115 protein-coding genes and 1 pseudogene (2 of these 116 only partly in view) are annotated in these 111,232 nt (G+C 67.1%); 61 read left to right on the top strand and 55 right to left on the bottom strand.

Features of this window, described 5'->3' with window-relative positions; translation table 11 throughout:
* The 5 genes in view from acsA to ACV22W_RS08215 are tightly spaced (at most 27 nt apart) and all read left to right on the top strand, a layout consistent with a single transcriptional unit that may run on beyond the window.
* A protein-coding gene (gene acsA / locus ACV22W_RS08235; RefSeq protein ID WP_448018742.1) for an acetate--CoA ligase crosses the window boundary here: on the top strand, positions 1-363 show its 3' portion. It extends 1,407 nt beyond the left edge of the window; 363 of the gene's 1,770 nt are visible here — the last part of the coding sequence; its start codon lies off the left edge, out of view; the stop codon is at positions 361-363.
* On the top strand, positions 360-1,382 hold the full coding sequence (pdhA, locus tag ACV22W_RS08230; RefSeq protein ID WP_448018717.1) for a pyruvate dehydrogenase (acetyl-transferring) E1 component subunit alpha: 1,023 nt from the start codon (positions 360-362) through the stop codon (positions 1,380-1,382). Before acsA ends, pdhA begins: the two co-directional genes overlap by 4 nt.
* Positions 1,379-2,353, top strand: a complete 975-nt coding sequence (locus tag ACV22W_RS08225) for an alpha-ketoacid dehydrogenase subunit beta (protein WP_059693122.1) — start codon at positions 1,379-1,381, stop codon at positions 2,351-2,353. The genes pdhA and ACV22W_RS08225 overlap by 4 nt, the downstream gene beginning before the upstream one ends.
* Positions 2,354-2,380: 27 nt before the next feature.
* The gene (locus ACV22W_RS08220) at positions 2,381-3,517 is read left to right on the top strand and encodes a dihydrolipoamide acetyltransferase family protein (RefSeq protein WP_448018716.1); all 1,137 of its coding nucleotides are present in this window, start codon (positions 2,381-2,383) and stop codon (positions 3,515-3,517) included.
* Positions 3,514-3,774, top strand: a complete 261-nt coding sequence (locus ACV22W_RS08215; RefSeq protein ID WP_059536499.1) for an acyl carrier protein — start codon at positions 3,514-3,516, stop codon at positions 3,772-3,774. Before ACV22W_RS08220 ends, ACV22W_RS08215 begins: the two co-directional genes overlap by 4 nt.
* 108 nt (positions 3,775-3,882) lie before the next feature.
* On the opposite strand, the gene ACV22W_RS08210 is transcribed toward ACV22W_RS08215, so the two are convergent.
* The gene (locus tag ACV22W_RS08210) at positions 3,883-4,413 is read right to left on the bottom strand and encodes a flavodoxin family protein (RefSeq protein ID WP_448018715.1); all 531 of its coding nucleotides are present in this window, start codon (positions 4,411-4,413) and stop codon (positions 3,883-3,885) included.
* 296 nt (positions 4,414-4,709) lie between these two features.
* The gene (locus tag ACV22W_RS08205; RefSeq protein ID WP_059536503.1) at positions 4,710-5,255 is read right to left on the bottom strand and encodes an Hsp20/alpha crystallin family protein; all 546 of its coding nucleotides are present in this window, start codon (positions 5,253-5,255) and stop codon (positions 4,710-4,712) included.
* 242 nt (positions 5,256-5,497) lie between these two features.
* Here ACV22W_RS08205 and groL point away from each other — a divergent pair, with 242 nt between their 5' ends.
* The 3 genes from groL to ACV22W_RS08190 all read left to right on the top strand — a co-directional run bounded on the left by groL (position 5,498) and on the right by ACV22W_RS08190 (position 8,345).
* Positions 5,498-7,132, top strand: coding sequence for a chaperonin GroEL (gene groL / locus ACV22W_RS08200; RefSeq protein WP_059536513.1), 1,635 nt, complete (start codon positions 5,498-5,500; stop codon positions 7,130-7,132).
* Positions 7,133-7,553: 421 nt separating this feature from the next.
* Positions 7,554-7,904, top strand: a complete 351-nt coding sequence (locus ACV22W_RS08195; protein WP_448018714.1) for a hypothetical protein — start codon at positions 7,554-7,556, stop codon at positions 7,902-7,904.
* 69 nt (positions 7,905-7,973) lie between these two features.
* Positions 7,974-8,345: an HPF/RaiA family ribosome-associated protein gene (locus tag ACV22W_RS08190; protein ID WP_059536522.1), complete on the top strand. Its 372-nt coding sequence runs from the start codon at positions 7,974-7,976 to the stop codon at positions 8,343-8,345.
* A gap of 197 nt (positions 8,346-8,542) precedes the next feature.
* Here ACV22W_RS08190 and ACV22W_RS08185 read toward each other — a convergent pair whose 3' ends face one another.
* Both ACV22W_RS08185 and ACV22W_RS08180 read right to left on the bottom strand, forming a co-directional pair.
* Positions 8,543-10,912, bottom strand: coding sequence for an exo-beta-N-acetylmuramidase NamZ domain-containing protein (locus ACV22W_RS08185; RefSeq protein ID WP_448018713.1), 2,370 nt, complete (start codon positions 10,910-10,912; stop codon positions 8,543-8,545).
* Positions 10,913-11,062: 150 nt separating this feature from the next.
* A complete protein-coding gene (locus tag ACV22W_RS08180) occupies positions 11,063-11,527 on the bottom strand; it encodes a carboxypeptidase regulatory-like domain-containing protein (RefSeq protein WP_448018712.1) in 465 nt (154 codons plus the stop codon).
* 468 nt (positions 11,528-11,995) lie between these two features.
* Here ACV22W_RS08180 and ACV22W_RS08175 point away from each other — a divergent pair, with 468 nt between their 5' ends.
* Positions 11,996-12,493 carry a lecithin retinol acyltransferase family protein gene (locus ACV22W_RS08175; RefSeq protein WP_448018711.1) on the top strand — a complete coding sequence of 166 codons (498 nt, stop codon included), beginning with the start codon at positions 11,996-11,998 and terminating at the stop codon, positions 12,491-12,493.
* A 44-nt stretch (positions 12,494-12,537) separates the two neighbouring features.
* Here the strand turns inward: ACV22W_RS08175 and ACV22W_RS08170 are convergent, their stop codons facing one another.
* From ACV22W_RS08170 to ACV22W_RS08155, 4 genes are all read right to left on the bottom strand, one after another.
* Positions 12,538-12,726 carry a hypothetical protein gene (locus ACV22W_RS08170; protein ID WP_059700890.1) on the bottom strand — a complete coding sequence of 63 codons (189 nt, stop codon included), beginning with the start codon at positions 12,724-12,726 and terminating at the stop codon, positions 12,538-12,540.
* A 45-nt stretch (positions 12,727-12,771) separates the two neighbouring features.
* Entirely contained in the window at positions 12,772-14,028 is a 1,257-nt protein-coding gene (locus tag ACV22W_RS08165) for a putative glycoside hydrolase (RefSeq protein WP_448018710.1), read from the bottom strand.
* Positions 14,025-14,816 carry a polysaccharide deacetylase family protein gene (locus tag ACV22W_RS08160; protein ID WP_448018709.1) on the bottom strand — a complete coding sequence of 264 codons (792 nt, stop codon included), beginning with the start codon at positions 14,814-14,816 and terminating at the stop codon, positions 14,025-14,027. Before ACV22W_RS08160 ends, ACV22W_RS08165 begins: the two co-directional genes overlap by 4 nt.
* Before the next feature lie 118 nt (positions 14,817-14,934).
* Positions 14,935-15,870, bottom strand: coding sequence for a 1-phosphofructokinase family hexose kinase (locus tag ACV22W_RS08155; protein WP_448018708.1), 936 nt, complete (start codon positions 15,868-15,870; stop codon positions 14,935-14,937).
* A 215-nt stretch (positions 15,871-16,085) separates the two neighbouring features.
* Here ACV22W_RS08155 and ACV22W_RS08150 point away from each other — a divergent pair, with 215 nt between their 5' ends.
* Positions 16,086-17,882 (top strand): adenosylcobalamin-dependent ribonucleoside-diphosphate reductase, encoded by a 1,797-nt coding sequence (locus ACV22W_RS08150; protein ID WP_448018707.1) that lies wholly within the window; start codon positions 16,086-16,088, stop codon positions 17,880-17,882.
* Between the two features lie 52 nt (positions 17,883-17,934).
* Here ACV22W_RS08150 and ftsH read toward each other — a convergent pair whose 3' ends face one another.
* Genes ftsH through ACV22W_RS08135 form a run of 3 tightly spaced genes read right to left on the bottom strand, consistent with a single transcriptional unit; the run spans position 17,935 to position 21,072 of the window.
* Positions 17,935-19,842, bottom strand: a complete 1,908-nt coding sequence (gene ftsH, locus ACV22W_RS08145; protein ID WP_448018706.1) for an ATP-dependent zinc metalloprotease FtsH — start codon at positions 19,840-19,842, stop codon at positions 17,935-17,937.
* A gap of 33 nt (positions 19,843-19,875) precedes the next feature.
* On the bottom strand, positions 19,876-20,385 hold the full coding sequence (locus ACV22W_RS08140; RefSeq protein WP_448018705.1) for a BCAM0308 family protein: 510 nt from the start codon (positions 20,383-20,385) through the stop codon (positions 19,876-19,878).
* A 39-nt stretch (positions 20,386-20,424) separates the two neighbouring features.
* Positions 20,425-21,072, bottom strand: coding sequence for a BON domain-containing protein (locus ACV22W_RS08135; RefSeq protein WP_448018704.1), 648 nt, complete (start codon positions 21,070-21,072; stop codon positions 20,425-20,427).
* A 269-nt stretch (positions 21,073-21,341) separates the two neighbouring features.
* Between ACV22W_RS08135 and ACV22W_RS08130 the strand changes: the two genes are divergently transcribed.
* The 10 genes from ACV22W_RS08130 to ACV22W_RS08085 all read left to right on the top strand — a co-directional run bounded on the left by ACV22W_RS08130 (position 21,342) and on the right by ACV22W_RS08085 (position 33,003).
* The gene (locus tag ACV22W_RS08130; RefSeq protein ID WP_448018703.1) at positions 21,342-21,530 is read left to right on the top strand and encodes a DUF2964 family protein; all 189 of its coding nucleotides are present in this window, start codon (positions 21,342-21,344) and stop codon (positions 21,528-21,530) included.
* A gap of 222 nt (positions 21,531-21,752) precedes the next feature.
* Positions 21,753-23,246 (top strand): efflux transporter outer membrane subunit, encoded by a 1,494-nt coding sequence (locus ACV22W_RS08125; protein ID WP_448018702.1) that lies wholly within the window; start codon positions 21,753-21,755, stop codon positions 23,244-23,246.
* Positions 23,243-24,316, top strand: a complete 1,074-nt coding sequence (locus ACV22W_RS08120; protein ID WP_448018701.1) for an HlyD family secretion protein — start codon at positions 23,243-23,245, stop codon at positions 24,314-24,316. Before ACV22W_RS08125 ends, ACV22W_RS08120 begins: the two co-directional genes overlap by 4 nt.
* Positions 24,313-27,117 (top strand): ribosome-associated ATPase/putative transporter RbbA, encoded by a 2,805-nt coding sequence (rbbA, locus tag ACV22W_RS08115; protein WP_448018700.1) that lies wholly within the window; start codon positions 24,313-24,315, stop codon positions 27,115-27,117. Before ACV22W_RS08120 ends, rbbA begins: the two co-directional genes overlap by 4 nt.
* 2 nt (positions 27,118-27,119) lie before the next feature.
* Entirely contained in the window at positions 27,120-28,244 is a 1,125-nt protein-coding gene (locus ACV22W_RS08110) for an ABC transporter permease (RefSeq protein WP_448018699.1), read from the top strand.
* Between the two features lie 156 nt (positions 28,245-28,400).
* A complete protein-coding gene (locus ACV22W_RS08105) occupies positions 28,401-28,586 on the top strand; it encodes a DUF2964 family protein (protein ID WP_448018698.1) in 186 nt (61 codons plus the stop codon).
* Positions 28,587-28,618: 32 nt separating this feature from the next.
* Complete coding sequence (locus ACV22W_RS08100) at positions 28,619-29,755, top strand: ABC transporter permease (protein ID WP_448018697.1); 1,137 nt, start codon at positions 28,619-28,621, stop codon at positions 29,753-29,755.
* The gene (locus ACV22W_RS08095; RefSeq protein WP_448018696.1) at positions 29,752-30,456 is read left to right on the top strand and encodes an ABC transporter ATP-binding protein; all 705 of its coding nucleotides are present in this window, start codon (positions 29,752-29,754) and stop codon (positions 30,454-30,456) included. Before ACV22W_RS08100 ends, ACV22W_RS08095 begins: the two co-directional genes overlap by 4 nt.
* Positions 30,453-31,538: an HlyD family secretion protein gene (locus ACV22W_RS08090; protein WP_448018695.1), complete on the top strand. Its 1,086-nt coding sequence runs from the start codon at positions 30,453-30,455 to the stop codon at positions 31,536-31,538. Before ACV22W_RS08095 ends, ACV22W_RS08090 begins: the two co-directional genes overlap by 4 nt.
* Complete coding sequence (locus ACV22W_RS08085; RefSeq protein ID WP_448018694.1) at positions 31,516-33,003, top strand: efflux transporter outer membrane subunit; 1,488 nt, start codon at positions 31,516-31,518, stop codon at positions 33,001-33,003. Before ACV22W_RS08090 ends, ACV22W_RS08085 begins: the two co-directional genes overlap by 23 nt.
* A 41-nt stretch (positions 33,004-33,044) precedes the next feature.
* Here ACV22W_RS08085 and ACV22W_RS08080 read toward each other — a convergent pair whose 3' ends face one another.
* A complete protein-coding gene (locus ACV22W_RS08080; RefSeq protein WP_448018693.1) occupies positions 33,045-33,494 on the bottom strand; it encodes a hypothetical protein in 450 nt (149 codons plus the stop codon).
* A 269-nt stretch (positions 33,495-33,763) separates the two neighbouring features.
* Here ACV22W_RS08080 and ACV22W_RS08075 point away from each other — a divergent pair, with 269 nt between their 5' ends.
* On the top strand, positions 33,764-35,167 hold the full coding sequence (locus tag ACV22W_RS08075; protein WP_448018692.1) for an MBL fold metallo-hydrolase RNA specificity domain-containing protein: 1,404 nt from the start codon (positions 33,764-33,766) through the stop codon (positions 35,165-35,167).
* An 89-nt stretch (positions 35,168-35,256) separates the two neighbouring features.
* Here the strand turns inward: ACV22W_RS08075 and ACV22W_RS08070 are convergent, their stop codons facing one another.
* The 5 genes from ACV22W_RS08070 to ACV22W_RS08050 are packed head-to-tail and all read right to left on the bottom strand — an operon-like array spanning position 35,257 to position 40,405.
* Positions 35,257-36,297 carry a zinc-dependent alcohol dehydrogenase family protein gene (locus ACV22W_RS08070; RefSeq protein ID WP_448018691.1) on the bottom strand — a complete coding sequence of 347 codons (1,041 nt, stop codon included), beginning with the start codon at positions 36,295-36,297 and terminating at the stop codon, positions 35,257-35,259.
* Positions 36,294-37,325, bottom strand: a complete 1,032-nt coding sequence (locus ACV22W_RS08065; RefSeq protein ID WP_448018690.1) for a bifunctional enoyl-CoA hydratase/phosphate acetyltransferase — start codon at positions 37,323-37,325, stop codon at positions 36,294-36,296. The genes ACV22W_RS08070 and ACV22W_RS08065 overlap by 4 nt, the downstream gene beginning before the upstream one ends.
* Entirely contained in the window at positions 37,322-39,142 is a 1,821-nt protein-coding gene (locus ACV22W_RS08060; protein ID WP_448018689.1) for a PHA/PHB synthase family protein, read from the bottom strand. The genes ACV22W_RS08065 and ACV22W_RS08060 overlap by 4 nt, the downstream gene beginning before the upstream one ends.
* On the bottom strand, positions 39,139-39,885 hold the full coding sequence (locus ACV22W_RS08055) for a beta-ketoacyl-ACP reductase (protein WP_448018688.1): 747 nt from the start codon (positions 39,883-39,885) through the stop codon (positions 39,139-39,141). The genes ACV22W_RS08060 and ACV22W_RS08055 overlap by 4 nt, the downstream gene beginning before the upstream one ends.
* Positions 39,875-40,405 (bottom strand): hypothetical protein, encoded by a 531-nt coding sequence (locus ACV22W_RS08050; RefSeq protein WP_448018687.1) that lies wholly within the window; start codon positions 40,403-40,405, stop codon positions 39,875-39,877. The genes ACV22W_RS08055 and ACV22W_RS08050 overlap by 11 nt, the downstream gene beginning before the upstream one ends.
* Positions 40,406-40,595: 190 nt before the next feature.
* Between ACV22W_RS08050 and ACV22W_RS08045 the strand changes: the two genes are divergently transcribed.
* The 4 genes from ACV22W_RS08045 (at position 40,596) to ACV22W_RS08030 (ending at position 44,054) form a co-directional block, all read left to right on the top strand.
* The gene (locus ACV22W_RS08045; protein WP_448018686.1) at positions 40,596-41,441 is read left to right on the top strand and encodes a universal stress protein; all 846 of its coding nucleotides are present in this window, start codon (positions 40,596-40,598) and stop codon (positions 41,439-41,441) included.
* A gap of 7 nt (positions 41,442-41,448) precedes the next feature.
* Entirely contained in the window at positions 41,449-42,651 is a 1,203-nt protein-coding gene (locus ACV22W_RS08040; RefSeq protein WP_448018685.1) for an acetate/propionate family kinase, read from the top strand.
* A 69-nt stretch (positions 42,652-42,720) separates the two neighbouring features.
* Complete coding sequence (locus tag ACV22W_RS08035; protein WP_448018684.1) at positions 42,721-43,224, top strand: universal stress protein; 504 nt, start codon at positions 42,721-42,723, stop codon at positions 43,222-43,224.
* Positions 43,221-44,054 (top strand): universal stress protein, encoded by an 834-nt coding sequence (locus ACV22W_RS08030; RefSeq protein WP_448018683.1) that lies wholly within the window; start codon positions 43,221-43,223, stop codon positions 44,052-44,054. The genes ACV22W_RS08035 and ACV22W_RS08030 overlap by 4 nt, the downstream gene beginning before the upstream one ends.
* Before the next feature lie 55 nt (positions 44,055-44,109).
* Here the strand turns inward: ACV22W_RS08030 and ACV22W_RS08025 are convergent, their stop codons facing one another.
* On the bottom strand, positions 44,110-44,580 hold the full coding sequence (locus ACV22W_RS08025) for a universal stress protein (protein WP_448018682.1): 471 nt from the start codon (positions 44,578-44,580) through the stop codon (positions 44,110-44,112).
* Positions 44,581-44,827: 247 nt separating this feature from the next.
* Between ACV22W_RS08025 and ACV22W_RS08020 the strand changes: the two genes are divergently transcribed.
* The 3 genes from ACV22W_RS08020 (at position 44,828) to fnr (ending at position 48,606) form a co-directional block, all read left to right on the top strand.
* The gene (locus tag ACV22W_RS08020; protein ID WP_448018681.1) at positions 44,828-46,822 is read left to right on the top strand and encodes a sensor histidine kinase; all 1,995 of its coding nucleotides are present in this window, start codon (positions 44,828-44,830) and stop codon (positions 46,820-46,822) included.
* Positions 46,819-47,466, top strand: a complete 648-nt coding sequence (locus ACV22W_RS08015) for a response regulator (protein ID WP_448018680.1) — start codon at positions 46,819-46,821, stop codon at positions 47,464-47,466. Before ACV22W_RS08020 ends, ACV22W_RS08015 begins: the two co-directional genes overlap by 4 nt.
* A gap of 366 nt (positions 47,467-47,832) precedes the next feature.
* Positions 47,833-48,606: a fumarate/nitrate reduction transcriptional regulator Fnr gene (gene fnr / locus ACV22W_RS08010; protein WP_322039987.1), complete on the top strand. Its 774-nt coding sequence runs from the start codon at positions 47,833-47,835 to the stop codon at positions 48,604-48,606.
* 25 nt (positions 48,607-48,631) lie between these two features.
* Here the strand turns inward: fnr and ACV22W_RS08005 are convergent, their stop codons facing one another.
* Positions 48,632-49,621 (bottom strand): zinc-dependent alcohol dehydrogenase family protein, encoded by a 990-nt coding sequence (locus ACV22W_RS08005; RefSeq protein WP_448018679.1) that lies wholly within the window; start codon positions 49,619-49,621, stop codon positions 48,632-48,634.
* A 176-nt stretch (positions 49,622-49,797) separates the two neighbouring features.
* On the opposite strand from ACV22W_RS08005, the gene ACV22W_RS08000 reads away from it, so the two are divergent.
* The 5 genes from ACV22W_RS08000 (at position 49,798) to ACV22W_RS07980 (ending at position 54,507) form a co-directional block, all read left to right on the top strand.
* The gene (locus tag ACV22W_RS08000) at positions 49,798-50,805 is read left to right on the top strand and encodes an Acg family FMN-binding oxidoreductase (protein ID WP_448018678.1); all 1,008 of its coding nucleotides are present in this window, start codon (positions 49,798-49,800) and stop codon (positions 50,803-50,805) included.
* A gap of 19 nt (positions 50,806-50,824) precedes the next feature.
* Positions 50,825-51,160 carry a c-type cytochrome gene (locus tag ACV22W_RS07995; protein ID WP_448018677.1) on the top strand — a complete coding sequence of 112 codons (336 nt, stop codon included), beginning with the start codon at positions 50,825-50,827 and terminating at the stop codon, positions 51,158-51,160.
* Positions 51,161-51,215: 55 nt separating this feature from the next.
* The gene (locus ACV22W_RS07990) at positions 51,216-52,211 is read left to right on the top strand and encodes an LOG family protein (protein WP_448018676.1); all 996 of its coding nucleotides are present in this window, start codon (positions 51,216-51,218) and stop codon (positions 52,209-52,211) included.
* 173 nt (positions 52,212-52,384) lie between these two features.
* Positions 52,385-52,585 carry a hypothetical protein gene (locus ACV22W_RS07985; RefSeq protein ID WP_448018741.1) on the top strand — a complete coding sequence of 67 codons (201 nt, stop codon included), beginning with the start codon at positions 52,385-52,387 and terminating at the stop codon, positions 52,583-52,585.
* A gap of 164 nt (positions 52,586-52,749) precedes the next feature.
* Entirely contained in the window at positions 52,750-54,507 is a 1,758-nt protein-coding gene (locus ACV22W_RS07980) for a SulP family inorganic anion transporter (protein ID WP_448018675.1), read from the top strand.
* A gap of 87 nt (positions 54,508-54,594) precedes the next feature.
* Here ACV22W_RS07980 and ACV22W_RS07975 read toward each other — a convergent pair whose 3' ends face one another.
* Both ACV22W_RS07975 and ACV22W_RS07970 read right to left on the bottom strand, forming a co-directional pair.
* On the bottom strand, positions 54,595-54,834 hold the full coding sequence (locus tag ACV22W_RS07975; RefSeq protein ID WP_448018674.1) for a hypothetical protein: 240 nt from the start codon (positions 54,832-54,834) through the stop codon (positions 54,595-54,597).
* Between the two features lie 48 nt (positions 54,835-54,882).
* Positions 54,883-55,533, bottom strand: a complete 651-nt coding sequence (locus tag ACV22W_RS07970; RefSeq protein ID WP_059452433.1) for a BON domain-containing protein — start codon at positions 55,531-55,533, stop codon at positions 54,883-54,885.
* 230 nt (positions 55,534-55,763) lie between these two features.
* On the opposite strand from ACV22W_RS07970, the gene ACV22W_RS07965 reads away from it, so the two are divergent.
* Positions 55,764-56,429 (top strand): nitroreductase family protein, encoded by a 666-nt coding sequence (locus ACV22W_RS07965; protein ID WP_448018673.1) that lies wholly within the window; start codon positions 55,764-55,766, stop codon positions 56,427-56,429.
* A gap of 104 nt (positions 56,430-56,533) precedes the next feature.
* Here the strand turns inward: ACV22W_RS07965 and ACV22W_RS07960 are convergent, their stop codons facing one another.
* The 4 genes from ACV22W_RS07960 to ACV22W_RS07945 all read right to left on the bottom strand — a co-directional run bounded on the left by ACV22W_RS07960 (position 56,534) and on the right by ACV22W_RS07945 (position 58,907).
* Positions 56,534-56,968, bottom strand: coding sequence for an Hsp20/alpha crystallin family protein (locus ACV22W_RS07960; protein ID WP_448018672.1), 435 nt, complete (start codon positions 56,966-56,968; stop codon positions 56,534-56,536).
* Between the two features lie 177 nt (positions 56,969-57,145).
* Entirely contained in the window at positions 57,146-57,421 is a 276-nt protein-coding gene (locus ACV22W_RS07955; protein WP_012218261.1) for a DUF1488 family protein, read from the bottom strand.
* 41 nt (positions 57,422-57,462) lie between these two features.
* Complete coding sequence (locus tag ACV22W_RS07950; RefSeq protein ID WP_448018671.1) at positions 57,463-57,936, bottom strand: universal stress protein; 474 nt, start codon at positions 57,934-57,936, stop codon at positions 57,463-57,465.
* Positions 57,937-58,091: 155 nt separating this feature from the next.
* Positions 58,092-58,907, bottom strand: a complete 816-nt coding sequence (locus ACV22W_RS07945; protein ID WP_448018670.1) for a hypothetical protein — start codon at positions 58,905-58,907, stop codon at positions 58,092-58,094.
* 28 nt (positions 58,908-58,935) lie between these two features.
* Between ACV22W_RS07945 and ACV22W_RS07940 the strand changes: the two genes are divergently transcribed.
* Together ACV22W_RS07940 and ACV22W_RS07935 are read left to right on the top strand one after the other, a co-directional pair.
* Positions 58,936-61,320 (top strand): HAD-IC family P-type ATPase, encoded by a 2,385-nt coding sequence (locus ACV22W_RS07940; RefSeq protein ID WP_448018669.1) that lies wholly within the window; start codon positions 58,936-58,938, stop codon positions 61,318-61,320.
* A 309-nt stretch (positions 61,321-61,629) separates the two neighbouring features.
* Positions 61,630-63,234 (top strand): bifunctional aminoglycoside phosphotransferase/ATP-binding protein, encoded by a 1,605-nt coding sequence (locus ACV22W_RS07935; RefSeq protein WP_448018668.1) that lies wholly within the window; start codon positions 61,630-61,632, stop codon positions 63,232-63,234.
* Positions 63,235-63,300: 66 nt separating this feature from the next.
* On the opposite strand, the gene ACV22W_RS07930 is transcribed toward ACV22W_RS07935, so the two are convergent.
* The gene (locus tag ACV22W_RS07930) at positions 63,301-63,750 is read right to left on the bottom strand and encodes a CBS domain-containing protein (RefSeq protein WP_059585710.1); all 450 of its coding nucleotides are present in this window, start codon (positions 63,748-63,750) and stop codon (positions 63,301-63,303) included.
* Between the two features lie 299 nt (positions 63,751-64,049).
* Between ACV22W_RS07930 and ACV22W_RS07925 the strand changes: the two genes are divergently transcribed.
* Positions 64,050-64,643, top strand: a complete 594-nt coding sequence (locus ACV22W_RS07925) for a rhomboid family intramembrane serine protease (RefSeq protein ID WP_321850734.1) — start codon at positions 64,050-64,052, stop codon at positions 64,641-64,643.
* 31 nt (positions 64,644-64,674) lie between these two features.
* On the opposite strand, the gene ACV22W_RS07920 is transcribed toward ACV22W_RS07925, so the two are convergent.
* From ACV22W_RS07920 to ACV22W_RS07905, 4 genes are all read right to left on the bottom strand, one after another.
* Positions 64,675-65,139 carry a hypothetical protein gene (locus tag ACV22W_RS07920; RefSeq protein WP_448018667.1) on the bottom strand — a complete coding sequence of 155 codons (465 nt, stop codon included), beginning with the start codon at positions 65,137-65,139 and terminating at the stop codon, positions 64,675-64,677.
* Between the two features lie 153 nt (positions 65,140-65,292).
* Entirely contained in the window at positions 65,293-66,552 is a 1,260-nt protein-coding gene (locus tag ACV22W_RS07915) for an ABC transporter ATP-binding protein (protein WP_448018740.1), read from the bottom strand.
* Positions 66,553-66,671: 119 nt separating this feature from the next.
* Positions 66,672-68,405 (bottom strand): ABC transporter permease, encoded by a 1,734-nt coding sequence (locus tag ACV22W_RS07910; RefSeq protein WP_448018666.1) that lies wholly within the window; start codon positions 68,403-68,405, stop codon positions 66,672-66,674.
* A 198-nt stretch (positions 68,406-68,603) separates the two neighbouring features.
* Positions 68,604-69,563, bottom strand: a complete 960-nt coding sequence (locus ACV22W_RS07905) for an acetyltransferase (protein ID WP_448018665.1) — start codon at positions 69,561-69,563, stop codon at positions 68,604-68,606.
* A 44-nt stretch (positions 69,564-69,607) separates the two neighbouring features.
* On the opposite strand from ACV22W_RS07905, the gene ACV22W_RS07900 reads away from it, so the two are divergent.
* Positions 69,608-70,594 carry a ribose-phosphate diphosphokinase gene (locus ACV22W_RS07900; RefSeq protein ID WP_448018664.1) on the top strand — a complete coding sequence of 329 codons (987 nt, stop codon included), beginning with the start codon at positions 69,608-69,610 and terminating at the stop codon, positions 70,592-70,594.
* Here ACV22W_RS07900 and ACV22W_RS07895 read toward each other — a convergent pair.
* From ACV22W_RS07895 to ACV22W_RS07860, 8 genes are all read right to left on the bottom strand, one after another.
* Positions 70,572-71,648, bottom strand: a complete 1,077-nt coding sequence (locus tag ACV22W_RS07895; RefSeq protein ID WP_448018663.1) for a hypothetical protein — start codon at positions 71,646-71,648, stop codon at positions 70,572-70,574. The genes ACV22W_RS07900 and ACV22W_RS07895 overlap by 23 nt on opposite strands.
* On the bottom strand, positions 71,645-73,021 hold the full coding sequence (locus ACV22W_RS07890; protein WP_448018739.1) for a nicotinate phosphoribosyltransferase: 1,377 nt from the start codon (positions 73,019-73,021) through the stop codon (positions 71,645-71,647). Before ACV22W_RS07890 ends, ACV22W_RS07895 begins: the two co-directional genes overlap by 4 nt.
* 79 nt (positions 73,022-73,100) lie before the next feature.
* A complete protein-coding gene (locus tag ACV22W_RS07885; RefSeq protein ID WP_448018662.1) occupies positions 73,101-73,556 on the bottom strand; it encodes a hypothetical protein in 456 nt (151 codons plus the stop codon).
* 204 nt (positions 73,557-73,760) lie between these two features.
* Entirely contained in the window at positions 73,761-74,000 is a 240-nt protein-coding gene (locus ACV22W_RS07880; protein WP_059452422.1) for a hypothetical protein, read from the bottom strand.
* Entirely contained in the window at positions 73,984-74,457 is a 474-nt protein-coding gene (locus ACV22W_RS07875) for a hypothetical protein (RefSeq protein WP_448018661.1), read from the bottom strand. The genes ACV22W_RS07880 and ACV22W_RS07875 overlap by 17 nt, the downstream gene beginning before the upstream one ends.
* 123 nt (positions 74,458-74,580) lie before the next feature.
* A complete protein-coding gene (locus tag ACV22W_RS07870) occupies positions 74,581-75,030 on the bottom strand; it encodes a CBS domain-containing protein (protein ID WP_448018660.1) in 450 nt (149 codons plus the stop codon).
* A 62-nt stretch (positions 75,031-75,092) separates the two neighbouring features.
* Positions 75,093-75,743, bottom strand: a complete 651-nt coding sequence (locus ACV22W_RS07865; RefSeq protein ID WP_448018659.1) for a BON domain-containing protein — start codon at positions 75,741-75,743, stop codon at positions 75,093-75,095.
* 72 nt (positions 75,744-75,815) lie between these two features.
* Complete coding sequence (locus tag ACV22W_RS07860; protein WP_448018658.1) at positions 75,816-76,313, bottom strand: hypothetical protein; 498 nt, start codon at positions 76,311-76,313, stop codon at positions 75,816-75,818.
* Between the two features lie 292 nt (positions 76,314-76,605).
* Between ACV22W_RS07860 and ACV22W_RS07855 the strand changes: the two genes are divergently transcribed.
* From ACV22W_RS07855 to ACV22W_RS07835, 5 genes are all read left to right on the top strand, one after another.
* Positions 76,606-76,821 carry a hypothetical protein gene (locus ACV22W_RS07855; RefSeq protein WP_448018657.1) on the top strand — a complete coding sequence of 72 codons (216 nt, stop codon included), beginning with the start codon at positions 76,606-76,608 and terminating at the stop codon, positions 76,819-76,821.
* A gap of 121 nt (positions 76,822-76,942) precedes the next feature.
* The gene (locus ACV22W_RS07850; RefSeq protein WP_448018656.1) at positions 76,943-77,605 is read left to right on the top strand and encodes a phosphoribosyltransferase; all 663 of its coding nucleotides are present in this window, start codon (positions 76,943-76,945) and stop codon (positions 77,603-77,605) included.
* 161 nt (positions 77,606-77,766) lie between these two features.
* Entirely contained in the window at positions 77,767-78,186 is a 420-nt protein-coding gene (locus ACV22W_RS07845) for a hypothetical protein (protein WP_448018655.1), read from the top strand.
* 270 nt (positions 78,187-78,456) lie between these two features.
* Positions 78,457-79,671, top strand: coding sequence for a polyhydroxyalkanoate depolymerase (gene phaZ, locus ACV22W_RS07840; protein WP_448018738.1), 1,215 nt, complete (start codon positions 78,457-78,459; stop codon positions 79,669-79,671).
* Positions 79,672-79,848: 177 nt separating this feature from the next.
* The gene (locus ACV22W_RS07835; RefSeq protein ID WP_448018654.1) at positions 79,849-80,865 is read left to right on the top strand and encodes a Crp/Fnr family transcriptional regulator; all 1,017 of its coding nucleotides are present in this window, start codon (positions 79,849-79,851) and stop codon (positions 80,863-80,865) included.
* A gap of 18 nt (positions 80,866-80,883) precedes the next feature.
* On the opposite strand, the gene ACV22W_RS07830 is transcribed toward ACV22W_RS07835, so the two are convergent.
* Entirely contained in the window at positions 80,884-81,210 is a 327-nt protein-coding gene (locus ACV22W_RS07830) for a hypothetical protein (RefSeq protein WP_448018653.1), read from the bottom strand.
* 153 nt (positions 81,211-81,363) lie between these two features.
* On the opposite strand from ACV22W_RS07830, the gene ACV22W_RS07825 reads away from it, so the two are divergent.
* A complete protein-coding gene (locus ACV22W_RS07825) occupies positions 81,364-82,812 on the top strand; it encodes a PAS domain S-box protein (RefSeq protein ID WP_448018652.1) in 1,449 nt (482 codons plus the stop codon).
* A 28-nt stretch (positions 82,813-82,840) separates the two neighbouring features.
* On the opposite strand, the gene ppsA is transcribed toward ACV22W_RS07825, so the two are convergent.
* Together ppsA and ACV22W_RS07815 are read right to left on the bottom strand one after the other, a co-directional pair.
* Positions 82,841-85,252, bottom strand: coding sequence for a phosphoenolpyruvate synthase (ppsA, locus tag ACV22W_RS07820; protein WP_448018651.1), 2,412 nt, complete (start codon positions 85,250-85,252; stop codon positions 82,841-82,843).
* 342 nt (positions 85,253-85,594) lie between these two features.
* Positions 85,595-86,275 (bottom strand): class I SAM-dependent methyltransferase, encoded by a 681-nt coding sequence (locus ACV22W_RS07815; RefSeq protein WP_448018650.1) that lies wholly within the window; start codon positions 86,273-86,275, stop codon positions 85,595-85,597.
* Positions 86,276-86,666: 391 nt separating this feature from the next.
* On the opposite strand from ACV22W_RS07815, the gene ACV22W_RS07810 reads away from it, so the two are divergent.
* Positions 86,667-86,987 carry a hypothetical protein gene (locus ACV22W_RS07810; RefSeq protein WP_448018649.1) on the top strand — a complete coding sequence of 107 codons (321 nt, stop codon included), beginning with the start codon at positions 86,667-86,669 and terminating at the stop codon, positions 86,985-86,987.
* A gap of 495 nt (positions 86,988-87,482) precedes the next feature.
* Positions 87,483-89,672, top strand: coding sequence for an ATP-binding protein (locus tag ACV22W_RS07805; RefSeq protein WP_448018648.1), 2,190 nt, complete (start codon positions 87,483-87,485; stop codon positions 89,670-89,672).
* A 59-nt stretch (positions 89,673-89,731) separates the two neighbouring features.
* Here the strand turns inward: ACV22W_RS07805 and ACV22W_RS07800 are convergent, their stop codons facing one another.
* A complete protein-coding gene (locus tag ACV22W_RS07800) occupies positions 89,732-90,442 on the bottom strand; it encodes an MgtC/SapB family protein (RefSeq protein ID WP_448018647.1) in 711 nt (236 codons plus the stop codon).
* Between the two features lie 431 nt (positions 90,443-90,873).
* Here ACV22W_RS07800 and ACV22W_RS07795 point away from each other — a divergent pair, with 431 nt between their 5' ends.
* Positions 90,874-91,158, top strand: a complete 285-nt coding sequence (locus ACV22W_RS07795; RefSeq protein ID WP_448018646.1) for a helix-turn-helix domain-containing protein — start codon at positions 90,874-90,876, stop codon at positions 91,156-91,158.
* On the top strand, positions 91,148-92,452 hold the full coding sequence (locus ACV22W_RS07790) for a HipA domain-containing protein (protein ID WP_448018645.1): 1,305 nt from the start codon (positions 91,148-91,150) through the stop codon (positions 92,450-92,452). The genes ACV22W_RS07795 and ACV22W_RS07790 overlap by 11 nt, the downstream gene beginning before the upstream one ends.
* Before the next feature lie 323 nt (positions 92,453-92,775).
* On the opposite strand, the gene ACV22W_RS07785 is transcribed toward ACV22W_RS07790, so the two are convergent.
* The 5 genes from ACV22W_RS07785 to ACV22W_RS07765 all read right to left on the bottom strand — a co-directional run bounded on the left by ACV22W_RS07785 (position 92,776) and on the right by ACV22W_RS07765 (position 95,172).
* On the bottom strand, positions 92,776-93,198 hold the full coding sequence (locus ACV22W_RS07785; RefSeq protein ID WP_448018644.1) for an amino acid-binding protein: 423 nt from the start codon (positions 93,196-93,198) through the stop codon (positions 92,776-92,778).
* A 96-nt stretch (positions 93,199-93,294) separates the two neighbouring features.
* Complete coding sequence (locus ACV22W_RS07780; RefSeq protein ID WP_448018643.1) at positions 93,295-93,774, bottom strand: hypothetical protein; 480 nt, start codon at positions 93,772-93,774, stop codon at positions 93,295-93,297.
* A 184-nt stretch (positions 93,775-93,958) separates the two neighbouring features.
* The gene (locus ACV22W_RS07775; RefSeq protein WP_082721967.1) at positions 93,959-94,180 is read right to left on the bottom strand and encodes a hypothetical protein; all 222 of its coding nucleotides are present in this window, start codon (positions 94,178-94,180) and stop codon (positions 93,959-93,961) included.
* A 246-nt stretch (positions 94,181-94,426) separates the two neighbouring features.
* Positions 94,427-94,690, bottom strand: a complete 264-nt coding sequence (locus tag ACV22W_RS07770; RefSeq protein ID WP_448018642.1) for an HPr family phosphocarrier protein — start codon at positions 94,688-94,690, stop codon at positions 94,427-94,429.
* A 35-nt stretch (positions 94,691-94,725) separates the two neighbouring features.
* Positions 94,726-95,172, bottom strand: coding sequence for a hypothetical protein (locus tag ACV22W_RS07765; RefSeq protein WP_448018641.1), 447 nt, complete (start codon positions 95,170-95,172; stop codon positions 94,726-94,728).
* Between the two features lie 237 nt (positions 95,173-95,409).
* On the opposite strand from ACV22W_RS07765, the gene ACV22W_RS07760 reads away from it, so the two are divergent.
* Both ACV22W_RS07760 and ACV22W_RS07755 read left to right on the top strand, forming a co-directional pair.
* On the top strand, positions 95,410-95,565 hold the full coding sequence (locus ACV22W_RS07760; protein ID WP_448018640.1) for a PhnA domain-containing protein: 156 nt from the start codon (positions 95,410-95,412) through the stop codon (positions 95,563-95,565).
* Positions 95,517-96,104, top strand: a pseudogene (locus tag ACV22W_RS07755) (spermidine synthase); the annotation flags it as partial. The gene ACV22W_RS07760 and the pseudogene ACV22W_RS07755, both read left to right, overlap by 49 nt.
* A gap of 22 nt (positions 96,105-96,126) precedes the next feature.
* On the opposite strand, the gene ACV22W_RS07750 reads toward ACV22W_RS07755, so the two are convergent.
* Both ACV22W_RS07750 and ACV22W_RS07745 read right to left on the bottom strand, forming a co-directional pair.
* Positions 96,127-96,324 (bottom strand): ribbon-helix-helix protein, CopG family, encoded by a 198-nt coding sequence (locus ACV22W_RS07750; protein ID WP_069228003.1) that lies wholly within the window; start codon positions 96,322-96,324, stop codon positions 96,127-96,129.
* 109 nt (positions 96,325-96,433) lie between these two features.
* On the bottom strand, positions 96,434-97,201 hold the full coding sequence (locus ACV22W_RS07745) for a YoaK family protein (protein WP_175909057.1): 768 nt from the start codon (positions 97,199-97,201) through the stop codon (positions 96,434-96,436).
* Positions 97,202-97,445: 244 nt separating this feature from the next.
* On the opposite strand from ACV22W_RS07745, the gene hyfB reads away from it, so the two are divergent.
* From hyfB to ACV22W_RS07715, 6 genes are read left to right on the top strand one after another with little or no spacing between them, the layout of a single operon-like run.
* Positions 97,446-99,452: a hydrogenase 4 subunit B gene (gene hyfB, locus ACV22W_RS07740; RefSeq protein ID WP_448018639.1), complete on the top strand. Its 2,007-nt coding sequence runs from the start codon at positions 97,446-97,448 to the stop codon at positions 99,450-99,452.
* On the top strand, positions 99,446-100,396 hold the full coding sequence (locus ACV22W_RS07735) for a respiratory chain complex I subunit 1 family protein (protein WP_448018638.1): 951 nt from the start codon (positions 99,446-99,448) through the stop codon (positions 100,394-100,396). The genes hyfB and ACV22W_RS07735 overlap by 7 nt, the downstream gene beginning before the upstream one ends.
* On the top strand, positions 100,397-101,056 hold the full coding sequence (locus ACV22W_RS07730; RefSeq protein ID WP_448018637.1) for a formate hydrogenlyase: 660 nt from the start codon (positions 100,397-100,399) through the stop codon (positions 101,054-101,056). It abuts the gene before it with no gap.
* Complete coding sequence (locus ACV22W_RS07725) at positions 101,049-102,512, top strand: hydrogenase 4 subunit F (RefSeq protein ID WP_448018636.1); 1,464 nt, start codon at positions 101,049-101,051, stop codon at positions 102,510-102,512. Before ACV22W_RS07730 ends, ACV22W_RS07725 begins: the two co-directional genes overlap by 8 nt.
* 3 nt (positions 102,513-102,515) lie before the next feature.
* Positions 102,516-104,078: a hydrogenase large subunit gene (locus tag ACV22W_RS07720; RefSeq protein WP_448018635.1), complete on the top strand. Its 1,563-nt coding sequence runs from the start codon at positions 102,516-102,518 to the stop codon at positions 104,076-104,078.
* Entirely contained in the window at positions 104,078-104,593 is a 516-nt protein-coding gene (locus tag ACV22W_RS07715) for an NADH-quinone oxidoreductase subunit B family protein (protein WP_448018634.1), read from the top strand. Before ACV22W_RS07720 ends, ACV22W_RS07715 begins: the two co-directional genes overlap by 1 nt.
* 72 nt (positions 104,594-104,665) lie before the next feature.
* On the opposite strand, the gene ACV22W_RS07710 is transcribed toward ACV22W_RS07715, so the two are convergent.
* Complete coding sequence (locus tag ACV22W_RS07710) at positions 104,666-104,878, bottom strand: DUF2909 domain-containing protein (RefSeq protein ID WP_059511443.1); 213 nt, start codon at positions 104,876-104,878, stop codon at positions 104,666-104,668.
* Positions 104,875-105,225 carry a hypothetical protein gene (locus tag ACV22W_RS07705; protein WP_448018633.1) on the bottom strand — a complete coding sequence of 117 codons (351 nt, stop codon included), beginning with the start codon at positions 105,223-105,225 and terminating at the stop codon, positions 104,875-104,877. The genes ACV22W_RS07710 and ACV22W_RS07705 overlap by 4 nt, the downstream gene beginning before the upstream one ends.
* Positions 105,226-105,508: 283 nt before the next feature.
* Between ACV22W_RS07705 and ACV22W_RS07700 the strand changes: the two genes are divergently transcribed.
* Positions 105,509-105,682, top strand: coding sequence for a hypothetical protein (locus ACV22W_RS07700; protein WP_448018632.1), 174 nt, complete (start codon positions 105,509-105,511; stop codon positions 105,680-105,682).
* A 29-nt stretch (positions 105,683-105,711) separates the two neighbouring features.
* Positions 105,712-105,897, top strand: coding sequence for a ribbon-helix-helix protein, CopG family (locus ACV22W_RS07695; protein ID WP_448018631.1), 186 nt, complete (start codon positions 105,712-105,714; stop codon positions 105,895-105,897).
* 35 nt (positions 105,898-105,932) lie between these two features.
* On the opposite strand, the gene ACV22W_RS07690 is transcribed toward ACV22W_RS07695, so the two are convergent.
* Together ACV22W_RS07690 and ACV22W_RS07685 are read right to left on the bottom strand one after the other, a co-directional pair.
* Complete coding sequence (locus ACV22W_RS07690) at positions 105,933-106,769, bottom strand: spermidine synthase (RefSeq protein WP_448018630.1); 837 nt, start codon at positions 106,767-106,769, stop codon at positions 105,933-105,935.
* Between the two features lie 46 nt (positions 106,770-106,815).
* Positions 106,816-107,160, bottom strand: coding sequence for a zinc ribbon domain-containing protein YjdM (locus ACV22W_RS07685; RefSeq protein ID WP_448018629.1), 345 nt, complete (start codon positions 107,158-107,160; stop codon positions 106,816-106,818).
* A 367-nt stretch (positions 107,161-107,527) separates the two neighbouring features.
* Here ACV22W_RS07685 and ACV22W_RS07680 point away from each other — a divergent pair, with 367 nt between their 5' ends.
* The 3 genes from ACV22W_RS07680 (at position 107,528) to ACV22W_RS07670 (ending at position 108,830) form a co-directional block, all read left to right on the top strand.
* Positions 107,528-107,791, top strand: a complete 264-nt coding sequence (locus tag ACV22W_RS07680) for an HPr family phosphocarrier protein (RefSeq protein ID WP_448018628.1) — start codon at positions 107,528-107,530, stop codon at positions 107,789-107,791.
* A 65-nt stretch (positions 107,792-107,856) separates the two neighbouring features.
* A complete protein-coding gene (locus ACV22W_RS07675) occupies positions 107,857-108,078 on the top strand; it encodes a hypothetical protein (protein WP_059536799.1) in 222 nt (73 codons plus the stop codon).
* Between the two features lie 197 nt (positions 108,079-108,275).
* Entirely contained in the window at positions 108,276-108,830 is a 555-nt protein-coding gene (locus tag ACV22W_RS07670; RefSeq protein ID WP_448018627.1) for a GNAT family N-acetyltransferase, read from the top strand.
* Between the two features lie 33 nt (positions 108,831-108,863).
* On the opposite strand, the gene ACV22W_RS07665 is transcribed toward ACV22W_RS07670, so the two are convergent.
* Together ACV22W_RS07665 and ACV22W_RS07660 are read right to left on the bottom strand one after the other, a co-directional pair.
* Positions 108,864-110,546 (bottom strand): efflux transporter outer membrane subunit, encoded by a 1,683-nt coding sequence (locus ACV22W_RS07665; RefSeq protein ID WP_448018626.1) that lies wholly within the window; start codon positions 110,544-110,546, stop codon positions 108,864-108,866.
* 2 nt (positions 110,547-110,548) lie between these two features.
* Positions 110,549-111,232, bottom strand: partial view of a DHA2 family efflux MFS transporter permease subunit gene (locus tag ACV22W_RS07660; protein WP_448018625.1) — the end only. 906 nt of this gene lie beyond the right edge of the window; only the last 684 of its 1,590 coding nucleotides appear in the window; its start codon lies beyond the right edge, outside the window; the stop codon is at positions 110,549-110,551.

Below are 111,232 nucleotides of genomic sequence, written 5' to 3'. Positions count from 1 at the left end.
CGCGCCGACGACGTCATCAAGTCGGCCGGCCACCTGATCGGGCCGTTCGAGGTCGAAAGCGTGTTGATGGCGCATCCGGCGGTCGCGGAGGCGGCGGTGATCGGCAAGCCTGACCCGGTCGTCGGCGAATCGATCAAGGCATTTGTGGCGCTGAACCAGGGCCAATGCCCCGACGATGCACTCAGGATGGCGCTGCTCGCCCACGCGCGAAAGCGCCTGGGTGCGGCGGTCGCACCCAAGGAAATCGTGTTCGTCGGCCAGCTTCCGCACACTCGCAGCGGCAAGATCATGCGACGACTGCTCAAGGCCCGCGAGTTGGGGATGGCGGAAGGCGACACATCGACACTCGAGAGCGGCGCATGACTCCCGTCGACCACCCGCCTCCGCCTCCGCCGTCAGGGCCCGTGCCGTATCCAGCGGATCTGGCGCTCGCGCTGTTGCGCGACATGTTGCGCGTGCGCCGCCTCGAAGAGAAATGTGCCGAACTCTACGGCGCGGGAAAGATACGCGGCTTTCTTCATCTGTATATCGGCGAGGAAGCCTCCGGCATCGGCGCCCTGCATGCGCTGACACCCGACGACAACGTCGTCGCGACCTACCGCGAGCATGCGCATGCGCTGGTTCGCGGCATGGACATGGGCGTGCTGATGGCCGAAATGTATGGCAAGCGCGAAGGCTGCGCTCGCGGGCGCGGCGGCTCGATGCACCTGTTCGACCGAAGCAGCCGGCTGTTCGGCGGAAACGCGATCGTTGGTGGCGGTCTGCCGCTGGCGGTCGGTCTCGCGCTCGCCGAAAAGATGCAGTCGAGCACGCGCGTCACCGCATGTTTCTTCGGTGACGGCGCGGTTGCCGAAGGGGCATTTCACGAGTCGATGAATCTCGCGGCGCTCTGGCGGCTTCCGGTGCTGTTCTGCTGCGAAAACAACCTGTATGCGATGGGCACGGCCGTCGAGCGCCACGAATCCCAGACGGACCTGTGCACGAAAGCTGCCGCCTATGACATGCGGGCGAACTCGACCGACGGTATGGATATCGTGGCCGTACACGACGCGGCGAAGGATGCGGTCGCCTATGTGCGAAGCGGCGCCGGCCCGATGTTCCTGGAACTGCGGACGTATCGTTTCCGCGCGCATTCGATGTACGACGCCGAACTCTACCGGCAGAAGGCAGAGGTCGACGCATGGAAAACCCGCGGCCCGATCCACACGTTCACCGCGCGCCTCAAGGCCGAAGGCAAACTCACGGAGGACGCGTTCGTCGCGCTCGATGCCAATGTCGAAGCCGAAGTCGCCCGCGCGGTCGCGTTTGCCGATGCCGCCGCATGGGAGCCCGTCGAAGCGCTCGCAGAGGACGTCTACACGACGGCGGGAGGCCCGCGATGAGCCGCCGTCTCACTTATCGCGAAGCGCTGCGCGAGGCACTGCGCGAGGCGCTGTCGAACGATTCACGCGTGTTCCTGATGGGCGAGGACGTCGGATGCTACGGCGGCACCTATGCAGTGTCGGCCGGGTTGCTCGACGCGTTCGGGCCCGAGCGCATCCGCGACACGCCACTGTCGGAACTCGCGTTCACGGGGGCCGGCATCGGCGCTGCGCTGGGCGGCATGCGGCCGATCGTCGAGATCATGACGGTGAACTTCAGCCTGCTTGCGCTCGACCAGATCGTCAATACCGCAGCGCTCTACCACCACATGTCCGGCGGGCAATTCTCGGTGCCGCTGGTCGTCCGAATGGCGACGGGCGCCGGCCGCCAGGTCGCCGCGCAGCACTCGCACAGTTTCGAAGGCTGGTACGCGGGCATCCCGGGCATCAAGGTGCTCGCGCCGGCGACCATCGAGGATGCGCGCCACATGCTGGCGCCGGCATTGGCCGATCCGGACCCGGTGCTGATCTTCGAACACGCGGGCCTCTACAACATGGAAGGAGACCTGCCGGACCTCGACGGTGTCGACATTCGCACCGCGAAAGTGCGCCGCGCGGGCAAGGACGTCGCCATCCTCGCGTACGGCGGCTCGCTGCCGAAGGCGCTCGATGCTGCCGAGACGCTCGCCGGCGGCGGGATCTCCGCCGAAGTGATCGACCTGCGCGTGTTGCGGCCGCTCGACGACGCGACGATCATCGCGTCGGTAGCGAAGTGCCGGCGCGTGGTCGTCGTCGACGAATGCTGGCGCAGCGCCAGCGTCGCCGCGGAGATCATCGCGCGCATCGTCGAGCAGGCGTTCTATGAGCTCGATGCACCGCCGGCACGCGTGTGCGCCGAAGATGTGCCGATTCCTTACGCCCGGCACATGGAAGACGCGGCATTACCCCAAGTCGACAAGATCGTCACCGCGGTGAAACAATTGTTTTCGTGATTGCTGACAGACTCCGAAGGGGGACGCATGATCGAATTCACGTTGCCTTCCATGGGAGCGGACATGGACGAGGGGACGCTCCTCGAATGGAAGGTCAAGCCTGGTGACGTGGTCAAGAAAGGCCAGGTTGTCGCGATCGTCGACACGAGCAAGGCGGCCGTGGATGTCGAGAGCTGGCACGAGGGAACGGTCGACGAATTGCTCGTGAACCCGGGCGAACGGATCCCCGTCGGCACGCCGATGGCCACGCTGCTCGAGCCCGGAGAAGCACCGCCGGTGGCACGGCATACGCGCCAACCAGCGGCACCCGCCGCGGCCACCGGCGCGGCACCTCGCCGCAAGATCTCGCCGGCCGCGCGCAAGCTGGCGCAGCAGCACCGGGTCGATCCCGACAGTGTCACGGGCACCGGCCCGGAGGGCTCGGTGACGCTGGCCGACGTCGAACGGACGATCGCGGCGGCGGGTTCGCCCGCGCCCGGCACGCCCGGCGAGCGCTTTCCGGAAATGAGACGGGCGATCGCGGCCGCGATGGAGCGTTCGAAGCGCGAGATTCCGCACTATTACGTGTCCGAGACGATTCCGCTGGGAAAGGCGCTGGCATGGCTCGCGGCCGAGAACGCGATGCGTTCCGTGACCGACAGGCTGCTTCCGGCAGCGCTCCTGCTCAAGGCGGTCGCGCTCACGCTGCGTCGATTTCCGGAGCTGAACGGGTTCCATCGGGAGGGCGTCTTCCAGCCGGCCGTCGCCGTGCATCTCGGCGTGGCGATCTCGCTGCGCCAGGGCGGGCTGGTGGCGCCCGCGTTGCTCGATGCAGATGCCAAGCCCCTGAACCAACTGATGCGCGAACTGCTCGACCTGACGCAGCGATGTCGCGCGGGCTCGCTGCGGAGTTCGGAGTTGTCGGAATCGACGATTACCGTGACGAATCTCGGCGATCGAGGTGCCGTCGAGGTGTTCGGCATTATCTATCCTCCCCAGGTCGCGCTCGTCGGGTTCGGGCGAATCATTGAGCGGCCGTGGGCCGAAGACGGCGGGCTGAAGATCATGCCGGTGACGACCGCCAGCCTCTCGGCAGACCACCGCGTATCCGACGGCCATCGCGGCGCGCTGTTCCTGGTTGAACTGGGTGAATTGCTGCAGCACCCCGAGGAGTTGAACCGATGAACAATGCAGACATCCTTTCGGTCGTACTGGAAACCCTTGCATCCGTCGCGCCGGAACTCGATCCGTCGACGCTGCGCGCGGATCGTCCGTTGCGCAGTCAAGTCGATCTCGATTCGATGGACTGGCTCAATGTTCTGACTGGCCTTCATGCGCGGCTGAAGGTGGAGATCCCGGAGCGCGACTACGGTCGTCTGGTTACGCTCGACGATATCGTCGGCTATCTCGCGGCCGCAGACGCACACCGACCGGTGTCCTGACGCCGGCGTCGGAACGTCCGCCACACCGTTGCACGACGGCGCGCGGTCTCGTGCAGCGGTGCCCGAGAGCACTACCGCCCATTGACGGGCTCGCGCGCCGAGTATGCTTCAACGCGCCGCAGTCGTCGCGATCGCTTCGGCCAGCCTGCGTGCTGCCTGTTCAGCAAATGCCGCGAGAATCGGGCTGGCATCGCCATGCAAGGATTCGCGTGGCGTCACGCGACATTCGGCGAGCGGCGACTTGCGTGCCAGCATCCGCATTTGCGTGAGTGCGGAGTCCGCACCACGTTGCGCGAAGCTGCAGAAGAATGCGACACGCGGCAGGCGTCGCTGATTCGCGACGAGATACGCCCGCACTGGCGACGATACGCAGCCTGCCCAGACCGGGGAGCCGATCACCACGAGATCGTACGCGGACGGGTCGCGCTTCGCCGCGACGATCTCCGCCGGTTTCTGGTTGATTGCCTCGACGAGCGAACGCAGATAGCCGAACGGGCCGGCACGATCGCGCGTCACGACGATTTCCTCGACGTCGGCGTCGAGCATCTCGGCCAGCGCCGATGCGGCCCGGCGGGTCGTGCCGGTGCGCGAATAGAACACGACGAGAACCTTGCCGGCATACATGACGACCTCCCTCATGCACGCTTGTCGGGCGGCGCGTGCGTCCGTTGAATTCATTCGCCACGAAGCGCGGGCGATCCGGAGAAAATCGGTCCGGGTGTGTGTCGATTGCACGCGACGGTGCAACGACTGGCTCAAGTGCGGCGTCGCCGATATCCCGGTTATCGGCTCTCCATGCATGGCGCATGCAGGACCGCCTTTCGTCGACCGCCCGAATGTCGGTGTGTCACGACATGATCCAGCGATCGAGAAGCAAACGGAAAGCATGTGCACCGGCATCCGCCGGCATGCGTCGGCGGATGCCCCCACCAGTTTCAGCCGGCCTTGACCTCGATCTTCTTCTCGGCCTTGCGAGCTTCCTGCGTCTTCGGCAGCGTGACCGTCAGAACGCCTTTCTGGAACGACGCCTCGATCTTGTTCCTGTCGACCCCGTCGGGCATGCGAAAGTAGCGCTCGAACGAGCCGAAGCGGCGCTCATGGACGTAGTAGTCCTTGTGCTGCTCTTCCTTTTCTTCCTGCTTTTCGCCGCGGATCGACAAGCCGCCGTTCGCGAGCTTGACCTCGATGTCCTTCTCGTCCAGCCCGGGCAATTCAGCTGTGATTTCGTATGACTTGTCGGTTTCCGCGAAGTCGACCGCGGGCTCTGCGCTCCATTCGTGATCGCGGCGCCAGAATGGCTGGAGGTTGAAAATCGGTCGCCGCACCGACGGCATGCCCGCGCTGCGATTGAAATCGTCGAAGAGACGGTCCATCTCATGGCGCAGCGTTTCGATCGGATGCCAGTACGGCGCCCCCATCGGCGCATGCTCCGCACTCTCCTGCGGCTTGTTGACCGGCAGTTTCGTGGACGATTCTTTCATGTCGTGCCTCCTTCTCGTCAGTGATGCGTTTATTCTCGATTGGCGATGACCGCGGCAATTGACGGAGATCAACGCTCAGGATGGGGACACCGAAGGCTCTTGGGCGAGCACATGGCACTGCGAAACGCGTGGCGCTCGTTGACCCAGGTCAATCGGCACGACGCGCCGGCAGGTGGAATATGCGTATCGGTCGCCGGCCCCGAGGCGCATCGTGCCCGGCTTCGTCGCACAGGAGGTGCATCGTGCCCGCAAAATCGCTTGTCTTTCATCAGGATGCTCGCCAACGACTGCTCAAAGGCGTCAACGCGATGGCCGAGGCAGTCAAGCTCACGCTCGGCCCGGGCGGGCGCAACGTGATCGTCGAGCGGGCCGGCACGGCGCCGCTGGTTGCGAACTCTGGCGTCGTCGTCGCCAGCGCTGTGGACTTGCCCGACCCGTTCGAGGAAATGGGCGCACGGTTGTTGCGCGAAGTGGCGACCCGCACCAGCGAAGTCGCCGGCGACGGCACGACCACTGCCACCACCCTGGCACAGGCCATCGTTGCCGAAGGCATCAAGTGCGTCACTGCCGGGCACGATCCGATGGCGCTCAAGCGCGCGATCGAAGCGGCCGGCCGCGACGTGGTCGCCGAACTGCACCGCGTGTCGAAACCGTGCGCAAGCGCGGACGAAATGCGCCAGATCGCGACGATTTCCGCCAGCGGCGACAGCACGATCGGCGCGCTCGTCGCACAGGCCGTCGAGCGTGTGGGCAGGGACGGCGCGATCAGCATCGAGGACGGCACGAAGCTCGATGACGAACTCGAGACGGTGGACGGCTCGCTGATCGATCGCGGCTATCTGTCGCCACTGTTCGTCGATTCGGACAATCATCGCATCGTCCTTGACGAGCCGCGCATCCTGCTCTGCGACATGAACATCAGCGCGATCGCACAGCTGCTGCCGGTACTCGAGGCGCTCAGCAGCACCGGCAAGCCGCTTCTCGTCGTCGCGAACGAAGTGGAAGGCGAGGCGCTGGCGACCCTGGTCGTCAACCACCTGCGCGGCACGCTGAAATCGTGCGCGATCCGCTCGCCCGGATTCGGCGAGGCACGCACCGAACAGCTCGCCGACCTCGCCGCGCTGACTGGCGCGACGGTCATTTCCGTTCAGGCCGGACGAACACTCGAGCGCACGACGCTGGACGATCTCGGTGCCGCGCGGCGCGTGGAGATCACGCGCGAGACGACGACCGTCATCGCCGGGCGAGGCGAACGCCAGCACATCGACGACCGTGTCCAGGCGCTGCGCACGCGCATCGCGGCGACGCCGGCCGGATACGAGCGCGACGCGCTCACGCGCCGGTTGACGAAACTCGCGGGCGGCGTGGCGGTGATTCGCGTCGGCGCCGCGACGGAAACCGCATTGCGCGAGCGCAAGAATCGCTTCGAGGACGCCTTGCATGCGACGCGCGCCGCGATGGAGGAAGGCATTGTGCCGGGCGGTGGCGTCGCACTGCTGCGTGCACGGCGCGCGCTCGAAGGCAATCGCACGGACTTGACCGACGCGCAGCGCACCGGCGCGCGAATCGTGCACGACGCTCTGGCATCCCCGCTGCGTCAGATCGCCGAAAACGCCGGAGCGGACGCGCAGGCCGTCGTACACGCAGTCGATGCCGCGACCGGACCATTCGGCTATGACGCGGCAACGGCGACATATGGGGACATGATTGCTGCCGGAATCGTCGACCCGGTCAAGGTCGCGCGTTCGGCGCTACAGAACGCGATCTCAGTCGCGTCGCTGCTGCTCACGACCGATTGCATGATCGCGCATCGCCCACGCACGGCCGCGTCACCGGGCGTCGCGGAATCGGGAAACTGGGGCGACGAACTCGGCTGATCCATCAGTGTGCCGCCGGTCGGCCTTGTACGACTCGCCACGGGGATGCACGGAATTCATGTCGACCACGGAGCGGCCGGCGCCACAGTTGCCGCAGGGCAGTCATTCTCGCCCCGGATGCCGGATGCCGGATGCCGGATGCCGGATCCCGGGGCAGTTCCCGTTCGATATCGTGTTTGCGATTCGCGTCGATGGCACGATCGGAATTTCGCCCTTCCAGCCGATCAGCCGTTGATGCTGGTCACACCTTGTCGTCCGCGTGGCCGGACACGCTCTCGATGGAATCGTCTCGTTTCCACGGGCCGGCGCGGTCCATAAAAGCCGCCGTTGATGCGTGTCAAGTGGCGGCTGCCCCGACAGCCTAGGCTGGAAACGTGAACGACAGTCGTCCTGACGCACGCGTCCAGGCTGGGAGGCAACCATGCAGACCGGACATCATTTCCTACCCGAGTTCCGGCATGCGACCGTGCCGACGTATTTCGTTTCCTACGTGTTTCCTCTGCTGCTGGCCGGCTACGAGATCTACCGGATCGGCTATTGGGTAAGCCGGCATGGCTGGAATTTCGCGCAACTGCCGCAGGCTGGCTACGAGTTCACGCTGATGTTGTTCGTATTTGCACTGCAGGTGATTCTCGACGGGTTGTTCTTCATGACGGCATGGGTAGGCAAGCATCCGGACGTCGAGCATCGGCTCGCGAACCTGGCGCTCGGCGTTCTGTGCTCGGCACTGGTCATCGCGTTCGACGTCGTCCTTCAGATCGCCACGTTCTGAATCGGAATCTCGGGGGCGCCGGCACGACGGGGCACGACCGGTATTCATCAGCCATCAACGGATCAAGCAATGAAGCCACCTTACGAACTGGTATTTCAAGGCATGCCGCGCTCGGACGCGCTCGAGGCGGCAGCCGCCCGGCATGCATCCAGACTCGATCGATTCCGGCAGGACATCTCGCATTGCCGGATCAACGTCGTGCTGGACGAGAAGCACGATCATCAGGGGAAACCGTTCAATATCCGGATCGAAGTCACGATTCCCGGACATCAACTGGTATCCAGCAAGGAGCGCGACGAGGATGTCTACGTCGCGCTGCGCAATGCCTTCAGCAACGTCACGAGAATGCTCGAAGACACGGGACGGAAGCAGCGAGGCCGCGGCAAACGGCACGATGAACGTTCGGCCGCTCCTGCCACGCGATCGGAGGCGCACGAATAGCGCGCTTTTGCGCGTGCGTGCGCCCGTCGGCAGTCGGGCAACGCGCGCGCTTGACCAGCGCGAGTTGCGAAGCGATGCCGCGTCGATCCGATATGCGATCGCCCATCGAATCGTCGAGACGGATCGACCGAGCCGTGTCGGCGAAGTCGCGGCTGATCTCGTATCGGCGTCACGCTTGCCAACGCCTTTGCATCCGCTCAGTACAGCAGAAATGCTGCTCTCTCGGGCGCGAACGCCGCCTCCTGCGCAACGACCACGCGCTCGATCTCGTCGATCGACCGCCCCGCCTCCAGCATGTCCGCTACCTCGCGCGAACCGACCGATGCACGGATCGCATCGATCCGGAACTTCGCCGGATAACGCCGGTGCAGCGCCAGTGCGAGTGCCAGCCCGATCTCGCCCGGCCGTGCCGCGCCGGGCGGCCGGTCGATGCGCACCCCTTCGCACACCCTGCCGCGATACGGCCCCTCCGTGGGCACGAAGCGAACCGGCGAGAATGTCGCGTCCAGCCGCATCGCGCGAAGATCGTCCGTGAGGATGCGCGCGTCGATCCACGGCGCGCCGACCACGCCGAACGGCGTCGCGGTACCGCGCCCGACACTGATCGCCGCGCCCTCGATCAGCCCCGTCTCCGGGTACAGCGACAACGCGGCGCCATCGCGCAGGTTCGGCGATGGCGGCACCCGGCCGAGCCCCGTCTCGTCGAAGCGCATCGCGCGCACGTAGTTCGCCATCGGCACCACGGTCAGCGCCGCGCCGATATGCAGACGGTCGTTGAACAGTCGCGCCAGTTCGCCAAGCGTCATGCCGGGCTGGAGCGGCAACGGGTAATAACCGGTGAACGTGGCCGGCCCGGCATCGGCCACGGGGCCGCCGAACACATCGCCGCCCAGCGGGTCCGGGCGGTCGAGCACGAGCACCGGGCGATGCGCGGCGGCGCCGGCCTCGAGCGCGTAGCCGAGGGTGGCCAGGTACGTGAAGAAGCGTACGCCTGCGTCCTGCAGGTCGAACACCAGCACGTCGACATCGGCGAGCAGCGCGGGTGCGATCCTGCGGCGGTCGCCGTAGAGACTGTGAACGACCACGCCGGTCGCGGCGTCGACCGTGTCGCCGAACGTCTCGTCGATGTCGGTGCCGAGCCCGTGCTCGGGCGCGAGCAGCGCGACGAGCCGCGCGCCCGGCACCTGCGCGAGCAGGTCGACCGTGCGCCGGCCGAACCGGTCGAAGCCGCTGCGGTTCGTGACGAGCGCAATGCGCTTGCCCGCGACGGCCGCGAAGCCGCTCGCCGCGAGCACGTCGATGCCGGCCAGTACCGGCCCGCGCGATACCGGCAACCGGGCGGCTTGCGCGACGGCCGCCGCCATCGCGGGCACGCGCGTCGCAATCAGCGACGACGTCACGGGCGCGGCCTCGCTCGATACGATGCCAAGCACGAGCGAGCGCAATGGCATCGCCGTGCCGGTTTCGTCGGGATACAGCCGGCTCGTGAGCACGATCGCGAAGCGGCGCGTCACGGGATCGATCCACAGCGCCGTGCCCGTGTAGCCGAGGTGTTGCAGCGCACCGAGCGGCGGCAGCCGGTAGCGGTTCGCGACGAGCGGTGGCCCGACCGCCCAGCCGGGCGTGTGCAGGTCGCCTTCCGCGTCGAGCGTGGCCGGCGTCTCGAGCGCGGCGACGCTGCGATGCGCCAGCACGCGCACCGGGCCGAGCGCACCGCCGTTCAGCAGCATGCGCGCGAAGCGTGCCAGGTCGTCCGCACTCGCGAACAGGCCCGCATTGCCGGCGACGCCCCCCATCGCGGCCGCGACGGGATCGTGGACGCGCCCGCGCAGCAGTCGGCCATCGCGAACGGTGGTGGGCGCCACGCGCGCGAACAGCGACGCCGCTGGCCGAAACGCGGTGCTCGCCATCCCGAGCGGCGCGAACACATGCGCGGCGCACCACGCGTCGAGCGGCCGGTGCGACACGCGCTCGACGATCTCGCCAAGCACCACGTAGTTGACGTCGCCGTAGCGCACCTGCGTGCCGGCCGGTGCGCCGGGGGTCATGGCGACGATGTCGGCCAGCACGGCGGCCCGGCTGCGCAGCGCACGGGACGACGACACGCCGGCCGGCAGCCCGGACACATGCGCGAGCAACTGGCGGATCGTGATGCCGGCCTTGCCGTGCGCGCCGAACGCGGGCCAGTAGCGCGCGGCCGGCGCGTCGAGGCTCAGCATGCCGCGCTCCGCGAGCTGCATGATCGCGACCGCCGTCGCGACCGGCTTGGTCAGCGACGCAAGATCGAAGACGGTATCGGCCGTCATCGCCTCGACGTGCTCGCCCGTCACGCGCATGCCGCGCGCGACGCGCACCCGCACGCCGTCCGCGTCGCCCGTCACGACCACCGCGCCGGCAAGATGGCCGTCGGTGATTTCGGCGGCGATCGCTTCGTCGATCGAGGCGGTCTGCTGCGGCGCCACGGCCGTGTCGGATACCGCGTGCGCACCGGCTGATGCAAGCGTGAACAGCGCAGCGGCGGTCAGCGCGGCAGCACAGCGGGATCGTCTCGATCGAGCCTGTTCCACTGCATCCATCCCTTCGTGCCGGCCGCATCGGCTGAGTCGTGCTGCGCGCGAAGGCCTGCCACGTCGATTGCGTCAAGATCCGGGACCGGCCGAGGCATCCTCGGTTCTCCAGCCGCGCGGGCCCAGAACGAACGCGCGGCTAGCGGGCCGTTACTGCGGCGATGCGGAGCAATCGGCACACAGACGTATCGCGCCGTGCCGTTCCGGGTCGTGCCAGTAGAAGCGCACATCGACGGCACCGCGCGCCGGCACGACGACGTGCCGGACTTCCTGGACGGCCCTGTCGTGCGCGGACACGGTATATCGCCCCGGCGGCACGCGGGCGAACAGGAACGGGCCGCTCGTGTGCGCGTCGAGAATCGTCGACTTGCCGGACGACAGCGTGACATCGACATCGGAAAGATAATGGCCCCGCTTCGATGCGAACGTCATCCGCAGGTTGTAGCGAGGCGCGACATCGCGAAATGCAGTGACCTCGTCCTGGCCGATTCCGCCGGTGATATAAGCGACACCGTTGCGCACGATCGGCTCGGTCGACGTGTCAGCGAGCGCGTTCGCGCCGATGTTCAGCAGGCAGGCTGCCACCAGCAGCATCTTCACGGTTCGGGTCCACATCTTCACTCTCCTGATTGGGCACGCACGGCTGCGACCCCGCCCGTCCGGTCGCGGAACGGGCTGCGTGCAGTGACGTCGCGCATTCGCGTCGACGACGATGTCAGCGTCGCGCGGAACGTCGATTTCCCGTTGACTCAAATCAAGTGCGCGCCTGTCGAAGCCGAACGAAGCCGGAGGGGCCCCGCGAGACGGTCATCGCGCCCCATCTACCCGAGCGGCACGGCACGCGTGAAAACACGGGGGAGCGGGCTACGGACGGCGCAATCGTCCGTGACGGCTGTCAGCCGATATTGCGCGCCCCGTCAGAAATTTCCGACACGACGGCCCGACATCGGACAGCAAGCTCAGGCCACGCTGATTGTTCCGCGCGGCTCCACTGCCAATACTGGAGACGTGACAGGATGCAACGTGTTTCGCGGCCGGCGCCCGATTCTTCCGCCCCGCCGCCGCAGGACCGAGGAGCTGGCGATGATTGATCCGACCGCAGCGCACGCCGACGACGCCATGCTGGATGGCGAACCGCCGGTCGGTGCCCACCTCGTGACCCGCCGCCGCGGCTATCTGCATCACGGGATCTACATCGGCGACGGCAACGTGATTCACTACGCGGGATGGTCGCGTCATGCGAGCGGCGGTCCGGTCGAGGTCGTCACGCTGGACGGCTTCCGCGCCGGTTTCGGGCTCGCGGTCATTCGCCACGCGAGCGCGCTGTACGATGGAACGGAAGCCGCGCGTCGCGCGGCTTCGCGCCTTGGCGAATGCCAATACCGGCTGCTCACGAACAACTGCGAGCATTTCTGCCTGTGGTGCCTGTTCGGTGTGGCGAGGAGCGAGCAAGTCGCGTCGTGTCTGCGCAACCCGGTGCACGGCATCGCGGTCGCCGTCATGCTGATGGCGTGCGTTCTGGCCGCGCGATTGCATCCGGGGATGACCGGGCGCGAATGCCCGGCACGGTGTACGGCCTAGTTTCGACGGCGGGGGGCGTCGTTCGGTATTCGTCACCTTGACCGTCACCCGCGGCCGCGAAAGACGGCATGCGCACGCCCCCACCGTTTCGCCTGCGCGATCGCGATGCGGATCGCGCTGCCTTCGGTGCGCCCCTGCCTCAGCAGCGCGTTGGCGATCTCGATCGCTTTGCCGCGAACCGGAGGCGGCAGATTCCGCATCGAAGGCGGATAACGCTCGTCATTCCACGGCATGATCGATTCGACTCCTGCACGTTCGCGCCGGTCCGCACCTGCCGCTCAGCGTGGCAAATCGGCAGGATCGTAGCGATTGCGCGGATTCCACAGCATCCAGCCGTCCGTGCCCGCCGCCTCGGCCGCGTCGACCTGTGCGCGGATCTCGTCGGCATCGAACGGCCGGTGGTCGAACGCATAGTCGCGAAACGCCTGGAGCCACGGCCGAAACCGGACCCCGTCCATTCCGGTCCGGCGCTTCGCCTCGGCCAGCGACCGCGAAACGATCTCGCCCGGATGCTCGGTCGGCTTGCGGCAACCGGGCAGGCCCCACGTGAAGCCGGACGGATACAGCATCGGCGACACATAGTCGACGATCGGCCCGAGCGCGTCGAGCCGCTGTCCGATCGCGGTGTCGTCGGCGTTCCAGCAGACGTACCCGAAAATATCCGCCGACATGTAGAGGTTGTACGGACGCAGCCGTTCTCGCGCACCGATCAGGAATCCGGAGATCGCCGCGACCCGGTTGGCCTCGGTGTTGGGCTCGGCGAACCGGAGGCCGTTGGCGTCGGGAAAACGCAGATAGTCGAACTGGATTTCGTCGAAACCCATGCGGGCTGCCTCTTCGGCGACGTCGTAGTTGTGTTGCCAGGCCGCGCGCGAGGTCGGGTCGATCCAGCGCTGATGCTCGCGGTCCTGCCAGATCTCGCCGGTTGCATCGCGCACGGCCCACTCGGGATGCGCGCGAGCCAGCGGGTCGTCCTTGAACACGACGATGCGGGCAATCAGGTAAAGACCGCGCGCATGGAACGTCCGCAGCAGGTCCGGCAGATCGGGCGGACGAACGATGGCACCGGCGACATTGTTCGCGGCACCCGAGATCTCACGCGCCAGGCTGCGATATGGCGTCACGCCGCTGTCGCCCTTCACGTCGATGACGAGCGCGTTGATCGCCGTCTTGTCCTGGAGGGACAGCGCCGCCTCGCGCAGCGTGCGGTCCGCGACGCCGTAAGCGGACAGATAGACGGCTTTCGGCCGCACTGGCGTCATGCGGATCGTCTGTGCACCCTCGGCGGCCGAGAGCGTGACTTCGGTTCGCGCATAGCCCGGCGCGCGCACGCTCAGGTATGCGCCCGCCGCGTCGATCTCCAGTGCAAACGCGCCGTCGCGATCCGCGATCCGGTTCGCACCCGCCACGTGGCCGATCGCGCCGGCGAGCGGGTGCCCGTTCGTCGCATCGACGACGGTGATCGTGACGGGCGCCGCCCGAGCGGCGAATCCGGCGAGCGACACGAGCAGGCAGACGATCAGACGTTCAATCACGGCTTCCCCCCGGCGGTTCTCAACAATCCGTTCATGCAGCGTGTGTCGCAGGCGTCCGTCATCAGATAACGCGGCAGCGCCATGGCCGGATCGGTGACACGAACGGGGCGCGCGTCGAGCGTGAATGCCGCGACGTAGCCTTCGCGAGCGGCCAGCTGGTCGGTCTGCGCATCATGGACGCCGAACGGCCAGGCCAGCATCCGCACCGCCCGACCGGTTTCGGACTCGAGCCGTTCGCGGGACCGGCTCAACTGATACGACACGAAGCGCAGGTAGTCGTCCGGCGTGAGTCGGGCGCGTTCGGTGCGGAAATTCGGATGCCAGTACGTGTGGGACTCGATGTCGAATCCGACGGACTGCCCGAGCGTGCGCAACTGGTCCCATGTCATCGCATAGCTGGCGTTGGAGATGGCCGACGGATAGATGAACAGCGTGACCGGCATCGGATGGGCAGCCAGCAATGGGCGCAGGACCTCGTACACGGAGCGATGACCGTCGTCGATGGTGATCGCGACCGCGCGCGCCGGCACGGCATCCGCCTGGCCGTCATGCCAGCGCACGACGTCGGCGAGCGGCACGACACGGTAGCCGTTCGCCTCGATCGCCTGCAACTGGTGGCGGAACGTCTCGGTACGGACCGTCATCGAATCCAGTCGCGAGGTGGCGAACCGGTGGTAGACGAGGATCAGTACACGCTGCGACGGGGAATCACCGGTCGCGACTTCGGCGGACCAAGCCGGCGGCATACACGACAACAGGAGCAGGCAGGCGAGCAGGCGAAAGGCCATGGCGGACCTCGTGGAATGGCTGCCCCATTTTTCTCGATCGCGGCGCGAAAACCGCTGAGCCAGATCAACGATCGATCGCGCGTCGACGCGATCGTGCAAGCGTCAGGCCGCCTGGGCGTCAGGTTGCCTGCGCAACCAGTTCGGCATGAATCCGCTCGACGTCGTCGCGCGTGCACAGCGCCGTCCCCGGATGCTCGACGGAAGCGGCCGATGCCGCCAGCGCATAGCGGCACGCTTCGTCGAACGGCACGCCGCGCGCCAGCGCCCAGACCATGCCGCCGACGAAACTGTCGCCGGCGCCGACCGTGCTGCATACCGCTGCCGGCCTGCCCGGCAGGCGCAGCGCGCCGTCGCGCGTGACGACCCATGCGCCGCGCGCACCGAGCGTCAACGCGACGATGTCGGCTTGCCCGCGCGCGACGAGTTCGCTCGCCTTCCGGCATGCCGACGTGTCGTCGAGCGGTTCGCCGGCCAGCGCGCTCAGTTCGCCGAGACTGGGCTTCACGAGATGAACGCCGGCCTCGAGGGCCGCCTGCAGCGCCCGGCCCGCCGCATCGACGACCACCCGGCTGCCCCTTGCCCGGGCCGTCCGCGCGAGCGTCGCGTACAGGTCGTCGGGCGCGCCGGGCGGCAGGCTGCCGCTCAGCACGAGATAGCGCGGCACCGGTTGCATCGCGTCGATGCGGGCTGCACAGTCGCGCCACTCGGCCTCCGAGACCAGCGGCCCCGGCATCAGGAAGCGGTATTCGCGCCCGGTCGCGGTCTCGGTCACGCAGACGTTCTCGCGCGTCTCGCCGGCGATCCGGATGCGCACCGCCGGCAGGCGCTCGGCTTCGAGCAACAGCGTCAACACGTCGCCGGTCGGCCCGCCGGCCAGGTACAGCGCGACGCAGTCGCCTCCGAGGCGGTGAATGGTTCGGGCGACGTTGATCCCGCCGCCGCCGGGGTCGCGCCGCGGCCGTGCGCAGCGCAGCTTGTGCGTATCGACGATGTGCTCGACGGACGTCGCGACATCGACGGCCGGATTCAAGGTAACGGTAACGATATCGGTCATGGTGCGTGGTTCAGTCGATGGCCGGCGCGACGGACGCCGGCGCGCCCCTTCGCGGGCAACCGCCGCGCGCTGGCCGTGGCTCCACCTTACGTTCGATGCCGGTCGCGGCGTTGACCGCCGTCAAGCGATGTCACGAAGGTGCCCGGTTGCGCTCGATCAACGACACGTTCGGGCAGGCTCTTACAGTGAATCATTCATCGTCGCCGAGCCCCGCCATGGATGAGCAGCCGCTGTGCACCACCGTGTTTGCCGAACGCTATGCGCAGCCCGGCGAAACGTCTCGCGCGGACGTCTTCCATCGCGTCGCCCGCGCGCTGTCGCTCGCCGAGCCGGTCGAGCGCCGGGCGCAGGTGGAGCAGGCGTTCTTCGTGAACCTGCAGCGTGGCGCGATCGGCGCGGGCCGGATCCTCGCGAATGCCGGCGCGGACAACGGCGGAACGATGGTCAACTGCTTCGTCCATCCGCTCGCGATTCCTGCCGAGGCCACCGCGCACGCCGTCGACACGGCGCTGGCGCAGGCGCTCGAGGAAGCACGGGTCACGCTGTTGATGGGCGGCGGCATCGGCTACGACTTTTCGCCGGTGCCTCCCGCGGACGCGCACGAACGGCGTCTGTCACCCGGACGCGGCGCTTGCGCGGCGATCGACCGCTTCGACGCGATGTGCCGGGCGCTGCGGTTTACCGGCCCGCGCCGGGGCGCACAAATGGGCGTGCTGCGCTGCGATCATCCGGACCTCGTCGCGTTCGTCGCGGCGAAGCGCGGACGCTCGCGCTGGCCGACGTTCAACCTGTCGGTCGGCGTCACGGACGCGTTCATGGAGGCCGTCCGGCACGACCTGCCGTGGGCGCTCGTCCATCATGCGCCGCCCCGCAACGCATCCGGCACACCGCCCCGGCGGCCGGACGGACGTTACCTTTACGCGACGGTGTCGGCCCGCACGCTCTGGCACGAGATCGTCAACGCCGCGCGCGACAGCGCCGAACCCGGGCTGCTGTTCCTCGACACGATCCGCGACGCGAATCCGCTGCGCAAGCACGAGCGGATCGACGCGACGAACCCGTGCGGCGAACAACCGCTGCCGCCGTACGGCAGCTGCGTGCTCGGGCCGATCGACCTGTCGCGGTTCGTTCTACATCCGTTCGGCGTCGACGGGAAGCCGCGCTTCGACTTCGCGACGCTCGCCGACGCGGTGCGCATCCAGGTCCGCATGCTCGACAACGTGCTCGACCTGACCGCGTGGCCGCTCGCCGCGCATGAGCACGAGGCGCGGCGCACACGGCGCATCGGGGTCGGCGTGACCGGGCTGGCCGACGCGCTGACGATGCTGCGGCTGCGCTACGACAGCGTGGAAGCACGCACGCTCGCACGCCGGATCGTGCTGACGATGCGCGAGCATGCGTTTGCCGCATCGGCCGCGCTTGCCGCCGAGCGCGGCGTGTTTCCGGCCTACGACCCGGACGCCTATCTGACCGGCCCCGCGTCTCGCACGCTGTTGCCGCTGAAGGTGCATCACGCGATCGCGCGGCACGGGCTGCGCAACAGCCATCTGCTGTCGTTCGCGCCGGCCGGCAGCGTGAGCCTCGCGTTCTGCGACAACTGTTCGAACGGGATCGAGCCGGCCGTCGGCTGGACGCAGCGCCGCATGGTCCGCACCGCCGACGGGCAGGTCCGGCCGTTTCGTGCGGAGAATCACGCTTACCGGCTGTTCCGCGAGCTGCATGGTGAGAGCGTCAAGCTGCCGGACTATTTCGTCACGGCCGCGGAAATCGCGCCGGCGGATCATGCCGCAATGCTCGCGGCGCTGCAGCCGTGCGTCGACGCCGGCATCTCGAAGACCGTGACGATGCCAGGCCAGTGTTCGCTCGCGGAAGTCGACGCGTTGTTCTTCCAGGCGTGGCGCGACGGGCTCAAGGGCATCACGGTTTTCCGGCCCGATCCGCGGCTCGCGTCGGTCGTGACCGAAGACGCGGCGCGCACGCGGCGCGACGGCCCGGTCTGCATCGGCTGTTGAATCACACGATGGCCGGCCGCAGGTGTCCGGCACGATCGCGGCGGTCGTTTCTTCAGGCGGAGACGCCCGTGGTCGTTTCCGCGTCGGCTTCCGTCGGCCGGGGCGCGTCGCCGGCATCGTCCGGCGGCGCGATGAGCGCCACCAGCATGTCGTGATCGATCGATTCGTGTTGCAACAAGCTGCACGCGATCCGTTCAAGCGCATCGCGGTGCGCGCCGAGCGTGGCTGTGACCCGCGCATGCGCATCCTCGAGCAGCGCGCGCACCTCTTCGTCGATCAGTTGTGCCGTGTGCTCGCTGCAATGACCGTCGCCCGGCGTCCACACGCCCGGCGCCCCGCCCTGGCGTGCGCCATCGTCGAGCGTCGCGAGGCCGACCTTCTCGCTCATCCCGTACTGCATCACCATGTGACGCGCCAGCGCGGTCGCGCGTTCGAGATCGTTCTGCGCGCCGGTCGACACGTCGCCGAATACGATTTCCTCGGCCACCCGCCCGCCGAGCAACACGTCGAGCCGGTCGAGCAATTCGCTCCTGCGCAGCACGTAGCGATCCTCGGTCGGCACCTGCTGCGTGTAACCGAGCGCCGCGATTCCGCGCGGGATGATCGACACCTTCTTCACGGGGTCGCAGTGCGCGCGGCTTTGCGCGACGAGCGCGTGACCCGATTCGTGGTAAGCGATGGTCCGCTTTTCCTGCTCGTTCATCACGCGGCTCTTGCGCTCCATGCCGGTCATCGCGCGATCGATGGCTTCGTCGAAATCGGCCATCCCGATCGCGGGCTTGCCCAGTTCGGCCGCATGCAACGCGGCCTCGTTGACGACGTTCGCGAGATCGGCGCCGACGAAGCCCGGCGTGCGCTGCGCCAGCTCGGCCAGGTCGACTTCCGGCGCGAGCTTCACGCGCTTCGTATGCACGGCCAGGATCTGCTTGCGTCCGGTCAGGTCCGGCCGGTCGATCGCGATGTGACGGTCGAAACGCCCGGGGCGCAGCAGCGCCGGATCCAGGATCTCCGGCCGATTGGTCGCGGCCATGATGATGACACCCGAATTGGCCTGAAAGCCGTCCATCTCGACGAGCAGCTGGTTGAGCGTCTGCTCGCGCTCGTCGTTGCCCGACATCAGGCCGACGCCGCGCGCCTTGCCGAGCGCATCGAGCTCGTCGATGAACACGATGCACGGTGCGCTTTGCTGCGCCTGCTCGAAGAGATCGCGCACGCGCGCCGCGCCCACGCCGACGAACATCTCGACGAAGGCCGAGCCGCTGATCGTGAAGAACGGCACGGCGGCCTCGCCGGCGACCGCGCGGGCGAGCAGCGTCTTGCCGGTGCCGGGCGCACCGACGATCAGCACGCCCTTCGGGATCTTGCCGCCGAGCCGCTGGTAGCGTTCGGGGTTGCGCAGGAACGCGACGATCTGCTGCAACTCGGCCTTCGCCTCGTCGATGCCCGCGATATCGTCGAACGTGATGCCGGTTTCCTTCTGCATGTATACGCGGGCGCGGCTTTTGCCCATGCCGCTCAGGTCCCGCATCCCGCCCGGCCGTCGCATCATGAAACTCCAGATCACGACGAAGCCGATCAACGGAAAGATCCACGACGCGAGCGTCCCGATCCAGCCCGTATCCGTCGCGCCGCGGTAGCGAATTCCGGCGGCCGTCAGCGCGGCGACCAGGCCTTCGTCGCTCACCCGGTTCGTCGTGAAGCGCCACGGCGGGCCGGCTTCCTTCACCTCGGCCGCGTCGGACGCGGGCAGTGCGGCGCCGGCCGCCGGCATGCGCAGCGTGCCCGAGATCGACGATTGGCCGATCTCGAGATCGTCGACGAGCCGTGCGTCCACCAGGTGGTGAAAATCGCTGTAGGAAATCGACGTCGCCGCCGGCTGGCGCGCCAGCAGTTGAACCGCGACCAGCACGGCGAACGCGAGCGGGATCAGCAACCCGGAGTAATCGAATGATTTTTTCATGGGATCGAACCTGATCGGCGGACTACCGCCCGCTCACGCGTCGTCGCGCTTCCAGTGCGCTCGCAGCACGTCCTCGCCATCGCGATAGTTGATCGCGAGATCGCCGTGGTGCGCATGCAGCAACGCTTCGCCGAGGCGGCGGACCATATGCACGCCGGTCGTTCGAACGATGAGCGAATCGGGGGATTTCTCGATGCCCATGATGCGTTCGAGCGCGTGCTCGCTCGTCTCGAGATCGGCCTGACGCTCGAGCAACTCGAGAATCGTCGACTGGTGCGCGCGCAGATACTCGCCGTTCAAGACCAGCTCGCCCGCTGGCACGTTTTCCCGCATGCGCTTGCAGGCCGGGCATTCGAGCTGGCGCCGGTCGAGTGCGGTCGCGGACCAGGTCCAGCGGCCCGCTTCGCAGACCGCGCCGCAGCCTTCGCAGATGTGGTCGCCTGTCGGCCGCTTCGGATCACGGTAACTGTCCTTCGTATGCGGCTGCATGCGCTTGTCGCGGCGCAGATAGTTTCGGCCGGGGCCGGTATGCGGACGGTTCATCGCTGTTTCTCCTGGTAGTAGACAGCACATGCAAGCCGGTCAGGCAACGGTCAGCCGGTCGACGACCTGCCGGACGCCCTTCACCGACCCGGCGGCACCGCATGCGGCGCGCCTGTCGGCCAGCGACGCGACCGTGCCCGTCAGCGTGACGATGCCGTCGGTTGCGTCGATCGAAATTCCCGCGGTTTCGCGCTGCGCACGGCGCGCAAGTGCCTCGGCGATCCGGGCGCCGACGTCCGGCACCGTATGGTCGGCGCGCACCCGGATGCGGTTCGCCACGCCGACGACGCCGATCATCCGGCTCACCATCGCTTCCGCCGCGCGGCTCTGATACGCATGATCGACTTCGCCGTCGAGCGTCACGCAGCCGTGATCGACCTCGACGCCGATCTTGTGATCGCGCAACGCCTCCTGCCATCCGAGCGCGAACGTGATCGCGATCGCCAGTTCCTGGTCCGCGCACGCGTTCTCCGGCGGCGCGACATTCAGTTCGAGCACCAGCGCGCGCGCATCGGCGACGTGCAGTGCCGTTTTCTGCGCCTCGAGCTTCTGGGCCCAGCTGTCGACCGTGCCGCGCAACGTCACGATCCGGTCGCGCACCTCGACGTCGATCCGGCGCGCATCGATCGCCGGATTCCAGAACAACGCCTGCTCGACATCCTGCTTGAGTACTGCATCGGACTTCATGTCGGTCTCCCGTCGGCCCGTGCCGGCCGCAAAGCTTGCGAGCGAATGCGTGCGGCACCGTGTTCAGCATCGCGCACGGCCGCGCCGGCGGCTTGACGAGGATCAATCAAAGACGGGCCGGCGGTGGCCGATTTTGTCCGTTGACGCAGATCAATCGTGCGACCAGGCGCGACGCGATCATGAATCCGCGGACGTCGCGAAAACCGCGGCAACCGAGACGTTTCGCATTCGTACGACCGTCGACACCCGCCGCTTTCCGGGAGACCGTCATGATCCGCAAGCAGTACCGCATCGTGCTCGCGACGTTCAGCGTGTTCATCGCGATTGCCTCGCTGGTCGGCATCGTTCACGGGATGCTGTTCGACGAGGAGGTGTTCAGGTACTCGATCGTCACGCTGATCTCCAGCATCCTCGCGTTCGTCGTGCTGCTCAATCCCGGGCCGGGCGACCGCCCGTGACACGCACGGCGCGGTTCGGGCCGGCACGCCATCACGAAACCGGCCGAGGCACGCTGCGACACGCGCGTCAAGCGAGGCGCCGCTCGAAACGCATTCCCGCCCGAGTGACGCAGATCAAGGGAAAACCCGGCAATCGTCGGATATAAGTGAATCCGAAGCGGCGACGCCAGGAGAGCGGCGCCATCCCGTATTCCCGCATTTCCGTATTCGACGAGGCATCCCATGCGCGCTGCCGCGCCTCCCGTTCGCTTTCATCCTGCCGTCGTGCGGCGCATGCGTGCCATCGCGCTCGCGGCGGGCATGGTGCTGCTGTCGGGCTGCCTGTCGCTTGCGCCGCCGGACGAGCGTCCCGCCGCACCGATTCCCGCATCCTTTCCGGATCCTTCCGCCGATGCGACACCGGCGGCGCCCATGCCGGAGTGGCAGGCCTACTTCGTCGACGCACGCCTGCGCGCGTTGATCGCGCAGGCGCTCGCCAACAACCGGGATCTGCGCGCGGCGGTGGCACGCGTCGAGCAGGCGCGCGCGGTCTACGGCATCCGCAGCGCGGATCAATGGCCGACGATCGGTGCGGGCGCGGCCTATGCACGGTTTCGCACGCCGGGCGGCTTCCTCACTCCGGCGCCCGTCATCGGCCAGATTTACGAAGTCCAGCTGGCCGAGACGCAATGGGAAATCGATTTCTGGGGCCGCGTGCGCAACCTGAAAGCAGCGGCGCTCCAGCGCTACCTCGCGAGCGACGCGGCCCGACAGGCGGTGACGTTGAGTGTCGTCACCGGCGTAGCCGATGCCTATCTGACCCTGTGCGAGATCGACGAACGCATCGCGCTCACCCGCGCGACGATCGACACACGCCGCGAATCGCTGCGGATTTTCCGGCTTCGTCACGCGGCCGGCGCGATCTCGCGCCTCGACCTGACGCAATCGGAGATCCTGCTGCAGCAGGCGGAATCGCTCGGCGTCCAGCTGCAGCAGGCCCGCGCGACGGCGGCCGATGCGCTGGCGTTGCTCGTCGGTGCGCCGCCGGCGCTGGCCGCCACGCCGCTCGCGCTCGACGACGGCGCGGTGCTGCCGTCGCTTGCCCCCGGCCTGCCGTCGTCGCTGCTGACCAGGCGTCCGGACGTGATCGCGGCGGAGCATGAACTGCAGGCGACCCGCGCGAACATCGGCGCGGCGCGCGCGGCATTCTTTCCGCGCATCGCATTGACGAGTGCGATCGGCTCGGGCAGCACCGCGCTGCACGACCTGCTGTCGTCCGGCACGGGCGTGTGGTCGGTGATACCCAACGTCACGCTGCCGCTCGTCGATGGCGGCCGCAACCGGTCGAATCTCGCGCTCTCGCACGCGCAACGCGACGAGGCGCTCGCGCAGTACGAGAAGACGCTGCAACGCGCGTTCCGCGACGTGTCCGATGCGCTCGCGGCGCGCCACTGGCTCGCCGACCAGGTCGCCATCGAGCGCGCCACGCTCGCGTCGCAGGCCGAGCGGGCACGCCTCGCGAAGCTGCGCTACGACAGCGGGGCGACCCGCTTCCTCGAAGTGCTCGATGCACAACGGGACCTGATGAACGCCGAGCAGCAGCTGGTCATGACGCGCCGCGCGCTGCTGTCGAGCCGCGTCGCGCTGTACGGCGCGCTCGGCGGCGGCGTGATCGACACCGGCGAGACTGCCACGGCAACGGCTCCCCTTTCGACAGACTCGGACAACACACCATGAAAACCATCCCGCGCCCTCTTCTGATCGGTGTCGGTGCGGCCGTGCTTGCGATCGGCCTCGCGTACTACGGGTGGACGCGCTGGCGCGACGGCCAGACGGATGCGGGGCTCGTCAGCGGCAACGGCCGCATCGAGGCGACCGAAATCGACGTCGCGACCAAGCTGCCGGGGCGCGTTACCGCCATGCTCGTCGACGAAGGCGACTTCGTGACGGCCGGCCAGCCACTCGCGCGCATGGACGTCGTCGTCCTGCAGGCGCAGCTCGACGAGGCACAGGCGCGGGAGCAGCAGGCGGTGAACACCGCGGCGAGCATCGACGCGCAGGTCGCGCAGCGCCGCAGCGACAAGGCCGCGGCCGCGGCCGTCGTCGTGCAACGGGAAAGCGAGCTGGACGCGGCCACGCGGCGGCTCGCGCGGTCCGAAACGCTGTCGCGCGACGGTGCGTCGTCGATGCAGGAACTGGACGACGATCGCGCGCGCGCCGGCAGCCTGCGCGCGACCGTGAATGCCGCGCGCGCCCAGGTGGAAGCGGCCCAGGCCGCCATCGATGCAACGCGGGCCCAGCTCGTCGCGGCGCGCTCGGCCGTGACGGCGGCGCAGGCGACCGTGGCACGCGTGCGGGCCGACATCTCGGACAGCGAGCTGACGTCGCCGCGCGACGGGCGCGTCCAGTACCGGATCGCAGAATCGGGCGAAGTCCTGCCGGCGGGCGGCAAGGTGCTCAACGTCGTCGACCTGTCCGACGTCTACATGACGTTCTTCCTGCCCGAAGCGGTCGTCGGCCGGGTTCCGCTCGGCGCCGACGTGCGGATCGTGCTCGATGCGGCCCCTGAATACGTGATTCCGGCGCGCGTGTCCTACGTGTCGAGTACCGCGCAGTTCACGCCGAAGACGGTCGAGACGGCCACCGAGCGGCAGAAGCTGATGTTCCGGGTCAAGGCGCGCATCGATCGCGACCTGCTGCAGCGCCACCTGAAACTCGTGAAGACCGGCTTGCCGGGCGTTGCGTGGCTGAAGACCGACCCGCACGCGGGCTGGCCGGATCGCCTCGCGATCAGGGTGCCGCAATGAATGCGACGACGCCCGTCGAGACGGATGCCGGATCGATCGACGGTTCGCCGGTGTCGGGCGATCCGCGCATGGTCGCCCGGCTGTCGGGCGTCTCGCTGCGCTACGGCGACAAGTACGCGCTCGACGACGTGACCCTCGACATCCCCGCCGGCCGCATGATCGGGCTGATCGGGCCGGACGGCGTCGGCAAGTCGAGCCTGCTCGCGCTCGTGTCCGGCGCGCGCGCGATCCAGCAGGGCCGCGTATGGACGCTCGACGGCGACCTGTCGTCGCGCCGCCATCGCGCGCGCGTATGCCGGCGCATCGCCTACATGCCGCAGGGCCTCGGCCGAAACCTGTACGCGACGCTGTCGGTCGAGGAAAACCTGCAGTTCTTCGCGAGACTGTTCGGCCACGATGCCGCGGAGCGCCGCCGCCGGATCGACGCGCTGACGCACAGCACCGGCCTGCAGCCGTTCCTGGATCGCCCGGCCGGCAAACTGTCCGGCGGCATGAAGCAGAAGCTCGGCCTGTGCTGCGCGCTGATCCACGACCCCGACCTGCTGATCCTGGACGAACCGACGACCGGCGTCGATCCGCTGTCGCGCGCGCAGTTCTGGGAGCTGATCGGACGCATTCGCGCCGCCCGCCCGGCGATGAGCGTGCTGGTCGCCACCGCGTACATGGACGAGGCCCGGCGTTTCGACCGGCTGATCGCGATGGACGCGGGCCGCGTGCTGGCGACCGGCAGCCCCGGCGAGCTGCTCGAACGCACCGGTTGCGCCACGCTGGAAGCGGCGTTCATCGCGTTGCTGCCGGAGGCCCGCCGGCGCGGACACCAGCCGGTCGTGATCGCACCGTTCCAGCCCGATCCGGCGGCCGGCTACGCGATCGAGGCCGACGTGCTGACGATGCGGTTCGGCGATTTCGTCGCGGTCGACCACGTGAGCCTGCAGATCCGCCGCGGCGAAATCTTCGGCTTTCTCGGCTCCAACGGCTGCGGCAAGTCGACGACCATGAAGATGCTCACCGGCCTGCTGCCCGCGTCGGAAGGCACGGCGACGCTGTTCGGCCGGCCGATCGCCGCGAACGACATCGACACGCGCAGACGCGTCGGCTACATGTCGCAAGGGTTTTCGCTCTACGGCGAACTGACCGTCCGGCAGAACCTCGTGCTGCACGCGCGCCTGTTCGGCGTACCGGAACCGGATGTGCCAGCACGCGTGACCGAAATGGTCGAGCGCTTCGGGCTCGCGGACGCACTCGACGCGCTGCCCGAGCGCCTGCCGCTCGGCATGCGGCAGCGGCTGTCCCTCGCGGTGGCGATGGTGCACAAGCCCGAGCTGCTGATCCTGGACGAGCCGACCTCGGGCGTGGACCCGGTCGCGCGCGACGACTTCTGGCGGCTGATGATCGAACTCGCGCGCAACGATCGCGTCACCATCTTCATCTCGACGCACTTCATGAACGAGGCCGCGCGGTGCGACCGCATCTCGCTGATGCATGCGGGCCGCGTGCTCGCAAGCGCCGCGCCCGAGGAACTGGTGCGCCTGCGCGGCGCAGCCACGCTCGAGGACGCGTTCATCGGCTACCTGAGCGACGCACAGAAAGCGGACGGCGCGACGGCCGATGCGCCGTCCGACGCCGGCTGGCTCGCCGCGCCGCCCGCTGCGGCCGGCGCCGGCCATGCGGCCGCGTGGTTCAGCCCGGCGCGCGCCGGCAGCTATCTGTGGCGCGAGGTGCTGGAGCTCCGACGCGACCCGTTGCGCGCGACGCTGGCGCTGTTCGGCTCGCTCGTGCTGATGTGCGTGATCAGCATCGGCATCAGTCTCGACGTCGACAACCTGACGTTCGCGGTGCTCGACCGCGATCAGTCGATCCTGAGCCAGGACTATGCGCAAAATCTCGCCGGTTCCCGCTACTTCGTGCCGCGCGCGCCGCTCGCGGACGACCGCGACATCGAGCGCCGCATGCGCAACGGTCAGCTGTCGCTCGCGCTCGAGATCCCGCCCGGTTTCGCGCGCGACGTGGCGCGCGGCCGCCGCGTGGAGATCGGCGCATGGGTCGACGGCGCGATGCCGATGCGCGCGGAGACGATCCGCGGCTACGTGGCCGGCATGCACGAAAACTGGCTGCGCGACCAGGCGAAGCGCCGGCTCGGCGTGTCGCTCGTCCCGGCCGTGGACATTGCGATCCGCTATCGCTACAACCCCGACGTCAAGAGCCTGCCGGCGATGATTCCGGCGATCATGCCGATGCTGCTGCTGATGCTGCCCGCGATGCTGACGGCGCTCGCCGTCGTGCGGGAACGCGAGCTCGGGTCGATCGTCAACCTGTACGTGACGCCCGTCACGCGGGCCGAATTCCTGCTCGGCAAGCAGGCGCCATACGTCATGCTGGCCATGCTGAACTTCCTGCTGATGGTCGTGCTGGCCGATGTCGTGTTCGGCGTGCGGATCAAGGGCAGTTTCGCGACGCTGGCGGCCGCGGTGCTGATATTCAACGTCGTGGCCACCGGCATCGGGCTGTTCGCGTCGACGTTTACCCGCAGCCAGATCGCCGCGATCTTCATGACGATCGTCGGCACGCTGATTCCCGTCGTGCAGTTCTCGGGCCTGCTCACGCCGCTGTCGTCGCTCGAGGGCAGCGGCAAGTGGGTCGGCACCGTCTATCCGGCCACCTACATGCTCGCGATCAGCCGCGGCGTCTACAACAAGGCGCTCGGGCTGGCCGACCTGTCGTCGCAGTTCTGGCCGATGCTCGCGGCCGTGCCGGTCATCCTGGTCATGACCGGCGTGCTGCTGCGCAAGCAGGAGCGCTGACGATGTCGCGCCTGCTCGTCATTTTCCGGCTCGGGGTCAAGGAACTGTGGAGCCTCGCTCGCGACCCGATCCTGCTCGCGCTCATCGTCTATACGTTCAGCGCGTCGATCTACGTCGCCGCCACCGCCCGCCCGGAAACGCTGCACAAGGTGCCGATCGCGATCGTCGACGAGGATGCGTCGCCGCTGTCGGCGCGCATCGCGGCGGCGTTCTTCCCGCCGCAGTTCGCGCCGCCGCCGATCGTCGACGCCGGCGAGGCCGATCGCGGGCTGGACGACGGCGACTATACGTTCTCGCTCGACATTCCGCCCGACTTCCAGCGCGACGTGCTCGCCGGCCGCCATGCGACGGTCCAGCTCAACGTCGATGCGACCCGCATGACGCAGGCGTTCACCGGCGGCGGTTACGTCCAGCAGATCGTGGCGGGCGAGATCGACGCCTTCGTGCGTCGCCATCGCGGCACCTCCTTGCCGCCCGTCGATCTCGCGATGCGGATGCGCTTCAACCCGAATCTCGACGAAGTCTGGTTCGGTGCGCTGATGGAGCTGATCAACAACGTGACGATGCTGTCGATGATCCTTACCGGGGCCGCGCTGATTCGCGAGCGCGAGCACGGCACGATCGAGCATCTGCTCGTCATGCCGGTGACCGCGGCGGAAATCATGCTCGCGAAGGTCTGGTCGATGGGGCTCGTCGTCGCGGCGGCGGCCGTCGCGTCGCTGACGTTCGTCGTGGGCGGCGCGCTGCACGTGCCGATTCCGGGATCCGTGCCGCTGTTCGTGGCCGGCATGGCGTTGCACCTGTTCGCGACGACGTCGATGGGGATCTTTCTCGCGACGCTGGTGCGCAGCATGCCGCAGTTCGGCATGCTGCTCGTCCTCGTGCTGCTGCCGCTGCAGCTACTGTCGGGCGGACTGACGCCGCGCGAAAGCATGCCGACCGTCGTGCAGGACATCATGCTGGCCGCGCCGACCACCCATTTCGTCGAACTCGCGCAGCGCATCCTGTATCGCGGTGCCGGGCTCGACGCGGTGTGGGCCCAGTTCGCCGCGCTGTTCGCGATCGGTTGCGTGCTGTTCCTGCTGTCGCTGACGCGATTCCGCAAGTCGATTGGTCAGATGACTTGATCGGCGCGTCGCGCCCGTGACGCCGGAATTTGTCCGTTGATACAGATCAATCGTGCCGGAGCGCGGCACGCGATCATGGCGCCATGTCTTGCGCAACCAGTGGCAGCTGCATTGACGGCAACGCCGTCCACGGCGGCCGCTTCCCGGGAGAACGTCATGATGGGTCTGCCATACCGAAGCGCGCTTGCCACGCTCTGCGTGTTCATCGCGCTCGCCTCGCTGCTGGGCGTCGTGCACGCGATGCTGGTCGATGACGCGGTCGTTCCGTACGCGATCATCGCGCTGGTTTCAGGCATCGTCGCGTTCGTCGCGCAGCTGGATCCGGCGGCGTCCCGGCGATAGCGGCACGGCCCGGACGCGCCGGATTCGCGATCATGAACGGCATTCTCCGTCTCGCGTTCAAGCTGCTCGTCAACGACAGCGCGAAATTCACCGCGCTGACCGTCGGCATCACGTTCTCGGTGCTGCTGATGATCGAGATGACGTCGCTGTTCGCCGGCATCCTGAACAAGTCGTCGGCGTCGGTCATCAATATCGGCGCGAAGGTCTGGGTGATGGACCCGGCCGTGAAGACGATCGCGAACAGCATCGGCATGCCCGACTACGTGCTCGACGCCGTGCGCAGCATCGACGGCGTCAAGTATGCGGTGCCGCTCTATTCCGGCGGCGCGCTCGTCAAGCTGCGCTCCGGCACCTACCAGGCCGTGACGGTCGTCGGTCTCGACGACGCCAGCCTGCTCGGCCGCCCGACGATGCTGCAGGGCCGCATCGAGGACATCTACGCGGAAAACGGCTTCATCGCGATTCAGGACCCCGAGTTCCGGAAGCTCGAGAATCCGTCCGTCGGCACCGATTTCGAATTGAACGATCACCGCGGCGTGATCGTCGGCATCGCGAAGGTCGCCGCGAGCGGCCTGTTCGGCACGCCGACGCTTTACACCACGTACGCCCGCGCGATCCGCTACATTCCGTCGCCGCGCTTCACGACCTCGTACATCCTCGTCGAGCCGAAGTCGGATGCGGACATCGCCCACATCAAGGCGGTCGTGCAATCGCTCGGCTATCGCGCGTACACGCGCGACGAATTCATCGCGCAGATCTCGCGCTTCTACAAGTACGAGACGGGGCTCGGCACCAACATCATGCTGATGACGATCATCAGCTTCATCATCGGCCTGTCGATTTCAGGGCAGACGTTCTATGCGTTCATCCTCGAGAACCTGGATAAATTCGGCGCGCTGAAGGCGATCGGCGCGAAAAGCCGCGAGCTGGTCGCGATGATCCTGTTCCAGGCCACGTTCACCGCGCTGACCGGCTACGGCATCGGCGTCGGGCTGTGCGTGCTGATGATCAGCCTCGCGAAACTGCGGATTCCCGACTATGCGGCGCTCATTACATACGGCAACCTGTCGCTCGCGTTCGGGATGGTGGTCGTGATCGCGACGATTTCGAGCTATCTCGGCGTGCGGCGCGTGCTGCGCATCGAGCCGTTCGACATCTTCCGGGGGTGACGATGGCCGGCATCGCGATCGACGCGCGCGGCGTCAGCAAATGGTTCGGCGAAGGCGACGCGCGCACGCAGGCCTTGCGCGACGTGTCGATGCAGGCGAACTTCGGCGAAATGCTGCTGATCGTCGGGCCGTCCGGCAGCGGCAAGACGACGCTGCTCAGCGTGATCTCCGGCATCCTGCGGCCGGACGACGGCTCGGTATCGATCGACGGCGTCGACCTGTGGGCGCAGCCGAACGACGCGATCGCCGATTTCCGGCTGAACCGGATCGGCTTCGTGTTCCAGGACTACCACCTGTTCCCGCGGCTCACGACCGCCGAGAACGTCGCGATCCCGCTGATCCTGAGGCGCCGCCCATGGGATGACGCGATCAAGGAAGCGCACGCATATCTGGACGTGGTCGGGCTCGCGAACCGCGCGCAATTGCCGCCGGTGAAGCTGTCCGGCGGCGAACAGCAGCGCGTCGCGATCGCGCGCGCGATCGTCAGCCAGCCCGACCTGCTGATCCTCGACGAACCGACCGCGTCGCTCGACGGCGACACGGGCCGCATGATCATCGACTTCGTCAAGCACGAGGTGCTCAACGACACGCGCTGCATCGTGATCGTCACGCACGACGCGCGGATCTTCGAGTACGCGGATCGCGTCCTGCGGATGGAGGACGGCAAGCTGAACGGCATCGAGCACGGAGGTGCACGGTGAAACACCGACTCGTGTTCGTGGCGGCCCTGCTCGGCTTCCTGGCAAGCGTCATCGCCGCGTGGGTCTACAGCCGCCAGGAGCCGCCGCAGCCGCCGGTATTCAAGCCGGCCGCCAATCCGTACGCGCGCGGCGTCTATGCGAACGGCATCGTCGAGAGCGAGCAGCCGGCCGGCGCGAACGTGAACGTCTATCCGGACGTCTCCGGCGCGGTGACGCGCATCCTCGTGCACGACGGCGATCCGGTGAAGGCCGGCGACGCGCTGCTGACGATCGACGACTCGGTGCAACGCGCGACCGCCGCCCAGCTCGTGGCGCAGGCCGACGCGGCAGCCGCGCTGCTCGACGAGCTGAAGGCGCAGCCGCGCCGCGAGGTGCTCGACGTGGCCAGCGCGCAGACCACGGCCGCACAGGCGAGCCTGAAGCTCGCGCAGGATCAGTACGACAAGCAGCGGCACGCGTACGACATCGATCCGAAAGCCGTCAGCCGCGACGCGCTCGACACGGCCGCGAACGCGGTGCGCGTCGCGGCGGCCAACCTGGATGTCGTGACACGGCAGTATCGTCTGACCAAGGCCGGCGCGTGGAGCTACGACGTACGCAACCAGGAAGCGCAGGCCATCGCGCTGCGGCGCGCGGCCGACGCGGCCGACGCCCTGCTCGCCCGCTACACGCTGCGCGCGCCGGCCGACGGCACCGTTCTGGCGATGAACGCGGCCGTGGGGGCCTACCTGACCTCGCAGGGGCTGTACGACACCTATACGCGCGGCAGCACGCCGGTCGTGGTGCTCGGCACACCGGTCGACCGGCTGCAGGTGCGCTGCTACATCGACGAAATCCTGATCCACCAGCTCCCCGATCTGCACGCGTTGAAGGCGCACATGTTCGTGCGCGGCACGTCGGTCGAGGCCGATCTCCAGTTCGTGCGCGTGCAACCGTACGTCACGCCGAAGATCGAGCTGTCCGACCAGCGCACCGAGCGCGTCGACGTGCGCGTGCTGCCGGTCATTTTCCGTATCGTGCCGAACAGGAATGTGCGGCTGTTTCCCGGGCAGATCGTCGATGTCTACGTCGCAGGCAAATAACGGCACCCGCCGCGCGCACGCGCTGCGCCGCACAACCGGCGCGCTGGCCGTCGCCATCCTGCTCACCGGATGCACGGTCGGGCCGAATTTCGTGCCGCCGCCCGCGCCGCGCGTCGCGCGCTTCGTGCCGCCCGACGATCCGGGCGCGTCCGGCTCCTGGAGCGGCGGTGGCCGCACGCAGGCATTGTCGGCCGACGCGGCGCTCACGCGCGACTGGTGGACGCGCTTCGGCAGCCGCGCGATCGACTCGACCGTCGACGAAGCACTGACCGGCAGCCCGACGCTCGATCTCGCCGAAGCGACGCTGCGGCGCAGCGAGCATGCGCTGCGGGCCGGCCAGGGCATCTTCTTTCCGCAGGCGGATGCACAGGCCGGCGCGTCGCGCCAGCGCGCCACGCCGCTGCGCACCGGCCAGGCGTTGCCGGCGTCGATCTTCAACCTGTTCACGCTGTCGGCGACGGTCAGCTACACACTCGACCTGTGGGGCGGCGAACGGCGCCAGGTCGAAGCGCTCGAGGCCGACGTCGATGCGCAACGGCAGGCGCTGGCGGGCGCCTATCTGATGCTGACCGCGAACGTCGTCAATACGATGGTCGCGCGCGCGGCCTATCGCGACGAAGCTGCCGCGACGCGCGAAACGATCGGCCTGCTCGACGAGCAGATTCGTCTGACGCGCGCGCAGGTAACCGCCGGCGCAGCGGCCTACGTCGCGGTGCTGACGCTGGAATCGCAACGGGCGTCGTTCGAGGCGACGCTGCCCGCGCTCGACCAGAAACGCGCGCAGGCCGACGATCTGCTTGCGCTATTGGCCGGCCGCTACCCGGTCGACTGGCGGACGCCGGACCTGTCGCTCGACGGGGTCGAATTGCCCGCCAGCCTGCCCGATACGGCGCCATCGTCGCTGGTGCGCCGCCGCCCCGACATCCTGCAAGCCGAAGCCCAACTGCACGTTGCCAGCGCGCAGATCGGCGTCGCGACGGCCGCGCTCTACCCGAACCTCACGCTGTCCGCGTCGGGCGGGTTCGAAAGCGTCGTCGCCGGCAAGCTGTTCGCGCCGGCCGGCCGCGCATGGAGTGTCGGCGCCGGGCTCGCCGCGCCGATCTTTCATGGCGGCATGCTGCTGAACCAGCGGCGCGCCGCGCAGGATGCGTACGACGAAGCCGATGCGACCTATCGGCAGGTCGTCCTGTCGGCCTTCTCGCAGGTGGCCGACGCGTTGCGCGCGCTTGCCAACGACGCGGCGGCGCTCGATGCGCAGGCGCGCGCGATGGCCGCGGCTCGCGACGCGCTCAAGCTCACGCAGGCCGGCTACGACGCGGGGATCGCCGGCTACGTCCAGTTGCTGGTCGCCGACGTGCAATACCATCAGGCGCGAATTGCCTGGCTGCAGACGGTCGCGCAGCGGCTGCAGGACACGGTGGCGTTCTACGTCGCGCTCGGCGGCGGCTGGGGCGACGCGGGCTGACAAGCCGCACCGCACGGTCATTCAGCTCCGTTTAGCCCCATTCAGCCAGTCCGCGCCACGACATCGGGCCGCTGCCACGGGGGCAATTCCGCCCAGCCGAGCGGCCCGTAGACGGTGCCGCCGGCGGCCTCGATCCGTTCGATGAACGTGGCGAGCGTCACCCCGGCCGGCACGGTCAGCGTCAGCGCGTCGACGAAATCCTCGCTGCGCAGCCATGGCGCCGCGCCGTGGTTGATCTGCTGGACGCTCCACGCATGCCCGTGCCGCCCGGCCTCGGGCGGCAACAGACCCGGCGCGTCGAACGCGACCCGGAGCAATTGCGCGCGCGAATCGCTGTACGGCGGTTTCGCGGCATTCTGGTACGGCACGTCCGCCCAGCGCTCGCCGCATTGCTCGTCGAGCGGCAAGCAGGTGAACCACGCCCAGGGCGAACGGACGAAGCACAGCCGGTAAAGATGCCCGGCCCCCTCCAGATTGGCGATCAACGTCATGATGGGTTCATCCCGAAAGACTCGCGATGCCGATACGCGTGGCGCGCACGGCATGCGCGGATAACGGGGTCACGACACCGCATGCGCGCACGAAATCACTATCCTGCCGCCGCCGGGGCTCGAGGTTGATCGTCGTCAATCCGCACGCCTCCCGGAAATCTCGCCCCGGCCGGCACCGGATCCCGCAATTCATGATTTCGGTCAACCGCCGCCCGTGCGTTCGGGATGTAATCGACGTACTGTTCCGTCGACTCCCGGTGAGGCAATCCATGAAACTGACTTTTCTCGGCGCGACCGAAACGGTGACCGGCTCGAAGTACCTGGTCGAGCACGGCAGCCGGCGCGTCCTGGTCGATTGCGGCCTGTTCCAGGGGACGAAGAACCTGCGGCTGCGCAACTGGCGAGCGCTGCCGCTCGCGCCCGACACCCTGGACGCGGTCGTGCTCACGCACGCGCACATCGATCACACCGGCTATCTTCCGGTGCTGGTGCGCGAAGGCTATCGCGGGCCGGTGTACTGCACGGCGGCCACGGCCGACCTCTGCGACATCATGCTGCGCGACAGCGCGCGGCTGCAGGAGGAGGAAGCCGATTTCGCGAACCGGCACGGTTACTCGAAGCATCATCCGGCGCAACCGCTCTACACGCTGGACGACGCGCAGCGCGCGCTGCGCCTGCTGAAGCCGGTCGCCCTCGACGAATGCACGGCGCTGGGCGGCGGGCTGTCGTTCCGCCTGCTACCGGCCGGACACATCCTCGGCGCGGCGAGCGTCGTGATGCACTGGGATCACAAGGTGCTCGCGTTCTCGGGCGACCTCGGCCGGTATCACGACCCGATCATGCAGCCGCCGCGCCCGCCCGCGCATGCGGACTATCTGGTCGTGGAATCGACATACGGCGACCGGCTGCATCCGGCGTCGGATCCCGAGAACGAACTGGCCGCGATGTTCGACAAGACCTTCGCGCGCGGCGGAGTCGTCGTGATGCCCTGCTTCACCGTCGGCCGCGCGCAGGAAATCCTGCATTACATCGCGCGACTGAAGGCGTCCGGCCGCATGGCGCGCGTCCCGGTGTTCCTCGACAGCCCGATGGCAACCGACGTGACCGAGATCTATCGTCACCATATCCTCGAGCACCGGCTCACCGTTTCCGAAGCGAACGCGCTCGGCCACGCGGCGACGATGATTCGCTCGGTCGACCAGTCGAAGGCGATCGCCGAACACCACGGCCCGATGGTCATCATCGCCGGCAGCGGCATGGCGACGGGCGGGCGCGTGCTGCATCACCTGACCCGCTATGCGCCGGATGCCCGCAACACGATCGCGCTGGTCGGCTACCAGGCCGCCGGCACGCGCGGGGCGGCACTGGCCGCGCACGAGCCGACGGTGAAGATTCACGGCGAGTACGTCCGCGTGCGCGCCCAGGTCGAGTTGATCACGACGCTGTCGGCTCATGGCGACTACGAAGAGATTCTGAAGTGGCTCGGCACGCTGCAGTGCGCGCCCGTGCGGACGTTCGTCACGCACGGCGAACCCGCTGCGGCGGACGCGATGCGGCGGCGCATCTCGGAAAGCCTGCACTGGCGGTGCGAGGTGCCGACTTACGAGCAATGCGTCGATCTGGACGAGGCCGAATCAAACAACCCGCAGGAACCCGCCGCGCTGTCGTCCTGACCGCCGGCGAATCGCGGGCGAGATGCCCGCCGCGCGTGACGGGGCGTGGGGGCCCGCGATTCCGTCACGTGCGGCGGGCGGCGCGGCAATCAGCCGACTTCGATGATGACCTTCAACGCGTGAGTTTGCGCGGCGCGCCCGAACGTGTCGTACGCGCGTTCCACATCGTCGAGCGAGAACCGGTGCGTGATCAGGCGCGTCGGATCGAGGCGCCCGGCGCCGACGGTTTTCAGCAGCATCGGCGTGCTGACCGTGTCGACGAGCCGCGTCGTGATCGAGATGTTGCGATCCCACAGCTTCTCGAGGTGCAGGTCGGCCTTGACGCCGTGCACGCCGACGTTCGCGACGACCCCGCCGGGAGCCACGAGCGACGTGCACATTTCGAACGTCGCCGGAATGCCGACCGCTTCGATCGCGCAATCCACGCCCACGCCGTCGGTCAGCTTCATGACTTCCGCCACCGGGTCGCCATCGCGACCGTCGAAGCAGTCGGTCGCGCCGAAGCGCCGCGCGACCTCGAGCCGGTTGCTGTCCGGATCGATCATGATGATCCGGGCGGGCGAATAGAACTGCGCGGTCAGCAACGCAGCCAGCCCGATCGGCCCTGCGCCGACGATAGCCACCGAGCAGCCCGGCTGCACCTTGCCGTTCAGCACGCCGCATTCGAATCCGGTCGGCAGGATGTCGGACAGCATCACGAGCGCGTCCTCGTCCGCGCCGGCCGGAATCCGGTACAGGCTGGTCGGCGCATGCGGGATGCGCACGAACTCGGCCTGCGTGCCGTCGATCCGGTTGCCGAGGATCCAGCCGCCGGTCGTGCAATGCGAATACAGTCCGCGGCGGCAATATTCGCAACGGCCGCACGACGAGATGCACGAAATCAGCACGTGATCGCCCGGCTTCAGCGAATCGACCGCCGCGCCGACCTGCTCGACGATCCCCACGCCTTCATGGCCGAGAATGCGGCCCGGTTCGCACGTCGGCACGTCGCCCTTGAGGATGTGCAGATCGGTGCCGCAGATCGTCGTGCGCGTCACGCGGACGATCGCGTCGGTGGGTGACTGCAGTTCCGGTTTCGGCCGCCGTTCGAGCGCCTTGCGCCCGGGGCCCTGATATACGAGTGCTTTCATCGCGATTCCTCCATCGAAAGGGGGGCCTGTTCAGGCATCGGGGCGGTGTCATGCCGGACCTGTGCCAGCAACACCGCGAGCGCACAGGAGGCGACGCGGACGGCGACGCCGTCGGCGCGGCTCGTCAGCACGATCGGCACGCGCGCGCCCACGACGACGCCCGCGTTCGCGGCGCCGCCCAGGTATTCGAGCTGCTTCGCGAGCATGTTGCCCGCTTCGATATCGGGCACGACCAGGATGTCGGCACGGCCGGCAACCGGCGAGTCGATCCCCTTCTCGCGCGCGGCCCGCTGCGATATCGCGTTGTCGAACGCGAGCGGGCCGTCGACGATCGCCCCCGTGATCTGCCCGCGCTCGGCCATCTTCGCCAGGGCCGCCGCGTCGAGTGTCGAACGCATCGCCGGATTGACGGTCTCGACCGCGCACAGCACGGCCACGCGCGGGCACGCAACGCCCAGCGCATGCGCGACGTCGATCGCGTTTTGCGTGATGGCCGCCTTCTGCGCGAGATCCGGTGCGATATTGACGGCCGCGTCGGTCAGCAGGAACGGGCGCGGATACGCGGGCGCCTCGATCAGGAAACAGTGAGACATGCGCTTGTCCGTGCGCAGGCCCGATTCCGCTGCGACGACCGCGCCCATCAGCTCGTCGGTATGCAGGCTGCCCTTCATCAGCGCGCCGGCGCGGCCCGACGCCGCGAGCTCCACCGCCCGAGCCGCCGCCGCGTGGCTGTGCGGCACGTCCTCGATCGTCCATTTCGCCAGATCGACGCCGGCCTCGTCCGCCGCGCGCGACACCTTCGCGCGCGGCGCGACGATCAGCGGCTCGATCGACGCGCCCAGCGGCGACGCATCGAGCGCGGCAAGCGCGACGAGACTGGCCGTGTCGCACGGATGTACGACGGCCACCGTCAGCGGCGGCGCACGGCGCGCACGCGCGATCAGCTCGGGCAGTTCGCCGTCCGCGCGCGGCAGCAAGCCGGGCAGGCGTGCGCCGACGGATACATCCGGATGCAGGTTCATGTTCATGTCTCGAGCACGTAGGCGCCCGGTGCCGCACCGAAGCCGGCGGCCGGCACGCGCGCCGACACCTCACCCGACGAATGCGCGCGCAACCAGTCGCGCCAGCACGTCCACCACGATCCGTCGACCGCGGGCGTTTCGCTCACGAAGTCGTGCCGGCTCCGGTAAGGCGCGCCGTGCTCACGCGTCGCGCAGCGATAGTGGCGCCCCGGATGCCCGGGCTCGGACACGATGCCGGCATTGTGGCCGCCGGAGGTCAGCACGAACGTCAGCGCGTGGTGCGTGAGCAGATGCAGCTTGTAGACGGAACGCCAGGGCGACACGTGATCGCGTTCGGTCCCGACCACGAACGTCGGCACGTCGATATCCGACAGTGCGACCGGTCGCCCGTCGACGCAGTAGCGGCCGGCCGCGAGATCGTTGTCGAGAAAGAGTCGCGTCAGGTATTCCGTATGCATCCGGTACGGCATGCGCGTGGTGTCCTCGTTCCACGACATCAGGTCGTTCGGCTTGGTGCGCGTGCCGAGCAGGTATTCGCTCATCATGCGCGACCAGATCAGGTCGCGCGCGTTCAGCAGCTGGAACGCGGCGGACATCTGCGCGCCGTCCAGGTAACCCTGCCGCCACATCAGCGCATCGAGCGCGGACAATTCGCTCGCGTCGATGAAGAGTCCGAGTTCGCCGGGTTCGCTGAAATCGGTCTGGGCGGCCAGCAACGTGACGGACCGCAATGCGTCGTGCTGCCGCCCGTCGCGCGCGAGCGCCGCCGCGCCGATCGCCAGCAGCGTGCCGCCGAGGCAGTAGCCGACCGCGTGGACGGCTTCGCCGCAGATCGACCGGACGGCGTCGAGCGCCGCCATGCACCCGTCGCGCAGGTAATCGTCGAGCCCGAGCTCGCGCGCCTCCGCGCCTGGATTGCGCCACGACACGGCAAACACCGTGTAGCCGGCATCGACCAGGAAGCGGATCAGCGAATCGTGCGGCTGCAGGTCGAGGATGTAGTACTTCATGATCCACGACGGCACGATCAGGATCGGCTCGCGTGCCACGGCGGGCGTCGCCGGGTCGTATTGCAGCAGCTCGCACAGCGCGTTGCGCCATACGACGCGGCCCGGCGTGATCGCCACGTCGCGCCCGGGCAGATAGCCGCGCGTGTCGCGGGCCCGCGTGCCGCTCGTGCGATCGAGCAACGCGCTCGCATCATCCAGCCAGTTCCGGAAGCCTGCCGCGAGATTCGCGCCGCCGCTGCGCATCGTCGCGTCGAGCACGACCGGGTTGGTCGCCAGGAAATTGCCCGGCGAGCACGCATCGAGCCACTGTCGCGCGACGAATCCGACCAGCTCCTCGTGGTGCCGTTCGACGCCCGGCACGCCGCGCGTCGCGTCGCGCCACCAGCGCTGGATCGACAGGAAGCTGTCGCGATACGCGCGAAACGGCCATCCGGACCACGCGGGCGCGGCGAAGCGCGGATCGGCCTGCCCGGCGTGCACGGCCAGGCCGCTCGTGTCGCCCTCGTCGGCCTCACCCTCGCCCCGGGTTGCGGCCGGTGCGGCGGCAGCCAGCCATGCCTGCGTCGCGAGCTCGAAGCATTTTCCCGGCGACACGGCCAGATGCGCGCCCCAGTCGAGCATGGCCAGCGCCATCGACACGGGCGACAGCCCGAACGTCATCGCGGCCACGTTCGCATGCGCGGCGCGGTTCCATTGTTCGGCGGGCGACGTACGGACCGGCGTGCATTCGGCCGCGCGCGACGCCGGTTCGGTCGTACTCGTTGGCCGCATCGATTCGTGCTCGATCGGCAAGCGCATGACGGATGCTTTCATCGCATGTGCATGCCGCCGTTGACGTCGAATTCCGCGCCGGTCGCGAACGCCCCCGCGTCGGAACACAGGAACGCGACGAGCTCGGCGATTTCGCCAGGATTGCCGAGGCGGCCGACCGGAATCTGCGGCAGGATCTTCGTGTCGAGCACTTCCTTCGGCACCGTCTCGAGCATCGCGGTCGCCAGGTAGCCGGGCGCAACGGTGTTGACCGTGACGCCGTGGCGCGCGAGCTCGAGCGCCAGCGTCTTCGTGAAGCCATGGATGCCGGCCTTCGCGGCCGCGTAATTCGCCTGCCCGTAGGCGCCGCGCGTACCGTTCACCGAGCCGATGTTCACGATCCGCCCGAAGCCGGCCTCGATCATGCCGGGCACGAACGGCTTCGTCATGTTGAACATGCCATCGAGGTTGGTGCGCAGCACCGCATCCCACATGCTCTTGGTCATCTTCACGAAGGTGGCGTCGTGCGTGATCCCGGCGTTGTTGACCAGCACGTCGACATGCCCGAACTCGGCCAGCACGCGTGCCGCGCAGTGCTGGCACGAATCGTAGTCGGCGACGTCGACCTCGAACGCGTGGAACGTCCTGCCCGCCTCGCGTTCGTGCGTGAGCCACGTCGCGACGTGGTCGTTGCCTTCCGTGTGTGACACCGCCACCGTCATGCCGGCATCGTGCAGCCGCCGGCTGATCGCGGCGCCAAGGCCGCCCATTCCACCCGTGACGAACGCGACGCGGTCAGCGCACATGGCCGTTCTCCCCTGCGCCGGCCATGCCGTTCAGGCGGCGGGCGGCAACGGGCGCCCCCTCGTTCGCGTCCTCGATCCCGTGCTCCAGTGCCGTCATCCATTCCGCCCACGGCATGCTGGCTTCGTTGACCACGGCCAGTCGCTCCAGATCGGGCAACCAGTCGGTCTGATAACGCGACAGCGCGCCTGCGCCGTATTCGCGCGCCCAGGTGCGCCATGCGCCGGCGCTCTCGTATTGCGCACGCATGCACAGTTCGGTGGCATCCTGCCAGATCGCGACGCTCGCGATCGCGTAGTCGCGCATCACCTGACGGGTCGCCTCGCCGAAGGCCGTCCACTCCTTCGTATCCGCAAGCGCCTGCTGCAGGTGACGAACCGCGTCTCGGTCGCGCTCGATGCGCCGCCCCGCCAGCGCAAGCCATTCATGCTGCCAGTCGCGGTTCAACGCGACCATGCGCAACGCGAGATCGCAGCCCGCGCGGCAGACGTCGTTCGGTGTCGTCAAAGCGTACGTACTCATCGGCTTTCCTCTTTCGATCCGGTCAATGGGTTGGCATTCCGCCTCATGCCGCCTGCCCGGGATCGGCATCGCGACCGCTTCACTGTGCGGGCATCGCGCAAGGGAGCCGTTGATCTGAGTCAAGTACGCGGAAACCCTGCTCCGTAGACTGGATTGCACTGGCGGTTCCCCCGTCGATGGAGCGATTCCGATGAGCTACAAGAGCATAGTCGTGCACCTCGATTCGAGCGCCCGCGCGCATTCGCGCCTCGAGTTCGCGTTGCGCCTCGCCCGGCGCTTCGGTGCGCATCTGACCGGCCTGTACGCGGTCTACACACCGGAACCGCATTCGTTCTACGTGATGGCCGGGTCCGCCGATTACTTCCGTGAGCAGCGCGAACAGCGCGACGAACGGCTCGCGGCCCTGGAACGCCTGTTCCATGCGGAGACGGCCCGCGCGAAAGTGCAGGCCGCATGGGTGCGTGCCGACGATCGCGCGAACCTGGCCGTGCCGCGCGCGGCCCGCCTGGCGGACCTCGTGATCGCCGGCCAGAGCGACCCGAACGATCCCGAGACCTTCATCGACGACCAGTTCCCGGAAAACCTCGTGTTGTCCGCCGGTCGCCCGGTGCTGTTCGTGCCGTACACCGGCGAATTTCCGTCGATCGGCGAACGGGTGTTCGTCGCGTGGGACGGCAGCCGGGAAGCGGCCCGCGCCGCGCACGACGCGATTCCCTTTCTCGAACACGCGAAGCGCACGACGGTCGCCGCCGTGATCGACGGCGATTCGGAAGCGGCAACCACGCGCATTCCGGCCGCCGATGCCGCGCTGATGCTGGCGCGCCATGCACGCGACGTGAACGTGCTCGATATCGATGCCGGCGCCGGCGCCGGCTCTGCGATCGGCGACACGTTGCTGTCGCGCGCTTATGAAACGGGTTCCGATCTGCTCGTGATGGGCGCGTACGGCCATCCGCGCTGGCGCGAGCTGGTGATGGGCGGCGCCACGCGCACGGTGCTGGCGTCGATGACGCTGCCGGTGCTGATGTCGCACTGAGCCGCCGATGCGTACGCTCGCACTGCTCGTCGTCAATGCCGGTTCATCGAGCGTCAAGTTCTCGATCTTCGCGTACCCGCCGCACGGCGATCCCGTGCGGCGGCCGCTGCACGACGGCGAAGCGGTCGCGGCCGGCAGCAGCGTGTCGATCCGCTTCGACGCCGATCCGGACGGCTCGCTGCCGCTCGGCACGGACGACGATCCCTACCGCGCCGTGCTCGCGCGGATCGCGACGTGGATCCGCGTGAAGTTGCCGCATGTCACGCTGGGCGCGATCGCGCACCGCGTCGTGCACGGTGGCGCGCGATACGTGGAGCCGGTGGTCGTCGACGACGACGTGCTGGACGCGTTGCGCACGCTGACGCCGCTGGCACCCTTGCATCAGCCGCACAGCCTGGATGCGATCGATGCGCTGCGCGACGCGTTTCCGGACGTCCCGCAGATCGCCGTATTCGACACGGCGTTTCATCGCACGCTGCCGCGCGTCGAGCAGCTGCTGCCGTTGCCGCACGCGTGGTTCGACCAGGGCGTGCGCCGCTACGGGTTCCATGGCCTGTCGTACGAATACCTGTCCGTCGCGCTCGCCGAATCGTTCGGTGCGCGTGCGCATGGCCGCGTGATCGCCGCCCACCTCGGCAGCGGCGCGAGCCTGTGCGCGCTGCGCGACTGCCGCAGCGTCGCGACGACCATGGGCTTCTCCGCGCTCGACGGATTGATGATGAGCACCCGCTGCGGAACGCTCGACCCCGGCGTCGTCCTGCACCTGCTCGAGGTCGCCAAGTTGTCCGGCGACGCACTGGGACACATGCTGTATCACGAGTCGGGGCTCAAGGGCGTGTCGGGGGCATCCGGCGATCCGCGCGTGCTGCTCGCGTGCGAAGCGGCCGGCGACGCGCCGGCCCGCGATGCGCTGGCGCTGTACGTCCATCGCATCGTGCGCGAGACCGGCGCGCTGACGGCACTGCTCGGCGGCCTGGACATGCTGGTCTTCACGGCGGGCATCGGCGAACACTCGGCCGAACTGCGCGAGCGGATCTGCGCGTCGCTCGGCTGGCTCGGCGTCGCGCTCGACGCGCGCGCCAATGCGGCCCATGCGCATGTCGTGTCGTCCGCGTCGAGCGCGGTCGCGGTGGTCGTCGAGCCGACCAACGAAGCGTGGGTTGCCGCACGCGCCGCGGTGCGCGTGCTGCGCGGCAACCGCGACGGTTGATCCAGATCAGCGCGATCGGCGTGCGCGCGCCGATGATGATTGCATCAACATCCGTTCAAGGGAATCGTCATGTACTCGAACATTCTGGTTGCGCTCGACGGCAGCGATACGTCGTCCCGCGCACTCGACGCCGCGCTGAATCTCGCGTCGGAGACGGGTGCACGGCTGACCCCCGTCTATGTCGTCGATTTCCTGGTGCCGGCCTACGACACGTACGGATACGACCCGTCGATCCTGATCGATGCATTCCGCGAGGAAGGGCTGCGCGTCACGGAGGACGCGGCGAAACGCATGAAGGCGCGGGGCGTGGCTGGCACGCCGCAGATCTCCAATGTCGCACCGTCGCGCGAAGACGTCCCCCAACGCATCGTCGGTCTCGCCGGCGAGATCAAGGCCGACCTGATCGTGATGGGCACGCACGGCCGGCGCGGCTTCCAGCGCCTCTTTCTCGGCAGCGTGGCCGAGCGCGTGCTGCGTCTGGCCACGTGCCCGGTCCTGATGATTCCGGCGAGCTGCGCCGCGAAGGCGCCCGCCGAGACCACCGCGACATCAACCGAAAAGGAGCCGTCATGAGCTACAAGACCCTGCTCGTCCATCTCGACGACAGCGAGCGCTGTGCGACGCGCGTCGACCTCGCGCTCGAACTCGCGGGACGCTGGAACGCCCATCTGATCGGCCTCTACGTGGTTTGCCAGGACCTCTTCGAGCCGTTGCGTCGGCCCGACGAACCGCTGAAGCTGGCCGTCTACGAACGCCTGTGCGACCAGCGGCGCAAGGAAGCGGAAGAAAAATTCCTGATCGCCGCCGAACGCGCCGGACGCAGCGTCGAATGGCAGGCGCCGACCGGCAACGCCACCGAGGCCGCCGTCCTGCATGCGCGCCACGCGGATCTGCTGGTGCTCGGCCAGGAGAATCCCGACGACCGCCTGACCTACGTCGCACGCCATTTCGTCGAGGACGTCGTGATGGGCAGCGGACGCCCGGCGCTCGTCGTGCCCTACGCGGGCGACGTGCGAACGCTCGGCGAGAACGTGCTGATCGGCTGGGACGGCGGTCGCGAAGCCGCCCGCGCAATGGCCGACGCACTGCCGCTGCTCGCCCGCGCGCGCTTCGTCAACGTCGAGACGGTCGGCCGCGGGCAACCCGATCCGGACAAGACGCCGGCGGGCGTCGACGTCGCCGCGTATCTCGAACGGCACGGCATTCGCGCGTCGTTCTCGACCACGCCGCGCGAACGGTCGGTGAGCGTGGGCGCAACGCTGCTGAACCGGGTGACCGACCTGCACGCGGATCTGCTGGTGATGGGCCTGTACAGCCACGCGCGCATGCACGAACGCGTACTCGGCGGTGCCACCCGCACGATCCTCGAGACGATGACGGTGCCGGTCCTGCTGTCTCACTGAGCGAGCGAAAACGGGGGCAGCCGCAAGCGGCTGCCCCCGTTTCCTGTCTCGACCGTCACAACATGTCGGCACACGCGCCCGGCCCTTCCCGTACGACCAGCACCGGCCGGTTCGCGATGCGCACCAGCGATTCGGCGACGCTGCCGAGCAACGCACGGCGCACGCCGCGCCGGCCATGCGTGCCCATCACGATCAGATCCGCATCGCATTCGGCGGCGGCTCGCGCCAGCACGTCCGAGATGTCCTCTCCGCACGCGTCGATCGTCTGCGCGATGCCGCGTACACCGGACAGCTGGAACGCGGTTTCCGCGTCCGAAACCGCGATTGCGGCCTTGTCCGCGTCCAGGCCTGCCGGGTCTCGCTGGTCGATATAGCCGCTGTCGACGTCGGCCAGCCGGGGCGCATCCGATACCACGCACATGGCGATGACCAGGCTGCCCGAATCGCGGGCGAGCGAAATCGCCTCGTCGAGTGCGAGCCGCGCACTGCGGCTGTCGTCGAGTGCCGCAAAGATCCTTTGGTACATGGCGCCTCCTTGCCGTCGTCCCGGCTCGATCGGTTCATGAAACCAGTCTGATCCCGGCGGGCGCCTTTCCGTTGACACGGGTCAAGCGCGCGCGGCGCCGCCGTACGCAACGGTCCCGATTGGCGAACGTCGGTAAACCGCGCACAATTCAGTGCGACATTGCAGTTGCGGCCCGCCCCGCTGTTCGTGCCTCGCGTCCGGCCCGCCGCCAGCCAGCCACCGACGAAGTCCGTCAGGATGAACGGCAATGACAACGAATTCGCCCATCTTCAGGGCCGGGCCGGGATCACACCGGATCCGGCCCGCGCGATATGCAGCCGTGGCCGCGCTGCTGACGCTGGCGCTTGGCCTGACTGCAACGTTTGCGGCATCCCGGGTACTGCAGAACGGGGCACAGCACGCCGCGCAGGCGAGGTTCGAGCAAACCGCGACGCTCGCGACGGCCGACCTTCGGCGCACGCTCCTCGGCGCGGCTGCCGTATTGCGCGGCGCGCACGGCTTCGCGTCGACGCTGCCCGCGCCGCAATCCGGGGCGGCGTGGCGCCGCTATCTGGCCAGTCTCAATCTGGACGGATTGCAGTCGCCGGTCCGCAGTCTCGGGAGAATCGAGCCGAGCGCGGCGGAGGACGATCAATCGACCCGGCAGGCACTTCAGCGCGCGGCGGAAACCGGCAAGGTCACGCTCGCCGCGAACGCGTTCCAGGACAGCACCGATGCGGCAATTGCGCGGACGGAGCTGACGCTGTACCTGCCGATTTATGCGAACGCTGAAGACATTGCTTCGCCCGGGGCGCGGCACGCTACGGCCACCGGGTACGTTTATGCCGCGCTGAATCCGGATCGCCTCGTCGATGCGTCCGTTCTCGATCGGTTGCACCTGGAAATCACGGCCGACAATCCGGCCGCGCCGGTGTATTCAGGCGGCTTGCGCGCCGGCGACTCGACCGCGGCCGGCGACATGCTCCAGCGAACCGATTCGCTGACGTTCGGCGGCACGCCGCTCTCGCTGCGCTACAGCGCGCCGCGCGCCGACACGTCCGGCGTCATGACGGCCGTCCTGCTGGCCGGCACCGCGCTCTCGCTGACGCTGGCCGCGCTCGTGCGGCAGGTCGTCGCGAAACGTGGGCTCGCCGATCCCCCCGCCGGCGACAGCCAACCCACCGAGGCGCGGATGATGGGCATCATCCGGTCATCGATGGAGGCCATCATCACCGTCGACGAACATCAGACGATCGTCATCTTCAATCCGGCCGCCGAACAGGTGTTCGGCGTCTCCGCGATGGAGGCGGTCGGTGCGCCGCTGTCCCGCTTCATCCCCGAGCGCTTCCGCGCCGCGCATGCGCGACACGTCGAGCAGTTCGGCGTGACGGGCGTGTCGGAGCGCCAGATGGGGCGGCAACGCGTGCTGTTCGGTTTGCGCGCGGACGGCACGGAGTTTCCGATCGAGGCGTCGATCTCGCAGATTCGCGACGGCACCGGCAAGCTGTACACGGTCATGCTGCGCGACGTGACCGAGCGGATGCGCGCGGAAAATGCCCTCAAGCAGTCGCGCGAGGAACTGCGCGACCTGTCCGCCAACCTGCAGAACGTGCGCGAGGAAGAGAAGACGCGCATCGCCCGCGAGTTGCACGACGATCTCGGCCAGCAACTCACCGCGCTCAAGATGGATCTCTCGGCCGTCGAGCTGGGGCTCGCGGGCTTCGTCGCGCCCAACACCGGCGTGCGCGAGCAGTTGGGCGGCATGCATCGCCTGATCGATTCGATCGTCGCGTCCGTCCGGCGCATCGCGGCCGATCTGCGGCCGGTGATGCTCGACGACCTGGGCCTCGTGCCGGCGATCGAATGGCTTGCAAACGATTTCACGCGCCGCTACCGGATCACGGTCGACCGGGACATCGCGCCGGTCGACACCGCGTTCACCGGCACCGGCGCGACCACGCTGTTCCGCATCGTGCAGGAAACGCTGACCAACGTCGCGCGACACTCGGACGCGACGAACGTAAAGCTGGCATTGAAAGTGGAAGACGGATATTGCATGCTGCGCATCGCGGACAACGGTCACGGCGCGCCGGAGCACACCGGCGATGTGCAGGACCGCCCGTCGTTCGGCCTGATCGGCATCCGCGAGCGCGCGCACATGCTCGACGGGACGGTGACGATCGACAACCGGCCGGGCGCGGGATTCTCGATCACCGTGGCGCTGCCGCTTCACGCCATCCAGCAAGGAGATGTGTTGTCATGATCAGGGTACTCATCGCCGACGACCACGCACTCGTCAGAGACGGTCTTCGACACATCCTGCAGAGCGCGAACGGTTTCGAGGTCGTCGGCGAAGCGCAGGACAGTACGTCGACGATCGCGCTCACGCGCGACGCGAACGCCGACGTGCTGGTGCTCGACTTGTCGATGCCCGGCCGAAACGGGGTCGAACTCATCAAGCAGATCAAGGACGAGAAGCCGGGATTGCATATCCTCGTGCTGACGATGCATGCCGAGCAACAGTACGCGGTACGCGCATTCCGCGCGGGCGCTTCGGGCTACATGACCAAGGAAAGCGCCAGCGCCGAACTGGTCGCCGCATTGACCAAGATCGCGGCCGGCGGCGTCTACGTCAGCCTGACCATGGCCGAGCAGTTCGCGCAGAGCCTGAACGAGCCGACCGATCTTCTTCCGCATCAGCGCCTGTCCGACCGCGAGTTCGACGTCTTCCGGCGCGTCACCACCGGCGAGTCGATTTCCGAAATCGCGCAGGCGCTCTGCGTGAGCGTCAAGACCGTCAGCACGTACAAGACGCGGATCCTCGAGAAGATGCAGATGCCGAACGACACGGCGCTCGTGCGCTACGCGATGCGCCACAAGCTGTTCGAGGACCCGGACGAGCTGTGACGTCGGCCTCGGGCGCGGCGACGCGGCGCCCGCCATCGGCCGCCGGCGCACGCCGGCGACGCTCGCGACAAGGTGCCGCGCCTCTGTAGGAAACCCCCTACAAGACTTCCCTCTCACCTACTCCAACTTCAATTCCGGCTGATTTTCTTGACGTTGCGCAACATCCATACTGCACATCAAGAAAAACGAATAAACGTGCCTCCCGGAGCCAAGGCAGCATCATCGACGAGACCGGTGTATCGGTCTCCCGGCGCGTCCGGTGGGGCTTCCCCGACAGGAAGGCGGCAGACACCAAGGCCGCCGGTACAACGGTCAGCGCGACCCCGCCCGATGGCGGCCGCCGCTGCCCCCGAACTGGAGCCGATCATGCACAGCAGTGCCGAAGTCTCGACGACCATGCCGTTACGCCCGTTCATCCCGCTGCATCCGGTCGAATCGACGGATCAGCCCAAGCGCGCCGCGTCCCGCTGTTCGACGTGCGCATTGCGTACTGTCTGCATGCCGCCCGATCTTTCGCCCGAGGATTTCGCGCGCGTCGACGCGATGATCTGCACGACGCGACACATCCGGCGCGGCGAAACGCTGTTTCGCGCGGGCGACGCATTCAGCAGCATCTATGCAGTGAGAACCGGATCGTTCAAGACCATCGTGATGCATCGCGACGGCGACGAGCAGATCACCGGCTTCCAGATCGTCGGCGAATCGCTCGGCCTCGATGGCGTGCACACCGGGCAACACAACGGCGACGCGATCGCGCTCGAGGACAGCACGGTCTGCATCATCCCGTTCGGCCAGCTCGAGCAGATGTGCCGCGAAGTGCGGCCGATGCAGCATCACGTGTATCAGATGATGGGCGGCGAGATCGTGCGCGAATCCTCGCAGATGCTGCTGCTCGGCACGATGAGCGCCGAGCAGCGCGTGGCCGCGTTCCTGCTGAATCTTTCCGCGCGCTTCAAGGCGCGCGGCTACTCGGCCGCGGAATTCGTGCTGCGGATGACGCGCGACGAGATCGGCGAATATCTCGGGATGAAGCTCGAAACGGTCAGCCGCATGCTGTCGAAGTTCCAGCACAAGGGGCTCGTCGCGGCGCAAGGCAAGCAGATCCGGATCGTCGATTCGGACGGCCTGCGGCAGATCTGAGCGCGCCGCGAAACCGTCGAGCCGATCAACCGCGCATGCCCAGCACGGCCGCGCCCGATACGCGGCCGCCGCGCAGGTCGTCCAGTGCGCGGTTCGCATCGGTCAGCGCGTAGCGGACCGCCTCGACCCGTAGCGGCGTCGCGGCGGCGATCCGCATGAATTCGACCGCGTCCGCACGCGTCAGGTTGGCCACCGACGCGATGCGGCGCTCGCCCCACAGCCACGCGTACGGAAAGCCCGGGATGTCGCTCATGTGAATGCCGCCGCACACGACGATCCCGCCTTTGTCGACCGCGCGCAGCGCCGCCGGCACCAGTGCGCCCACCGGCGCGAAAATCAGCGCGGCATCGAGCGGCTCAGGCGGCGCTTCGTCGCTGCCGCCGGCCCACGCGGCGCCCAGCGACAGCGCAAGCTGCTGCGCCGCCGTGTCGCCGGGCTTCGTCAGCGCGAACACCGTGCGCCCTTCGACATGCGCGACCTGCGCGACGAGGTGGGCCGCCGCACCGAAACCGTAGATGCCGATGCGACGCGCGTCGCCCGCCATGCGCAAGGTTCGATAGCCGATCAGGCCGGCGCACAGGAGCGGCGCGGCTTCCAGGTCGGAATAGCGTTGCGGCAGATGCACGCAATAGCGGTGATCGGCGACCGCGCACTCGGCATAGCCGCCGTCGATCGTATAGCCGGTGAATCCGGGGCTGTCGCACAGGTTCTCGCGGCTGGACGTGCAATACGCGCAATGCCCGCACGTCGAGCCCAGCCAGGGGACGCCCACCCGGTCGCCCACGGCGAAGCCCGTCACGCCTTCGCCCAGTCGGCGCACCGTTCCGACGATTTCGTGCCCTGGGATCAGCGGCAGCTTCGGGTGCGCGAGCTCGCCGTCGACGACGTGCAGATCGGTCCGGCATACGCCGCACGCGTGTACGTCGATCAGCAGCTGGCCCGCCGCGGGCGACGGATCCGGCACGCGCGCTTCGCGCAAATGCGGTGTCGTGCCGTCAAACATCATCGCAAGCATGCTCGCCTCCCTGCGCGACCGGTTTCGCGCGCTTCGCTTCCAAGGCTAGTCGTCCGGCACCGCGTGCGGTCGGCCCGATGACGGGCGCTTGACGTGGGTCAACGGCCGCCGGACGGTTGCTGACACGATGAAGTGGCGAAACGCCGCCCGCGCGCGCGGCAACCTGGAGATGATCGATGATATCCGTTCCCCCGCTTGCCGCAAGCGCCCATCCCGACCAGCAGATGAGGGAATTGCTGGGCTACGCGGTGCTGGCTCCGTCCAGCCACAATTCCCAGCCGTGGCGCTTCCTGGTCAACGGTGCCACGATTTCCGTGTGCGCGGACCGCGTTCGCGCGCTGCCCGTGGTCGATCCGTTCGATCGCGAGCTGATCATCAGCTGCGGCGCGGCGTTGCTCAATCTGCGTGTCGCGCTCGATCACGCCGGGCTCGCCCACACGATCACCACGTTTCCCTCCGAAGTCGACCCTGATCTCCTTGCGACGGTCCGGGTCTGCGACGACGGTTATTCCGATGCCTCCCTCGGCGCGCTGTTCGATGCGATTCCTGATCGCGTCACGACGCGCGCCCCGTTCGAATCGACGGCCGTGCCGGACGAGATCCAGCATGAACTGATCGAGGCCGGCGTCGCGGAAGGCGCCGACGTCGCGTGCGTCGACTCGATCGCGCATCGCGCACGCGTCGCGGAGCTGGTCGCCGAGGCCGACCGTCAGCAGTTCTCGGATCCGCGCTTCCGGCGCGAACTGGCGAGCTGGATCGATCCGCGCCGGCATGTCGACGGCATGCCCGCGTTCGCGGCCGGCGTGCCGACGTTGCTGGACTTCGCCGCGCCCGTCGCGACGATGGCGGTACGGACCTTCGATCTCGGCAACGGGCTGGCCGCGCTGCATCATCAGCTCGTCGGCGCATCACCGTTGATCGTGTGCATCGCGACCGTGCGCGACGACCGCGAAGCGTGGCTCGCCGCCGGCCAGGCGCTGGAGCGCATCCTGCTCGTCGCGACGCGCGCGGGCTATACCGCGTCGTACCTGAACCAGCCGGTCGAAACGGCCGGGTTGCGTGCCCATCTGCGCCACATGCTCGGGCTGCGCGGCGAGCCGCAGTTGCTGCTGCGCGTCGGGCGCGGTCCGCATACGCCGCATTCGCCGCGTCGCCCGCTCGACGAAGTAATCTCCTTCACCTGATCCCGACGAGGAAACGAACATGAGCATCATGCGTTGCGCCGCCCTCTGCGCGATTGCGCTGACAGCCGGCACGGCCGCCGCGCAAACGACCGTGCCCGAGCCGACCGAACTCGTCAACGCGCAGCACTGCATGTTCTGTCATACGCCCGACATGACGTTCCTCGGGCCGTCGTTTCACGAGATCGCCGAGCGCTATCGCGGTGATCCGCATGCCGCCGCGGAGCTTGAACGCAAGCTGCGCGGCGGCGGTCGTGTGCATTGGGGCGACACGCCGATGCCGTCGGCCATCGATCGCGGCGGGCCGCTGTCTCGCGACGACGCGCATCTGCTCGTGCAATGGGTGTTGAGCCAATGACCGTCAGGCGGCGCTTCCGTTGATGTCGACCCCCGTCAAACGTGCTCCCGCCGGCATGGCGAAAGGCACCGCTCGCCGCCGTCCGGCCCCCGTCGCGACGATCGCGAAGCCGCGCGGCAAACGGCTGCGCACGAGGCCCGATGCCATCGTCCGCAACGACGCGACCCCATCCATGTCGCGCCGCGCGCGGCGCGTCACCAAAAGCCGGCACCGCTCCCCGGCCGACGACGATGCGACCCTTCTGCAGGGTTCCGGCATGCGCGGCATCCGGCTGCAATTCGATTACTGGAAAGCCGAGGAGCGCTTGCAGAACGAGCGGATCGGCCATGCGGTCGTGATTTACGGCAGCACGCGTATCGTCGCGCCATCGGTCGCCAACGCGCGGCTGGACGAAGCGAATCGCCTGCTCGCGGAGCGTCCGTACGACCCGAGCCGACGGCGCGCCGTCACGATTGCCAGCCGCCTCGTCGAATACAGCGTGTATTACCGCGTCGCGCGCGAGCTCGGGCGCATCGTCGCCCATGCCGACCGGTGCACGCGCACCGCGCGGCTCGCCATCGTCACCGGCGGCGGCCCCGGCATCATGGAAGCCGCCAACCGCGGCGCCTACGAGCGCGGCGCGCCGAGCATCGGCTTCAATATCGAACTGCCGCGCGAACAGGCGCCAAATCCGTACATCACGCCGGATCTCTGCTTCCGGTTCCACTATTTCGCGATCCGCAAGCTGCATCTGCTCGAACGCGCGAAAGCGGCCGTCTTCTTCCCCGGCGGCTACGGCACGTTCGACGAGCTGTTCGAGGTGCTGACGCTGCTGCAGACGCGCAAGATCGCACCGCTGCCCGTCATCCTCGTCGGCGAGGCTTACTGGCGCCGTGCGGTCGACCTGGCGTTTCTCGCGGACGAAGGGATGATCGACCGCCGCGATCTGGAACTGCTCACGTATTGCGAATCCGCCGCGGCGATCTGGCACGCGATCGGAAGCTGGTATGCGCGGCGCCGGGAACGTGCGCCGGCGCGCTGCAAGGCGTCGTCGGAGCCACGCGCCGTGTAGGAATCCGCCGACGATGCGGGCGCGATTCCTACCGCGACTTCGGGGCCTGCTGATTGAATCGCAGGCACGCGGCAACGATACTGAAATCACGGATACCGGCCCACCGGCACGCCGATCGCACAACAACCAGGAGAGATGTCATGTCACACGCCGACTATCGTTCCGATTCGGGGATGCGGGCCGCCACATCCGACATGTCCGATACAGCCGCGCTCGACACGGTGGCACTGGTCGCGCTCGCACGAGACGCCGGCATGCTGGTGATACTCGACGGGCAGATCGGGCGCGAGCGGTACGAAAGCGTGACGGGATCGATCGCCACGCTGGCCCGCTTCGCACAGGCGCTGCGGCTGTCCACGCTCAAGGTGGCGTGATGCCTGGCGCCGTGGCGTCGAGCCTCGGCATCCGCCGCCGGTGCGACGGCCCCCGTCGCTGCGTGGAATCACGCGTCTATTCGGGGGCGGCCACATTTCGATGAACGCCTGCCTGTCGGGGCAAGGTCACCCTTACGTCCCGACCTTTCCGCGATGAAGCCGCGATGAACCGCCCGCTATCCGGACGGATCACCCGCATGCTCCCGGGTGTCGCGCTGCTCGCGCACTATCGGCGTGCGTGGCTTTCTCGAGACCTGTACGCGGGGATCGCGCTTTCGGCCGTCCTGGTGCCGGTCGGCATGAGCTACGCTCAGGCAGCCGGGCTGCCCGCCATCACGGGCCTCTATGCGTCGATCGCCGCATTGCTCGCCTATGCGCTGCTCGGCCCGAGCCGGATCCTCGTTCTCGGCCCGGATTCCGCGCTGACGGCACTGATCGCGGGCGCCATCGCCCCGCTCGCCGCCCATGATCCGCAGCGCGCGATCGCGCTTTCCGGCGCGCTGGCGCTGTCGGCCGGCGCGATCTGCATCCTGCTCGGCGCGCTCGGTCTCGGCTTCGTCACCGATTTGCTGTCGCGCCCGATCCAGTACGGTTACCTGAACGGCATCGCCATCGCGCTCGTGGTCGGGCGGCTGCCCGAACTGTTCGGCATGCCGGTGTCGGGCAGCGACGTGTTTTCCAGCGTGACGCGCATCGTGCATGCCTTCGTCGACGGTCGTTTTTCCCTCGCGGCCGGTCTGCTCGGCGTCGCGGTACTGGCGGCCATCATCCTGATCAAACGCGTGACGCCGCGCTGGCCCGGCATATTGATCGCCGTGCTGGCGGCAACGCTCGTGGCTCGCCTGTCGCCGTTGCACGGCGTCGCGACGGTCGGCGCGTTGCCGGCCGGCTTGCCTGTCCCGCGCCTGCCGGCCGTCTCGCTGGCCGACATGGGCGCACTCGCGTCCGGTGCGATCGCGGTGGCGCTGGTGTCGTTCGCCGACATCAGCATGCTGTCGCGCGCGCTTTCCGCGCGGGCGGGCGACGCGCCGGACCGCAACCAGGAACTGATCGCACTGGGCGCGGCCAATCTGCTCGCCGGCGTGACGCAGGGCTGCGCGGTCACCAGCAGCTCGTCCCGCACGCCGGTCGCGATCGCCGCGGGCGCGCAAAGCCAGGTCACGAATGTCGTCGCGGCCGCGTGCATCGCGATACTGCTCGTTGCCGCGCCGATGCTGCTCACGTTCGTCCCGCGCACGGCACTGGCTGCTGTCGTGATCTATGCGGCGTTCGGCATCGCCGACGTGCGCAGCGTCGTGCGGCTATACCGGATGCGCCGCGGCGAATGCCTGATTTCGATGCTGTGTTTCGCCGGCGTGATCGGCATGGGCGTCGTACCCGGCATCCTGCTCGCCAGCGCGCTGTCGCTGCTTTCGTTCGTCTGGCGGGCCTGGCATCCGTACGACGCGGTGCTGGGCCGACTGAAGGGCGTGCGCGGCTATCACGACGTCGGGCGGCATCCTGACGCCGAGCAAACGCCGGGGCTCGTGCTGTTTCGCTGGGATGCGCCGCTCTTCTATGCGAACGTCGAGATCTTCTGCGAGCATCTGGACGCCGCGATCGCGCGCGCGGCGGGCCCGGTCACGCGCATCGTGGTCGCCGCCGAGCCCGTCACCGACATCGACGTCAGCGCCGCGGATCGGCTCGTGGCGCTGCATGAGGAACTCGGGGAGCGCGGCATCGCGATGAATTTCGCGGAGATGAAGGGGCCGGTGAAGGATCGCCTGCGCGCCTACGGTTTGTTCGACGTGTTCGGCGCGGCCAGCTTCTTTCCGACCGTGACCGATGCGGTTGCCCGGCATGTTCGGCGGCCGGAGCGACATGCGCGTGCCTGCAAGAGAAAGCGCGCGCAGCGCCGGCGCGTCTCGCACAAGACGCGGTAGACGACCGCGGCACGCGTCGATGCGGCTATCGCCGCACCGCGCGTGGCGTAGGGGACCGCCCTTCGTCGACCTGCCCCGCCCGCCGGTTCAGACCGTGAAGGTATTCGACTTCTTCATCTCGATCCACGTCATCCCGGCGCGCAGCGCATCGATCGCGGCTTCGCGCTCGGTTGCATGCGTCCTGCCATGCTCGAACATCCGCTCGCAAATGCCGTCCGGCGCGTTGAGCATGACGTGGATCCGGCAGCGGAAGCCGCCGGATTCGGCCGCGACCGTCTCGATCGCGACCGACCAGTCCGCTTCGTGAAGTTCACCCGACAGTGTCATCCGACCGCCCTCCCGACTCGCCGTGCATCACACATCCGCCAGCCGGACTTACTCGACCACCAGGTCATCGACGACGGCACGCACGCCGCGCGCCGACCACGCTGCGCCGCGCACGGCCTTGCGCTCGGAAAACGAGCCGACCTTGCCGGACAGCCGCACGGTGCCGTCGTGCACGTCGATCGCGATGTGCTTCGCCTCGCGCTCCGCGTGACGCATGATCGCGCGCTTGATGTTGCCGCCGATGTCGTCCGCGCCGACCGTCCCCTGTACCGCGATGTGGTCGGTCACGCCGGTCACGCTGCGCATCTGCGAGATCGCGCGCACGGCCAGGTGGCTCTGGTACGCCCAGTCGACCTTGCCGGACAACGTGATCCAGCCGCGTTCGACCTGCACCTTGACCGCGTCGTCATGCAACCCGACCGTCCAGTGCAGCACCGAGCGCACCGCTTTCGCGATGTCCTCGTCGGTGCGCACGTCGTCGTCCGGCAGATGCACGGTCATGTCGACGACGAGCGCCTTGACACCGGCCACGCGGTTCGCCGCGCGCTCGATCGCCAGTTTTTCCGCGTAGCTCGGCGGGTGCCCCGAAAGCGTCACGATCCGGTCGGTCACCTCGACGCCGATGCGCGTCGAATCGATCGACGGGTCGGACTCCAGTTCGTCCTGGACATCCTGCTTCAACTGCTTGTCGGTTTTCATCGTCTGCTCTCCTGTGAGCCGCGGCGTGCCTGTCCGCCGCACGTTGCCAGATTTGCACACGCGCGGCGCCCGAGCGCTGATGCAGGTCAACGGATGCCGCACGCCGCACGTCGTGGCCGGTCGGCGCGCCGCTTGACGGAAGTCAAGCCGCTACGTCCCGGCCGCCTTATCGTGAAATCGCCGATGCGCGACGTTCCAGGCACGCGCAATCACGCTTCAAGGAGACTCGCATGACCGAACAGCAGCTGTTGGCCTATTCGCCGACGCCCGTGACGCAGCCGGCATCGCCCGAGGGCGAGTCGCCGGCGATCGTCGACCTGCCCCGCCCGATGCTCGACAACGACGTGCCGCTGATGGCGGCGCTCGCGACCCGAATGAGCTCACGCGAATTCGCCGCCACACCGCTCCCGCCGATGACACTCGGCACGATGCTGTGGGCGGCGGACGGCATCAACCGCCCGGCGAGCGGCGGTCGTACGGCGCCGTCCGCGCACGCATTCAATGAAATCGACATCTACGTCGCGCTGCCTTACGGCGTCTATCGCTACGATGCGCCCGCGCATCGGCTCGTGCTGAAGCACGCGGTCGATGCGCGCAACCTCACGGGCTATCAGGACTTCGTCGGCCGCGCGCCGCTGGATCTCGTCTACGTCGTCCGGACGGCCGCGATACTCGACATGCCGCCGCCGCAGCGCGACGTGTTCTCGGCGATCGCGGCCGGCGCCATCGCGCAGAACGTCTCGCTGTACTGCGCGGCGGCCGGCCTCGGAACGGTCGTGCGCGGCTGGATCAATCACCGCACGCTCGCCGACGCGTTGCGGCTGAACGAGGACGAGCTGCCGATCCTGGCGCAGACGGTCGGCTATCGGCCCGGCAGTACGCCATCGCATGCGTGAGGGCGGATTCGGGCGCGCCAACGAAATGGCGCGCGGATCGCTCCGCGCGCCGGATCCTCCCGATGGGCGATGCGTGCCTGCATCGCCCGTTGCCCGTCGTCCGATCAGCTGATCGTGAGTTTCTTCTGCCCGACCGGTGCCTTCTTCGGCAGCGTCAGCGACAACACGCCATCCTGATACGTCGCCGTCGCGCCGGCATCGTCGATGTCGCTGGACAGCGAGAACGAGCGGCTGATCGCACCGCTGTAGCGCTCACGCCGGATCACGCGCTCGCCGTCCTTCTGTTCGTTGTTGCGCTCGATCTTCGCGTTGATCGATACGGTATTTCCCGTTACCTGGACGTCGATGTCGTCCTTTGCGACGCCGGGAAGTTCCGCGTTGACGGTGTACGCCTTGTCGTTTTCGGTGACGTCGATCTTCATCGACGCAAGATCGGGCTCGTCTGTCAGTGTCATGCCGCGCAGCGGCCTGAACAGCCCCTGGAACAGGTCGGATACGGGTTCGATCGAAAACGGATCGTAACGCGTCATGTTGCTCATGGTTCGTACTCCTCATACGGTGACAGACGACCGGCGCCTTCGTCCCGACAGCATCGGCCGCAATGAAGATCGGATGGCGCGACACCACATGCCGCGCATGGGACGAATGATCCTTGAAAATCCAGCGTACCCGCACGCCCCGGCACGCGCTTGATGCGCGTCAAGGGTGGCGGACGATCATGTACAGAACCGGAAATGGCCGCTGTGGAGCAGGATCGGGCGTCCGCCGATTTCCTCGAGCAGACGGCGGGCTGCGCGCTCGATGGCGGGACGATGGCGCGCGAAGGCGTCGACGAGATCCTGCTCGCGAGGCGACGCCGCGCGGAAGTGATCTTCCAGCGCGGCCGAGGTGATCGCGCAGCGCACGCGGCGACCTTCGACGAGCGCCGGAAAGCTCAGCGCGGAATCGAGGTCGCAATACGTCGGATGTTCTGAAGGAAACGATATCTGCATGATGATCACCTGGGCAGGTGGCGCACTGGCCGGCAGCGACACTAGGCCACCGCGACCGTGGCGGGTGAGGTATCCTCGCCGCGCACGAGCAGGACCGGGCAACTCGATGCGCGAAGGAAACGTTCTGCAACGCTGCCGAGCACCAGCCGCCGGACACCGCGTCGACCGTGCGTGCCGACCACGGCCAGATCGATCGCATGATCGACGACGTAGCGCTGCAGGCGCTCCGCGACGTCCTGACCGAAATCGGTCTCGATGATTTCGGTCTCGCCGTTGACGGCCGCGCGCGAGATCGTCCGGTCGGCGTCTCGCAAGATCGCGGCGCCATGGCGCCGGATCTCGTCGAGCAAGGCTTCCGGCTCCATGCGTCCGCCGTAGGCGAACAGCGTGGATTTGTCGACGACGAACACGGCAAACAGGCGGGCGCCGCACAAGCGGGCCATCCTGAGACCTTCGTCGAGCGCCCGATTGGCCGAAGGACTGCCGTCCGTCGCAACCAAGATATTCGTGTACATGCGAACCTCGCTGATGAACCGACCCGCCGGCGGCGTTCGGATTCGCTTCCATCATCGGTGCTCGCCGCAAGCACGCGTTGACCGAAGTCAACGGTTTGGGGCCGCCACGAAACCGGCGCGAGAAGAAGCCGCCGGCAGTTGGTCCACATCCGCCGCTAGCCCGGCGACTTCTTGTCCGACCGGAAGCCTTGCTCGATATCGAGGATCTTCCGGGCGCACACGTCGTATTGCCATCCCGGGCCGCCGTTGCTGTCGTACATGCCCTTGCACATCGCCTTGAGCCGGATCACGGAGCCACCGCCACCCGATTCCGCGCGTGACGCCCACAGATAGACTTCCCCGGCCAGATACGGCTGCGCCGTCTCGATCCGGTCCGTGCCGAATCGCGTGATCCGGGTCGACGAATGATCCTGGACGTAGCGTCGCGTGCGGCTCCATGCCCGGTCGCATTCGGACGGTGTCGAACATTGCAGCGATGCGGCCTGACGCATCGCAAGAAGTTGCGTCTCCGTCGACCTGAAGGCCGCGAGCCGGTCCGGTCCTGCACACGCACCCGACGCAAGCAGCACGCCAACCATCAACAACCGTCGTTTCATCGCCAATGCCTCGTGAGGCCGTGAGTGCCGCTCGCAACGGAACGGCATGATCGCGCTCGGCGTCAAGCCGACGGTATCGCGACTGGCATGCTGCATCCCGCATGCAGCCGCGCGCGACATTGCGCAAGCGCTGAGTTCAACTGTATTGCCACTCCAGCGAACGCGGTTGACGTGTGTCAATCGCGCCTGCGCAGCGAGCGGCGGCGCGCCGATGCCAACCGCGCCGGTGCACCCGCCGAAAAAGCCGTGCTCGCTGCATCGATGCCGTTGACCGGCGTCAACGCCGACGAATCGGCGTGCGATAGCGTCATCACAGACAAGCAACGAGAACACCACTCGCGGCCCGGGTGGGCCGCCCTCGTCACCCGCGTCCACGTGGCGCCATCCATCCGGTTATTGCACTATGTCAGCCCCCGTCAACACGGCTCCTGCGGAACCGACGCGCCAGACGGCGCACGCGTCGTCGGAACGCGCAGCACCGCCCGGCCTGTCCAGCGCAGAAGCCCGCTCGCGCAAGGCCGAATTCGGACCCAATACGGTCAGGGAAACGACACCTTCGTTCACTCGGGTGTTACTGACCAAACTATGGGCGCCGGTACCGTGGTTGCTTGAAGCCTCGATCGTCCTTCAGCTCGCCATCGGCGCGTATATCGAAGCAGCAGTGATTACCGTTCTGCTCGCATTCAACGTCGTACTGTCCCTGATACAGGAGCAGCGCGCGGCAACCGCGCTCTCGGTGCTGCGCAAACAGCTCGAACCGACGGCCCGGGTCCGTCGCGACGGCCGCTGGATCCGCGTTCCGGCCGCCGATCTCGTGCCGGACGATGCCATCGAGCTGCCGATCGGAGCGGTCGTCCCGGCGGACGTGCGCGTAACGAACGGCTTCGCTACGGTCGACCAGGCGATGTTGACAGGCGAGTCGACGCTGGTGGACGTCCCCGCTGGATCGATGGTCCACTCAGGTTCGATCGTGAAGCGCGGTCATGCGCTCGGCATCGTCACGGCAACGGGCACGCGGACCTGTTTCGGTCGAACCGTCGAACTGGTGCGCATCGCCCGTGCCCCGAGCACCGAACAGCATGCGGTGCTCGCGGCGGTCAGATATCTCGGGATGATCAATGGCGCTATCGCGCTCGTCGCGCTCGGCTATGCCCGTCATCTTGGTTTCTCCTCCGGTGAGTTGCTCCGCCTCGCGCTCACGATGCTGCTCGCGACCGTCCCCGTGGCACTGCCCGCGACCTTTACCCTGTCCGCTGCACTGAGCGCGCTTTCGCTCAGTCGGCGCGGTGCGTTGCCGACACGCCTGTCGGCCGTTCACGAGGCCGCGGCCATGGACGTGCTGTGCTCCGACAAGACCGGCACGCTCACACGGAACGCGGCGGAAGTCACCGAAGTCGCGCCTCAGCCCGGTTACACGCCGGAACAGCTGTTGGACCTCGCGGCACTCACTTGCGAACCGGCCGGAGACGATCCGCTCGATGCCGCGATCCTTCGCGCGGTGGCCATGCGAGGCGGCGAACCGTGTCCGGACCGAACGGTTCGACGCGTGCCGTTCGACCCCGACACGAAGATGTCGCAAGCGTTCGTGCAAGACGCCGACGGAAGACCGATGCATGTCGTAAAAGGCGCGTTGCAGGCGCTCGAACGGATCATGGAGTGCAATTCCGACGTGCGCGCGAACTCAGACGCGCTCGCGCGCGACGGACGGCGCATCATCGCGGTCGGGGTGGAGACGGCGGACGGCCGGCGCAGCCTGGCCGGACTCATCGCACTCACCGATCCCCCGCGCGCGGATGCCGCGACGCTGATCGAGTCGCTCCGCGCGCTCGGCGTGCGCACGATCATGGTGACGGGCGACTCGGCCGCGACGGCCGCCGCCATCGCGCACGATATCGGCCTGCGGCCGACGCCGTACCCGCGCGACAATGGTTTCGATCGAGCGAAGCTGGCGCGATTCGACGTATTCGCGCGCGTGATGCCCGAGGACAAGTACCGCCTCGTCCAGGCACTGCAGGGAGCCGGTCACGTGGTCGGCATGTGCGGCGACGGCGTCAACGATGCGCCCGCATTGCGCCAGGCCCAAGTGGGCATAGCCGTGTCGAACGCCAGCGATGCCGCGAAGGCCGCCGCCGCGATCGTTCTCACGGAACCCGGACTGTCGGGAGTCGTCGCGGCCGTCAGCGAAGGGAGAATGGCGTTCCGGCGACTGCTCACCTATACGCTGAACATGCTCGTCAAAAAGATCGAGATCGTGTTGTTGTTGACGGTCGGCCTCATCGCTTTGCACCGACCGTTGATCACGCCGATGATCATGATCATCCTGCTGGTCACGAACGACTTCCTGACGATGTCGCTGACGACCGATCGCGCGGAGCCTGCGCAAGCCCCGCAGCGCTGGAACATGCCACGCATCGTTCTTGCCGCAACGCTCTTCGGTTTCGGCAAGCTCGCGTTTTCGGCTGGCGTGATTGCCTTCGGCGCATTCGAGGGCCATCTGGCGTCCTCGTCCATCCTGACGCTCGGCTTCCTGGCGATTGCATTCGGCAATCAAGCGATGATCTATGTGCTCCGGTCGCGCAAGCGTGTCTGGAGTTCGATGCCGAGCCGCTGGCTGCTGATTTCTTCCGTCGTCGACGTCGCGATCGTCTGCGCGCTCGCCTTGTCCGGCACCCTGGTGACCGCGCTCCCGCTTCAGTGGATCGTCGGCGTCGCCGTGGCGGCATCGGGTTTCGCGCTCGTCGTGGATCAACTGAAAGTTCTTGCCGGCCGCCGACTGAACATCGGCTAGCATGCCAACTGCATGTCCGGACCGCGTGCCGGGCCGCACGGCTTGCCGTCTGCACGGCGCGGAGACTTCACACGGCAAGCGTGGCCGTCGACGATCGGCTGCCCCCCAGGACGCCTGCTTGACGGACATCAAGTCGAAACATGCGTGGGTCGGCTGCAATAGGGAGTGTCGAATCGGCGATCCTTGGCCGGTCAACCCGATCCGGTGACATCGAGCTGGCGAGAACGTGCCATGCCCGATGCTCGTCTGGAACCCGCTCCAGCGGGGCGGCAACACGTATGCGCGCCCCGTATAACCGATCCGTTCATCATGTCCCGAGCGCCGCATGTCCCGTTCGCGCTGAATCGCGGAAATGCGCGACGAAAGTCGACGCAATTCGATCGCGCAATGCGCCGACCCGCCACCTATCCCCACCCCGCAGGCCGGATCGAGCGGATCGAAACCCATCTGTCCGTCGTCTATCTGGCCGGGCGCTATGCGTACAAGCGCATCAAGCCGGTGCACTTCGCCTTCGTCGATCTGATGCGGCCTGCACAGCGGCGCCGCTGCGCGCTCGCGGAGTGCACGCTCAATCGGCCGTTCGCCGGCCCGCTGTATCTGGGTGTCTGGCCGCTCGTCGCGCACGGCCGGCGATGCGCGTTCGCCGCACCGGTGCCGACCGGCGGGCGCCGGCGCCGGCAGCAGACGGTCCCGGGCGAGTACGTGGTGCGCATGCGCCGGTTCGACGCGCAGGCGATGTTGTCGGTTCGCAGCGCATCGCGCGACGACGGTCTGGCGGATGCGGATGCCCTCGTCGATACGCTGGCCCACCATCATCTGCACGCGCCGCGCCGGGCACCACGCGGCCATTCCGGCAGCGCGGCGAGCGTCGCGGCCCAGTGCCGCCCCTTGCTCGACACGCTCGACGTCACGGTGCCGGACGAAGCCGCGCTGCGCGCATGGTACGAAGCCGAACTGGCCCGCATCGCACCGTTGCTCGCCGATCGGCATGCGCGCGGTTTCGTGCGCGCATGTCACGGCGACCTGCATCTCGAGAACATCGTGCGCTGGCGGAACCGGATCCTGATGTTCGACTGCATCGAATTCGACGACGCGCTGCGCTGGATCGACGTGGCGAGCGATCTCGCGTTCACGCTGATGGATTTCTCCGCCCACGGCCGCGAGGATTGCGCCCACCGCCTCCTTTCCGGCTGGCTGGCACGCACGGGCGACCATGCGGCACTGGGCGTGCTGCCGTGCTACTTCGTCTACCGTGCGCTGGTACGCGCGCTGACCGCCCGGCTGCGCGGCGACGAAGCGGCGCGCGCCGGCTATCTGCGCGTTGCATCGGCGATGGCCGATGCACGACGCGATGCGCAGCCGGCGTTGCTCATGTGCCATGGAGTTTCCGGCTCGGGCAAATCGCTGGCCAGTCGTGCGCTGGCCGCGCAACTCGGCGCCATCCGGTTGTCCAGCGACGTCGAGCGCAAGCGCCTGGCCGGTGCACCGGCCGACACCCGCCTGTCCCCCGGCGCCTATTCGGACACCGCGATCGACGAGATCTACGAAAGGCTTCTAGCGAAGGTTCGCGTGGTTCTCGACAGCGGCTACACGGCGATCGTCGATGCGACGTTCCTGCGCCAGCGCAACCGGACGGCGTTCATCGCCCTCGCCGCGCGGCTCGGCGTGCGCGTCGCGATGCTCGATTTCACCGCGAGCCAGGCGACGCTCACGGCGCGTGTCGCGGCCCGGGCGGCACACGGACGCGATGCCTCCGATGCCGACACCGCCGTACTAGCCCGGCAGATCGAGCATGCCGACCCGCTGACCGAAACCGAAGCCGCGATCACCATTCGTTTCGACACCGATTGCGATGCCTCAGCGTACGAAAGCCGTGCGTTCTGGGCGCCATTGCTCGCCACGCTGCACACGTAAGCCCGCGGGGCGAATGCCTCGGGCAAGCGGTCCGGCCGCGCCGGACGCCAGCCCTGCCCCGCAACGTCACGCGCGGAAACGCTGCTCCTCGATCTGCTGCAGCTTGCCGACTTCCACGACGCCGCCGAGCAACCCGGCGAGATGCTCGACGATATCGTCCAGCGTCACGATGCCGGCGAGGCGCCCTGCATCGTCGACGACCGGCAGTCTCCGAATGCCCGAGCGGCGCATCTCCTCGAGCGCGACGCCGATCTCGTCGGTGTCGGACACGACGACAAGGCCCCGCGACATGATCTGGCCGGCCGTCACGTCGCCCGGATCGTCGCCGCGGGCCATCACCTCGATCACCAGGTCGCGGTCGGTCACCAGCCCGATCGGAATGGCTTCGCCGTTGCGGTACTCGATCACGACGATGTCGCCGACATGCGCGTGCCGCATGCGATCGGCGAGTTCAAACGCACTGCATTCGGCCGTGCACGATTCGACCGGTTGGGTACTGATTCTTCCGATGTGCATGATGAGGCTCCCATTGCCCTTCGCGTGGACGATACGGCATGCGCCCCGCCCCGCGGCGACGCATGTTTCCCGAGTTCAGCGTAAGCGCGGCGCCCCGGGCAGGGTTGACGCACGTCAACCTGCTGCTCGCCGTCGGGGCTGACGACACGGGGACGGCGAGGCGGCGAGGCGGCGACCGTCCATGATCTGCCTCAATGGCCACGCACGGGCCACCGCTAACGTGGCGGTATGTCATGAAGTTCGATTCCGGCCGCACCGCTGGCCGGCAACGCCACCTCCGTCCCGCGGATTCCGCCGCCATGACCTACGCATTGATTCTGGTGAACTTGGCCGTGTTCATCGCCGAGGCGAGCGGCTGGCCAGTGCTCATCGACCTGTTCGCGCTGTGGCCGCCCGCACGACCGGGCGCGCCGGCGACACCGGATTTCCACGTCTGGCAGTTGCTGACGTACAGCGTGCTGCATGCCAGCCTCGCCCATATCGCGTTCAACATGTTCGGGCTCTACATGTTCGGACGCGACGTCGAACGTGTGCTCGGGCGCGCGCGCTTTCTCGCGCTCTATCTGGCGAGCGTGCTGGCCGGCGCGATCACGCAGCTCGCGGTGATGCGGGCCCTGCCGCCCAGCGACGCACCGACCGTCGGTGCGTCGGCCGGCGTTTTCGGTGCGTTGATCGCTTATGCCGTGCTGTTTCCGAAACGGCGCGTCGTGCTGCTGTTTCCGCCGGTGCCGATGCCAGCATGGCTCTTCGCGACCGGTTATGCGTTGACCGAATTGCTGTCCGGCCTCAGCGGCGACACGAGCGGCGTCGCGCATTTCGCCCATCTCGGCGGAATGCTCGGCGCGCTCGTGTGCCTCGCCTTCTGGCGAACACGCGCGGACGAGCGCGCGTGATGCCGGTTCCAGCCGACGGCAGGAACGGCCCCTAGATGCTGAGATATCCCTGGAACAGCCACGGTGGGCCGGTTCTGTCGCCCGTCGCGCGACCGCTCGCGGCGGGCACGCAGACGCCCGAGAAACCGGGCGACCCGTCCTGCCAGAACGACGGCACGAAGGAAAATTCGCCGTTGACCGTCACCACGAAGTCGCGATTGAACTGCGACGGCGCGAAAATCGTCACCTCGTGGAAGAACGATGCGGCCTCGTCGTGTGCCGTGCTGCGCGCGGCAAGCAGCCCCCTGGAGTCATAACGCGCCGGCAGCGTGTAGATCCTCCCGCCGCGCTCGATCGCTTCCGCCGGCGTGAACACGAGTTCCACGCCCGGGTACGGCAAACGGTAAGGCTCGCGACAGATCGGCCCGTCGGGCCCGAGCGCGAGCGGCGGATGAGCCCAGAGCGAAAGCGACAGCGGGCTCGTGCGCTGGGCGAAGTATTCGGAAAGCCAGTTCATGGTCAGTCCTCCCGGGAACGGTCATTGACGTCGAGTTGCGGAGCTTGTCTGCCGGATCGACGCGATTGCGTCGACGGTTCGTCCAGCGTCGCACGCCCCGCCGCGCGACGCTTGATGCCGATCAAGCACGCGACCGACATGCAGCCCGAACGATCAGCGGCCGAACGTGCGGGTATGGTCGTCGTAATCGAACAGCCCCGCGTAGCGGCCCCAGTCGGTCACGACCCGCAGCGCCTGCTCCGCGCTGCGCGGATCGAGATGATCCTCGAGTTCGAGCTCGAAACGCTCGCGCGGCGCGCGATGCCCTTCGCGTTCGCCCAGCACTTCGTCGATATGCTCGGCGAGCGGCACGAACCGGACGACATGCTCGCGAAACAGACGCCGCCGGGCATCGTCGTCGCTTTGCGCGAACACGTGGCCTGCGGCGCTCAGCCGGATCGTCCGATCGTGCCATTCGGCGAACGCGAGCAGGTGGAGCGCGGCCGCGGTCGAATACAGCGCGTCGGCCCGGAGTGCGAGCGCCGATGCGATCGTGCCGAGCTCCGCATGACCGTCGTACGGCGCGGCCGCGAGCGCGTCGACGAACCCGGCGAGATGGTGGCTCGACACGTCGGGCAGCTTCATGGCCAGCGCACTGCCCGTCGCTTCCCGGCCTGCCGCCGTGTCGGTGATGCGTGCGGTCAGCGTCGCATAGATCCTGCCGACGATCGCCTGGACGGCCGGATCGTGCCGGCTGCGCGGGCGCGGCAGCGGCACGCTCAGCGTTGCCTCGATGTGCGCGGGGCCGGCGCCGAGCACCAGGATGCGATCGCACATCAGCACGGCTTCCTCGATGTTGTGCGTCACCATCAGCACCGACCGGATCGACAGCTGATGCGCGTCCCACAGATCGAGAAAATCCGTGCGCAGCGTTTCCGCGGTCAGCACGTCGAGCGCCGAGAACGGTTCGTCCATCAACATCAGCACGGGTTCGCTGACCAGCGCGCGGGCGAACCCCACCCGCTGGCGCATGCCGCCCGACAGTTCGCGGGGAAACGCCGATTCGAACCCGTCGAGGCCGATCAGTTCGATCGCGGCGGTCGCGCGTGCGCGTGCGTCGCTCGGCGCCAGACCCAGCGCGTCGAGGCCGAGCTCGACGTTTTCGATGACGGTCAGCCACGGGTACAGCGCGAAGGTCTGGAACACCACTGCGATACCGTCGGTCGGACCGGCGAGCGGTGCGCCGCGATACGTCACCGCGCCCGTCGACGGCTTGACGAGCCCGCCGGCGATCCTCAGCAGCGTGGACTTGCCCGAGCCGGAGCGGCCCAGCAGCCCGAGGATCTCGCCCTCGTGCAGCGCGAGATCGATATCGGCCAGCACGCGCAGCGGTTCGCCGGACGGCTTCGTGAACGATTTGCATACGGCCCGCATCTCGAGCACGACCGCCGCCGGGTCCGAAGCCGGCGCGGCCGCGCTCGCGACGTTCCCTTCCGTGCATTCGCTGAGGTTCGGCACACGGGTCTCCCGCGAGTAAATGATCGGTTGAGGGCTCAATCGAGCCGCGTGCGGCGCTCCGCGAACGCGTACATCGGGCGCCACACGAGCCGATTGGTCGCGATCACGAGCAGCGACATCACGGCGACGCCGAGCGCGATGCGCGGATAGTCGCCGGCGTCGGTCATCCGCGCGATGTAGGCGCCGAGTCCGCCGGCATCCAGGCGCGTGCTGCCCCAGCTCACGGCCTCGGCGACGATGCTCGCGTTCCATGCACCGCCCGACGCGGTAATCGCGCCCGTCACGAAGTACGGCAGGACGCCCGGCAGCATGACGCGTCGCCACCACGTCGCCGGCCGCACCCGGAAGCACGCGGCCGCTTCCCGCAGGTCGGCCGGGAACGCGCTCGCACCGGCGATCACGTTGAACAGGACATACCATTGCGCACCCAATATCATCAGCGGGCACAGCCAGATGTCGGGTTCGAGCCGCAGGCGCACGATCGCGAAAACCGCGACCGGAAACAGCAGGTTGGCCGGAAACGCGGCGAGGAACTGCGTGACCGGCTGGATGCGGGCGGCCACGCCCGGCCGGAGGCCGATCGCGATGCCGATCGGCACCCAGATCGCCGACGCGAGGGTAACCAGCACGGTCACACGGACGAACGTGAGCCCGCCTTCGCTCGCGACGACGCGCAGGTCCGTCCAGGTGAGCGTCGCGCGTCCGAGCCGGAACAGTTCGAACGCCGCATATGCGCATCCTGCGCCGCACAGTGCGAACCAGAGCACGTCGCCCGTGTGTCGCGGCAGCGCGATCCGGTCGCGCCATGCCGACATGAACCCGCGCAGCCGCGCGCGTGCCGCGCGACGCAGCACCGCCCGGATCGGGCCGACCGCACGGCCGATCCATCTCGATCGGTGGAACAGGTCGAGCATCCAGCTGGGCGATGCGACCGCGGGCGTCGCATCGCCATAGCGAAACCGTTCCGACCATGCAACCAGCGGCCTGAACAGCAACTGGTCGTACAGGACGATCGCGACGCTCATCGCGACGATCGCCCAGCCCACGGCAGCGAGGTCGCGGTTCGCGATCGCCTGCGCGACGTAGGCGCCGACGCCCGGCAGGTCGACGTGCAGGTTGCCGACCGCGATCGCCTCGGACGCGACCACGAAAAACCAGCCGCCCGACATCGACATCATCGCGTTCCAGACGAGTCCCGGCATCGCGAACGGCACGTCGAGGCGCCAGAAGCGCTGCCATGCGGACAGCCGGAAGCTGCGGCTGGCCTCGTCGAGATCGAGCGGCACCGTGCGCAGCGCCTGATAGAAGCTGAACGTCATGTTCCAGGCCTGGCTGGTGAAGATCGCAAAGATCGCCGCACACTCGGCGCCGAGGATCCGCCCGGGAAACAGCGACAGGAAGAACAGCACCGTAAACGACAGGTAGCCGAGGATCGGCACCGACTGCAACACGTCGAGCAGCGGAATCAGCACACGCTCGGCGCGACGGCTGCGGGCCGCCGCGGTCGCATAGACGAACGTGAAGACGATCGATGCGAGCAGTGCCGCGAACATGCGCGCGACGGTGCGCAGCGTGTAGCCGGGCAGCGCCGCGGGCGACAGCGAAATGGCCGGGGGATGCGTCACGGCCAGCGGGCCCGCCATCTGGTGCGCCGAGATGCCGGCCAGCAACAGGAAACCGGCCACGATCAGCATCGCGGCGAGATCCCGCCAGCCCGGCACGGGCAGCGCCCAGCGCCCGCCCCGCAATACCTCCGCATGGTGCTCCACGACGCCTCTCCCGCCGATGATGGCGGTTCATCTTCCCGGGCGGGGCGGCCGGCAGGCTTGACCTGCGTCAACCGCCCTGCAATGCGTGGCGCCACGATTGCAGCGAGTCCTGCCGCGCAACGGCCACCGTTCAGGAGCACCCCGATGACACGCGTTCCGGCCACGCCGTACCGCACCGACAAGCGCGCCTGCGTCGGCTCACGCGGCGGGGTATGCGTTCGCGAGCGCCTCGACGAACGCGTCGAGGCGCTCCGGCGCGAGCCGGTTGATCCCGGCCGCCCCTTCCCGGCCGCCGCCCTCCGGAAATGCGCGACAAAGTCGATCGGCGCCATACGGCGCGGCGACGGGCGCGCGAACGCTGACGGTGTACCCACCGGAGGTCGACAACGTCAGCACCGCGTGAGCGCGTGTCGCATCACCACACGCGAGCCGATTCGCGAAAACGCCGCGCACGCGACGCGCCCAGCGCGTATCGGGGAGGATATAGACGTCCGCCCCCGGCAGCGCGATGCTCGCGCGCTGTCGCTCCGCGCGCGCGATATCGCGTCGCCGGTTGGCGTCGAGCCGCCGCGCGAGGGGCGACTTCGCGAACTCGAGCGGGTTCGCGTATTGCCGCACCGCCGAATACACGGCCAGCGGGGCCATGAAGAGGTCGTCCGGGCGATCGCCGTAACCGTTGTAGTTGATGGATTCGCCGAGCACCTGCAGACGGTGGGCATCGCCATCCGTCAGGCCGCACGCGGCGGCGAGCCGGCCTGCCACGCCGACGAGATTGTCGCCATAGGCACCCACCACCGCCCAGAGCCGCTGCCGGCCTGCCAGGTACCGGTCGACGATGACGCTCGTACAGGTGTCCGGTGCCGTGTCGATATGCGCGCGAAGGTGCGGATGAGCGGGCACGGCGCCGGGCATGTGGTGATCGAAATAGTCGACGTCGACCCCGCGCGCCAGCAGCGCATCGAGTGCCGCGCGGTTCACGTCGAGCGAAACGTCCAGGACGGTGACGATGTCGCCCGCGGAGGCCGGCACGCGCGCGAGCAGCGCGATGTCGCGCTTGGGCCCCGTCACGAGCACCGACTCGGCCGGCATCTCGAGCCGGAGCTGCTGAAGCGAGCAGATGCCGTCCGCATCACCGTTGAACACGTCAAAGCGCGTCATGATGCGCGACGCCCGATAACTGCATGAAGCGAGGTAGCCATGCCATGGAACAACTCCCTTTCAGCCTGTTCGCGTTCGACTCGTGTCGCGCCTTCGGCGAACGAATCGCGGCCCGTCTCGGCGTCACGCTCGCCGCGCACGAGGAACGCCCGTTCGAGGACGGCGAACACAAGACGCGTGCGCTGGTCAGCGTGCGCGGCCACGATGTCTACGTCGTGCAGTCGCTGCACGGCGAGCCAGGCAGTTCCGTCAACGACAAGCTGTGCCGGTTGCTGCTGTTCATCGGTGCATTGAAGGACGCGTCGGCCGCACGCGTCTGTGCGGTAACGCCCTACCTGTGCTACTCGCGCAAGGACCGCCGGTCTCAGCCGCGCGATCCGGTCTCCACGCGCTATGTCGCCATGTTGCTCGAAGCGGTGGGCGTCGATCGTGTCGTCACGATCGACATCCACAACATCGCGGCGTTCCAGAACGCGTTTCGTTGTCCGACGGAGCATCTCGAGGCGAACGGCATGCTGGTCGACTGGTTCGCCGCGCAAACGGGCGAACGGCCGGTCGTGGTCGTATCTCCCGACGCGGGAGGCGTGCGGCGCGCCGAGGATTTCCGTACCCGGCTGGAAGCGCGCATCGGGCGCCCGGTCGACGCGGCATTCGCCGGCAAGCTGCGCAGCGGCGGCATCGTGACACCCAAGCCGATCGTGGGCGAGGTCGCCGGCCGTTGCGCCGTCATCGTCGACGACCTGATCGGCACCGGGACGACATTGGCCCGCACGGCCGAGGATTGCCGCACGCTCGGCGCGCAATCCGTCTACGCGGTCGCGACGCACGGGATGTTCTTTGACGACGCGGCCGACCTGCTCGGCGGCGACGCGCTCGCCGGCATCGCCGTGACCGACACGGTGCCGCCCTGGCGCGTGCCGGCCGGGCCGCTCAGGGACAAGCTCGCGATCCTCGACAGCGCGCCGCTGTTTGCCGAGGCGATTGCGCGTATCCATCGCGGCGGCTCGCTCACGGACCTGCTGCGGCGCTGACGTGGCTGGCCACCCACGTGCGCTCGCAGGCGTCGGCGTGCCGCCGGGCAAGCGCGATGTACGTGCTCGCGCGCTCGCGCCAGACCGGCGTCGCCCTGAACGCGGGCTCGCGCAGGTGCCACGCGGCGAGCCGCGCGCGCGTCATGGCCCGGCAGCTCTGATAGAAATGCACGCATCCGTCGTCGACATCATCGCCGCTCGCGGAGCGATAGGCATTGACGAGCGCGTCTGCGAAACCCGGTGCGCCGAGACGCTCGCATTCGAGCGCGAGAAAGCCGACCTCGTCGGCCGCATCCTGGACTCGCAGTCGTCTGCAGAATTCTAGGCAATCGATGATCGCGACCGGATCGTCGATGCAGACGTGTTCGGGACGCAGATCGCCGTGCCCTTCGACGACATGCCCCTGCCGCACACGCAGGTCGAAGCGCGCGGCTTCACACACGAGCAACGAACGCTGCCGCGCGCAGAGCGTCCGCACGACATCGGCGGACTGGCCCGCGAGCGGCTTGCACAACGCGCGTTCGTTGGTGTCGATCGTGCAACGCAGCGCTTCGCGATACGCCGCACCTTCGATTCGCGCGGGTGCCAGGGCATGGTAGAACGCGTTCAGGCGAGCCGCGATGCGACACGCATCGCCTGCGGTAGCCATGCCGCACGACAACACGCGGTCGAGCATGCGTGCGGCCGGCAGGCGCCGCATCCGGACCAGCCAGTCGACGATTTCGCCGGGTCCGTCCGCATGCAGGCAACCGCGGGCGTCGACGACGAGCGGTACCACATCGAGATAGACGTCGGGCGCAAGCCGACGGTTCAAACGCACCTCTTCGCAACAGAAGCGATGGCGCGCGGCCAGCGTTCGAAAATCGAGTTGCGGTGCGCGCACGGGCTTCTTGAGCTTCCACGCGTACCGTTCCGTCAGGAATACCCATGACATGTGCGTCTCCACGGCCTCGACCGATCTCGTGCCGTCTGGCCAGGCCGCGGGCTCGCGCAATGCGGCCACCTTGTCGCGCAAGGTGATCGCGCGGCCGGCCGGGATATGGGCATCGTTCATGCCGCTTGCTGCCCCGCGTGCGTGTCCGATCTGGCATGCTCCTGCGCGACGAGTGCCGCCAGCGCCGGAGAAATCGCCGGCTGCAGCGGCATGACGGGCGCCAGCGCATGCATCGGATCGGGCAGCGTGGACAGTTCGCGCATTGCGTGAATGCGGCTCTCGCCGAGCGTGGGGGCCGCGAGTCGCGCCCCTCCGATCATGACGGGACGCAACAGCGGGGTTCCGTCGATATGCTCGCCGTCGAGTCCGAGGCAGTCGGCGGCGATTCGCCCGTCCGGGCCGTATTCCCGGAAAACCTGCTTGCGGCCGGGCAGCGTGGCCTTGCCCTCCGAGTATTTGCAGCGCGCACGGCCCGCATACTCGACGAGCTTGTACGCGCAGTCGAGGCACGGTGCGTCCGCCGACGTACTCATCTGCGTGCCGATTCCGAAACCGTCGATCGGCGCGTGCTGGTGGACGAGTTCCTGCAGGCGGATTTCGTCGAGATTGCCGCTCGCGAAGATCGTCGCGTCCGTCAGGCCACCGTGGTCGAGAATCACGCGCACGTTGCGCGCGTGCGCCGCCAGATCGCCGCTGTCGATCCGGACGCCCTTGATGCGCACGTTGTCGGGCGCAAGCCGCCGCGCCAGTTCGACGACCTTGTGTGCCGCGTGCTCGGTATCGTACGTATCGATCAGCAGCAACGCGTTATCCGGCTGCGATCGCGCGAAATGCTCGAACGCGAGCGCTTCGTCGTCGTGCGACTGGACGTATGAATGCGCCATCGTGCCGTAGACGGGAATGTCGTAGCGCAAGCCGGCGAGCAGGGTCGCCGTGCCCGAGAATCCCGCCAGGTAGCTGGCCCGCGCGGACAGCATCGCCGCCTCCGCGCCATGCGCGCGTCGCATGCCGAAGTCGACCAGCAACCTGCCGTGCGCGACGAGCGTGGCGCGTGCGGCCTTGCTGGCAACCAGCGTCGCGTAATGGAGCAGGTTCATCACGCGGCTCTCGACGAACTGCGCCTCGCGAAACGGCGCCGTGATCCGCAGGATCGGTTCGTCGGCGAAGAACACGGTGCCTTCCGGCATCGCGTCGACGGTGCCCGTGAAACGGAGGCCGGCGAGCGACGCGAGGAAATCGGCTCGCAAGCGCCCGGTCGCGGCCAGGCGCTCAAGGCCGCCGGCCGTAAAGCGCAGACGCTCCAGATAATCGAGGACGGGCGCCAGCCCTGCCGCCATCAGGAATGCCCGATGCTCGGGCAGCGCCCGTACGAAGAACTCGAAGCTGGCCATGTCGTTCATTCCAGCATCGAACGCGGCCTGCATCATCGTCAGTTCATACCAATCCGTCAGCAGCACGTCGTCGACGTCAGCGTCCGGCCAGGATCCGTTCATCATGCGCCCTCCCGCGTCACTCGCGCGCAATCGCGCAGCCGGGACCCGGTCGCTGCGATGCGGACAAGCGTCGCTTCCGTCATTGCGGCGCGGAGCCCGGGGTCGACGGAACCGCGGTCCACACGCCATTGCACGACGCGACATACGGATAGTATCCGCGCGGGTCGTTGCAGTAGTACCACACACGTGCCGGCGGCAGCCGGGCCGGGGTCGGTGGCGGCCGCTGAACGACGATCGCAGGCGGAACGTAGGTCGGATACGGATACATCGGTTCAGGATAGATGTACCAGTAACCGTCGACGATCCACCACCACGCGTAACGCCCGCCGTGCCAGTCCTGGACCCATCGACCACGCTGCCACCGCGTACGCTCCCTCGGCGCGAAATGGCGAAAGTCCCGCCCGTGGAAATCCCTGCCGTGGAAACCCTGGCGGGGAGCATGGCGCGCATGCTGCGCATGTGCCGGCTGCGTCGGCACGCAGCATGCGGCCGCGCACAGCACGAGCAAGCGGCATGTGCGTCTGAGCCTGTTCATGGTCGTCATTCTTCGCGGAGATGCGATCCATCGTATTGAGGCCGTGCCGCGCGGCTTTGACCGTGATCAACGCATGCCCGCGGCCCGGCGTGGCGCCGGTGACACGGCATTCGCAGGCTCCAGGTCATGCCGTGCGCACAGGGCCCGTGTCGCCGCGGTCGCCGGCTCGCATGCGGCGCAGATGACGGTGACAAACGCCGTCCGTCAATACGTGAACGTGTCCGATTTCTTCATTTCGACCCATGTCATGCCGCTGCGCAGTCCCTCCAGCGCTGCCTCGCGTTCGGTCGCGAATACCCGGTGATGCGGGAACACATGCTCGCACTTGCAGTCGGGCGAGCGGACCGTCACGTGGACTCGGCAGCGGTACCCGCCGGTCTCGACGCCAACCGTTTCGATCGCCACGGTCCAGTCCGCCTCATTCAATTCACCGGAAATCGTCATGATTACCCCCTTCCTTGCCGTGCGAGCGCATGCCGCTTCCATCATCGGTCGCGCCACGCCGCGAGCCCCGATGGCGATATCCGGCCCGCCGCCTGAAGAGCCATATCGGGCCGGCGACGAGGCTCAGGATCGCCGCCCACAACAGAAGCACGTAACCGAACAATTGCCAGAATTCGCCGACCCGCTGCTGCAGGATCCATGTGCGGTACGACGCGACGTCGCTCGCGGCATCCGGATACGACGCGCGATAAACGAACAGCGGCAGGCAGACATCGTGTTCAGGCATCGGCGTCGTCAGCAGCGATCCGGCCGGCCGGGCACCCACGCGCCCGCATTCTGGCGCGGTCATGCCGGCCACGACACCGATGCTCAGCGGATGGTCGTGAATCGCGCCGAGCCACGTCGTCGCGCTCGACAGCAGCAGGCAGAGACCGATTGCGCCGAGCCATCGGCGCAATCGGTTGCGCGGGCCGGTTTGCCGGCCGCGTATCATGGGTTCGCGCGCGTCCGAAGGGCGCGTCGCACCATCGAGACCGCCGCCGCATCATGCACGGCGCGACGGAAGCTGGAACCGACCGGCTCAGCCACGCTGCTTCTCCTCGAAATACGGCTGGCGGGCCGCCACGAGCCGCAACTCGTCGAGCAGCGCCGCAGCGGCGCGCAGCAGATCGTCGAGCGACACAATGCCGACCAGTTCGCCGTCGCCGCCGACGACCGGCAATCGACGGACGCCGTGCTGGCGCATCCGCTTCGCGAGCAGCCAGATGTCGTCGTCGACGTTCGCGGTCGCGACGGGCGCCGACATGATGTCGCCGACGAACAGCGAGCCGGCCTCCGCATCGGGGCTGACCACCGTCAGCACGATGTCGCGATCGGTCACCACACCGACCGGCACGCATCGCCCCTCCTGTTCGCGCACGACGATCAGATCGCCCGCGTGCGCGTCGCGCATCATTTCCGCCGCCTCGACGACGGTTGCCCGTGCCGAACACATCGCAACGTCGCGGGTACAGAGCATCCCGGCATTCATGTTCGTTCTCCCCGGCCGGGGCGAGGCGGACCCTCGATCGAGGTCCGCCGCCGCCCGAACCATCATGCAACGGTAAGTTGATCGACCACGTCACGCACGCCCGGCGCCGACCACGCGGCATCGAAGGCAAGCCGCCGTTCGCCCATCGAGCCGACCTGGCCGGTCAACGTCACGCAACCGTCCTGAACGGTAATGCCGACGTGTGCGGCCTCTTCCGTTGCATGCCGAATCAAGGCCGCCTGGATCTTGCCCGCGATGTCGGATTGGGTCGGATGTGGCCGGACATGAATCTCGTTGATGATCCGGGTGACGCCGCGCAGCCGCTCGACGGCCCGCTCCGCCTCCTGCATCTGGTAGCTCCACATCACCTCGCCCGCCAGCGTCACGCATCCATTCTCGACCGTCACGTGCACGGCCTGCTCGCCAAGCCCCGCATCCCACATCAGGAGCGAGCGCGCGGCGATGGCCAAGTCCTCGTCCGAGCGACGCTTGCCGTCGTTCGTCTGCACCTCGAGTTCCAGCACGATGCCGCGCACGCCTTCGATACGCTCGACGGCCTTGCGCACCGCGACCTTTTCCAGATAACTGGCGACGTGCCCGGTCAACGTCACGATGCGTTCGTGCACTTCGACGCCGATGCGCACCGCATCGATCGGCGGATCCCACTCGAGTTCCTGCTCGACGTCCTTCTTCAGCTGGCTGTCGCTTTTCATGGCCATCGACTCCTGTTCGCAATCGATGAGAACAACGGTAATTCCCGCTGCACCGAGTGGAATTGATACAGGTCAGCGCGCGACGTGGTGCGCGATCGCGACCGATGTCTCCGCCGCGATCGCGCGAAACGCCGTCGTGACATCGACGTTGCGCCCTTGCCTGGCGCGATCGCGTCTGGCGAGTCGCGACACCATCTGGCGCCCGTCGGCGGACAGGCAGGCGGGCGCCTCGGCAAGCGACGCCGCATCCAGTCGAACGAGACCGCGATCGACGAGGCAGCGCAGGTCGGCGGGGTCGCCCTGCTGGCGCCTCGGCTCGCTGGCGAGCACCATCAGGATCGCGATTTCGTGGGGGCTCAGCAGCCGGTCGTCATCGACGTCGATCGGGAGGTGCTGATGAGGCATGGCAGCCGACACGCTCAGTGTCGATACTTCGGAACGGGAAATGATCTGGCGATTCGGCGTGTTCGTAAACAAGGCGGGCATGATGGTGTCCGTATCATGAACGTGAAGACGCAGACGGCACGGAGCATGTCGAGCGCGGACGAGAGCGACATGCAGGAACGTCAATATTCGCTCCTGCCGGGCAAGCGTTGTTGATGCAGGTCATCCGGCAGACGCAAGCGATCGAAACGTCCCCCCCGATTCGTCTGATGCAACCATTGAAACGCCGATGCGCACACGTCGCGAGACCGGGCCGGGTTGCTTGTCCGGTCTTCGCATCGAACGTCTCGTCACCTCGTACTGCCAATCACTTTTCAGTTACCGAAAAATCGGATGAATTCGATGCATTGAGTGAAATCAAGACGCGCCCGATATCGGAAATCCAACATGGGTCATGTCAATGCAACGGAGACCACGCATGAACTGGTACTGCGACGTCGAACGCGAGTTGTCACATATCGAAGGATCCATTCGTCTGCTGGAGCAGACCCGATCCTGCTTTCACAAGCAGACATCCATCACCGACCCCGCGTACTGGCGCGCAAGACTGAATACCGTCAGGCAGACGGCCGAGCGGAACAGGACGCTGCTGCGGCGGACCGATGAGATCCTCGCACGGCTCGAACGGCTTTGATCGCTACGTGTAGTTCGACGGCGATCGGGGCGACCGCGGGCCCGACCGTGCCCTGGCTTCGACAACGGAATTTCGCGCCAGCGCGCAGCAACGCACGCCCCCGGCGCCAACAGGAGGTGAAATGATCTTCGACGACCGCCGGGACGCGGCCAATCAGCTTGCGTCCGTGCTTCAGGCCTACCGTGGCGAACGCCCCCTGGTTCTTGCGATACCACGCGGCGCATTGATACTGGGGAGCATCCTCGCAACGCGCCTCCATGGCGACCTCGACGTCGTGCTGGTGCGCAAGTTGCGCGCCCCATGGCAACCGGAACTCGCGATTGGCGCGATCGACGAATCCGGCTGGTGCTATTTGTCGCGCGATGCCGTGCGCATGGCGATTCCGTCACGCTATCTGGAAGCGGAACAGCAGGAGCAACTTGCCGTGCTTGCGGCACGCAGGACGCACTATGCGCGCTTCCGCCCGCCCGTCGCCCGGGAAAATCGCGTCACGATCGTGGTCGACGACGGCATCGCGACCGGCGCGACCATGATTGCCGCGCTACACGCGGCGCGCATGGGGCGCCCCCGGCTGCTCGTCTGCGCGGTACCGGTGGCCTGCGCGCGCGGCCTCGATGAAGTACGCCCCTATGCCGACGAGGTGGTGTGCATCGAGCAGTCCGACGAAGCCTTCTCGGTCGGCGCATTCTATCGCTCGTTTTCGCAGGTGGACGACGACGAGGCCGTCGCGATACTGGCAGCGGCGTGCCGGTCGCGGACCGGAGAGGACACGGTGCCCCGCTGACAGAATGGCAGGCAGGCGCGCGCTGCCGAGGCCACCGCGGCCGATATGCCGAACGGTCCTGACAGCTGCGGTTGACCTCCATCAACGTTCGCGCGCGACATCGCTCATAGATTTCAAGGGAACACGCGGAGCAATCCGTTCCGCCATTCCGGACGCCACCCATGCCAAACGAAACCGAAGCTCGCCGCGCCTTGCTCGTGCATCTGGGCAGCATTCTGCGAACGCTCAGTTGCGTACTCGAATACGAGCCGGATGACATGACGCTCGATTCACTGCTGGCCGCGCAGCCGATGCTCGCGGACATTCCACTGCTGAATCATGTGTTCGGGCACATGACCGTGCGTGAATTCACGCGCGCGGTTCTCCATGCATACTGCCTGTGGCCGCAGCTGTTGCTCGACGAGCCGCTCGATCGCGATGCCCTCGCGGAGCCCGTTTGCGCGCGGCTATTCTCCGAGAACCCCGGAGGCTGGGCTCGGTATGTCGCGTCGCTCCGTGCCGAGATTCCATGGTTCGGGCAAGGCATGGGACCGTCATCGTCGTCCGCCCGGCGACCGGCTCGCATATCGCCGGTCATGTGATCGACCGGCAGGCATCGGACGACGCGCGCATGTCGTCCGCGCCGTCACGTTGCCCGCTACGCGCTCATGTGCCGTTCGCGGTCGGCAAGTCGGTGAGCGATCGACCGCGCAAAATGGGCGAGCTTCCCGGCGGCCAGTCCTCGACCGATATCGCGCCCGAAAATCGCGCAAGTCGCGATCGGCGCGACGCTGATGCAGGTCAACCCGTCGCCACACGATCCGGCGACAGTAGGCTTGTCCGAAATTCCCGCGATCTTCCGCCCATGCGCCATGTGGTATGACCTGATCGAACAGCAACGGCAATGGTTGCGAACGTGGGACGCGGCGGCGCGGTTCACGTGCGGTCTTTGGCCCGATGCCGCGTCGTCTTGCTACGCCGACCTGCTGGAACCCCTGCTCGACCTGCAGCCCGACGCCCCAAGGTTCGCCATCGAATCGATCGACGTGGACGGCCGTCGTATCGACGTCGACGAAACGATCGTCGCGCACACGCCGTTTTGCACGCTGCGCCGCTTCTCGCACGCGGGCGCACGACGCGTGATCCTGCTCTGCGTGCCGCTGGCCGGCCACGTGGCGGTGATGATGCGGGAGACGGTCGAGACCCTGCTGGCCGACGGCGACGTCTGCATCACCGACTGGATCGATGCACGCGACGTGCCGTGCGACGCGGGCCGATTCGGCCTCGATGAATACGTGTCGATGCTCGATCGCTTCATCGATACCCTGCTTGCGGACGCGCGTCCGATGCACGTCGTCGCGGTCTGTCAGGCGACGTTTCCGTCGCTCGGTGCCATCGCGCTGCGCGCGCAACGCGGCGCCGCGCTGCCGGCGAGCCTGACGTTGATCGGCGGCCCGCTCGATGCCCGCCTCAATCCGAGTGCGCTCGGAACCGCGGCCCGCTCGCATTCGCTCGACTGGTGTCGCGCCACGCTGATCGACACGGTGCCGCGCGGCTTCGCCGGATGCGGGCGTCAGGTATTTCCGGCCTATCTGCAGCGTGCCGAGATCGCGGTCACCTACCCACAACGCTACATGATGCTGGTCGATGGCTATCGACGAGCGGTGTCGAGCGGCAACGCCGACGCACTCGCAACCGCCCGCCGGGCGTTGCGCGAATACCTGACGCTCCTCGACATGCCAGCCGAGTACTTCCTCGATACGGTCGACATCGTGTTCCAGCGAGCATGCCTGGCAAACGGGACGTGGCACGTTGAAAGCCAGCGGGTCGAGCCCGCCGCGTTGCGCTCGATCGTGTTGCTGACCGTTGAAGGCAAGTGCGATGCCGTCACCGGTGCCGGCCAGACCCATGCTGCGCTGGCCATGTGCAGCGGTCTCGCAGCGAATGAGCGGCAACGCGTCGACATCGACGATTGCGACCATTACGGACTCTTTACCGGCGATCACTGGCGCACCGACGTGCATCCGGTGCTGCAGGCGGCATTCGCCCGCTCGGAAGACGGCCGACCGCGCGCGGGCATGGCGTGACCCTGCCTTCATTCCGATCCGGTACGATCGTGTGCGCACCGCCACGCTCGGGAATCGGTCGGTTCAGCCGAATCCTGCCGCGAGATCAAGGATCGATGCGCCATTTATGCTATAAATGTGCGCCTGATCCGATCCCCTGTTGCCCTCTCGACAGGACTGCGTCGCAGGCTGAACATCGTGCACGACTGGTATGCATTATTCGACGAAGTAAAGAAGCTGGGCAGCTACCACAGCGACGCCCAGCTCGCGGAAGCGCTCGCCCTGACCCGCGCGCAAATCTCGGCATGGCGCACGGGCAAGAGTGACCTGGGCACGCTGTCCAAACTACGCATCCTGGACGCGCTCGGACAGGACGACGTCCGCTCCGCGGTGCTCAGTCTTCTGCCGGAAAAGAACCGCGAGACGCTGATCCAGCAGCACCTCGAACTCGTTGCCCGCGTAGCGCGAGGCACACTATCGGTCCACGGCAGTCCTGCCGGCAGGCACGCATCCGACCCGGCACCCTCGGCCAACAGGCTGCTGGCGGCCCTGTCGGACGGCGAACGCGACCGGCTCGTGCCGCATCTGGTGCCCGTGGAACTCGCGCTCGGGCAAGTCCTGCACCGGCAGGGCGAAATCCTCGACCAGGTCTACCTGCCCACCACGGCAGCGTGCGTCATTTTCCATTCCACGAAGACCGGCGCACCGGTCGGCCTCGCAATGGTGGGCAACGATGGTCTCGTCGGATTGCCCGCGTGTATCGGCGAGCCGCGAGCATCGAACCGCATGGTCGTACAAGAGGCGGGGCACGCCTACCGGCTCGATGCCGAGGTCGCCAGGCGCGAATTCTCACGTGCGGGCGATTTCCAGCAACTGCTGCTCCGTTACACGCAGGCCCTGCTCGCCCAGATGTCGCAGATCGCCGTGTGCGGACATCATCACTCACCGTTGGAGCGGCTCTGCCGCTGGCTTCTGCAAACGCTCGACCGGCTGGATTCCGATACCGTCCAGGTCAGCAGGAAAGTCTTTCCGGGCGTCCTCGGGGTCGACGGCGCGCTTGCCGCCGGGGAGTTGCGAAAACTGGAGGCTGACGGGGCAATCCGTTATCGCCCCGGCCTGATCACGATACTCGATCGCGCCGCGATCGAGCATCGTGCGTGCGAATGTCATCGCGTCCTCAAGCGAAACGACGCGCGCATGTTCGGTATCAGGTAATACGGTTCTCGACACCGCTCAGACGTCCGGCGCGCTCGGCTCCGTGGCCCGGATGCGGCCCGCGAACACTGCGTCGATGATCTGCTGCAGCCTCGTCAGACACCCCTGTGCGTCGTCCGGAGAGTTGAGTTCGAGCGCTTCGAGCACATTCACGATACCGGCAAGGAATGCGTCTCCGATCGGGTTCTCGCGACCGCGTGCCCGGAGGTATTCGGCACGCCCGTACAGCGCGCAAATGAAGTCGATCTGACGCGCCGCAAACGATTCATCGTCCTGCTCGCCAATCTCGAACCGTTCGTGCTCGCGCCCCTGTAGTTCCATGGGCAACCGGAAAGACATGTTCATACCGCAGGCCTCGAAAGAGAAGGGACCTCTGGCCCGGAGCGCCTATTACACCCTCCTCTGCCATCCAAACTTTGACGGACATCGCCGGCTCGCTATTTTTCTTCCGTGAAGATCGCCGCGTCAAGTATATTTGACACCCGGAGACTCACGAAGATGATGCATGACAATTCGATGGATGTATTGGCTGTCGCGGGGTTGATCGTCATTCTCGGAACCTGGACCTGGGTTGTACACAGAATGCACCGTGCCGCCGGCTCGGATGATCAGACGAATGCGCTGCGGGATACTGGTGGCGAGCCGATACTCGCGCCCGACAATCGTGATCACGTCGTGTTGTTCAACCCGGCGGCCGAGCGCATGGTCGGGCGCAACACACTGTCCGCGGCCGGCACTGCCGTCGCGGCGCGCATGCCGGAGGACCATCCGGCTGACTTGCGCCTGCACCGCACGACCGCGGAATCGAGAGAACGATCCGAACCGGCCGGCGACATGTCGCGACCTGGCTCCGCCGCGCCCTGCGACGTCGCCGCAACGCAGTGCGGCTGCGACGCATCGACCGGAAACGAAGCGCGCTATCGGGCGTTTGTCGAATTCAATCCGGTCGCGACATGGCTGATGCATCACGGCGTCATCGTCTGTGTCAACGACGCCTGTCTCACGCTGCTCGGCGCGGCCGGGCCGGCGGAAGTCGTCGGCACGTCGGCGTCGGACTGGCTCGACCCGGAAGGCCTGAAAGGCGTGCGCCGCCAGTTGGCCGGCATACCGAGTGCGCGGCAAGCGAGCCCTGAGCCAACAGCAGGCGAGGTAAGCCGCAGAGACGGACTGACAAGGGATGTCGACGTGATGGCGATCGCATCGGACCACGCGTGCCGCGCGGCGGTTCTACTGACCTTCCAGGACGTCACGCGGCGCAATGCGACCGAGCGGGAATTGCGTGAATCGCGACATGCGCTGCGCGAACTGGCGCGTACATTGCAGCGTACCCGCGAAGCCGAACGGACCACCCTCGCTTCCCAGCTTCACGAAGAGCTCGCGCAACAGATCAATGTCGTCAAGATGGAGATTGCCGCGCTGAATGCACGTTATCCATCCCTGACGAACCGGAACGAATTCGTGAATGCCGCCAATCGGAAGATCGGCACTCATCTGGACAATCTCGTCGCTCGCGTGCGGCAAATGACAGCCGAACTCCGGCCGCCGATGCTCGACGATCTGGGGCTTGCAGCGACGCTCGAATGGCTCGCGCAGGACATGTTCTCGCGATATGGCGTGAAGATCGATACCGAACTGACCGAGACCGATGTGGACGCCGCGGCAGCCTCCGTTCTTTATCGAATCGCACGGGAAGCGCTCGAGCACGCGAGGCTGCGCGTGCCGGGTTCGCGCATTTCCGTGCATTTGCTGAAATCCGGCGGCTTTGTCAGATTGACGGTACGAGAGGACGGCGCGATCGATGACGCGTTCGTCAGCGGCGAACGCTCCGCGACACTCTTTTCGATACGCGAGCAAGTCGCGACGATTGGCGGCGACGCCGACTGGAAGACACTTCGAAACGGCGGACAGGAACTCGTCGTGAGTTTGTCGTCGCTGGCACGTCGATAGCGCGAGTGGTGCCCGCGCATGCGGCGGCTCATTCCGGTGACGCACGCTCGCCGGGCGCAGCGTTTTCCGCGGCGGCCACGCGCCGCTTGACCGCGATGAAGCTGTCGGGGCTGACGGAAACCGAGTCGATGCCGCACGCCACCAGAAAATCGGCGAATGGAGGATGATCGCTCGGCGCCTGGCCGCACAGGCCGACCTTCGCCCCCGCGTTGCGGGCGGACTCGATCACGCGGGCAATCATCCATTTCACGGCTTCGTTCTGTTCGTCGAAGAGCCCGGCCAGTTCCGCCGAATCGCGGTCGACGCCGAGCGTCAGTTGAGTCAGATCGTTGCTTCCGATCGAGAAGCCGTCGAAGCGCTGCGCGAACTGGCTCGCCAGGATGACGTTCGACGGGATCTCGCACATCACGTAGATCTGCAATCCGCCTTCGCCGCGCGTCAGGCCGTTGGCGGCCAGAACCTCGAGCACGCGGTCCGCCTCGTCGAGCGTCCGGCAGAACGGGATCATCACGATCACGTTCCTGAATCCCATGTCGTTTCGCAGCCGCGCGATCGCCCGGCATTCGAGCGCGAATCCGTCACGGTAGCGCGGCGAATAGTAGCGCGACGCGCCGCGAAATCCGAGCATCGGATTTTCTTCCCGCGGTTCGAACTGCGCGCCGCCGACCAGATGCGCGTACTCGTTCGTCTTGAAGTCGCTCATGCGCACGATCACCGGCGCGGGATGGCAGACCGCCGCGATACGCGCGAGGCCGTGCGCCAGCCGGTCGACGAAATAGTTCGACGGGTCGTCGTACCCCGACGTCAGCGCAGCGATCTCGCGCTTCGCCTGCGCGTCCGTCAGCGCATCGTAGTGGGCCAGCGCCATCGGATGGACCTTGATATGGTTGCTGATCACGAACTCCATGCGCGCGAGCCCGATTCCGTCGACGGGCAGTCGCCACCACCTGAACGCCGCGGCCGGATTAGCGAGGTTCAACATGACCTGCGTACGGGTGGCCGGCAGATCGGTCAGATCGATCGCCTCCACGTGATATTGCGCGATGCCTTCGTACACGAAGCCGGCCTCGCCTTCCGCGCACGATACCGTCACTTCCTGCTGATCGTGCAGCATGCGGGTCGCGTTACCGGTGCCGACGATGGCCGGCAATCCCAGCTCGCGGCTCACGATCGCTGCATGCGACGTGCGGCCGCCATGATCGGTGACGATCGCCGCGGCGCGGCGCATCACGGGCAGCCAGTCGGGATCGGTCGTGTGCGTCACCAGTACCGCGCCGTCGACGAACCGACCCATGTCGTGCGGACTGTCGATCACGCACACGCTGCCGGCCGCGATCGCCTCGCCGACACTGACGCCGGTGAGCAGCTTGCGGCCGGTCTGACCAAGGCGATAGGTCTTGATGGCGCTGGCTTCGCGCCGGGACTGCACCGTTTCGGGACGTGCCTGCACGACGAACAGTTCGCCGCTTACGCCGTCCTTTGCCCACTCGATATCCATCGGCTGCCCATAGTGCGCCTCGATCGCGCAGGCCCACTTCGCAAGCGCCAGGATGTCGCGGTCCGCCAGCACGAAGGTGGCGCGCTCGGCTTTCGAAGTCGGCACGTTGCGGGTCGGTGCGGTCTCGTCGCGCGCATAGATCAGCTTGCATGCCTTGCTGCCGAGCGTCTTGCCGATGACGGGCGTGCACGCCGGATCGCCGAGCAATGGCTTGAACACCTCGTATTCGTCGGGGTCCACGGTGCCCTGCACGACATTCTCGCCAAGCCCCCACGCCGCGCTGATCAGCACCACCTTGTCGAATCCCGTTTCCGTGTCGAGCGAGAACATCACGCCGGCCGCGCCCAGGTCCGAACGCACCATCCGCTGCACGCCGATCGACAGCGCGACGCGCAGGTGATCGAAGCCCTTTTCTTCCCGGTAGACGATCGCGCGGTCGGTGAACAGCGACGCATAGCACCGGCGGCATGCCGCGAGCAGCGCATGTTCGCCGCGCACGTTCAGGTAGGTTTCCTGCTGGCCCGCGAAGCTCGCGTCGGGAAGATCCTCGGCGGTCGCGCTCGATCGCACGGCGACATCGACGTCGTCAGCGCCGGCCTGCCGGCACAGTTGCCGATACGCGTCGCGGATCGCGTCGGCGACGTCGTCGGGCCAGTCTCCGTGGAGAATCGCCTGCCGGATCGACGCACCGGCCTCGGCGAGCGCCATCTTGCGTGCGCCGAGCGCCTCGAGCGTGCTGCCGATGGTTTGCCTCAATCCATTCGCATCGATGAATCGCCAGTACGCATCCGCGGTCGACGCAAACCCCGGCGGCACGCTCACGCCCTGTGCGGACAGGTTGCCGATCAATTCGCCCAATGACGCATTCTTGCCGCCGACGCGCGCCACGTCGCCGCGCCGCAGGTCGTCGAACCAGACGACGTGTGCTTTCCCGTGATCCATGACGAGCCCTCCGATGGTCGCGGCCGAGCCGCGAGCGACAGGCGCGATCCGGCATTGGCCGGCGCCGTCTGCAGAACACGCTCATCGTGGCCCGACGCCCCGGCATCTCTCGTGACCTGAATCAAGAACGGCGGCCGACGCGCGAACGGTGCTGCGTCGCGCGTGGCTTCATCTCCGTGGCTGGGCGGCATTGATGCTGAAAGCCGCAAACGAGGTCGGTCTCACGCCTGCGGGGTCAGGCGCGCCGGTGCGGATATCCGGCTGGGGATGATGGACCGCTTCCTGAACGATGGCGTCACGGCCACCTGGCAGCCGATGTCGCGCGTGACTGAGTTCCCCGTTTCACTGAAAGAACTTCGAAAGCCATCCCGGCGCCGCCGCACGATCGAAAACCACGTGCAATTCCGGGCTGAACGAGCCGAACTCGAGCCCATGCTGGGTCGCCAGCTGCGTCAGCGCCTGGCTCGTATAGAACGAAATATGCCCGTTGCGTGGCACGCAATACCACCATTGTTCGATCCCCCGCGCAAGGATCTCCGGCGTGATCAGGGATGTCTGAAACAGCAGTGCGCCGGCAGGCGCCCTGTACCGGATGACGTCGGCGAACAGGCTTCGAGGATCCGGATGATGCTCGAAGACTTCGAACGACAGAATCGCTTCGAACTGCCCCTGCGGCGCGACGGGATGGCTGAACGGATCGTACGAGGTCACATCCGCGAACCCGCGCGCGGACAGCTTCTTTTCCAGCAGCCCGAACCCCGAGCCGAAATCGAGAATGCGGTTCTCCCGCATCGACGGAAAGCTCGTGCAGATCAGGTCGGCGTGCTGCTGCGGACGATGCTCGAGATACTCCGGATCGTGGCGCGCGTAGTCGTCGTTGTACACGTGACGCGCAAAATCGTCGTGCGACCAGTGGTCGAAGGCCGGCGTGCACGTGAAGCCGCACTGCCTGCACGCGTAGTAGTAGATCGGCACGCCGACGAACGGATCGACTTTTTTCCGGCAATCATGTCCGCGCCGCAACGCGAGAAATCGACCACGCCGCAGATGTCCGCGTCGGCGCCGCACACCTTGCAGGCGATCATCGCCGGGTGGTTGGTCAGCTGTTCAAGCATGTTGCAGTCCCCTCGTTGGTTTCAGGTGCGCGCGCCAACCGCTCGATCACATCGTCCCATCGGCCCGGCTCCGTCCGCCGGAACATCCTGTCCGACGGATACCACGGCGCGATCGTCCCGTTCCGCGCACGATACCCGGTTTCCGCCGAACATTTGTCAAATAGCTTGAATAGCCGACAACCGGTCGCCAATTTGCCCTAACATCCGGCCACGCGATCGACCATGTCCTCCGACGAGGACCGTGGTCGGCCTTTTCAACCGCTCGCAAACGTGCACGGCTTTCATTCGGACGGACGATCATGTTTCAATCACCGGGAGACGCCTTCGTCGGCGGATCGCTGCTCGGCCTGTGCGTCGAGGTGCCGCTCGCCGTGCTCGTTTCGCTGATGATGCATGGCGTTGACTGGAACGGGCCGCGCATCGCGATGCTCGTCGCGACGCCGGCGTTGATCGCCAGCACCGTGCTGCTGACCCGGCCGGTGGCATTCAGCACGGTATGGAAGCACAAGCGCTCGCCTTTCGAACTGGACGACAATGTGCGCGCATCCATCTACGGCCGGCTGACCGGCATCGCGCTCGGCCTGGTGTTCGGCATCATGGTCGCGACGACGTTTTCCTGATGACAGGCTTTCGCTCGTAACGCATCGGCCTCGCGCCGCACGGCGCCCCGATGCATAAACGCATCGTCGCTCCGTGACCCGGTTCGCGCGCGTCAGCGGGCTGCGCGTAAAGTTCTGAGCATGCGGCCGTCGGGTATCGTGCACGGCGCCCCGAGCCGGCACCGGGACTGCGCAGCGCCGCCCGACGCGCCGCCGGTTCCTCTGATCTTGTCTCTCACAGGCGACGACACCGACTCGGCGCGGGCCGTCTACCGGGCCACCCTGATCGCGCATCCGTCTTGCAATCCGCGGCAGAATTTACAAACGCAGCGTCACCCGGCACCGGCCGCGCGTGCGGGGCTCATGCCGCACGCCCGTCGGGCGTGGCGGCGCGCGCGGCACGCGGCTTGCTCGCGTCGGCCCGGATATGGCCGCGGCACGGAAGCGCCGGCCGCCAACGGCATTGCCTGGTCGTGAGCTATGAAAACTGCGTCTCCCCTGCTGGATTCGGCACCGATGCGCGCCGATCACTTCGTCCAGTTCTACGAGTCCGATACACAGCTCGTGTCGGAAATCGCACTGTTCGCGGCGGATGCGCTGCGCGCTGGCGGCAGCGCGATCGTGATCGCGCGACCCGACTGCCTCGCGGCGGTGCACGAACGCCTGCGCACGCTCGATGCGTCGATCGGCGACGCGGCCCGCGAGCGCATCTTCATGTCGAGCGCGCAGACGCTGCTCGACAGCTTCATGGACGGCGACCTCCCCGACCCCGCGCGCTTTCGCCGCTCGATCGGCACGATCGTCGAAGCGGCGGTCCGCGCCGGCCGCCCCGTGCATGTGTTCGGCGAAATGGTTGCGTTGCTGTGCGCGCAGGAACGATACGCCGGTGCACTACAGCTCGAAGCGCTATGGGACGAGCTGATCGAGCGATACCGCTTCTCGCTTTACTGCGGCTATCCGGGCGACGTGTTTCCAAGTACCGAGCAGTCGGAGACGTTCCGCCACGTATGCGCGCTGCATCGCCGCATCCTGCCAGCCGCATCGCTGCGCAACGACGAAAACGAGCTGCACCTGACGCTGGCGCTGTCGCAGCAGCGCTCGCGCGCGCTGAGCGACGAGATCCGCCGTCGCGAAGACGCCGAACAGCAACGCAACGGCGTCCTGATGCACGCACCGTTGCCGATCGCGCTGCTGGCGGGCGCAGCACACCGGATCGTGCTCGCGAATCACCGCTTTTCGGCGCTGTGCGGCCGGACCGACATCGTCGACCAGCCGTTGACGGCGGTGCTGCCCGGCGGCGATACGCCAGCGATCGTGCGCGCGCTCGAAACCGCGCGCGCGCTGGGCCGCTCGACGACGATCGGCGAGCACCGCGACCGTCCCGAGCCGGACGGCGCCCGCGTGTACCGGCTGCATTTCAACCCGCAGCCGCTCGCGGACGGGCTCGGCGTGATCGTCAGCGCGGTCGAGGTGACCGAGCACGTCGCCGCGCGCGAGAAGCTCGTCGCCGCGAATGCCGAGCGCGACCGGCTGCTCGGTGAACTGCGCGACGCTAATCAGGCGAAGGACCAGTTTCTCGCGGTGCTCGGCCACGAGCTGCGCAATCCGCTGACGCCGATCTCGCTCGCGCTGGAGCTGATCCGAAACCGCGATGGCCACGCGACGCCGAACGAAATCGCGATCATCCAGCGGCAGCTCGATCACATGGTCCGGCTGATCGACGACCTGCTCGACGTGTCGCGCATCACGCGCGGCAAGATCACGCTGAAGAAGGAAGTCGTGCAGCTCGCGGACATCGTCGACCGTGCGGTCGAGGTCGCGAGCCCGCTGCTCGAGCAGCGCCGTCACCGGCTGCATGTCGACGCCGATCCGGACGCACGCTGCCACGCCGACCCGGTGCGGCTGTCGCAGGTCGTCGCGAACCTGCTGACCAACGCGGCGAAATACACGCTGCCGGGCGGCGACATCACGGTGCGCGCGGCCCACGGTTCAGACGGCACCGCGCTCGTCGAGGTATGCGACAACGGCGCCGGCATTCCGCGCGACCGCCTCGACAGCATCTTCGAGCCGTTCTACCGGCTCGACGGCGACGCGAAGCAGGCGCACGGCGGCCTCGGTATCGGCCTCGCGCTCGTGCGCAGTCTCGTGACCCTGCACGGCGGCACGGTGCGCGCCGACAGCGCCGGCCCCGGCTGCGGCAGCACGTTTACGATCTCGTTGCCCGAGTATCAGCCGAAAGCCGTGGCGATTGCCGCGCCGCAACCGCCGCTCGGCATTCGCGACATGGCGCCGGGCCGCACCGGCCGGCGCGTGATGCTGGTCGACGACAACGAGGATGCCGCGTCGACGCTCGCGCAATGGCTGCGCGAGGCCGGTCACGAAGTCGCCGTCGTGCATGACCCGGTGACCGCGCTGGCCGCGTACCGCGCTTACCGTCCCGACGTCGCGATCCTCGACATCGGGCTGCCGGTGATGGACGGCTATGAGCTGCTGAGGCGGCTGAAGGCGATCAATGAAGTCACGCCGTGCATCTTTCTCGCACTGACCGGCTATGGCCGCCACGCGGATCGCGAACGCTGTCTCGCGACCGGGTTTCTGCAGCATTTCGTGAAACCGGTCGACCCGGCCGCGCTTCATCTCGCGATGAGCCCGCCCGGAACGAACGGCGATTCGCCCGACGGCGCCGGGGCGGAAGCCGGACGCTGAACGGGGCACGGGCATCTCCTGGCACGCGACCGGCCGACGCTCAGGAAGCACCGTGCGGCTCAGTTCTCAGCGGAACAGCGGATCGAAGTGAGGCCAGCCAATTCGGCGATCCGGCTCAGTTGAGGCAACATCGCATCGCCCGTGACCGGTTCCCGCCACGTTACGAACAGATCCTCCTCGCGCACCGCATGCGCGGCCGTTTCGCGAAAACCGCGCGTGCGGCACGCGAAGCCTGCGTCGCGCAGCCCGGTCGTCAGGCGGTCGCGCGCCGGCGAGCCGAGTTCGTATTCGACCGTGAGCAGTGCTGTCCTGACGCTCCGCACGCGCTGCTCGACCAGCCGCAACGGCCACACGACCACGAGTCCGAGCACGAGCCCGAGCGCGCCGAGCGACAACTGGCCACCGCCGATGCACAGGCCGACAACGGTCACGAACCACAGCGTCGCGGCCGTGGTCACGCCGGATACGAGGCCGTCGCGATGCAGGATCGCGCCGCCGCCGATGAAGCCCATCCCGGTCAGAATGCCGAGCGGCAGGCGCATCAGGTCGAGCACCGAGAACGCGCCCTGCGGCTTGCCGGCCTGCAGAAGCAGCGCATTGACCTGAAGCATCGACAGACACGCGGCGAGGCACACGAGGATCGTCGTGCGCAGCCCGGCCGTCTTGCCGGATTCGCTGCGATCGAGGCCGATCAGCCCGCCCGCGACCAGCGCGAGGGCGATCCTGACGAGGACCGCATCCCACTGAAGTACGACCGGCATCGGCTCCATGCGCGCCTCCAACCAGATCCGTCATGCGTGACGCGTCGCGTAGCGGCCGCGGACGGCGCTTGCGGAGCGCAAGATTCGGGCCCGGTCCGTTTGCGCGACGTCGGACGCGCGCCGCGCGGGCCGACGACGACCTTGGCCCACTGACCGTCCCACCTCCGGCGGATCATCGCCGGTTCCATGCCCACTCGGCGACCGGGCCCGGTCGCCGGCGCAGGCGATCGGCGCAACGCCGCGCCCTCGTTTTCGTATTCGACCGGATACGAAAACGATTTCGTTATGCAGTTCGACGGACTTCGGTTCCCGAACGGGTACGAAGTAATGTCCCAAGTCGTGTTTCCCGCATCTCCGTTCCTGTACGGATACGGAATGATGCCTGGGCCGACCAGTTGTGCAATACTGTTCCCGATCAGATACGAAGCACGGAGAACGTCATGTCGGAGCCCCAGTCCGTCGACACCATCGGCGCACTCGCCCACCTCATCCGCGCGGCGCGACTCCAGCAGGGGTTCACGCGCGACCAACTCGCGAACGCAACCGGGCTGTCGCCGAAATTCATCAGCCAGGTGGAAGCGGGGAAGCCGACCGCGCAAATCGGCAAGGTCATGATGCTGCTCGGCGAGCTGGGCGTGCGCCTGTACGCCGAGTCGTCGGTCGAGATTTCGGAAGCCGCCGCGCTCAAGGCCGCGCAACGCCGCAGGAGCAGCCATGGCGGCTAGAACGCTTATCGTCTCCGCCAACGGCGAGCGCATGGGCACGCTGACCGACGACAAAGGCATCTGGTCGTTCGCATACGACCCGCAGTGGCTCGCGTCCCCGACCGCCTATCCGCTGTCGCCGGCGTTCGTGCTGCGCGCCGGCACCTTCACGGACACATCGACCGATCGCCCGGTCCAGTGGTTCTTCGACAACCTGCTGCCGGAGGAAGGCATGCGCACGTCGCTCGCGCGCGAGGCAAAGGTCGATGCCGCCGACGCGTGGGGCCTGCTCGCGTACTTCGGACGCGAATCGGCCGGCGCGCTGACGCTGCTGGCCGACGGCGAACAGGAAGCGCCCGCCAGCCTGCAGCCGCTGCCGCTCGACGAGCTCGAACACCGGATCCAGGCGATGCCCGAGCGCGCGCTGACGGCCACCGCACCCAAGCGGATGTCGGCGGCCGGCGCGCAGCAGAAGCTGCTGGTGGTGCTGCGCGGCAACGCCCCCGACTACGCGCTGTACGAGCCTGTCGGCAGCGAGCCGTCGATGCACCTGCTCAAGCCGGACATGCGCGCGGCCGGCTACCCGCACTCGGCGATCAACGAATTCTTTTGCATGAAGCTCGCGAAGAGGATGGGGCTCGACGTGCCCGACGTGCACTTCCTGCGCGCGCCGTCGGCGTGCTACGTGATCGACCGGTTCGATCGCGACGTCGCGTCGGCGCCGGCCGGGCGCGTGCATACGATCGACGCAATGCAGCTGCTCAACTACGACCGCGGCTTCAAGTACCAGCGCGCGAATGCGCAGGAGCTTGCCCGCGCGATCGACCGCACCAGCACGCGCGCGCTGGCGCGCCTGTCGGTGTTCCGCTGGACGGTATTCAACGTGGTGGTCGGCAATGCCGACGCGCACCTGAAGAACCTGTCGTTCTTCGTCGACGCGCGCGGATACCGCCTCGCGCCGTTCTACGACATCGTCAGCACGGTCGTGTATCACACGCCGACGCACCGGCCCGACCATCGCGGCGATCAATGGCCGCACTGCGAACTGACGATGCCGCTCGGCACCGCGACGCGGTTCGTCGATATCGATGTGGACGCGCTGATCGCATTCGGACAGGCAATCGGGCTCAGGGACAAGGCAGCGGCCAGCGAGCTGCGGCGCTTTCTCGAACCGCTCGATCGCCACGTCGCGCAGACGCTCGATGAAGTGCGCGCAATCGCGCGTCCGGATGCCGGGGAGACGCGGTTGCTGAATTCGATCGCGGCGATGCCGATCGCGGAAATGGGGCGCGCGCTTCGGTCGACGCGCGATTGAGCAGGGATGCGCGGGCGCTGGCGTCCGCCCTGCATCCTGCTCGATCTCTTCCGGGACTTCGACGCCCGTGCGTTGCGCACCTCAATACCGCAGCGCCGCCGCTTCCGACCGAACATGCCAGACGGCGATTTCAACAGCGAAGTTCATTCGCATTGACATCATCGGGATAAGTATTCTTATCACAACGCATCGATTTTCTTTAACAACTCGACCGTGAATGATTACCGTCGGGCCATTCAATCCCTCCTGCCCTCGCACCGCCCTTGCCGCACATGGCGCGACGAGGTGCGAAGGCACGCACAGCACGGGGAGACAACGGCCAATCAAGCCCTTTGCAAAACGTCCATCGCCCGCTCGGCGTCGGCGAGCGAGTCGAGCGCGAGATAAGCAATGAACTGCGAGCCGAGCACGGCAGCGGATACGCCGCGGAGATTGATCCCATCGTCCGACAGTTTTTGGGCCAGCGCTGCGATGATCCCCGCTTGGTCCAGTCCCATCACACGGATGGAGTGCAGGCCCGAGGTGGCATTGAATCCCGCCTGCGTGGCAGCACGGATCTCCTTGTCTCCCTGCAGCGGCGCGACGAACACGACCCCTTTGCCTGGTGCTTCGGGTGTGCGTCGGGCGACAACGAATTGCAAATCCGCGCCAGCATCCCGCAATGCGTTCAACATGTGCGCAAGACCGCCCGGCTTGTCCTCGATGGTGGCCGCCCAAACGTCAACGCGTTCGACGAACAGTTCCATGGCCCCTCCAGAAAATCGGACCTCGATGAACACAATCTTAGTCGCGCACGGCCGGCGAGCAAGTACGCTCGCGCGCGGGGCGGCATGCAAGTTTGCCTAGGAATCCGATGATTTGTTCGATGGGGGGCGCAATCCGAGCATGACTGCCTGCCGATGCCGCCATTGAAGCAACTCTTCGCGGAACTCATCGGAAGATTGCCCGGCCGTTACCCGAAATGTTCCGGATTGAAAGGCTCTCGCGGCGCGCCAGAACGGTCGGAGTTCCGGCAGATCGTCGATAGCGGTAATCGGCAGCTGGTACGTTCGATGCAAATACGACAGGAAGGCGAGACCATAGCCGCGGCGTCTCACTGACGCGAGAATTTCCAGTCGATGAACGTAGACTCGATCGGTCCGAGGCGCCAGGCTGTATGTCGCCGCGCCGACGGTGCCGCCGGACGCCTCCAGGATCGCGACTTCCCAGCCCGAGTGCAGGGCACCGTCGATGCCCAGATCGATCGGCCTGGATTGAAAACGAACCACCGGCAGCCGGCGAAATTTGCGCCGAACAAAAAGAGACCGCAGGAAGGAAAGCACGTTCAGCCTTTTGTCATGTCCGCAGCGACACGTTTCGTCATCTTCGCGCGCGACGGCAATCCGCAGCCGTGCACTGCCGCGTTGGTGCTTTCCATATCAGACGCAACCGCCCACAACATGAACGACTCCGCTTGGGTGCTTGAATCAACGCGACCGTGCGATTCCCGAGCGACGTCGACAAGAACTATTTCCGATTTTTCAGGAATGTCTGCCCGGCTGCTGTAATCGAAACGCTTCCTCGACCGTTCGTCGGATAGCGCACGAATCCAGCGCCAATGAGCTCTCGGGTAATGGACCAGCCAAGCGCGGGCGTATCGCGACCATAACGAATGTCGGCAAGACGCTCGAGCGCCCAGATCGCGGATGCCGAGATAGTTTGAACCGTCGAAGTTTCGTTGTCGCTCATGGCATTTCCAAAGATTTGATCATGGTCAAGGGGGCTGCATGTCTCGAGTTCAAATGCGGCAGGACACGCGCTCAGGCATGTCCGTCGCTAATGACGCCGACCTCGATGCGTACGGAGGACATGCCAAGGCCGTCAAAGCCCCGCGAGACAAGGTGTCCGGTTTCCACGACGATCGGCTCGCGGCGCCCCCGGGCTAAGGAAGTCGCTCGCAAATACAGAAAATGAGATCGACAAGTGGCATGCGAGTCAGCCCTCTTGCAGTACAAGCAAAAGCGCACGAAGCGCCGCCTCCTCGTCCGGACCGCTTGCAAGAACTTGCGCGGACATGCCGCGGCGCACCTGCAGGGACGAAACGGCCGTGCGGTCCTTTGCATTCCCGCGACGCCCGTTCGCGATCAACAGGATGTCGCTGTCGAAACGGCGCGCCGTGTCCACGAGCACATCGCGGACGGAGTTCGCACCGCCCCGGCTCCAGGCGGGGCCCATTTCGAAATAGACGACGGTTGCCATGTTCCTCGCGTGTGCCGGAAGACAGATCCTGGTATTCAGTGGGACGGAGCGACCTGACAGGCCATCAGAAACGCCTGGAACTCGATTTCCCATGCCGCGTTGCGCACATCGATTTCGAATCCGGCGAGACGCTCCATCTCGCTGCTCAGATATACGGCATCGAGCGATCGAGCGGGCACACCCTGCGCAAAACAGCAGCCATCTGCATCGAGAAGCAGACGCGGGTGGTGCCGGAACCGCGCACTGGCCACTGAGATCGGATCCATCACATGCCGAGCCGATTCCCTCGGATAAACGAAGACCAGATGGATACCGGCTGCCGCGAGCTGTTCAGCCACATCATGGAAGCGGTGGACCATCTGGAAGCCGCGCTCGCCACCACGTCCGACGCCCACAACGATAAGCCCCCGGCTTCCCGCGACCTCCGGCAGGAATACGGGCTGCCGATCGGGCAGCAGTAGCATCCCATCCAGATCGAACATGTCGACTACCTCCGCGAATCTGCCCGCAACGCCGGCGATCGGCGGCAAGATGCTATTATAAGACAGCAATAAGCAAATGTGTATCACATTATAATACTGCGCACATCCAGCGTTGAGCTGGGCGCGCCCGCAGCAGGCGACGGAGAACACAGACCCGAACTACGCGCTGACCGTGTACGTGGACTGCCGTAACGAGCGTGAAGCCGGCACCGAATCCACTGATGAATCGGCGAGTTGGTGGTCAAGGATAAGGACGACAACGTGCTGTCGGACGGCGATTCGGTCGTGCCGACCAAGGCCTTGCGCGTGAAGGGTTCGGCGATCACGAAGGCGATCGCAAGTTCGGCGGCGGCTCCTTGGCAAAGTACTGTTATCGGCATCTGCCCGGCGTGACCATCGACGCGGTCGAAATCAATCCGGAAGTCATCGCGTTACGCAACGTGTTCAGGATTCCTGCAGACGACACCCGATTCAAGGTGATCCGTGCTGATGGCGCGGAGTACGTGACACGGGAGGATGTCCACACCGACGTGATCCTGCTGGATGCGTTCGTCGCGGAAGGCATGCCGAGCCGGTGTGCGGATATCGCGTTCTTTACCGCCTGTCGCGAGCGATTGAGCGATTCCGGCGTGCTCGCGATCAATCTGGCTGACGACGCCCCGTCCCTGCCCACTCACATCGAGCGCCTGGGCCGCGTGTTCGGCCCTTCGTATGCGGTTGTCCGCTGCGACGACGACAGAAATTACGTCGCTTTCGCGTGGAAAGGGCTGCTTCGTTTGCCATCGAGGCGAGTTCTGTTCGAACGTGCGCTGTCGTTCGCGTTTGCCGGCGAACTCAAGCTGTCGTCAACCGCTCGGCGCATGAAGGAGGGAGAACGCCTCGATCCAAAGCGGTTGATCTGGCATGCGCAGGGGCATGCACACCGGGAAATCGACGTCTGGACGGCTTGCGCACTCAGCCCGCGCTTCGCTTCACCCGCTTGCCGAGCGCGCTTTTCGTCCTGTAGCTCACGCCGTGTTGCTCGAGATACTCGCGAATCAACTGCCGCACGACTTGCGACGGCGTCAGGTCCTGCTCCGCGCAGAGCATGTCGAACGCTTCTTTCTTGGCGGGATCGATCAGGATGGTCAAGCGTGCGGTTTTCGTTTCCATTACAGGACAGAGTCGGCGAATATGCTAATCGAATTATAATGCACCCGCCCATGCCACCGGCACCGGAAAGCATCCGGCACACGCGCGTTGATCCCGTTCGGCGACCGGCTCACGACCTTCGGTCAAGCCGATACAGATATTCAAGCACGTCGTCGACAACGGGCACGATCGCCAGCGTGACGAGCACCGCGGCAAGCGGCACGGTCGACACGTAGCCGACATGCTTGAAGCCGATCGCGCCGGCCAGCCCCCCGACGAAGAACGACGCCAGCATCGTTCCGTGAATCCTGAGCTTCGCGCGGTTCGCGATCACCGCCTGCGCGTGCACGTCTGCATTCGAGCGATTCCAGTAAAAGAGTTTGCCGAGTTCGATGCCGAGGTCCGTCACGATGCCCGTCATGTGTGTCGTGCGGATTTCCGCCCCCGACAGCTTTGTGATCATCGCGTTTTGCAGCCCCATGATGAAACACAGCAAGATGACCGTGACCGGCATGAAGAACGCTTCCCACAGCGCGAGATGGCTGCCGAGCAACCCGAACAGGAGCAGCAGCGCGGCTTCGACCAGCAACGGCAGTACATACTGACTCTGCAGGCCGCGGCGACGCCCCCAGTTGACGAGCACCGCCGAGCAGCCGGCGCCAACCAGAAACGACGCGAGCGAACCAACTCCGGCCAGCACGAGCCGGATGTCGCCAAGCGCCGTCTGATCCGCAATCGCCGACACGATCCCGCTCATGTGGGACGTGTATTGCTTGACCGCGAGGAAACCGCCGGCATTGGTTGCTCCGGCAACAAAGGCAAGCGAAAACCCGAGCTGGCGGTTCGCGGCCGCGCTACGGTGTTTTCCCGTCAGGCCTCGGAAGTACTGCGCTGGCATAGGACCTTCCCTCATTCGCCCGGATCGGGACAACGACGCCTTGGGCGGAACCCGGAACGCCGCGACAAACCGCCACGGGCGCCCGTTCCATCCGAGGATTGATGAGACTTTGATGATAACTACATTATCATACCTTGTTATCCGGATTGGTCTTTCGGTGTCATAATGCGGGCAGGAATACGTCGCGGGAGATGCGGCCATTCCAACCACCTCGTCCAACCCGAGCGTACTGGAGACATTCCGGATGGCACCCGTGCCGGTCGTCCACTTCGTCCTGCTGGCCGTGGCCGCGTGGCTCGCGGTCGGCACGCTGGGGCTCGGGGCGCTGCGTCGCACGCGACTGGTGGCCCATGGCCTCTTTCCGCTCGGCGCGTTGGTCGGACTGCTCGCCGCCGCCGCGGGCCTCGCCGGCATCTTTGCCGAACCGTCTACCGCCGTGCTGCCGATCGGGCTTCCCGGCCTGCCCTTTCATCTGCGTCTCGACCGCTTGTCCGGCTATTTCCTGTTCGTGCTCGGCCTCGTCAGCACCGGAATCGGCGCTTTTTCAGCCGGCTATTTCCGCAAGGGTGAAGGATCCGCGCCCGGGTTGATCTGCTTCGAATACCACGTCTGCGTCGCAAGCATCGCACTGGTGTTGATCGCCGACGACGCGTACGTGTTCATGGTCGCCTGGGAGACACTGACGCTGTCCGCGACGTTCCTCGTGATGACCAACCACCGGATTGGCGAGATCCGCCGCGCGGGATATCTGTATTTCCTGATCTCGCACGTCGGCGCGCTCGCGCTGCTGCTCTGCTTCGGCATTCTGCAGGCGCGCACCGGCGACTACACCTTCGCCAACCTGCGCGCCCAGTCGCTGGATACCTTCTCCGCGTCGCTCGCCTTCCTGTTCGCGCTCGTCGGATTCGGTGCGAAGGCCGGCATCTTCCCGCTGCATGTGTGGCTGCCGGAAGCCCATCCCGCGGCACCGTCACCCGTCTCGGCGCTCCTCAGCGGATTCGTGCTGAAAGTCGGTCTGTATGGCCTGCTGCGCACCCTGTTCGACCTGTTGCACGTGCAGATCGCCTGGTGGGGCGTGCTGCTGCTCGTGCTCGGCATCAGCACCGCGCTGCTGGGCGTGGTGTTCAGCACCATCCAGACCGACATGAAGCGTCTGCTCGCCTATTCGTCGATCGACAACGTCGGCCTGATGATCGTCGCGCTCGGTCTTGCCGTGCTGTTTCGCGCATACGGGATGACGAGTCTGTCCGCGCTCGCGCTGACCGCGATGCTCTATCAGATCGTCGCGCACGCGGCATTCAAGAGCTTGCTGTTCCTGGGCACGGGCGCCGTCCTCCACGCCACCGGCGAGCGCAACCTCGGCAAGCTCGGCGGGCTGATTCGCTTCATGCCCTGGACCGCATGGGCGGTGCTCGCGGGCGTCGCGGCGAGCGCGGGCTTGCCGCCGCTCAGCGGTTTCGCGGCCGAATGGCTGTTGCTGCAGAGTTTCCTGTTCGCGCCGGGCTTGCCGGATTCGGTGCTCGCCATGACCGTGCCGATCGCCGCCGCGCTGATCGCCATGTCGGCCGCGCTGGCCGGCTACACGATGGTCAAGTTCTTCGGCATCGTGTTCCTCGGGCAACCGAGAGAAGCGAAGCTGAACCGCGCCCGCGATGCGAACACGTGGGAACGGCTCGCGTTCTGCTGGTTCGCGACCGCCAGCGTGCTGCTCGGGCTGATGCCGGCGCAATTCGTCAAGCTGCTGGATCGCGTCACGCACACGCTGGTCGGCGCCGGCGTCGGCGCGGACAATCACGGCTGGCTGCTGTTCGCGCCCGTGTCGGCCGCTCGCGCGAGCTACATGCCGGCGGCTTTCATGCTGTTCTTCATCGCATGCTGCGGACTCGCGTGGGTGCTGGTGCGGCGTTTCTATCACGGCCGGCTGCGACGCGCGGCGCCGTGGGGCTGCGGCTTCCCGTTCACGACCGCGCGAATGCAGGATACGGCGGAAGGATTTGGCCAACCGATCCGCGAAATCTTCGCACCGCTGCTGCACATCGAGCGGCAATTACCGTCGCCATTCGACGCACAGCCGGCCTACCGGGTGTCCGTGGCCGATCGCACCTGGTCCGCGCTCTACTTGCGCATCGCGACACTGACGCAACGCATCGCCGACTGGGCGGGCCGCCTGCAGACGGGCAAGATCGCGGTTTACCTGACATACAGCTTCGTCGTGCTGATCGTGCTCCTGATGCTGGTGAGACGATGGTAACCCTGTCCGGCGTCATCTCGCAGACTCTCGAAATCGTGATAGCGATCGCGGCCGCGCCATTGCTCACGGGTTGGGTCAACCAATGCCGCGCCTGGCTTCAGAACCGGCGTGCGCCGTCCATCTGGCAACCGTACCGGATGCTCCACAAGCTGTTCAACAAGGAATCGGTCGTCGCGCACGGCGCGAGCCCCGTGTTCCGCGGTGCGCCCTATGTCGTCTGGGCCGCCATGACGCTCGCGTGCGCGATCGTGCCAACCCTGTCGACCGAGTTGCCGCTGTCGCCCGCCGCGGATGCAATCGCGCTCGTCGGCCTGTTTGCGCTCGCGCGCGTCACGCTGTCGCTCGCGGCGATGGACGTCGGCACGGCGTTCGGCACGCTCGGCGCCCGCCGCGAAATGCTGATCGGCTTCCTCGCGGAGCCGGCGTTGCTGATGGTGCTCCTGTCCGCCTCGCTGATTACGCAGTCGACGCTGCTGACGAGCATCGTCGCGACACTCGGCCGCGGCGAGCTCACGATCTATCCGAGCCTGGCGTTCGCCGGCATCGCGTTCACGCTGGTCGCGCTGGCCGAAAATGCACGGCTGCCGGTCGACAATCCGACCACTCACCTCGAGCTCACGATGATCCACGAGGCGCTGATCCTCGAATATTCGGGACGGCACCTTGCCTTGATGGAGTGGGCGGCAAGCCTCAAGCTGTTCGCGTATTCGTGCATCGGCCTCGCGTTGTTCGTACCGTGGGGCATCGCGAATGCGGGCGATCCGGTTGCGCTGCTGCTGGCCGTGCCGGTGCTCTTCGTCAAACTGGCGGCAGGCGGCCTCACGCTCGCCGTGGTCGAAACGGCCAACGCGAAGATGCGCATCTTCCGGGTACCGGAATTCCTCGCGACCGCCTTCCTGCTGGCCGTGATCGGCATGCTCGTCCATCTGCTGCTGGGAGCATGAATGCACGCCTACGCGACACAACTGGTCAATTTCCTCGCGGCCGTGCTGCTGATGCTGTCGTTCGCGATGCTGAGCCAGCGCAGGATCCTGTCCCTGATCCATCTCTATACGCTGCAGGGTATCGCGCTCGTGTCGGCGAACCTGATCCTCGGCTTCGTCACGGGCGACGTGCACCTGTACGTGTCCGCCGGGCTGACGCTCGTGCTCAAGGTCGGCGTGATTCCGTGGTTCCTGTATCGGCTCGTTCGCAGGCTCGACGTCAAGACCGACGTCGAGCCGCTCATCAATATCCCGACCACGCTGCTGATCGGCATCGTGCTCGTCATCATTGCGTTCAATGTCGCGGCGCCGATCAGCCAGCTCGCGACATCGGTCGCACGCGGCACGCTCGGCATTGCGCTCGCGTGCGTGCTGCTGTCTTTCATGGCGATGATCACGCGCGCGAAGGCCATTCCGCAGGTGATCGGCTTTCTGTCGATGGAAAACGGGTTGTTCTTCGCGGCGGCGGCCGCGACCAACGGCATGCCGATGATCGTCGAGCTCGGTATCGGGCTCGACGTGCTGATCGGGATCCTGATCCTGGGCGTCTTCATGTTCCAGATTCGCGAGCAGTTCGACAGCCTGGACATCCATCACCTCGAGAAACTCAAAGATGAATGACGCCCACGTCGTGCTCGCCGTGCTCGGCCTGCCGCTCGCGGGAGCGGCCTCCCTTGCCTGCGTGCGGCCGAGCCGGGTCGCGCGCCATCTGAACGTCGGCTTCAGCTTCCTGACGTTCGCGGCAACGGTGGTGCTTGCCGCGCGCACCGTCGAGCACGGCCCGTCGTTCGCATTCGGACGCGCGTTTTTCGTCGATCCGCTCAACGTCTATCTCGTCGCGCTCACGGCGTTCGTCGGCTGGACGACATCGCTGTTTTCCCGGCCCTACATGCAGATCGAGGAAGCCCGCGGCCGGATGACCACCGCGCGCATGCGGCTCTATCACAGCATGTATCAGCTCTTCATGTTCGCGATGCTGCTCGCGCTGCTGACCGACAACGTCGGCGTGCTGTGGGTCGCGATGGAAGCCGCAACGCTCGCCACCGTGTTGCTCGTCAGTGTCTACCGCACCGCCGCGAGCCTCGAAGCCGCATGGAAATATTTCATCCTGTGCGGCGTCGGCATCGCCCAGGCGCTGTTCGGCACGATCCTGCTGTATCTTGCCGCGAGCCGGCAACTGACCGACGGCGACGCATTGTTGTGGACGAGCCTGGCCGCGATCAGGACGCAGCTCGATCCGACGATCGTGTCGATCGCCTTCGTGTTTCTGCTGGTCGGCTATGGCACCAAGGTCGGCCTCGTGCCGATGCATAGCTGGCTGCCGGACGCGCACGCCGAAGGTCCGACGCCGATTTCGGCGGTGCTGTCCGGCCTGCTGCTGAACGTCGCGCTGTATGCGGTGCTGCGCTGCAAGGTGCTGGCCGACGGCGCGCTCGGCAACGGCCTGCCGGGGCGATTGCTGGTCGGGTTCGGGCTCGTGTCGGTCCTGATCGCGTCGTTCTCGCTGTTCCGGCAGAAGGACGTGAAGCGCCTGTTCTCGTACTCGTCGATCGAGCATATGGGCCTGATGACGTTCGCGTTCGGGCTCGGCGGCCCGATCGCGACGTTCGCCGGGTTGCTGCACATGACGGTCCATTCCCTCGTCAAGTCGGCAATCTTCTTCGCGGTCGGTCATGCCGCGCAGAAGGCCGGCACGCAGGCGATCGACGGCATTCGCGGGCTGCTGCAGGTCAGCCCGACGGTCGGCTGGGCATTGATGCTTGGCGCACTTGCCATTCTCGGGCTGCCGCCGTTCGGCGTGTTCGCGAGCGAATTCCTGATTCTGACGACGGCGATGAACGCGCTCCCTTGGACCGCGCCGTTGCTGCTGCTCGGGCTCGCCGTCGCGTTCGCGGCGATCTTCGCGCGCGTGCAGCGGATGGTGTTCGGCGAAACGACGACGGCCACGCCGCTCGAACACCGGCCGGCGCTGCTGCCGGTGTTCGTGCATCTGGGGCTCGGCCTGATGCTGGGCCTCTACGTGCCGCCTTATCTGGCGATATGGTATCGCCAGGCTGCAACGATGCTGGCAGGATAAGCAATGCGACTCGACTTGATTCAGGCGGACGGCTCGACTCGCCTCGGGCACGAGGCAGGCCAGGTTCCGGCTATCGTGATTGACGTCGACGAAGCGAGATGGCTCGACATCGCGCATGCCGCGCTGATGGAGCAAAGCCGGCTCGTCGCGATGTGGGGCGGCGAAACGCCCGAGCGCGTATTTTCGGTCAACGCGGCTTACGAATGCGACGACGGCGTCCTGTGGGTGCGTCTCGCAACCGGGCCGGAACCGCGGGCCGACGGCGACTATCCAGATCTCGCGGGCGTGTTTCCCGCCGCGACGCGCATGCAGCGCGCAATTTTCGACCTGACCGGCCTGCGCGAGCGCGATGCGCGCGACACGCGCCCGTGGCTCAATCACGGCAACTGGCCCGGCGACTACTTTCCGCTGCAGAAGCGGGCGACCGGAATCGAGCGGTTCGAATCGAACGAAGCGGATTATCCGTTCGTGCAGGTTGCCGGCGACGGCGTGCACGAAATCGCGGTCGGGCCGATTCACGCCGGCATCATCGAGCCGGGCCATTTCCGGTTTTCGGTCGTCGGGGAGAAGGTGCTGCGGCTCGAGGAGCGGCTCGGCTATGTGCATCGCGGCGTCGAACGGCTGTTCGAACGGACGGCCGCGTCGGACGGCCATCGCGTTGCGGGCCGGATCGCCGGCGATTCGACCGTTGCGTTCTCGTGGGCCTATTGCATGGCGCTCGAGCAGGCGTGCGGCACGGCCGTGCCGGCGCGTGCGCTGGTTCTGCGCGCCCTCCTGCTCGAGCGCGAGCGCATCGCCAATCACCTCGGCGACCTCGGCGCGCTCGGCAACGATGCCGGATTCGCGTTCGGTCTCGCGCAGTTTTCGCGGCTCAAGGAGAACTGGATTCGAACCAACGACGGCGTCTTCGGGCATCGATACCTGATGGATCGAATCGTGCCGGGCGGGCTGGCCGTCGACATTTATCCCGAGGATGCGGCGGCGCTCACCGAACAGTGCGAACGCATCGCGCACGAAGTGCAGGTGATGCGGAAGATCTACGAAGAACAGTCCGGGCTGCAGGACCGGTTCGTCGGCACCGGCCGATTGAACGCCGACGTCGTCGCGCATTTCGGCGTGCGCGGCATGGCCGCCCGCGCCAGCGGCCAGACATTCGACCTGCGCGCGAACCTGCGGCCGGCCCCTTACGGCGACCTGGCCGTCAAGGCGGCAAGCGACCCGCGCGGCGATGTCGCCGCACGGGTCGCCGTGCGGTTCGCCGAAATCGACGAATCGTTGCGTCTGATCGGCGAACTGCTGGCGAATCTTCCGGAAGGGCCGATCGCCACCGGCGTCACGCCAGCGGCGTTGCCATCCAAGGGAATCGGCTGGGTCGAGGGCTGGCGCGGCGACGTGTTCGTCGCGCTCGAGACGGTATCGGGCGATGCCATCGCGCGCTGCCATTGCCACGATCCGTCCTGGCAGAACTGGCCGGCGCTCGAGCACGCGATCATCGGCAACATCGTTCCCGATTTCCCGCTGATCAATAAATCGTTCAACCTGAACTACGCGGGGCACGATCTCTGATGTGGCAACTCATTCGTCAATTCGCGCGCACTGAATTTCCTGACGAGCCCGTGCCGACCACCGAAGCCGCCTGGCGACACGAGGCACAGCAGATTCGTCAGGACATTCTCGATCTCCTCGGCCGTGCGTTGTGCATCCGGCAAATCGACGCGGGTTCGTGCAACGGCTGCGAACTGGAGATTCACGCACTGAACAACCCGTACTACAACATCGAAGGGCTCGGCATCAAATTCGTCGCCAGCCCGCGCCATGCGGACCTGCTGCTCGTGACCGGCCCCGTCACGCTGAACATGAAGGCAGCCGTGCTTGCCGCGTACGAGGCGACGCCGGCGCCGAAGCTGGTCGTTGCAGCCGGCGAGTGCGCGTGCACCGGCGGCATCTTTGCCGATAGCTACGCCGTGTGCGGCCCCGTTTCGTCGGTGCTGCCCGTCGATGTGACCATTCCTGGCTGTCCGCCGCCGCCGATCGATCTGCTGCGCGGCATTTTGACGGCTTGCCGATCACGCGGGGACTGAAACGGATGCCAGTGGCAATCCTCCAGTCGGCAATACCTCGTTTGCCGCGGCGGCGAGCGCGAATGCCGCGCGTCACCGTCCGATCGGCAGCCCCGTCGGCTCGATCCAACCAAGCCGATATGCGATCAGCAGCGACAGGAACAGCGTGATCGACAGCCCGACGCGCGCCGCGAGCGACCACGCCATCCGCTTGCTGCCGCCCCGGTCGTGATTCATGAAATACAGCGCGAAAACCAGGCTTCCGATAATCATCACGAAAGCCACCGAAACCAGCGCAATCTTCATTGTTGATGTTCCTCCAGGCCAGAATCGGCCTTCAGCAGTTCGGCCAGTCTTTGCCGTTCGGCATCGACGTCGGCAACGCCCGACGCCGGCCAGTCCAGCGCAACGCCATTACCCAGCGAATCGCGTACGAGCGTCTGGTAACGCCGGTCGCTGATCCGGCCCTGCTCCATCGCTTCCGATATCTCATGTCGAAACGGTAGCGGAAAGCTCGCGTATCCGCGCGACAGCGCCGCATATTGCCGAGCGTCGACCTCTTTCGACGACGGCACGACCGCCCACATCACGACGGCCACGATGGCTGCGAAAGGAATCGCCGTGTAGCGGAGAACGAACTTGATCGGGGTCATGAGGCGAATAGCGAAGTGGACTGTGCAGTAAAGGCGAAGTGACGACCGGGCAGCGCCGCAGTGACGGTGCACGCACGCCGCGTGGACGACGGAACCGCTCGGGCAAGCCGGCGCAGGCAGCCCCGGTCGATATTGTACTTAAAGCCTCATGCAACCAACAGATAATGATAATGTTGTTATCATGCCTGCCATATGATTCGAGCAATCCGAGGCTCGTGGGCGTGCGGCCCGCGCAGCCCCCTCGCACCCGCGACCGGCATCGTAACCGAGGGTTCACGCGACGGTGCTCGCGTCGATCTTCGTCGGCGCGATCGGCTTCGAGCATGACGGCTACGAGTCCACCACGCCGTCCGTCGCCTGCCCGCGAGACGACCTGCTCACATGGCTCGTGCGCCGGCGCACGACCCGGCATGACACAGCCGGACATGGCGCCGAAGGCGGATGGATTATAATTTGATTAACATATCGACCACCCCTGCCATCCCGATGGAAACGAAAACCGCCCGCCTGACCGTCCTGATCGATCCCGCCAAAAAAGAAGCGTTCGAAATGCTCTGCGCGGAGCAGGACCTCACGCCGTCGCAAGTCGTGCGTCAGTTGATCCGCGAGTATCTCGACAAACACGGCGTCACGTACAAGACCAAGAGCGCGCTCGGCAAGCGGTTGAAGTAAGGGACGAAGTTAGCGCGGTCGAACCCGCCGCGCCGTCAGGCGCAGATTTCCCACCGTGGATGTTCGCGCGCGCGCCAGACGAGCCGCGCGGGATCGATGCACTCCCCAGCCTTCATGCGCCGAGCGGTGGAAGACAGCTTGAGCGCCCCCGCCGAGCCGAATCCCAGCGCGCGTTCGAGCAGGATGCGCAGCGACGGTAGCGGATTGCCATTCTTCCACGCGAACGCGATGAAGTTGTTGTCGTCGCCGCACGGCACCAGCGTGCACGAATCGTCGAACACCGCGCGCAGTTGCTCCAGATGCCGCGGCAACGCCGGATCGTCGTCCATGAAGTTGATCGCGAGCACACCCGATTCGCTCAACCGCGCGCGGCACGCGTCGAGAAACGCGGTGCCCGTGCAGCGGCCCGGCATGCCATCGGCGACGAACGCGTCGTGCAGGATCACGTCCGCCTGGACGTCCGGCCTTTCGACGTAGTCGGCGCCGTCCGCGCAGATCACCACGAAGCGCGCGTCGTCTTGCGGAATCCTGAACACATCGCGCAGCGCGATCACGTCCGGGTTGATCTCGACCGCGTCGATCGCCGTGTCGGGCAGGTGCCGATAGCAGTACTTCGCCAGCGATCCGCCGCCGAGCCCGATCATGCAGATGCGCGCGGGCGTCGGCTGCAGCAGCAGGAAACCCATCATCACCCGCGTATAGCCGAGTTCGAGCCTGACCGGATCCTTCAGCGACATGAAGCTCTGCGTGCCGAAGTGGTCGAAGTGCAGCGACACCGCGTGCTTCGTCTCGAGCACGAACGGACGGCCGTCGTTCAACGGCGCCGCCAGGAACTGCAGGAACGCGTCATAGGAAATTCGATCCTCGCTCATGCTCGACAGGCCCGGTTGATCGGAGAGTCGCTCGTACCGCGTGCGGTCATACCTTCTTCAGGTAGCAGGCCTTCAGCATGAAGCCGCCCATGTCGGTCTTGCAATCGACTTCATGATCGCCGCCGACGAGACGGATGCTCTTCACCTTGGTGCCCATCTTCAGCGTGATCGACGAGCCCTTCACGCGCAAGTCCTTGATCAGCACGACCGAATCGCCGTCCGACAGCACATTGCCATTCGCGTCCTTGATGACGTCGCCCGCCGGTTCGTCGCCCGCTTCGGCGCCGGCGCCGGCCGACCATTCATGGCCGCAGTCCGCGCACACGGTCAGTGCGCCATCCGGGTAGGTGTTTTCCATCGCGCATTGCGGGCAGGCGGGGGCGGCGTTCATTGCAGCATCCATTCGGTGGGAGTTCAGGTCAATCGATAAAAAAATGCCGGGCACGCAAGCACGTGGCCGGACCGCGCGACATACGGCCACGTCGACAAATCGACCGGGCAGCACGTCGCGCACACTACATTATAATGCAATACACATAAACACGTTGCCGTATTATAATCGTCAACTTTCGATCATTCGCCGGACTTGATGGCGGTTTCACTGAGGATGTCGACATGTTCGAGATGAATGATGCACCGATGCCTGGTGTACAACACCCGGCGCCCCGTCGGGAAACCGCGCTCCGCGCGGTCCTGCCGTGCCGCCGGCCGGCCGTTGCACGCCGTTCCGGCGACTTTCCCCGAGGCTGATCCGCATCGTGGCAACCGTCGTCTACGTTGAGATCGGCCCCGCCTGGAATCGCGGCCGTGCGATCGCGTCGCGTGACGCGATCGTCGCGGCGGCACATCGCTTCGACAGCGACATCCTGCTGCTCGCCAACGGGCTCAGCGGCAGCGCGAAGGACGCGACGGCCATCGCGGCGCTACAGATGCATGGCGGCACGTCCGCGCAGGTGCTCGCCACCGGCCCCGACGAGGACGCCGCGCTCCAGGCGCTGCTGCCGTTGCTGCAGGCGGGATGACGCTGCATCGCCCGACCCCACGGCCTCGTGCCGTTCACCCTGAATCACCACTCTCCGAGGAAGCGATGAACGACAACGTCACGTCCAACACCCCCAACCTGTCGGCCTCCGCGATCTGGGCGCTCGAGCGCCTCGCCGATGTGCGCTACGGCCGCGATGCGCCGGCGCTCGGCTGGTCGGTCGAACAGGAACTCGTCGGCGCGGGCTTCGTCAGCCATGCCGCGAACGGCCGATCCGGTGCATCGATCACCGCGCACGGACGCAGCTTCCTGAAAAGCCGCAAGTAGAAACCGGCAGGCACGGGCGCGATGCCGCCACGCGGCCGCCGGCCCGTGCCGCGATCATCGGACGAAGGCAAGCCGGACGATGCGATCGCATCCCTCGCCTCATATGGGGATTTGCGCCCGCACCGCGGTTTCCGCGGTATCGTACGGGGCCCAAACGCGGTGCACCGCGCCGCCTTCCTTTCCTCATGGAACGCCCGATGACACTCAGCGCCGAGCCGCCCGTCACGTCCCCGCCGGTTCTCGACACCCCCCGCCTGATTCTCGAAGGCCACCCGCTCGGCGACTTCGACGCGCTCGCCGCGATGTGGACCGAGCCGACCGTCGTCGCACACATCTTCAACGGCAAGCCGTCGGCGCCGCGCGATTCGTGGATGCGACTGCTCGCGTATCGCGGGCTGTGGCCGCTGCTCGGCTACGGCTATTGGGCGATTCGCGAGAAGACGTCGGGCCGCTACGTCGGCGATCTCGGCTTCGCAGACTTTCACCGCGCGGTCGAGCCGTCGATTCGCGGCGTGCCGGAAGCCGGCTGGGCGCTCGCGAGCTGGGCGCACGGCAAGGGCTATGCGACCGAGGCGTTGTCGCATGCGCTCGGCTGGCTCGATGCGCAGCATCGGTTCGAGCGCAGCGTGTGCCTGATCGCGCCGACCAACGTCGCGTCGATCCGCGTCGCGCAGCGGGCCGGATATGCCGATCCGGTTCAGATTCGCTTCAACGACGCCGATTCGCTCCTGTTTTCGCGCGCATGCCGGTAAGCGCGACGTCGCACGCGGGCCGCTTCGTCACGGCTAAGGCGCGTGGCCCGTCTGCGCCGGTAGCGACGTCGCCCCGACCGTAGCCGTGCCCGGCGCCGGGCCGGTCGTGCGCCATCCGCCGCCCAGCGCCTTGTACAGCGCGACCAGATCGGTCGTCGTCTGCAACGCACCCTGCACCGCCTGCTGCCGCCCCTCCGACCATTGCCGCTCGGCATCGAGCACGTCGAGAAACGGCGACAATCCCTTCCGGTAACGATCGCGCGCGAGTTCCAGCGCGCTCCGCTCCGCCTTCACGGCATCGTCGAGCGCGGCTGCGCGCGTCTGGTCGGTGCGATACACGGCCAGCGCATTGTCGACGTCGCGCAGTGCGACGAGCACCGCCTGCCGGTACGCAAGCGCCGCTTCGGCCTGCCGCGCCTGCGACAGCCGCAGGTTCGACACGAGTTGCCCGCCTGAAAAAATCGGCAGCGACACGGCCGGCCCGAACGCATAAAACAGATGGGACCAGTGCGCGAGTTCGCGAACGTGCGACGCGCGCAGGCCGACCTGCCCCGTCAGGGAGATGTCCGGATAGAACTGCGCGACGGCGACGCCGACGTCGGCGGTCGCCGCGTGAAGGTCGGCCTCCGCGCGGCGGATGTCGGGCCGCCGGCGCGCAAGCGTCGACGGCAGTCCGACCGGCACGGCGGGCGGCACGCCCGGCAATGCGCGCGGCACGTCGAACCAGTCGTCGAGCGCACCTGGCGGCCCTCCGACCAGATACGCGAGACCATTGCGCAGCAGCGCGATCTGCTGGTCGAACTGCGGCAGTTGCGCGCGGATCTGTGCGAGCCGCGCGTCGGCGCTGCGTACGTCCAGATCGCTCGCAAGGCCGTGCGCGGCCTGCTCGCGCGTAAGGTCGAGCAGATCGCGCTGCGCGCGTTGGAGCTCGTCGGCCAGCGCGCGCTGCGCTTCGGCGCCGCGCAGTTGCAGATAGGTCTGCGCGACTTCGGCCTCGAGCGACAGCAGCGCGTCGTCGCGGCTCGCGACAGCAGCGCTTGCCTGCGCACCGGCCGATTCGACCGAGCGACGCACGCGCCCGAACAGGTCGAGTTCCCACGATGCGTCGAATCCGGCCTGCCACAGGTTGACCGGCGCCTCGAGGCCATCGATCGCGCCCCGCGCGCCCTGCTGCACGCGCGCGCCGGTGCCCGGGCCGTACCGGTCGAGCGGCGAACCCGGCGCGCCAAGGCGATCGACGCGCTGGTCGATGCCCTGTTCCTCGATGATGCCCTTCAGGCCCAACTGCTCGCGCTGGTAGCTCGCGCTCGCACGCACGTTGGGCAAGCCCTGCGCAGCCGCCGCGCGCACCTGCGCCCGTGCCTGCGCGATGCGCAGCACGGCGGCCTGCACGCCGAGGTTGTCCTGCGCGGCGCGCTCGACGAGCCGGTCGAGCAGCGGGTCGCCGAACGCACGCCACCAGCGTGGGTCGGGATCGGCGCTGGTCACCGGCGACGACGGCGTGGATGCGCCGGGCGTCGAAGCCGCCGATGCGCCCGAAGCGGCCGATACCGGTACCTGCAGGTCGTGCCAGTTCGCCGGCACCTCCGCATGCGGCGGCTTGAAGTCCGGCCCGACGGTGCAGCCCGCGAGTGCCGCGCAGGCTGCGAGCATCGCCGCGATACCGCGCGCTTGCGGCGAATGTCGGCGGCGACCGCTCTTTCGATGATTCGTCATCCTCAATGCCCTCCCGCGCCGCGTGCAGCCTTCACCGGCGAGAACAGGAACGTCAGCGGAATGCTGAACGCACAGAACACCGCGAGGATCGCGAACACGTCGATATACGCGAGGATCGTCGCCTGCGAGATGAACGTCTCGTACAACCGGCCGGTGGCGGTCTGGAGCGCAGCCGGCGACGATGCGCCCGACAGCGCGCGGATCGTGCGTGCATGCTCTTGCAGCGCCTCCTGAAAGTTCTGCGACAGCGGCGACATGTGCGTGGACAGGTGCGCCAAGCGCGCCTGCGTGCGCTCCCGGATCAGCGCTGTCGACACCGAGATGCCGATCGAGCCCGCGACGTTGCGGAACATCGTGAACAGCGCCGACGCGTCGTCGTTGAGCCGCTGCGGCACGGTCAGATACGCGAGCGTCGTGATCGGTACGAACATGAAGCCGATCGCGAGCGACTGCGCGCAGCGGATCATCACCAGGTGCTTGTAGTCGATGTTCGGCACCAGCGTCCGCGAATAGATCAGCGCGCCCGACAGCAGCACGAAACCGAAGCCGACCAGATAGCGCGTCTGCACGTGCGGCATCAGGCGGCTCACGATCGGAATTTCCATCGTGATCAGCAGCGCGCCGGGCGAGAGCACGAGGCCCGCGAGCGTCGCCGTATAGCCGAGGTGCTGCTGCGCGAGCTGCGG

The sequence above is a fragment of the Burkholderia sp. AW49-1 genome, assembly GCF_053427845.1.
The sequence above is the reverse complement of the archived record's forward strand: the minus strand, read 5'-3'. Positions and strand labels throughout refer to the sequence as shown.

Excerpts from the sequence above, each read along its gene's own strand:
- ACV22W_RS08180 (WP_448018712.1), bottom strand. The coding sequence starts at position 11,527 with ATGTGGACCCGAACCGTGAAGATGCTGCTGGTGGCAGCCTGCCTGCTG.
- ACV22W_RS08210 (WP_448018715.1), bottom strand. The coding sequence starts at position 4,413 with ATGAGGGAGGTCGTCATGTATGCCGGCAAGGTTCTCGTCGTGTTCTAT.
- ACV22W_RS07725 (WP_448018636.1), top strand. The coding sequence starts at position 101,049 with ATGAATGACGCCCACGTCGTGCTCGCCGTGCTCGGCCTGCCGCTCGCG.
- ACV22W_RS08040 (WP_448018685.1), top strand. The coding sequence starts at position 41,449 with ATGCGTACGCTCGCACTGCTCGTCGTCAATGCCGGTTCATCGAGCGTC.
- ACV22W_RS07880 (WP_059452422.1), bottom strand. The coding sequence starts at position 74,000 with ATGACGATTTCCGGTGAATTGAATGAGGCGGACTGGACCGTGGCGATC.
- ACV22W_RS07870 (WP_448018660.1), bottom strand. The coding sequence starts at position 75,030 with ATGAATGCCGGGATGCTCTGTACCCGCGACGTTGCGATGTGTTCGGCA.
- ACV22W_RS07710 (WP_059511443.1), bottom strand. The coding sequence starts at position 104,878 with ATGAAGATTGCGCTGGTTTCGGTGGCTTTCGTGATGATTATCGGAAGC.
- ACV22W_RS08100 (WP_448018697.1), top strand. The coding sequence starts at position 28,619 with ATGAACGGCATTCTCCGTCTCGCGTTCAAGCTGCTCGTCAACGACAGC.
- ACV22W_RS07845 (WP_448018655.1), top strand. The coding sequence starts at position 77,767 with ATGCCAAACGAAACCGAAGCTCGCCGCGCCTTGCTCGTGCATCTGGGC.
- ACV22W_RS08120 (WP_448018701.1), top strand. The coding sequence starts at position 23,243 with ATGAAAACCATCCCGCGCCCTCTTCTGATCGGTGTCGGTGCGGCCGTG.
- ACV22W_RS07810 (WP_448018649.1), top strand. The coding sequence starts at position 86,667 with ATGTTTCAATCACCGGGAGACGCCTTCGTCGGCGGATCGCTGCTCGGC.
- ACV22W_RS08155 (WP_448018708.1), bottom strand. The coding sequence starts at position 15,870 with ATGACCGATATCGTTACCGTTACCTTGAATCCGGCCGTCGATGTCGCG.
- pdhA (WP_448018717.1), top strand. The coding sequence starts at position 360 with ATGACTCCCGTCGACCACCCGCCTCCGCCTCCGCCGTCAGGGCCCGTG.
- ftsH (WP_448018706.1), bottom strand. The coding sequence starts at position 19,842 with ATGAAAAAATCATTCGATTACTCCGGGTTGCTGATCCCGCTCGCGTTC.
- ACV22W_RS08020 (WP_448018681.1), top strand. The coding sequence starts at position 44,828 with ATGACAACGAATTCGCCCATCTTCAGGGCCGGGCCGGGATCACACCGG.
- ACV22W_RS07770 (WP_448018642.1), bottom strand. The coding sequence starts at position 94,690 with ATGGCAACCGTCGTCTATTTCGAAATGGGCCCCGCCTGGAGCCGGGGC.
- ACV22W_RS07750 (WP_069228003.1), bottom strand. The coding sequence starts at position 96,324 with ATGGAAACGAAAACCGCACGCTTGACCATCCTGATCGATCCCGCCAAG.
- ACV22W_RS08030 (WP_448018683.1), top strand. The coding sequence starts at position 43,221 with ATGAGCTACAAGACCCTGCTCGTCCATCTCGACGACAGCGAGCGCTGT.
- ACV22W_RS07705 (WP_448018633.1), bottom strand. The coding sequence starts at position 105,225 with ATGACCCCGATCAAGTTCGTTCTCCGCTACACGGCGATTCCTTTCGCA.
- ACV22W_RS08215 (WP_059536499.1), top strand. The coding sequence starts at position 3,514 with ATGAACAATGCAGACATCCTTTCGGTCGTACTGGAAACCCTTGCATCC.
- ACV22W_RS08075 (WP_448018692.1), top strand. The coding sequence starts at position 33,764 with ATGAAACTGACTTTTCTCGGCGCGACCGAAACGGTGACCGGCTCGAAG.
- ACV22W_RS07800 (WP_448018647.1), bottom strand. The coding sequence starts at position 90,442 with ATGGAGCCGATGCCGGTCGTACTTCAGTGGGATGCGGTCCTCGTCAGG.
- ACV22W_RS08205 (WP_059536503.1), bottom strand. The coding sequence starts at position 5,255 with ATGAAAGAATCGTCCACGAAACTGCCGGTCAACAAGCCGCAGGAGAGT.
- ACV22W_RS07715 (WP_448018634.1), top strand. The coding sequence starts at position 104,078 with ATGTGGCAACTCATTCGTCAATTCGCGCGCACTGAATTTCCTGACGAG.
- ACV22W_RS08160 (WP_448018709.1), bottom strand. The coding sequence starts at position 14,816 with ATGGCCTTTCGCCTGCTCGCCTGCCTGCTCCTGTTGTCGTGTATGCCG.
- ACV22W_RS07790 (WP_448018645.1), top strand. The coding sequence starts at position 91,148 with ATGGCGGCTAGAACGCTTATCGTCTCCGCCAACGGCGAGCGCATGGGC.
- ACV22W_RS07915 (WP_448018740.1), bottom strand. The coding sequence starts at position 66,552 with ATGCGGGCCGTATGCAAATCGTTCACGAAGCCGTCCGGCGAACCGCTG.
- ACV22W_RS07940 (WP_448018669.1), top strand. The coding sequence starts at position 58,936 with ATGTCAGCCCCCGTCAACACGGCTCCTGCGGAACCGACGCGCCAGACG.
- ACV22W_RS07795 (WP_448018646.1), top strand. The coding sequence starts at position 90,874 with ATGTCGGAGCCCCAGTCCGTCGACACCATCGGCGCACTCGCCCACCTC.
- ACV22W_RS08050 (WP_448018687.1), bottom strand. The coding sequence starts at position 40,405 with ATGAGTACGTACGCTTTGACGACACCGAACGACGTCTGCCGCGCGGGC.
- hyfB (WP_448018639.1), top strand. The coding sequence starts at position 97,446 with ATGGCACCCGTGCCGGTCGTCCACTTCGTCCTGCTGGCCGTGGCCGCG.
- ACV22W_RS07960 (WP_448018672.1), bottom strand. The coding sequence starts at position 56,968 with ATGAGCAACATGACGCGTTACGATCCGTTTTCGATCGAACCCGTATCC.
- ACV22W_RS07885 (WP_448018662.1), bottom strand. The coding sequence starts at position 73,556 with ATGAACAGGCTCAGACGCACATGCCGCTTGCTCGTGCTGTGCGCGGCC.
- ACV22W_RS07745 (WP_175909057.1), bottom strand. The coding sequence starts at position 97,201 with ATGCCAGCGCAGTACTTCCGAGGCCTGACGGGAAAACACCGTAGCGCG.
- ACV22W_RS07970 (WP_059452433.1), bottom strand. The coding sequence starts at position 55,533 with ATGAAAACCGACAAGCAGTTGAAGCAGGATGTCCAGGACGAACTGGAG.
- ACV22W_RS08175 (WP_448018711.1), top strand. The coding sequence starts at position 11,996 with ATGATTGATCCGACCGCAGCGCACGCCGACGACGCCATGCTGGATGGC.
- ACV22W_RS07830 (WP_448018653.1), bottom strand. The coding sequence starts at position 81,210 with ATGAACATGTCTTTCCGGTTGCCCATGGAACTACAGGGGCGCGAGCAC.
- ACV22W_RS08060 (WP_448018689.1), bottom strand. The coding sequence starts at position 39,142 with ATGAAAGCATCCGTCATGCGCTTGCCGATCGAGCACGAATCGATGCGG.
- ACV22W_RS08225 (WP_059693122.1), top strand. The coding sequence starts at position 1,379 with ATGAGCCGCCGTCTCACTTATCGCGAAGCGCTGCGCGAGGCACTGCGC.
- ACV22W_RS07665 (WP_448018626.1), bottom strand. The coding sequence starts at position 110,546 with ATGACGAATCATCGAAAGAGCGGTCGCCGCCGACATTCGCCGCAAGCG.
- ACV22W_RS07985 (WP_448018741.1), top strand. The coding sequence starts at position 52,385 with ATGCGGGCCGCCACATCCGACATGTCCGATACAGCCGCGCTCGACACG.
- ACV22W_RS08065 (WP_448018690.1), bottom strand. The coding sequence starts at position 37,325 with ATGAACATGAACCTGCATCCGGATGTATCCGTCGGCGCACGCCTGCCC.
- ACV22W_RS07930 (WP_059585710.1), bottom strand. The coding sequence starts at position 63,750 with ATGCACATCGGAAGAATCAGTACCCAACCGGTCGAATCGTGCACGGCC.
- ACV22W_RS07805 (WP_448018648.1), top strand. The coding sequence starts at position 87,483 with ATGCGCGCCGATCACTTCGTCCAGTTCTACGAGTCCGATACACAGCTC.
- ACV22W_RS08125 (WP_448018702.1), top strand. The coding sequence starts at position 21,753 with ATGCGCGCTGCCGCGCCTCCCGTTCGCTTTCATCCTGCCGTCGTGCGG.
- ACV22W_RS07685 (WP_448018629.1), bottom strand. The coding sequence starts at position 107,160 with ATGAACGCCGCCCCCGCCTGCCCGCAATGCGCGATGGAAAACACCTAC.
- ACV22W_RS07855 (WP_448018657.1), top strand. The coding sequence starts at position 76,606 with ATGAACTGGTACTGCGACGTCGAACGCGAGTTGTCACATATCGAAGGA.
- ACV22W_RS07735 (WP_448018638.1), top strand. The coding sequence starts at position 99,446 with ATGGTAACCCTGTCCGGCGTCATCTCGCAGACTCTCGAAATCGTGATA.
- ACV22W_RS07720 (WP_448018635.1), top strand. The coding sequence starts at position 102,516 with ATGCGACTCGACTTGATTCAGGCGGACGGCTCGACTCGCCTCGGGCAC.
- ACV22W_RS07900 (WP_448018664.1), top strand. The coding sequence starts at position 69,608 with ATGGAACAACTCCCTTTCAGCCTGTTCGCGTTCGACTCGTGTCGCGCC.
- ACV22W_RS08035 (WP_448018684.1), top strand. The coding sequence starts at position 42,721 with ATGTACTCGAACATTCTGGTTGCGCTCGACGGCAGCGATACGTCGTCC.
- ACV22W_RS08105 (WP_448018698.1), top strand. The coding sequence starts at position 28,401 with ATGATGGGTCTGCCATACCGAAGCGCGCTTGCCACGCTCTGCGTGTTC.
- ACV22W_RS07775 (WP_082721967.1), bottom strand. The coding sequence starts at position 94,180 with ATGAGCGACAACGAAACTTCGACGGTTCAAACTATCTCGGCATCCGCG.
- ACV22W_RS08140 (WP_448018705.1), bottom strand. The coding sequence starts at position 20,385 with ATGAACCGTCCGCATACCGGCCCCGGCCGAAACTATCTGCGCCGCGAC.
- ACV22W_RS08220 (WP_448018716.1), top strand. The coding sequence starts at position 2,381 with ATGATCGAATTCACGTTGCCTTCCATGGGAGCGGACATGGACGAGGGG.
- ACV22W_RS07990 (WP_448018676.1), top strand. The coding sequence starts at position 51,216 with ATGGCGAAAGGCACCGCTCGCCGCCGTCCGGCCCCCGTCGCGACGATC.
- ACV22W_RS07950 (WP_448018671.1), bottom strand. The coding sequence starts at position 57,936 with ATGTACACGAATATCTTGGTTGCGACGGACGGCAGTCCTTCGGCCAAT.
- ACV22W_RS08195 (WP_448018714.1), top strand. The coding sequence starts at position 7,554 with ATGCAGACCGGACATCATTTCCTACCCGAGTTCCGGCATGCGACCGTG.
- phaZ (WP_448018738.1), top strand. The coding sequence starts at position 78,457 with ATGTGGTATGACCTGATCGAACAGCAACGGCAATGGTTGCGAACGTGG.
- ACV22W_RS07935 (WP_448018668.1), top strand. The coding sequence starts at position 61,630 with ATGTCCCGAGCGCCGCATGTCCCGTTCGCGCTGAATCGCGGAAATGCG.
- ACV22W_RS08055 (WP_448018688.1), bottom strand. The coding sequence starts at position 39,885 with ATGTGCGCTGACCGCGTCGCGTTCGTCACGGGTGGAATGGGCGGCCTT.
- ACV22W_RS08085 (WP_448018694.1), top strand. The coding sequence starts at position 31,516 with ATGTCTACGTCGCAGGCAAATAACGGCACCCGCCGCGCGCACGCGCTG.
- ACV22W_RS07905 (WP_448018665.1), bottom strand. The coding sequence starts at position 69,563 with ATGACGCGCTTTGACGTGTTCAACGGTGATGCGGACGGCATCTGCTCG.
- ACV22W_RS08190 (WP_059536522.1), top strand. The coding sequence starts at position 7,974 with ATGAAGCCACCTTACGAACTGGTATTTCAAGGCATGCCGCGCTCGGAC.
- ACV22W_RS07965 (WP_448018673.1), top strand. The coding sequence starts at position 55,764 with ATGACCGAACAGCAGCTGTTGGCCTATTCGCCGACGCCCGTGACGCAG.
- ACV22W_RS08080 (WP_448018693.1), bottom strand. The coding sequence starts at position 33,494 with ATGACGTTGATCGCCAATCTGGAGGGGGCCGGGCATCTTTACCGGCTG.
- ACV22W_RS08025 (WP_448018682.1), bottom strand. The coding sequence starts at position 44,580 with ATGTACCAAAGGATCTTTGCGGCACTCGACGACAGCCGCAGTGCGCGG.
- ppsA (WP_448018651.1), bottom strand. The coding sequence starts at position 85,252 with ATGGATCACGGGAAAGCACACGTCGTCTGGTTCGACGACCTGCGGCGC.
- ACV22W_RS07825 (WP_448018652.1), top strand. The coding sequence starts at position 81,364 with ATGATGCATGACAATTCGATGGATGTATTGGCTGTCGCGGGGTTGATC.
- ACV22W_RS07785 (WP_448018644.1), bottom strand. The coding sequence starts at position 93,198 with ATGGAACTGTTCGTCGAACGCGTTGACGTTTGGGCGGCCACCATCGAG.
- ACV22W_RS08150 (WP_448018707.1), top strand. The coding sequence starts at position 16,086 with ATGGATGAGCAGCCGCTGTGCACCACCGTGTTTGCCGAACGCTATGCG.
- ACV22W_RS08110 (WP_448018699.1), top strand. The coding sequence starts at position 27,120 with ATGTCGCGCCTGCTCGTCATTTTCCGGCTCGGGGTCAAGGAACTGTGG.
- ACV22W_RS07675 (WP_059536799.1), top strand. The coding sequence starts at position 107,857 with ATGAACGACAACGTCACGTCCAACACCCCCAACCTGTCGGCCTCCGCG.
- ACV22W_RS07890 (WP_448018739.1), bottom strand. The coding sequence starts at position 73,021 with ATGAACGGATCCTGGCCGGACGCTGACGTCGACGACGTGCTGCTGACG.
- ACV22W_RS08045 (WP_448018686.1), top strand. The coding sequence starts at position 40,596 with ATGAGCTACAAGAGCATAGTCGTGCACCTCGATTCGAGCGCCCGCGCG.
- ACV22W_RS07730 (WP_448018637.1), top strand. The coding sequence starts at position 100,397 with ATGCACGCCTACGCGACACAACTGGTCAATTTCCTCGCGGCCGTGCTG.
- fnr (WP_322039987.1), top strand. The coding sequence starts at position 47,833 with ATGCACAGCAGTGCCGAAGTCTCGACGACCATGCCGTTACGCCCGTTC.
- ACV22W_RS07765 (WP_448018641.1), bottom strand. The coding sequence starts at position 95,172 with ATGTTCGATCTGGATGGGATGCTACTGCTGCCCGATCGGCAGCCCGTA.
- ACV22W_RS08000 (WP_448018678.1), top strand. The coding sequence starts at position 49,798 with ATGATATCCGTTCCCCCGCTTGCCGCAAGCGCCCATCCCGACCAGCAG.
- ACV22W_RS07955 (WP_012218261.1), bottom strand. The coding sequence starts at position 57,421 with ATGCAGATATCGTTTCCTTCAGAACATCCGACGTATTGCGACCTCGAT.
- ACV22W_RS08070 (WP_448018691.1), bottom strand. The coding sequence starts at position 36,297 with ATGAAAGCACTCGTATATCAGGGCCCCGGGCGCAAGGCGCTCGAACGG.
- ACV22W_RS08015 (WP_448018680.1), top strand. The coding sequence starts at position 46,819 with ATGATCAGGGTACTCATCGCCGACGACCACGCACTCGTCAGAGACGGT.
- ACV22W_RS08005 (WP_448018679.1), bottom strand. The coding sequence starts at position 49,621 with ATGCTTGCGATGATGTTTGACGGCACGACACCGCATTTGCGCGAAGCG.
- ACV22W_RS07670 (WP_448018627.1), top strand. The coding sequence starts at position 108,276 with ATGACACTCAGCGCCGAGCCGCCCGTCACGTCCCCGCCGGTTCTCGAC.
- ACV22W_RS08130 (WP_448018703.1), top strand. The coding sequence starts at position 21,342 with ATGATCCGCAAGCAGTACCGCATCGTGCTCGCGACGTTCAGCGTGTTC.
- ACV22W_RS07980 (WP_448018675.1), top strand. The coding sequence starts at position 52,750 with ATGAACCGCCCGCTATCCGGACGGATCACCCGCATGCTCCCGGGTGTC.
- ACV22W_RS08170 (WP_059700890.1), bottom strand. The coding sequence starts at position 12,726 with ATGCCGTGGAATGACGAGCGTTATCCGCCTTCGATGCGGAATCTGCCG.
- ACV22W_RS07695 (WP_448018631.1), top strand. The coding sequence starts at position 105,712 with ATGGAAACGAAAACCGCCCGCCTGACCGTCCTGATCGATCCCGCCAAA.
- ACV22W_RS07975 (WP_448018674.1), bottom strand. The coding sequence starts at position 54,834 with ATGACACTGTCGGGTGAACTTCACGAAGCGGACTGGTCGGTCGCGATC.
- ACV22W_RS07865 (WP_448018659.1), bottom strand. The coding sequence starts at position 75,743 with ATGAAAAGCGACAGCCAGCTGAAGAAGGACGTCGAGCAGGAACTCGAG.
- ACV22W_RS07920 (WP_448018667.1), bottom strand. The coding sequence starts at position 65,139 with ATGAACTGGCTTTCCGAATACTTCGCCCAGCGCACGAGCCCGCTGTCG.
- ACV22W_RS07690 (WP_448018630.1), bottom strand. The coding sequence starts at position 106,769 with ATGAGCGAGGATCGAATTTCCTATGACGCGTTCCTGCAGTTCCTGGCG.
- ACV22W_RS07925 (WP_321850734.1), top strand. The coding sequence starts at position 64,050 with ATGACCTACGCATTGATTCTGGTGAACTTGGCCGTGTTCATCGCCGAG.
- ACV22W_RS07995 (WP_448018677.1), top strand. The coding sequence starts at position 50,825 with ATGAGCATCATGCGTTGCGCCGCCCTCTGCGCGATTGCGCTGACAGCC.
- ACV22W_RS07850 (WP_448018656.1), top strand. The coding sequence starts at position 76,943 with ATGATCTTCGACGACCGCCGGGACGCGGCCAATCAGCTTGCGTCCGTG.
- rbbA (WP_448018700.1), top strand. The coding sequence starts at position 24,313 with ATGAATGCGACGACGCCCGTCGAGACGGATGCCGGATCGATCGACGGT.
- ACV22W_RS07895 (WP_448018663.1), bottom strand. The coding sequence starts at position 71,648 with ATGAACGATGCCCATATCCCGGCCGGCCGCGCGATCACCTTGCGCGAC.
- ACV22W_RS08135 (WP_448018704.1), bottom strand. The coding sequence starts at position 21,072 with ATGAAGTCCGATGCAGTACTCAAGCAGGATGTCGAGCAGGCGTTGTTC.